Origin of the sequence: Vibrio sp. 10N.247.310.17, assembly GCF_041466605.1 — a bacterium.
GTDB lineage: Bacteria > Pseudomonadota > Gammaproteobacteria > Enterobacterales > Vibrionaceae > Vibrio > Vibrio tasmaniensis_A.
The window spans coordinates 1-84,023 of sequence record NZ_JBFSTC010000011.1; the positions used below are offsets into that span (position 1 = coordinate 1).

Annotated in this window: 64 protein-coding genes, 1 tRNA gene and 1 pseudogene; 34 read left to right on the forward strand and 32 right to left on the reverse strand. The window is 44.7% G+C overall.

Going from position 1 to position 84,023, the window contains the following annotated elements; translation table 11 throughout:
* Positions 1 to 156: 156 nt before the first annotated feature.
* The 10 genes from AB6D80_RS05470 (at position 157) to luxS (ending at position 11,157) form a co-directional block, all read left to right on the forward strand.
* Positions 157 to 233: transfer RNA gene (locus AB6D80_RS05470), tRNA-Arg, on the forward strand.
* A 375-nt stretch (positions 234 to 608) separates the two neighbouring features.
* Positions 609 to 866: an oxaloacetate decarboxylase subunit gamma gene (locus AB6D80_RS05475; protein ID WP_004741884.1), complete on the forward strand. Its 258-nt coding sequence runs from the start codon at positions 609 to 611 to the stop codon at positions 864 to 866.
* 31 nt (positions 867 to 897) lie between these two features.
* The gene (gene oadA, locus AB6D80_RS05480; protein ID WP_372187931.1) at positions 898 to 2,682 is read left to right on the forward strand and encodes a sodium-extruding oxaloacetate decarboxylase subunit alpha; all 1,785 of its coding nucleotides are present in this window, start codon (positions 898 to 900) and stop codon (positions 2,680 to 2,682) included.
* Positions 2,683 to 2,691: 9 nt separating this feature from the next.
* Positions 2,692 to 3,822, forward strand: coding sequence for a sodium ion-translocating decarboxylase subunit beta (locus AB6D80_RS05485; protein ID WP_009847617.1), 1,131 nt, complete (start codon positions 2,692 to 2,694; stop codon positions 3,820 to 3,822).
* A 173-nt stretch (positions 3,823 to 3,995) separates the two neighbouring features.
* On the forward strand, positions 3,996 to 4,949 hold the full coding sequence (locus AB6D80_RS05490; protein WP_009847616.1) for an NADP-dependent oxidoreductase: 954 nt from the start codon (positions 3,996 to 3,998) through the stop codon (positions 4,947 to 4,949).
* Positions 4,950 to 4,955: 6 nt separating this feature from the next.
* Positions 4,956 to 5,417: a YqaA family protein gene (locus AB6D80_RS05495; protein ID WP_017097357.1), complete on the forward strand. Its 462-nt coding sequence runs from the start codon at positions 4,956 to 4,958 to the stop codon at positions 5,415 to 5,417.
* Between the two features lie 9 nt (positions 5,418 to 5,426).
* A complete protein-coding gene (locus AB6D80_RS05500; RefSeq protein ID WP_009847615.1) occupies positions 5,427 to 8,285 on the forward strand; it encodes a pitrilysin family protein in 2,859 nt (952 codons plus the stop codon).
* Between the two features lie 99 nt (positions 8,286 to 8,384).
* Positions 8,385 to 9,953, forward strand: coding sequence for a glutamate--cysteine ligase (gene gshA / locus AB6D80_RS05505; protein ID WP_009847614.1), 1,569 nt, complete (start codon positions 8,385 to 8,387; stop codon positions 9,951 to 9,953).
* Between the two features lie 10 nt (positions 9,954 to 9,963).
* The gene (locus tag AB6D80_RS05510; protein ID WP_009847613.1) at positions 9,964 to 10,614 is read left to right on the forward strand and encodes a hypothetical protein; all 651 of its coding nucleotides are present in this window, start codon (positions 9,964 to 9,966) and stop codon (positions 10,612 to 10,614) included.
* Positions 10,615 to 10,638: 24 nt separating this feature from the next.
* Positions 10,639 to 11,157: an S-ribosylhomocysteine lyase gene (gene luxS, locus AB6D80_RS05515; RefSeq protein WP_009847612.1), complete on the forward strand. Its 519-nt coding sequence runs from the start codon at positions 10,639 to 10,641 to the stop codon at positions 11,155 to 11,157.
* A gap of 177 nt (positions 11,158 to 11,334) precedes the next feature.
* Here luxS and AB6D80_RS05520 read toward each other — a convergent pair whose 3' ends face one another.
* Together AB6D80_RS05520 and AB6D80_RS05525 are read right to left on the reverse strand one after the other, a co-directional pair.
* The gene (locus tag AB6D80_RS05520; protein ID WP_102249164.1) at positions 11,335 to 12,606 is read right to left on the reverse strand and encodes an HlyC/CorC family transporter; all 1,272 of its coding nucleotides are present in this window, start codon (positions 12,604 to 12,606) and stop codon (positions 11,335 to 11,337) included.
* 128 nt (positions 12,607 to 12,734) lie between these two features.
* Positions 12,735 to 13,529 (reverse strand): inner membrane protein YpjD, encoded by a 795-nt coding sequence (locus AB6D80_RS05525; RefSeq protein ID WP_102249163.1) that lies wholly within the window; start codon positions 13,527 to 13,529, stop codon positions 12,735 to 12,737.
* A gap of 200 nt (positions 13,530 to 13,729) precedes the next feature.
* Here AB6D80_RS05525 and ffh point away from each other — a divergent pair, with 200 nt between their 5' ends.
* From ffh to rplS, 5 genes are all read left to right on the forward strand, one after another.
* A complete protein-coding gene (ffh, locus tag AB6D80_RS05530) occupies positions 13,730 to 15,124 on the forward strand; it encodes a signal recognition particle protein (RefSeq protein WP_004735506.1) in 1,395 nt (464 codons plus the stop codon).
* A 212-nt stretch (positions 15,125 to 15,336) separates the two neighbouring features.
* Complete coding sequence (gene rpsP, locus AB6D80_RS05535; protein ID WP_004735508.1) at positions 15,337 to 15,585, forward strand: 30S ribosomal protein S16; 249 nt, start codon at positions 15,337 to 15,339, stop codon at positions 15,583 to 15,585.
* A 26-nt stretch (positions 15,586 to 15,611) separates the two neighbouring features.
* On the forward strand, positions 15,612 to 16,166 hold the full coding sequence (rimM, locus tag AB6D80_RS05540) for a ribosome maturation factor RimM (protein WP_009847609.1): 555 nt from the start codon (positions 15,612 to 15,614) through the stop codon (positions 16,164 to 16,166).
* A gap of 26 nt (positions 16,167 to 16,192) precedes the next feature.
* The gene (trmD, locus tag AB6D80_RS05545; RefSeq protein ID WP_004735512.1) at positions 16,193 to 16,933 is read left to right on the forward strand and encodes a tRNA (guanosine(37)-N1)-methyltransferase TrmD; all 741 of its coding nucleotides are present in this window, start codon (positions 16,193 to 16,195) and stop codon (positions 16,931 to 16,933) included.
* 59 nt (positions 16,934 to 16,992) lie between these two features.
* A complete protein-coding gene (gene rplS, locus AB6D80_RS05550) occupies positions 16,993 to 17,346 on the forward strand; it encodes a 50S ribosomal protein L19 (protein ID WP_009847607.1) in 354 nt (117 codons plus the stop codon).
* A gap of 347 nt (positions 17,347 to 17,693) precedes the next feature.
* On the opposite strand, the gene yacG is transcribed toward rplS, so the two are convergent.
* From yacG to nadC, 8 genes are all read right to left on the reverse strand, one after another.
* Positions 17,694 to 17,891, reverse strand: coding sequence for a DNA gyrase inhibitor YacG (gene yacG, locus AB6D80_RS05555; protein ID WP_017056605.1), 198 nt, complete (start codon positions 17,889 to 17,891; stop codon positions 17,694 to 17,696).
* An 80-nt stretch (positions 17,892 to 17,971) separates the two neighbouring features.
* Positions 17,972 to 18,712 carry a cell division protein ZapD gene (gene zapD / locus AB6D80_RS05560; protein WP_012604748.1) on the reverse strand — a complete coding sequence of 247 codons (741 nt, stop codon included), beginning with the start codon at positions 18,710 to 18,712 and terminating at the stop codon, positions 17,972 to 17,974.
* Positions 18,713 to 18,738: 26 nt separating this feature from the next.
* Complete coding sequence (gene coaE, locus AB6D80_RS05565) at positions 18,739 to 19,353, reverse strand: dephospho-CoA kinase (RefSeq protein ID WP_017097339.1); 615 nt, start codon at positions 19,351 to 19,353, stop codon at positions 18,739 to 18,741.
* A gap of 2 nt (positions 19,354 to 19,355) precedes the next feature.
* On the reverse strand, positions 19,356 to 20,225 hold the full coding sequence (locus AB6D80_RS05570; RefSeq protein ID WP_086048774.1) for an A24 family peptidase: 870 nt from the start codon (positions 20,223 to 20,225) through the stop codon (positions 19,356 to 19,358).
* 68 nt (positions 20,226 to 20,293) lie between these two features.
* Positions 20,294 to 21,520, reverse strand: coding sequence for a type II secretion system F family protein (locus AB6D80_RS05575; protein WP_371701732.1), 1,227 nt, complete (start codon positions 21,518 to 21,520; stop codon positions 20,294 to 20,296).
* 15 nt (positions 21,521 to 21,535) lie between these two features.
* On the reverse strand, positions 21,536 to 23,221 hold the full coding sequence (pilB, locus tag AB6D80_RS05580) for a type IV-A pilus assembly ATPase PilB (RefSeq protein ID WP_371709503.1): 1,686 nt from the start codon (positions 23,219 to 23,221) through the stop codon (positions 21,536 to 21,538).
* Between the two features lie 5 nt (positions 23,222 to 23,226).
* Entirely contained in the window at positions 23,227 to 23,631 is a 405-nt protein-coding gene (locus AB6D80_RS05585; RefSeq protein ID WP_371709504.1) for a pilin, read from the reverse strand.
* Positions 23,632 to 23,886: 255 nt separating this feature from the next.
* Positions 23,887 to 24,777: a carboxylating nicotinate-nucleotide diphosphorylase gene (nadC, locus tag AB6D80_RS05590; protein ID WP_371709505.1), complete on the reverse strand. Its 891-nt coding sequence runs from the start codon at positions 24,775 to 24,777 to the stop codon at positions 23,887 to 23,889.
* Between the two features lie 83 nt (positions 24,778 to 24,860).
* On the opposite strand from nadC, the pseudogene ampD reads away from it, so the two are divergent.
* The 5 genes and pseudogenes from ampD to lpdA all read left to right on the forward strand — a co-directional run bounded on the left by ampD (position 24,861) and on the right by lpdA (position 33,007).
* Positions 24,861 to 25,461: pseudogene (ampD, locus tag AB6D80_RS05595) on the forward strand (1,6-anhydro-N-acetylmuramyl-L-alanine amidase AmpD).
* A 481-nt stretch (positions 25,462 to 25,942) separates the two neighbouring features.
* Positions 25,943 to 26,704 carry a pyruvate dehydrogenase complex transcriptional repressor PdhR gene (gene pdhR / locus AB6D80_RS05600; RefSeq protein ID WP_029225519.1) on the forward strand — a complete coding sequence of 254 codons (762 nt, stop codon included), beginning with the start codon at positions 25,943 to 25,945 and terminating at the stop codon, positions 26,702 to 26,704.
* 62 nt (positions 26,705 to 26,766) lie between these two features.
* The gene (gene aceE, locus AB6D80_RS05605; protein WP_017101226.1) at positions 26,767 to 29,430 is read left to right on the forward strand and encodes a pyruvate dehydrogenase (acetyl-transferring), homodimeric type; all 2,664 of its coding nucleotides are present in this window, start codon (positions 26,767 to 26,769) and stop codon (positions 29,428 to 29,430) included.
* Between the two features lie 26 nt (positions 29,431 to 29,456).
* Positions 29,457 to 31,334: a pyruvate dehydrogenase complex dihydrolipoyllysine-residue acetyltransferase gene (gene aceF, locus AB6D80_RS05610; RefSeq protein ID WP_372187934.1), complete on the forward strand. Its 1,878-nt coding sequence runs from the start codon at positions 29,457 to 29,459 to the stop codon at positions 31,332 to 31,334.
* Between the two features lie 242 nt (positions 31,335 to 31,576).
* The gene (lpdA, locus tag AB6D80_RS05615; RefSeq protein WP_012604738.1) at positions 31,577 to 33,007 is read left to right on the forward strand and encodes a dihydrolipoyl dehydrogenase; all 1,431 of its coding nucleotides are present in this window, start codon (positions 31,577 to 31,579) and stop codon (positions 33,005 to 33,007) included.
* Positions 33,008 to 33,231: 224 nt separating this feature from the next.
* On the opposite strand, the gene AB6D80_RS05620 is transcribed toward lpdA, so the two are convergent.
* Positions 33,232 to 33,837: a LuxR/HapR/OpaR family quorum-sensing transcriptional regulator gene (locus AB6D80_RS05620; protein WP_017101672.1), complete on the reverse strand. Its 606-nt coding sequence runs from the start codon at positions 33,835 to 33,837 to the stop codon at positions 33,232 to 33,234.
* Positions 33,838 to 34,174: 337 nt separating this feature from the next.
* Between AB6D80_RS05620 and hpt the strand changes: the two genes are divergently transcribed.
* Positions 34,175 to 34,705: a hypoxanthine phosphoribosyltransferase gene (gene hpt, locus AB6D80_RS05625; protein ID WP_135382731.1), complete on the forward strand. Its 531-nt coding sequence runs from the start codon at positions 34,175 to 34,177 to the stop codon at positions 34,703 to 34,705.
* 95 nt (positions 34,706 to 34,800) lie between these two features.
* Here the strand turns inward: hpt and can are convergent, their stop codons facing one another.
* Positions 34,801 to 35,460, reverse strand: coding sequence for a carbonate dehydratase (can, locus tag AB6D80_RS05630; RefSeq protein ID WP_009847590.1), 660 nt, complete (start codon positions 35,458 to 35,460; stop codon positions 34,801 to 34,803).
* A 286-nt stretch (positions 35,461 to 35,746) separates the two neighbouring features.
* Between can and AB6D80_RS05635 the strand changes: the two genes are divergently transcribed.
* The 3 genes from AB6D80_RS05635 to AB6D80_RS05645 all read left to right on the forward strand — a co-directional run bounded on the left by AB6D80_RS05635 (position 35,747) and on the right by AB6D80_RS05645 (position 39,389).
* Positions 35,747 to 37,378: a SulP family inorganic anion transporter gene (locus AB6D80_RS05635; protein ID WP_372187936.1), complete on the forward strand. Its 1,632-nt coding sequence runs from the start codon at positions 35,747 to 35,749 to the stop codon at positions 37,376 to 37,378.
* Between the two features lie 321 nt (positions 37,379 to 37,699).
* Entirely contained in the window at positions 37,700 to 38,617 is a 918-nt protein-coding gene (locus AB6D80_RS05640) for an ABC transporter ATP-binding protein (RefSeq protein WP_371701740.1), read from the forward strand.
* A 1-nt stretch (position 38,618) separates the two neighbouring features.
* A complete protein-coding gene (locus AB6D80_RS05645) occupies positions 38,619 to 39,389 on the forward strand; it encodes an ABC transporter permease (protein ID WP_009847587.1) in 771 nt (256 codons plus the stop codon).
* A gap of 170 nt (positions 39,390 to 39,559) precedes the next feature.
* Here the strand turns inward: AB6D80_RS05645 and panC are convergent, their stop codons facing one another.
* From panC to sfsA, 7 genes are all read right to left on the reverse strand, one after another.
* The gene (gene panC / locus AB6D80_RS05650) at positions 39,560 to 40,450 is read right to left on the reverse strand and encodes a pantoate--beta-alanine ligase (protein ID WP_012604734.1); all 891 of its coding nucleotides are present in this window, start codon (positions 40,448 to 40,450) and stop codon (positions 39,560 to 39,562) included.
* Between the two features lie 8 nt (positions 40,451 to 40,458).
* The gene (panB, locus tag AB6D80_RS05655) at positions 40,459 to 41,253 is read right to left on the reverse strand and encodes a 3-methyl-2-oxobutanoate hydroxymethyltransferase (RefSeq protein ID WP_009847585.1); all 795 of its coding nucleotides are present in this window, start codon (positions 41,251 to 41,253) and stop codon (positions 40,459 to 40,461) included.
* A 22-nt stretch (positions 41,254 to 41,275) separates the two neighbouring features.
* Positions 41,276 to 41,761 carry a 2-amino-4-hydroxy-6-hydroxymethyldihydropteridine diphosphokinase gene (gene folK, locus AB6D80_RS05660; RefSeq protein ID WP_009847584.1) on the reverse strand — a complete coding sequence of 162 codons (486 nt, stop codon included), beginning with the start codon at positions 41,759 to 41,761 and terminating at the stop codon, positions 41,276 to 41,278.
* A complete protein-coding gene (gene pcnB, locus AB6D80_RS05665) occupies positions 41,758 to 43,113 on the reverse strand; it encodes a polynucleotide adenylyltransferase PcnB (protein WP_009847583.1) in 1,356 nt (451 codons plus the stop codon). The genes folK and pcnB overlap by 4 nt, the downstream gene beginning before the upstream one ends.
* A 156-nt stretch (positions 43,114 to 43,269) precedes the next feature.
* Positions 43,270 to 44,172, reverse strand: coding sequence for a tRNA glutamyl-Q(34) synthetase GluQRS (gene gluQRS, locus AB6D80_RS05670; protein WP_371701742.1), 903 nt, complete (start codon positions 44,170 to 44,172; stop codon positions 43,270 to 43,272).
* A 147-nt stretch (positions 44,173 to 44,319) separates the two neighbouring features.
* A complete protein-coding gene (gene dksA, locus AB6D80_RS05675; protein WP_009847581.1) occupies positions 44,320 to 44,766 on the reverse strand; it encodes an RNA polymerase-binding protein DksA in 447 nt (148 codons plus the stop codon).
* A 135-nt stretch (positions 44,767 to 44,901) separates the two neighbouring features.
* Positions 44,902 to 45,660, reverse strand: a complete 759-nt coding sequence (gene sfsA, locus AB6D80_RS05680; protein ID WP_372187938.1) for a DNA/RNA nuclease SfsA — start codon at positions 45,658 to 45,660, stop codon at positions 44,902 to 44,904.
* A 94-nt stretch (positions 45,661 to 45,754) separates the two neighbouring features.
* Between sfsA and hrpB the strand changes: the two genes are divergently transcribed.
* From hrpB to AB6D80_RS05730, 10 genes are all read left to right on the forward strand, one after another.
* Entirely contained in the window at positions 45,755 to 48,193 is a 2,439-nt protein-coding gene (gene hrpB / locus AB6D80_RS05685; protein WP_372187958.1) for an ATP-dependent helicase HrpB, read from the forward strand.
* The gene (mrcB, locus tag AB6D80_RS05690) at positions 48,190 to 50,589 is read left to right on the forward strand and encodes a penicillin-binding protein 1B (RefSeq protein WP_372187940.1); all 2,400 of its coding nucleotides are present in this window, start codon (positions 48,190 to 48,192) and stop codon (positions 50,587 to 50,589) included. Before hrpB ends, mrcB begins: the two co-directional genes overlap by 4 nt.
* A gap of 38 nt (positions 50,590 to 50,627) precedes the next feature.
* A complete protein-coding gene (locus tag AB6D80_RS05695; RefSeq protein ID WP_372187942.1) occupies positions 50,628 to 52,967 on the forward strand; it encodes a patatin-like phospholipase family protein in 2,340 nt (779 codons plus the stop codon).
* Between the two features lie 272 nt (positions 52,968 to 53,239).
* On the forward strand, positions 53,240 to 55,828 hold the full coding sequence (acnB, locus tag AB6D80_RS05700) for a bifunctional aconitate hydratase 2/2-methylisocitrate dehydratase (protein WP_372187944.1): 2,589 nt from the start codon (positions 53,240 to 53,242) through the stop codon (positions 55,826 to 55,828).
* 265 nt (positions 55,829 to 56,093) lie between these two features.
* Entirely contained in the window at positions 56,094 to 56,462 is a 369-nt protein-coding gene (locus AB6D80_RS05705) for a YacL family protein (protein ID WP_372187945.1), read from the forward strand.
* A gap of 225 nt (positions 56,463 to 56,687) precedes the next feature.
* The gene (gene glnK, locus AB6D80_RS05710) at positions 56,688 to 57,026 is read left to right on the forward strand and encodes a P-II family nitrogen regulator (RefSeq protein ID WP_004738200.1); all 339 of its coding nucleotides are present in this window, start codon (positions 56,688 to 56,690) and stop codon (positions 57,024 to 57,026) included.
* 27 nt (positions 57,027 to 57,053) lie between these two features.
* Complete coding sequence (locus tag AB6D80_RS05715; protein ID WP_372187947.1) at positions 57,054 to 58,283, forward strand: ammonium transporter; 1,230 nt, start codon at positions 57,054 to 57,056, stop codon at positions 58,281 to 58,283.
* 164 nt (positions 58,284 to 58,447) lie between these two features.
* Positions 58,448 to 59,464, forward strand: a complete 1,017-nt coding sequence (locus AB6D80_RS05720; RefSeq protein WP_372187949.1) for a Fe(3+) ABC transporter substrate-binding protein — start codon at positions 58,448 to 58,450, stop codon at positions 59,462 to 59,464.
* A gap of 243 nt (positions 59,465 to 59,707) precedes the next feature.
* Positions 59,708 to 61,333, forward strand: a complete 1,626-nt coding sequence (locus AB6D80_RS05725) for an ABC transporter permease (RefSeq protein WP_372187951.1) — start codon at positions 59,708 to 59,710, stop codon at positions 61,331 to 61,333.
* Positions 61,333 to 62,361 carry an ABC transporter ATP-binding protein gene (locus AB6D80_RS05730; RefSeq protein ID WP_009847571.1) on the forward strand — a complete coding sequence of 343 codons (1,029 nt, stop codon included), beginning with the start codon at positions 61,333 to 61,335 and terminating at the stop codon, positions 62,359 to 62,361. The genes AB6D80_RS05725 and AB6D80_RS05730 overlap by 1 nt, the downstream gene beginning before the upstream one ends.
* A gap of 157 nt (positions 62,362 to 62,518) precedes the next feature.
* On the opposite strand, the gene AB6D80_RS05735 is transcribed toward AB6D80_RS05730, so the two are convergent.
* The 13 genes from AB6D80_RS05735 to AB6D80_RS05795 all read right to left on the reverse strand — a co-directional run bounded on the left by AB6D80_RS05735 (position 62,519) and on the right by AB6D80_RS05795 (position 83,690).
* Positions 62,519 to 63,931, reverse strand: a complete 1,413-nt coding sequence (locus AB6D80_RS05735) for a phosphoglucomutase/phosphomannomutase family protein (RefSeq protein ID WP_372187953.1) — start codon at positions 63,929 to 63,931, stop codon at positions 62,519 to 62,521.
* 74 nt (positions 63,932 to 64,005) lie between these two features.
* Entirely contained in the window at positions 64,006 to 66,411 is a 2,406-nt protein-coding gene (locus AB6D80_RS05740; RefSeq protein WP_372187955.1) for a GH36-type glycosyl hydrolase domain-containing protein, read from the reverse strand.
* Positions 66,412 to 66,538: 127 nt separating this feature from the next.
* A complete protein-coding gene (locus AB6D80_RS05745; RefSeq protein ID WP_371707422.1) occupies positions 66,539 to 68,485 on the reverse strand; it encodes a beta-N-acetylhexosaminidase in 1,947 nt (648 codons plus the stop codon).
* 12 nt (positions 68,486 to 68,497) lie between these two features.
* On the reverse strand, positions 68,498 to 69,382 hold the full coding sequence (locus AB6D80_RS05750) for an N-acetylglucosamine kinase (RefSeq protein ID WP_017103857.1): 885 nt from the start codon (positions 69,380 to 69,382) through the stop codon (positions 68,498 to 68,500).
* Positions 69,383 to 69,384: 2 nt separating this feature from the next.
* Positions 69,385 to 71,106 (reverse strand): glycoside hydrolase family 9 protein, encoded by a 1,722-nt coding sequence (locus AB6D80_RS05755; RefSeq protein ID WP_372187956.1) that lies wholly within the window; start codon positions 71,104 to 71,106, stop codon positions 69,385 to 69,387.
* Positions 71,107 to 71,219: 113 nt separating this feature from the next.
* Positions 71,220 to 72,215, reverse strand: coding sequence for an ABC transporter ATP-binding protein (locus AB6D80_RS05760; RefSeq protein WP_009847565.1), 996 nt, complete (start codon positions 72,213 to 72,215; stop codon positions 71,220 to 71,222).
* A gap of 87 nt (positions 72,216 to 72,302) precedes the next feature.
* A complete protein-coding gene (locus tag AB6D80_RS05765; RefSeq protein ID WP_009847564.1) occupies positions 72,303 to 73,286 on the reverse strand; it encodes an ABC transporter ATP-binding protein in 984 nt (327 codons plus the stop codon).
* Between the two features lie 2 nt (positions 73,287 to 73,288).
* Complete coding sequence (locus AB6D80_RS05770; protein ID WP_009847563.1) at positions 73,289 to 74,314, reverse strand: ABC transporter permease; 1,026 nt, start codon at positions 74,312 to 74,314, stop codon at positions 73,289 to 73,291.
* 2 nt (positions 74,315 to 74,316) lie between these two features.
* On the reverse strand, positions 74,317 to 75,303 hold the full coding sequence (locus tag AB6D80_RS05775; protein WP_009847562.1) for an ABC transporter permease: 987 nt from the start codon (positions 75,301 to 75,303) through the stop codon (positions 74,317 to 74,319).
* Positions 75,304 to 75,472: 169 nt separating this feature from the next.
* On the reverse strand, positions 75,473 to 77,155 hold the full coding sequence (locus AB6D80_RS05780; protein ID WP_009847561.1) for an ABC transporter substrate-binding protein: 1,683 nt from the start codon (positions 77,153 to 77,155) through the stop codon (positions 75,473 to 75,475).
* Between the two features lie 709 nt (positions 77,156 to 77,864).
* Positions 77,865 to 81,254, reverse strand: coding sequence for a response regulator (locus AB6D80_RS05785; RefSeq protein WP_009847560.1), 3,390 nt, complete (start codon positions 81,252 to 81,254; stop codon positions 77,865 to 77,867).
* Between the two features lie 217 nt (positions 81,255 to 81,471).
* Entirely contained in the window at positions 81,472 to 82,494 is a 1,023-nt protein-coding gene (gene rsmC, locus AB6D80_RS05790; protein ID WP_012604714.1) for a 16S rRNA (guanine(1207)-N(2))-methyltransferase RsmC, read from the reverse strand.
* 110 nt (positions 82,495 to 82,604) lie between these two features.
* The gene (locus AB6D80_RS05795) at positions 82,605 to 83,690 is read right to left on the reverse strand and encodes an AI-2E family transporter (protein ID WP_004734536.1); all 1,086 of its coding nucleotides are present in this window, start codon (positions 83,688 to 83,690) and stop codon (positions 82,605 to 82,607) included.
* Positions 83,691 to 84,023 lie beyond the last annotated feature (333 nt).

The following is an 84,023-nucleotide window of genomic DNA, read 5'->3' on the forward strand; positions in this document are numbered from 1 at the left end:
GAGTACCTGGCTACGAACCAGGCGGTCGGAGGTTCGAATCCTCCAGGGCGCACCACTATTTAGGGTTTTTACTAATCCTGATGTTGAATGTTTAGTTTTGCTTTATAGTCTTAACTGCTTTATTGCCTTAATTAACTGTTTAATATCGAAACCGTTGCGCCCTTAGCTCAGCTGGATAGAGTACCTGGCTACGAACCAGGCGGTCGGAGGTTCGAATCCTCCAGGGCGCACCACATTATTAGAGAAAGCCTCGTTTTTACGAGGCTTTTTTTATGTCCGCTATAAATTTGTTGCAACAATGTTAAATTTGTGGTGTTTTTAACTTGTTGTATTTAAAGTAATTCTTGATTGCTTCTTTGTTATTCCACCTTTCTCATATCAATTCTCAGAAAAGCCCCGTTTAAGTCACAGTTTAAATATCTAAAAATGACTCATTTGACAGATTTATGTGATCTGATAGGCGAATAATTAACCTTATGTGTGCGTTATCCGTAACAGAACCTTAAACAAAATTGACAAACTTTTACCAATCGAGATAATCCATGGGTCGGGATCACTATTCGCTGAAATCCTGTACGTATGTCAGGATGACGAAGAAAGGAAGCAACATGACTAATATTGGAAGCCTGCTAGGAGATGCGGCGACTCTAATGATAACGGGGATGTCCGTTGTCTTTATTTTCTTAACTATTCTAGTTTACCTCGTTCGGTTGATGTCAAAACTGGTACCAGAAGAAGTACCGGAGCCGATCGCAGCACCTAAAAAAATTCAAAAATCACAATCAAACCCTTCAGCTGTTAGTCCACAGGTAGTGGCAGCAATTTCGGCCGCGGTTCATCAATACCGTGCGTCTACTGCTAAGTAGCATTTAAAGGATTAAAAAGGAGTTTATGAGCATGTCTAAACCACTAGCTATCACAGATGTGGTACTTCGTGACGCGCACCAGTCACTATTTGCTACTCGTATGCATATCGAAGATATGCTGCCAATTGCGGCAGAACTGGATAAAGTCGGTTACTGGTCACTTGAGACTTGGGGCGGCGCAACGTTTGATTCGTGCATCCGTTTTCTTGGAGAAGATCCGTGGGAACGTTTACGAGAGCTGAAAAAAGCGATGCCCAACACACCAATGCAGATGCTACTGCGTGGTCAAAATTTATTGGGTTACCGTCACTACGCGGATGATGTAGTAGAAAAGTTTGTTGAACGTGCCCATAGTAACGGCATGGACGTATTCCGTATTTTTGATGCGATGAATGACGTACGTAACTTTGAAACCGCAGTGAAAGCAACGATTGATGTTGGCGGCCACGCTCAAGGTACGTTGTCTTACACAACCAGTCCGGTTCACAACTCAGATACGTGGGTTGATTTGGCTAAGCGCCTAGAGGATCTAGGTTGTCATTCACTATGCATCAAAGATATGTCAGGTTTATTAAAGCCTTATGAAGCGGAAGAGCTAATCACTCGCATCAAAGCGTCTTGTGATGTGCCTCTAGCGCTGCATAGCCACGCGACAACGGGTCTATCAACCGCTACAGCCGTTAAAGCTGTTGAAGCGGGTATTGATATTCTAGACACCGCAATCTCTTCTATGAGCTGTACTTACGGCCATACACCAACCGAAACGGTTGTTGCTATGCTAGAAGGCACAGAGCGCGACACGAATCTCAAACTAGACCAAATCGAACCAATCGCGGCTTACTTCCGTGATGTACGTAAAAAGTATGCGAAATGGGAAGGCCAGCTAAAAGGTGTCGATTCTCGAATCTTGATCGCTCAAGTTCCTGGCGGCATGTTAACCAACATGGAAGGCCAGCTTAAAGAGCAAGGCGCTGCCGATCGCATGGATGAAGTTCTAGAAGAGATCCCACGCGTACGTAAAGAGTTGGGTTACATTCCTTTGGTAACACCTACTTCTCAGATTGTCGGTACTCAAGCGGTTATCAACGTTCTAACGGGTGAGCGCTACAAGAGCATCACTAAAGAGACTGCGGGTCTACTGAAAGGCGAATACGGTCAAGCTCCTGCTGAGGTTGATGCTGAACTGCAAGCGAAAGTGTTAGATGGTGCTGAGCCAATCACGTGTCGTCCTGCTGATTTACTTAAGTCTGAAATGGATACGTTAACGACTGACCTTTTAGAAAAAGCGAAATCAGATGGTATTTCACTCGCTGAAGATACCGTTGATGATGTACTGACGTACGCACTATTCCCACAAGTGGGTCTTAAGTTCCTTAAAAACCGTCACAACCCTGAAGCGTTTGAACCTGCACCAACGGCTGAAGCTGCAACTTCTGTTGCGGTTGCACCACAACCTGCTGCTGGCGGCATTGAGAGCTACAGCGTGAAGGTTGATGGTCAAGTTTATGATGTTGAGGTTGGCCCTCAAGGTGAACTGACATCGGTATCTCCATCAGCGAAACCAGCACAAGCGGCTCAAGCAGCACCTGCTGCGGCTTCTGATGCAGAAGCGGTTCCAGCTCCGTTAGCGGGCAACATCTTTAAAGTCATCGTTCAGGCGGGTACTGAAGTGGCCGAAGGTGATGTTCTGCTGATCCTAGAAGCGATGAAAATGGAAACGGAAGTTCGAGCTGCTCGAAGTGGTATCGTTCAAGAATTGAATGTTAAAGAAGGCGATGCAGTTACTGTAGGCGCTCCACTACTAAGCTTAGCGTAAGGGAGTACCATGGAAGGATTGATGACCTTATGGTCTGAAACAGGGATTGCTAACTTTGAGTTCGGCCAGATCTGTATGATGTTGGTTGGTTGCTCACTGTTGTTTTTGGCAATTCGCAAAGGGTTTGAACCTTTACTGCTGTTACCTATTGGTTTTGGTGCTGTATTAGCCAATATTCCAAATGCTGGATTCACGGATCCCGGTGGTTTGCTTTACTACGTTTACTACATTGGTATTGAAACTGGCATTTTTCCACTGCTGATCTTTATGGGTGTTGGAGCTATGACGGACTTTGGTGCGTTGATTGCTAACCCTAAAACACTGTGGCTCGGGGCTGCTGCTCAGTTTGGTATATTCGCAACACTATTTGGCGCGATCTTGCTGAACTATGTACCAGGAATGGAGTTCTCAATGGCAGATGCTTCGTCAATTGCGATCATTGGTGGTGCCGATGGCCCAACCGCGATCTTTTTGGCTAGCAAGCTATCTCCTGATCTATTAGGTGCGATTGCGGTAGCGGCGTATAGCTACATGGCTTTAGTTCCTATTATTCAGCCACCAATCATGAAAGCGTTAACGTCTCCTGAAGAGCGCCAAATTAAGATGGCTCAACTTCGTCATGTAAGCAAAGCTGAGAAGATCCTTTTCCCGCTAGCTGTACTGCTGATGACGATTTTGTTCCTACCTTCAGCAACCCCTCTAGTAGGTATGTTCTGTTTGGGTAATTTAATGCGTGAAGCGGGTGTGGTTGATCGTCTTTCAAAAACAGCCCAAAACGAACTGATTAACGTTGTGACTATTTTCCTTGGCCTAGGTGTTGGCTCTAAGCTTCAAGCGGATACGTTCTTGAACTTAGAGACACTGGGTATTCTAGGTTTAGGCGCGGTGGCGTTTAGTATTGGTACGGCTGGTGGTGTATTGATGGCGAAGCTGCTGAACCGCTTCTCGAAAGAAGACATTAACCCACTGATTGGCGCCGCTGGTGTATCAGCGGTTCCGATGGCGGCTCGTGTTGTGAATAAGGTTGGACTTGAGGCAAACCCTCAGAACTTCCTGTTGATGCATGCGATGGGTCCGAACGTAGCGGGTGTACTTGGTAGTGCCGTTGCTGCGGGTATCCTATTAGCTCTCGTAGGTTAATGAGTTACTTGGCTATGCTGCTCGTTACGTTAATTGGTCGTCAATTTACGCATGAGCGGTTAACTTCGCCTTATTAAATGGTTTATAGTCAAAGGGATGCTTTCGCATCCCTTTCTTTTTATTAATTAGGGTGCTTACTCATCAGGGCTTCTATCAATCAAGGAAATGTGGAAATGGAAAATAAACAGATTGCGATTACTCAATTCGGCGGCGTCGAAAACCTCAGTATTCAAACCAGTACTATTCCTGAGCCTAAGGCCGGAGAAGTGGTGGTTAAAGTTTCCTTTTCAGGCGTTAATCCTATTGATGTGAAAACCCGTGCTGGCCTTGGTTGGGCGGCAGCACAAAACAAAGACAACCTTCCTTGGGTTCCTGGTTACGATATTTCAGGGCAAATTGTCACGCTAGGCGAACAGGCAGAGCGTTTTACTGTTGGTGATAACGTAGCCGGCTTTATTGGTTTTCCACTGCAAGGTGGCGGTTATAGCCAGTATGTGTGTGTTCCAGAGGTCGCATTAAGTATGGTCCCAGATTCGGTTGCGTTAGAAGCGGCTGCAGCTTTACCACTCGCTAGCCAGACCGCAGCACAAGCGCTTAACAAAGCGGAAGTGAAAGAGGGCGATCGCGTACTCATCTTAGCGGGTGCTGGCGGCGTTGGTCATCTTGCGGTTCAAATCGCAGTGGCTGCAAAAGCTGAGGTTTACACGACCTGCAGCGAGGCCAACCTTGATTACCTTGCTACGTTAGGCGCTCATGCGATTAACTATAAATTTGCGCCAGCATCGGAAAGAGTCTCTGATGTTGATGTACTGATTGATTTAGTGGGGGGTGATACCGCGCTTGATGCGTTGAAGTGTTTGAAAGATGGTGCGAGAGTGGTAACGGTGCCTACGCTGTCTGCTGAATTAATTTGCGAGAAAGCGACATTATTGGGTTTCACTGCTTCAGGTATGCTCGTTGAGCCAAATCCAGAGCAAATGGACACTATGCTTTACATGGTTAGCGTAGGATTGCTCAAAACAGAAATTCAAACTATCTACCCGTTAGATGAAGCACAGTCGGCGCATCTACAAGTAGAAACCGGACACACCAGAGGCAAGGTACTACTTAAAATGCAAGAAGGTTAATATGCAGTGCTAGAGTTCTTTAATTCTCTTTTTGAAAACATAGCGTTGTGGTTTTCTGACTCGGCGCTGTGGGTGCTCTTCATTAGTGGCTTCTTGAGTGCCACATTGTTACCAGGGGGCTCAGAAGCAAGCCTTGTGGCAGCATTGAGCTTAGAACAGTTCTCAACATCATCAATCATTCTTCTGGCGACACTCGGTAATACTTTAGGCGGGCTGACCAACTATTGGATTGGTTTGTGGCTGCCTAATCGAACTCAATCTGAAAAGCATGGTCATAAGGCTATGGCTTGGCTGAGCCGCTATGGCTATTGGACACTGTTATTCAGTTGGTTGCCGATCATTGGTGACCCTTTGTGCTTAGCCGCGGGTTGGTTAAGGATGAAATTTATTCCTAGCGTTATTTTGATAGCGATTGGCAAAGCCGCTCGCTACAGCTTACTTGCTGCTATCTACTTCGGTTTTTTCTAAGGAGAACCTATGAAAAAGGTTTTACTTGGTACATTTTCCCTTATCGCCATTGCAGGCTGTTCTTACAATGTACCTAGCTCTACACCCTTCTTTTCCTCGTTACCTGAAGGTGTCACTCTGTTAGAAGAGGTTAAGCCTTCTAAAGATAAAGTGGTGATCCCTTACACCAAATATCAGCTTGAAAACGGCCTGACAGTTATTCTTTCCCCTGATGATTCTGATCCTCTTGTACATGTGGATGTTACCTATCATGTCGGCTCAGCTCGTGAAGAAATAGGCAAATCGGGCTTTGCTCATTTCTTCGAACACATGATGTTCCAAGGCTCTGAGAACGTCGGTGACCAGCAGCACTTTAAGATCATTACCGAGGCGGGTGGCTCGTTAAACGGCACGACTAACCGTGATCGTACTAACTATTTTGAAACCGTTCCATCTAACCAACTTGAGAAAATGTTGTGGTTAGAATCAGACCGAATGGGTTTTTTATTGGATGCGGTTTCTCAGAAGAAATTCGAAGTTCAAAGAGGCACGGTTAAAAACGAACGTGCTCAAAGTTATGAAAACCGTCCTTATGGCTTGATGTGGGAACGCATGGGTGAAGCGCTTTACCCTGAAGGTCATCCTTACTCATGGCAACCAATCGGTTATGTGGAAGATCTAGACCGTGTTGATGTGAATGACCTTAAGGCGTTCTTCCTACGTTGGTACGGCCCAAATAATGCGGTACTGACTATCGGTGGTGATATCGACGTTGATGACACGCTAGAGTGGGTTAATCAGTACTTTGGACCAATCCCTCAAGGTCCGGAAGTTAAGGCTGCTGAGAAGCAACCAGCTGTTCTAACAGAAGATAAGTACATCACGTTAGAAGACAACGTTCGTCAGCCGATGGTGCTTGTTGGTTGGCCAACAACCTACCGCGGTGAAGATACGCAAGCTTCACTGAATGCGCTGTCTAACGTGTTAGGTTCAGGGACCAACAGTTATCTGTACCAAAACCTCGTAAAAACGCAAAAAGCGGTGAGTGCAGGCTCTTTCCACGATTGTGCTGAGCTCGCTTGTACTATGTATGTCTATGCGATGGGTGACTCAGGTGAAAAGGGGGATTTGACGGTTCTTAATAAAGAACTGATGGAAACCCTAGAACAATTTTCGAAAGGCGGTGTGGAACAAGATCGTCTAGATCAAATTACCGGCATGGCTGAAGCGAATGCGGTGTTTGCACTGCAAAGTGTTAGAGGCAAGGTTTCACAGCTCGCGTCAAATCAAACCTTCTATGGCCAGCCTGATCGTATTGAATCAAAACTCGATCAAATCCGATCTGTTACCCCTGAAAGCGTAAGCAAGGCGTACCGAGATTTTATCGAAGGTAAGCACAAGGTTACCTTGAGTGTGGTTCCTAAGAAAAAACTCGACTTAGCGGTTCGCGAGGCTACATTTAGCACTCCTGCTCGTACCCTTCCTGAATACAGCAAAGTGACAGAAGAACAATTGGATTTCAGAAAGGCACCGAACACATTTGATCGCAGCGTGATGCCTGAAGTGAACTTTGGTGTTGAAGCGACCATGCCTGAGCTGTATCGCATGCATTTTGCTAATGGTACTGACTTGATTGGTACTGTGACTAGCGAAACGCCGACAGTGCAGCTACAAATTCAACTCCCTGCGGGTGAGCGCTATGTTGGTAAAGGTCAAGAGGGTTTGGCGAACCTAACTGCATCGATGATGGAAGAAGGTTCGACTAAACGAACGGTTGAAGAGTTACAGGCCACCTTAGATAAGCTTGGTAGTAGCGTTAGCATTAGTGCTGGCAGCTATACCACAGATATTTCGGTCTCGACGTTAGAGAAAAACCTGCCTCAAACCTTAGCGATCGTGCAAGAAGTTCTATTTGAGCCTAAGTTTGATGTTCAAGATTTCGAACGCGTTAAGAGTCAGATGTTAGAAGGCGTAGTGTATCAGCATCAACAACCGAGCTGGATGGCTTCTCAAGCAACCCGAGAGGTGTTGTTCGGTAGCAGTATTTTTGGTCGAGCGAGTGATGGCACCAAGGATTCTCTAGAATCGTTAACTCTAGACGATGTAAAACTGTTTTACAGTCAGCACTATACTCCTGAGGGAGCTAATATTGTTATTGTAGGGGACATCACGAAGGAGGAGGTTGGAAAGCAGCTTCAGTTCTTTGAAGAATGGCAAGGTGACGCTGCACCACTCACTCGTCCACAGATCATCAAGGAGCTTTCGGGCCAGAACTTGTACTTAGTGGATAAGCCGGGAGCACCACAAAGTATTGTACGCTTAGTTCGTAAAGGGTTACCGTTTGATGCGACCGGTGAATTGTATTTAAGTCAATTGGCTAACTTTAATTTAGCCGGTAACTTCAATAGCCGCATCAACCAGAACCTGCGTGAAGACAAAGCCTACACTTACGGTGCAAGCGGTTACTTTGCGAGTACGCGTGAAACTGGTGCGGTAGTGTTTAGTGCTCAAGTTAGAGCCAATGCGACGGTTCCATCAATTCAAGAGTTTATTGCTGAGCTAAATGAATTTAGTCAGAGTGGATTAACTGACGAAGAGGTGAAATTTATGCGCCTTGCCGTCGGTCAACAAGATGCGCTTAAATACGAAACACCAAGTCAAAAGGCTGGATTGTTGAGTAATATTGTTACGCTGAGCCTTGATGAAGACTACCTACAGCAGCGCAACCAGATAGTAGAAACGGTTTCAAAAGAGACTTTAAATGAGCTCTCGAAGAAATGGTTTGACCCGAATGATTATCAAATAATTGTTGTTGGTGACGCGACTTCGCTGCGCCCTCAATTAGAAAAGTTAGATATTCCAATAGAAGAGCTTGAAATCATTCGTTAGAGTACACATTAAAGGGGGAGGGAAGAGATTCTACTTTTCTCCTCCAACCTAATTTATGATAGTTCTAATAAGAACAATATAAGATAAGTGAACAGAATTTTGACTGATTTTGCTGCGCGACTAAAGCAAGTTGCAACCAACCCTAAGACCTTCTCTCAATTTGGTCGTGGTGTTGAAAGGGAAACATTGCGCTACACGGAAGATGGGCATCTTGCTACTGGGCCGCACCCTAAGGCTTTAGGATCTGCGTTGATGAACGAATGGGTAACGACCGATTTCTCTGAGTCGCTACTGGAGTTTATCACGCCTGTTTCTAACGACGTTCCGACGCTTTTGAATCAGTTGTCTGATATCCATCACTTCACTCAAACCAAGTTAGACGGCGAAAAGCTGTGGCCACTCTCTATGCCTTGTTATGTGGGGAGTGAAGATTACATTCAGCTTGCGCAATACGGTACTTCTAACAACGGTAAGATGAAGACGCTATATCGTGAAGGCCTAAAGCGTCGCTACGGTAGTCTGATGCAGATTATTTCGGGTGTTCACTTCAACTTCTCTTTCCCAGAAAGCTTTTGGGACAGTCTGTTTGGAGAGCAAACCGAAGAAGCGCGTTGCGAAGCTAAATCAGATGCGTACTTCGGTTTGATTCGTAATTACTACCGCTTTGGTTGGTTAATCCCATACTTCTTCGGTGCTTCACCTGCGCTATGTTCTTCTTTTATCAAAGGAAGAGAAACCAACCTACCTTTTGAAAAGGTTGGAGAAACACTGTATCTACCCAAAGCAACGGCATTGCGCTTAAGTGACCTTGGTTACACCAACAGTGCGCAAAGTGTACTGAAGATTGGCTTCAACAGCCTAGACCAATACCTTGAAGGTTTGAATCAAGCGATTCGCACACCATCAGAAGAATTCGCTGAGATTGGCACTAAGGTTGATGGGGAATACCGTCAACTAAATAGCAACGTACTGCAAATTGAGAATGAGCTTTATGCTCCAATCCGTCCTAAGCGTGTGGCGAAAAGTGGCGAGAAACCATCTGAAGCACTGGCTCGTGCTGGCGTTGAGTACATCGAGGTTCGCTCTTTAGACGTAAACCCATTCAGTTCAATTGGCATCAATGAACAGCAAGTTCGCTTCTTAGATTTATTCCTAACGTGGAGCGTGTTATCAGACTCTGCTGAGATGGATAACTGCGAACTTGAATGCTGGCGCGATAACTGGAACAAGGTGATCTTAGAAGGTCGTCAGGTTGGTTTAGAGCTCAAGATTGGTTGTGATGGAGAAAGACTGTCTCTGCAAGACTGGGCTAAAAATGTATTCAAAGATCTTCGAGTTATCGCTGAGTTGATGGATGCTGAGCAAGGTGGTCGTGCATACCAAGAAACGTGCGATACGCTTGAAGCCTGGATTGATAACCCTGAGTTGACCATTTCTGGCCAGTTATTAGAAGAGACCAAGAAATTGGGTGGTTTGGGTAAAGTGGGTTGTGCGTTAGGAAAAACGTATGCTCAACAACACAAGGCACACCAATATAAAGTTTATTCTGCTGAGTTAATGGAAGCGGAAGTTCAACGCTCTGTCATTGCTCAACAGCAAAGTGAAGAAGCGAGCACTCAAGATTTTGATAGTTTCTTAACGGACTATTTTTCATATTTAAAAGCATAGCGAGACTTTGGTGGAAAGGAAGCAAGCCTTATTAGGTCAGTCTACTCATGTGGGTGGAAAATGGTTACCAGTCGTGACTGTTGGTATTGTCTCTAGCCTATTGGTTGGATGTGCGACGCCTCCTCCTAAGCAGCAAAATAATATATGCAGCATCTTCAGAGAGCACCCTTCTTGGTATGAAGATGCGGTCGATATGCAAGATGAGTGGGGCACACCGATTAACGTCGCGATGGCTTTTGTTAAACAAGAGAGCAGCTTTCGACATGATGCGCGTCCACCAAAAGATTATATTCTTGGCTTTATACCGTGGGGAAGAGTCAGTAGTGCCTATGGCTATGCACAAGCTCAAGACCCTGCTTGGGAAGACTTTCAAAAAGCGACCAATAATGGTGGTTCGAGAACCAATTTTGATGATGCATTAATGTTCATTGGTTGGTACACCAGCGAGACGCGCCGTCAGTTAGGAATCTCATTATGGGACCCGTATAACCAATATCTGGCTTATCATGAAGGCCGTGGTGGCTATAAGCGCAAATCATACAACAGCAAACCATCGTTGATTAAGGTGGCTCGCAAAGTCGAACAGCAAGCAAAAGATTATGGATGGCAACTTAAACAGTGCCGAAAAGAACTAGAAGACAATCGAAGTTGGTTTTTTTAAAGCCAATCGTCATGGAGAATAGCAATGCCTTTATTAGATAGTTTTACTGTTGATCACACGCGCATGAACGCACCTGCAGTTCGTGTTGCTAAAACAATGCAAACCCCAAAAGGGGATACCATTACGGTATTTGACCTGCGTTTTACTGCGCCAAACAAAGATATCCTATCTGAGAGAGGTATTCATACTCTCGAGCACCTATACGCTGGGTTCATGCGTGCTCACCTCAATGGCTCTGCGGTTGAAATCATTGATATATCGCCTATGGGGTGTCGTACCGGTTTCTATATGAGTTTGATTGGTACGCCTTCAGAGCAGCAAGTGGCTGAAGCTTGGTTAGCGGCTATGCAAGACGTACTGAAAGTTGAGAACCAGAATAAGATCCCTGAGTTGAACGAATACCAGTGTGGTACTGCGGCAATGCATTCCTTAGATGAAGCTAAAGAGATTGCGAATGCAATCATCGCTACCGGTATTTCAGTAAACAAAAATGATGAACTGGCATTGCCAGAGTCGATGCTTCAAGAGCTTAAAATCGACTAATCATTTTTGGTTCACATTGAATGCGTTTCACTCTAGATACATTTTGCACTAGAGAGTGAGCGAGCTAGATACAAAAAGAGCTAGATACTAAAAGGCCCGGTTCAATGAACCGGGCCTTTTGTTGTAGAGGGACTTAGTTGGTAACTCAGTGGGTTACTCTCATATAATGAGTCGCCTCTATCCGTTTACGATCTGCGGAAACACACGCACCAGCTTGATGCGATTCTCTTCGAGCTCAACAATTTCCATTGGATGGCTGGCAACCTGAACACTCAGGTGACTCTCTGGAATATCTTCAAGATGCTCCAGTATCAAACCATTAAGTGTTCTTGGTCCATCGGTAGGCAGTGCCCACTGCAAACCTTTGTTGATATCTCGGATATTAGCGCTGCCTTCAATCAAGAAGCTACCATCGCTTTGTGGTGTGATCTCTTCAGATAAACTTGGTGCGATTGAAGTCGTAAATTCGCCCACGATCTCTTCGAGAATATCTTCGAGGGTAACCAAACCGTTAATATCGCCATACTCATCAACAATCAAACCGATACGCTGTTTGTTGCGTTGGAATTTAAGCAGTTGGGTGTTAAGCGGTGTCGCTTCCGGAATAAAGTAGATCTCATCTGCAGCACGCAGCAGGGTCTCTTTATTGAATTCGTTCTTTTCGAGCATCAAGCGATAAGCTTCACGTAGCCTCAGCATGCCAACCACTTCATCTATCTGATCACGGTACAACACGATGCGACCATGAGGTGAATGAGTGAGCTGACGCACGATCGATTTCCAATCATCAGTGATGTCGATGCCGGTGATCTCGTTACGTGGCACCATTATGTCATTCACGGTGACGTGTTCTAAATCGAGAATAGACACCAACATATCTTGGTGACGCTGTGGTATTAGGCTACCCGCTTCATTTACTACGGTTCTGAGTTCTTCTGAGCTTAGATGATCGGTTGCATCATGGTTAGCTTTAACGCCTAAGATACGAATGAAGCCATTGGTAATAAAGTTGACCAAGATAACCAATGGAGATAGCACCTTCATCAGTATTATTAATAGAATGCTGCTGGCGTAAGAAACTCGTTCAGGGAAAAGAGAAGCAATGGTTTTTGGTGTAACCTCAGCAAACACGAGGATCACCAGGGTCAGGGCTCCGGTTGCGATTGCAACACCGATATCTCCGTAGATACGCATACCAAGAATAGTCGCGATCGCGGATGCAAGAATATTGACGAGATTGTTGCCGATGAGAATAAGGCCAATCAATCTGTCTGGGCGACTTAGAAGTTTTTCTACGCGTTTGGCACCTTTATGACCCGTATTGGCCAAGTGCTTTAAACGGTAGCGGTTCAAGGACATCATGCCCGTTTCGGAACCAGAGAAATAACCAGAAATTACAATGAGACACGCGAGTAGCGCAAATAAGATACCCGTTGATATGTCGTCCAAAACTATTCTTTTCCTTTTTTTTGTATCTTGATTAATTTATGACCGAACATGGTCGAGATGTCAATTGAATGTATCGTACTCAATATTTTAAAGGCAAGGTGTGTGAGACCTTGCCTTCATTATACTGACTAATTCAGGATTATTTCCTGAACGAAGCGGCTACCGAAGTAAGCTAATGTGAGCATGGTGGCACCCGCAAGGGCAAACCATGTGACTTTTTGCCCACGCCAACCTTTCTGATAGTGACCCCAAAGAAGGATGGAATAGATAACCCAAGCTATAAAAGACAATACCGCTTTATGTGCTTTACCTTGAGCAAACATATCTTGTACGAAGATAAGTCCAGTTAATAAAGTACCTGTTAACAAACCATTACCGATTAAAATGATCTTGAAAAGCTGTCTTTCCACCATCATTAAAGGAGGTAGGTTAGGGTTTATCACTAAGGCTTTTTTCTTTTTAAGTTTGTGATCTAGCCACGCGAGTTGCATAGCGTATAGCGCACCGATGGTAAGTGTCGCGTATGAGAACAGAGCTAAAGATATGTGTAGCAACAGCTTCGGGTCATTCTCTAAGTGTTTGATGAAGGTACTAGGAAGAAAAGTGGCAGCCATTAGATTTAGAGCAGCGAAGCTATAAACAACCGGCAAGATGAACCACAAACGGGTTTTGAGCATAGCACCGCTCATGACCACAGATATGATTAAACTGATTAAAGAAGCAACGTTTAAGATACTGAGGTTTTGACCACTGGCATTAAAGATTAAATCGCCAAGCAACCAAGCATGGAAAACTAAAGCAAGTAATGCGCTGATAAACACCGTTTTTACACGGATTCCTGTTTGGTGCACGAGACCTGGAATGATCGTGAAAATCGCCATTGTATAAAGAAAGGCTGCTGCGATCGCAATAAGACTGTCCATGGTATCCATTTAAATGATTACTAATTGGCGAATTATACCTCGCATCGCTCTTTGGGGCTATGGTGAACCTCATTCAATTCCAAGTGAATAATGTCTCACATCACATGCGTGGATGATTAACGCTCCACAACGGGTATGACTCTAATCCGCGCTAATGTATACTCACAGTAATAGTCGCAGTTTTGAGCGAAGAGAAAACTATGTTTGATAATTTAACGGATCGTCTATCCAAAACGCTGAAAAACATCAGCGGTAAAGGTCGCCTGACCGAAGACAATATTAAAGAGACGCTGCGTGAAGTACGTATGGCGCTACTTGAAGCCGACGTTGCACTGCCAGTTGTCCGCGATTTTGTTAAGCGCGTAAAAGAAGGCGCTGTAGGTGTTGAGGTTTCTAAATCTCTCACCCCGGGTCAAGAATTCATTAAGATCGTTCAAGCTGAACTTGAAGCTGTGATGGGGGAGTCTAACGAGGCTCTTGACCTGGCAGCACAACCGCCAGCCGTTATCTTAATGGCGGGTCTACAAGGTGCGGGTAAAACCACATCGGTAGGTAAGCTATCTAAGCTCCTGACTGAGCGTGATAAGAAGAAAGTTTTGGTTGTGTCTGCCGACGTTTACCGTCCAGCCGCGATCAAACAGCTCGAAACCTTAGCAAGCGATGTTGGTGTCGACTTCTTCCCATCTTCAGCTGACCAAAAGCCTCTTGATATTGCAAACGCTGCAATCGACCACGCGAAGAAGAAATTCTACGACGTGCTAATTGTCGATACTGCCGGTCGTTTGGCTATCGATGAAGAGATGATGGGTGAAATCAAAGAGCTTCATACTGCCATTAAACCAGTAGAGACGCTGTTCGTTGTTGATGCTATGACAGGTCAAGATGCTGCGAATACTGCAAAAGCCTTTGGCGATACGCTACCACTAACTGGTGTTATCTTAACGAAAGTGGATGGTGACGCGCGTGGTGGTGCTGCACTGTCTGTTCGTCACATCACAGGTAAGCCGATTAAATTCTTAGGTGTTGGTGAAAAGACTGACGCATTAGAACCATTCCACCCAGATCGTGTTGCTTCTCGTATCCTTGGTATGGGCGACGTACTGTCTCTTATTGAAGACCTACAGAAAAACGTTGATACCGAGAAAGCAGAGAAACTGGCTAAGAAGTTCAAAGAGAAGAAAGGCTTTGACCTTGAAGACTTCCGTGAGCAACTTGGTCAGATGAAAAACATGGGCGGCATGATGGGCATGATGGATAAGCTTCCAGGCATGTCTCAGCTACCAGACAACGTTAAAGATAAAGTTGATGACAAGATGTTCAAGCAAATGGAAGCGATCATCAACTCTATGACAATGAAAGAGCGTCAGCGCCCAGACCTAATCAAAGGCTCACGCAAAAAGCGTATTGCTGCAGGTTCTGGTACGCAAGTACAAGATGTAAACCGTATGCTTAAACAGTTCACTCAAATGCAGAAGATGATGAAGAAAATGCAGAAAGGTGGAATGAAAGGCATGATGCGCAACATGCAAGGCATGATGGGCGGCGGTGGAGGTATGGGCGGAATGGGTGGTGGTTTTAACCCGTTTGGCCGATAATCTACAAATGTAAGCTTTAGCTACGTTACTTTTCATAGTGTTAGCCGTGTCACAGAAAGTGAACGGTGGCTATGTTGGTGAAAAAATAGCTAAAGCCCTTGCATTGCCCCGGAATAAGAGTAAAATTCCGGGGCTTTAATTTGGCACGAGACCCCAAGCTATTTACTTATACTTGGGGTTAATTATTTTATTAAGAAAGCAAAGAGGACGACATGGTAACCATTCGTTTGGCACGTCACGGTGCAAAGAAGCGCCCATTTTATCAAATCGTAGTTGCGGATAGCCGTAACTCTGTAACTGGCCGTTTCATCGAGAAAGTAGGTTTCTTTAACCCTACTGCTCAAGGTCAAGAAGAAGGTCTACGTCTAGACCTAGATCGTGTTAACCACTGGGTTGGTCAAGGCGCATCTCTATCTGACCGCGTAGCTAAGCTAGTTAAAGACGCTCAAAAAGCGGCTTAATTCTTTTTTAAAAAGAGAAATAGCTTATGTCGATGAAGGGTAAAGAAACGATGAGCGAGCAAAACGAAAGAATTGTTATGGGTAAACTTGGGTCTACCTATGGTATTCGTGGCTGGCTTAAAGTGTTCTCCTACACAGACAATGCTGAAAGCATATTTGATTACAGTCCTTGGTATTTAAAGCTAAAGGGCGAGTGGGTTGAGTATAAAGTTGAAAGCTGGAAACGTCATGGTCAAGGCTATGTATGTAAGCTAGCGGGATTAGATGTACGTGAAGACGCGCAACTGATGACCAATTTTGAAATTGCTATTGACCCTGCTTCATTACCTGAATTGTCAGAAGATGAATTCTACTGGCGCGAATTGTTCGGTATGCAAGTTTTTACCACTAAAGGTTACAACCTTGGTGAGGTCACTGACCTATTAGAAACTGGCTCGAACGATGTTCTAGTAATCAAAGCAAATCTTAAAGATGCTTTTGGCCAAAAGGAACGGTTAATCCCGTACCTTGAAGAGCAAGTGATCAAGAAAGTTGATCGCGAAGCTCGCCGGATCGAAGTTGACTGGGATCCTGGATTCTAACTCCAAATTACAGAGCGAGAGAACACATGTGGGTTGGCATTATTAGCCTTTTTCCTGAAATGTTCCGTTCTGTTACTGATTTTGGAGTAACAGGTCAAGCGGTTAAAAAAGGTCTTTTATCTATTGAGACATGGAATCCTCGCGATTTCACTCATGATAAACATCGCACTGTTGATGACAGACCTTACGGTGGTGGTCCTGGCATGTTAATGATGGTTCAGCCTTTGCGCGATGCTATCCAAACAGCCAAGCAAGCAGCACCGGGAAAGACGAAAGTAATCTATCTTTCACCTCAAGGTCGTAAACTCGACCAGAAAGGTGTTGAAGAGTTGGCAACAAACGAGAACTTGCTTCTTATTTGTGGCCGCTATGAAGGGGTAGATGAGCGCATTATTCAATCTGAAGTCGACGAAGAATGGTCGATTGGCGATTTTGTGATGACGGGTGGCGAACTGCCAGCCATGACGTTGATTGATTCAGTCTCTCGGTTTGTTCCGGGTGTACTTGGAGATTTCGCATCAGCAGAAGAAGATTCTTTTGCAAATGGTTTGCTAGATTGTCCCCATTATACGCGCCCTGAGGTGCTAGACGATAAAGATGTGCCATCGGTACTCAAGTCTGGAAACCATAAGGACATTCGTCGCTGGCGATTGAAACAATCGTTGGGCCGAACTTGGCTAAGAAGACCAGAACTCCTGGAAAACCTAGCTCTGACTGACGAACAGGAACAATTACTGGCTGAATTCATTAAAGAGCAACGCTCTTAACGAAAAGCAAGCAGTAACCTATTAAATTTAGTATCAGTTTATTCTAGGAATTTATACAAATGAGCAACATCATCAAGGCTCTTGAAGAAGAGCAACTAAAATCAGACCTTCCTAAATTCGCACCAGGTGACACTGTTGTAGTTAAGGTTAAGGTAAAAGAAGGTGACCGTGAGCGTCTACAGGCTTTCGAAGGCGTTGTAATCGCTATTCGTAACCGTGGTCTACACTCTGCATTCACAGTTCGTAAGATCTCGAACGGTGAAGGCGTAGAGCGTGCGTTCCAAACTCACTCTCCAATGGTTGATAGCATCGAAGTTAAACGCCGTGGTGCAGTACGTCGTGCCAAGTTGTACTACCTACGTGAGCGTTCTGGTAAGTCAGCTCGTATTAAAGAGAAGCTTACTAAGAAGTAATTCTTTTTGCATTCTATCGATAAAAGCGGAGCCATTTGGCTCCGCTTTTTTGTGTCTGCTATTTAGAGTCTCACAGGTAAGAGATCCCCAACTTGCTCGTTCCTCACTCTGAGGATGACGAATGACAAGCCTTGATACCGTGATAGGCTGTCGAACCGCTGAGGGAGTTTTTGAATCAACCAGAGCTGTCATTCCCTAGACTGACGAAGGAAGGAGTAGGGAATCCCCATTAGTGCCGTGTTATAGGCAATAAAAAAGGATTGCCGTAAAACGCCAACCCTTCAAAATTTACTCGCTACTCGCTACTCGCTACTCGCTACTCGCTACTCGCTACTCGCTACTCGCGCCTAGTGTGGGTCTTCCGACCAACCATCGCTATCCGACATGTCTGGAGCACCAGCGATGCTGTTCTCTTCGTCAGCCCATTCCCCGAAATCAATCATCTGACATTGCTTGCTGCAAAACGGGCGGTGCGGGCTTTGTTCGCCCCATTCAACGTCAGTGTTACATTGAGGGCATTTAACGATGGTGATTTTCTTCGACATAGTGATTCTTAATTTGAAGGTGTAATAATAGTGAGTTTAGGCTCGAGTGAGGACTCAAGCCAAACAATAAAGGAAATGAATTAGCTGCAGATAGCCAACTCAAATTCAATATCTTGAGTACAGGCTTGCCCAGTTTCAAAGCTCATAAATTTAATAGCGAAACGGTTTTTATGTCCCGAGATCATCGGGTAGGCACCGTACTGCATTGGAATTGAAAGGCGAAGGATATTCGCTTCATCAGCATCGCTTTGGAAGAAACCTGTACGAGCGATCTGATCCTTAAAGTGACCAGTCTCTCTGGTGAGCTTCAACCATAGTGTTAGTGCTTCATACAGAGGCTGTAGGCTATCCATCCATGTCTCAGCATCTCTAACTCTCTTATCAAGAGGAAGATGAAGCCAATAATGTAGAGCCGGTAAATCAAAGCAACATGAGCCACCTGGCAAGTTAAAGCGTTGACGAATGGCGCTAAGGAAGCGGTCCTCTTTTAATGATTGCCCAAAACGTTCCGCCTGCATCAGTTCACGATAGATATGACTAATATCATTGAGCAATGATGTCAGCATCTCTTGATCGACACCTTCAACATCTAACCAACTTTTATAGGTTACACGCTGTTTCTCAATATCTTTTGCGAGTTCGCTCTTAAGTTGTATCTGTTCGAATATTTCAATCAGATCAAAGATAGAACGGAAAAAGAGTTGATACTGTTGAGCATCGGAAAATGCAGAAGATAAGTGTAACTGCCTCAAGAGTGATTCAACTCTTAAGTAGATGCGTGTTTTCTCATTTAGAGGATGTTCAAATTTATGGGTGATCATCGAGCAAACCTTCATTCAACATTGTTCTATTCTGACCCATCTACTGCACTGATTGCCAGATACTTTTGATGTAAATCTGTGATTTGAGGCAAAAGTTCTTGGTTTTTAGTATGGTTTTTAATCACGTCATCTGCAACTGCTAAGCGCTGTTCTCTTGATGCCTGTGATTTTAAAATTGATTTAACTTGTTCCCTAGAAACATTATCGCGACTCATCGTACGTTCTATTTGCACTTCTACCGGCACATCAACGATTAATACGCGATCGGTCATGCCTTGCATTTGGTTTTCAACCAATAGCGGTGCGACTAATAAACCATATGGGGATGTGATTTTAGACAGGTCACTGTCAATTTTGTCGCGGATCATAGGGTGAAGCAGTTCATTGAGCCATTGTTTCTCTGTGGGATCAGAAAAGATCACTTCGCGCAGTTTAGCTCGGTTTAGCGCCCCATCTTCGAGCAATACCTCTTCACCAAAATGAGTCGCAATCTGTTTTAGACCTTCACTGCCCAACGCCACCACTTCACGTGCCACGATATCAGCATCGACAATATCAATGTGAAAATGTTCGCTGAAGAGATTAGCTACCGTCGTTTTACCACTGGCGATCCCACCGCTTAATCCGATAATGATTGCCATGATTAAATCCCTAGTACAGAAGTGAAATACCAACCCATGATGTCATTGCCCCACATCAAACTTACCCAACCCGCAATCGCCAGGTAAGGTCCAAATGGGAACGCTTTATCTATGCCTTGCTGTTTCAAGCGAAGTTGAATCAAGCCGAAAACCAAACCAACCAGCGACGACAAAAGAATGATCATTGGTAGGTGTTGCCAGCCAAGCCATGCACCTAATGCGGCTAGGAGTTTGAAGTCTCCATATCCCATGCCTTCTTTGCCTGTTAGTAGCTTGAACAACCAATAAACAGACCACAAAGCTAGGTAGCCGGCCATTGCGCCAACTACGGAATCTTGAAGCGATACTGGGCTGATGTTAAACAGTGCTAACGCGATACCAGACCAAACCAAAGGTAAGGTGATTTGATCAGGTAACAGCATGGTATCTAGGTCGATAAAGGTTGCGGCAATCAATGCAAAGGTGAAAAAAATCAAAGCAATGGCGTAGTAACTGAAACCAAAGTGGCTAGCCACTACGGTGCATAGTATTGCAGTCAGCAGTTCGACCAATGGATAGCGAGCACTGATTGGGTTAGCACAGCTATGACACTTCCCTTTTAAGAACAACCAGCTTAATACTGGAACATTGTCGACGATTCTTAATTGGGTTTTACATTTAGGGCAAGCCGAACGAGGGATACTGAGATTGAACTTCCCCTCTGGCGCAGGAATTTTATACTGAGAGAAATACTCCGAGCACTCTTGTTGCCACTCTCGTTCCATCATAATCGGTAAACGGTGTATGACTACGTTGAGGAAACTGCCAATAAGAAGGCTAAAAATGAAAGCTAATACGGGGAATAGCCAAGGATAGTAGTGAAATACTTCCATAGTGTCCTTTACCACTTAATCAATACAAGCAGTGGTTCTCTGCTTGAGGGGTGTTTGGTTGCTTTGAGCTATCCTAACACACTCATAAGATTAAAGATCGGTAAGTACATCGCGACAACAAGCCCACCAATAGCGGTGCCTAAAAATACGATGATCAGTGGCTCTAGAATCTTACCTAAATTATCGACGGTGTTGTCGACTTCAAATTCATAAATAGATGCGATTTTATTGAGCATGTCATCAAGGTTACCGGACTCTTCTCCTATCATGACCATCTGTAAAACCATCTCAGGAAAAGCATCGGTATTGCGCATCGCGATATACATCGGCATGCCAGCGGCAGTTTCACGGTGAACCTCGATGATGGCCGATTCATAATGCAGGTTACCTGCGGTTTTGGCTGTGGTCTTCAGGCTGGTTAAAATAGGAATCCCTGAACTAAAACTGGTTGATAAGGTTCGGCTGAATTTGGCGATTGAGGCTTTGGCCAATACTCCGCCAAGAATAGGGAATCGCAAACCTAGACGGCTGAATGATAAACGAATGGAATAAGACCGTTGACGCAGTTGGTAGGTAAATAATGTGACTAACCCTATGCCAACGGCAGCATAAAGACTGTAAGCCTGTACCCAATGCGAAAGGGAGAGTACTTGTTGAGTAAACCAAGGGAGATCTGCCCCGAAGCCTGAAAACATCGATTCAAATTCAGGAATGACCATGGTGAGCATTAAGTAAGAGACAGTCAAAGCGACAGCGACCACCATTGTGGGGTAAATCAGTGCTTTTATGACCTTAGACTTTAGCTGCTCACTCTTTTCTCTATAGGTTGCTAAGCGCTCAAAGACTTGCGCTAGGTTTCCGGAAAGCTCGCCAGTAGCGACCAAGTCGGTGTACAGGTCGTCAAAGTGAGAGCTTGCCGTCCGCATCGCTTTTGATATAGGGGTTCCCGCTTCGACACCTCGACAGATGTGCAATAGAATTGATTTCATTTCAGCTTTACGGTGATTGTCTGACACTAGCTTAATGGCCTGAACGATAGGCACGCCAGTGGCAAGCATGGTCGCAAGTTGTCGAGTCAAAATGGTGATGTCTTTGGCTTTGACTCGATGTGTTAAACGAGTGACTGCTGAGATACTTTTCTTTTTGATTTTCTTAATCTGAATATGCTGCTCTTTGAGCTTTTCTCGTACTTCTAATTCGGCTAGAGCCAAGGTTTGCCCTGACACCTTTTTGCCTGAGCTATTTATGCCTTTCCAGTGGTAGTTTTTTAATTGTGACTGCAGTTTAGTGCTCATGAGTGCTCCGATGGATTATAGATACAGAACACGTTGCAGTTCTTGATAGCTAGTGGTGCCTTCAAGCAACTTATCGATACCGGATTCTTGCAGTGTTCTCATTCCTTCTCTACGCGCGAGATCTTCAATCTCTAACGCGTTAGGTTTATTAATCAGACTATTTTTTAGTTTGTCGGTAAACGGCATCACTTCGTAGATACCCACTCGACCGGAGTAACCCTGATTACACTCATTGCATCCTTGTGGGGTGGCTTTGTAGATATTTTGGCTGTTAGGAATAGAGTGACGTAGAAATATGTCCGGCGAGTTGTCAGCTGTTTTACAGTGGTTGCACAGTCGCCTTGCCAGTCGCTGCGCGATAATCAGGCTTAATGACGAGGCGAGGTTAAATGGTTCAATCCCCATATGGGCGAGTCGAGTCACGGTTTCCGAAGCTGAGTTAGTATGGAGTGTCGAGAGGACTAAGTGACCCGTTTGCGACGCTTTGATCGCGATCTCTGCGGTTTCTAAATCACGGATCTCACCGACCATCACTACATCAGGGTCTTGTCGCAAGAACGATCGTAGTGCTTCGGCAAACCCAAAACCGATCTTTGGCGTCACCTGTACCTGATTGATACCACACAGGTTGATCTCCACCGGATCTTCAGCTGTTGAGATATTACGCTCTGAGGTGTTAAGCATGCGAAGTCCAGTGTAAAGAGATACCGTTTTGCCACTGCCTGTGGGCCCAGTCATTAAGATCATCCCTTGGGGGCGTTTTAGGGCATTGAGATAGAGCGCTTTTTGATCCTCGCTGTAACCTAATTTATCGATATCTAAATTGGCTGCGCTGCTGTCTAGAAGACGCAGTACGATCTTTTCTCCCCACAATGTCGGTAGAGTCGACACACGCATATCGATCGCCAGCTCGTCGTTCAAACGCAGCTTAATACGGCCGTCTTGAGGTAAGCGACGTTCAGCGATATCAAGTTTGGCGAGAATCTTTAAACGAGCGGATAACCGACGGCTTAAATGAGACGCGGGCTGTTGGACCTCAACAAGAATGCCATCGCAACGCAGACGCACTCGGTAGTTTTCTTCATAAGGTTCGAAGTGGATGTCTGATGCGCCTTTACGCACCGCATCAACCAGTATCTGATTGATAAATCGACTGACAGGGGAATCGTCTTGACTGAGATCTTCAATTGAACTCATTTCATCGTCAGAGACTTCAACAAGATTGGCGAGCTCATCTTGGGTGATCTCTTTGCGTTTGGAGTCTTGCCCGGAAATAGAGCGACCATACAGCTTTCGTATGGCGCCTTCTAATTCTGAATAGTTAGCGATAACGAGTTCTATCTGCAATCCAGTCGCGAATCTAAAATCGTCTTCAGCTTGCAAGTCGGTTGGATCGGCAGAGGCGAGCGTGAGAGTAGAGTGAGAGAGGCCAACTGGGATAGCACGATACTTAGTGATCAATTCACGAAGTCCCAATTGGTCACACAAGATTTCATAGTCAGTATTGGCCAGTTGCACTAACGGCAAACCGAAAATGGTTTTGATGTTATTGGCGAGGCTCTCGTCAGAGAGGATGTCTAGAACAAGCAAAGCTTCAGGTGCAGAAATACCTGAAGCTTGTACATGTTCCGCAACGGCCTGTTCTTGAGTCAGGCTAAGTAAGTTAGCCTGACGGAGAACTGTTGGGAGGTTGGTTAGCATTAAATTTAGCTACAACCTTCAATTGACGGTACGCCAGAGTCTGGGGTGCATGACCAACCAGTGTTATCATCTCTTTTCATAGTCAATTTCTTGTTTTTGAGGCTTCCATCATTGAATTTGAACTCAATCGACTTCTTATCTGTACCAATAGATAAAGTACCTAAAGTGTTAGAACCTGCAGAGACTCCGAGTAGCGTTATCGCACCACTGATAGTGCCTTCTTCTTGAATGATTAGTTCAGCTGGAGTGACAAGTGATTTAACTGTCGCTAGCGCAGATGAAACCTGACTTTTTGTTACATAATCTTTGTATGCAGGCACAGCAATTGCCGATAGCACACCAATAATCGCAACCACAATCATCAATTCAATCAGCGTAAAGCCTTTCTGGTTTTTTCTTTTGTTTTTCATTGTTCTATTCCATTCGTTTAGTTTGTTTCAGTGCAAGCACCGGTTGATGGAGAGAATAGAAGTTGAGATCGAGAAGTGGAATGGTGTTCAGGTGTGGGCGCGAGTGGTTTTGTATTTATTAGTGTGTTGTTTCATATAGGGCGCAAAATTATGCGATCAGCTTAGTTAACTGGTTGATATACTGATAATAAAAGCAATAAAAAGGCATGGCTGATTGCCATGCCTAGAAGTTAAGTAATTGATAGAACCATGAGATTAAGCTTTGAATCGCATTGAAAGGTCCATTGCTTTTAGATGCTTAGTCAGTGCACCCACAGAGATGTAATCGACACCTGTTTCAGCGAACTCTGCAATCGTATCTAAAGTCACGTTACCTGAGTTTTCTAGTGCTGCACGACCTGCGTTGATTTTAACCGCTTCACGCATCATGTCTGTGGTGAAGTTGTCTAGCATGATGATGTCTGCACCGGCGCTGATTGCTTGCTCTAGCTCTGCTAGGCTTTCGGTTTCAACTTCTACAGGCTTACCCGGGTTAAGCTCTTTTGCTGTCGAGATCGCTTTCTCAATGCCACCACATGCGATGATGTGGTTTTCTTTGATTAGGTAGGCATCGAAAACACCAATACGGTGGTTGAAGCCACCACCACAAGCCACAGCGTATTTTAGTGCGCTACGTAGGCCAGGAATCGTTTTGCGAGTGTCTAACAGGCGGCATTCTGTGTGTTTGATTTTGTCAGCGTAGATTGCTGTCGCCGTCGCACAACCAGATAGTGTTTGAATGAAGTTCATTGCGTTACGCTCACCGGTTAAAAGTGCGCGAGCAGGGCCTGTTAGCGTGCAAAGTGTTTGGTTTGGTTCAACTTTGTCACCGTCTTCTACATTCCACTCGATAGTGACTTCACCGCCCAATTGCTTAAACACTTCATCAGCCCAAGCTTTACCACAGAACACACCGTACTCACGGGTAATGATGGTTGCGCTGTTGATTGCGTCTGCAGGGATTAGACTTGCCGTAATATCAGCCGCTGGATCTAACGTTCCACCTAGATCTTCTTTGATGGTCTCAGCGACTGCGCGAGTGATCTCTAGCGGCAGTTGCTCTTTTAAGTAATCAAGGCGTTGGTGGCTGTTATGTGTGTTTTTCATCGCAAATCTAATCTTGAAAGGGAGTGGGAATGGAATGATACTCTTGCTTAACTTCAAATTAAAGAGGCTAGCGCGACTGCTCTATGGGCAAAGTCACAATCTTATTGCGCTAGTAGAAAAGAAAGCGAGACTAAGATGACGATGAGCTTCAACGGATGGTACGACAATGCTCGGCATGTTCCTTCTCCGTATTTTGATGCTAGACCCAGCACCGACGATATCTCTCTGCTGGTGGTCCATAACATTAGTTTACCACCTGGCCAATTTGGCGGCCCTTACATTGAACAGTTTTTCACGGGCAAACTTGATCCGACAGATCATCCATTTTTTAAAGTGATTCATCAAATGGGCGTTTCGGCACATTGCTTGATTCGCCGTGATGGTGAGGTGGTACAGTTTGTGTCATTTCTTGACCGAGCTTGGCACGCAGGCCAGTCGAGCTTTGCGGGGCGTAAAAGGTGTAATGATTACTCGATTGGTATTGAGCTGGAAGGAAGCGACTTTATCGCTTATACAGAGCAGCAGTACCAAGCGCTTACTCGATTAACAGAAACGATCGTATCGACTTTCCCTCAAATAACCACCGAACGTATCACCGGTCATCAATATATAGCCCCGCTACGCAAAACTGACCCTGGCTTGGTTTTCGACTGGCAGAAGTTTAAAGGCGAGCTCAAGGTTTAAGCCTCATTATTGAAGGTGCTCTATTGTTGCTGGTGGTTGAATAGTCAACGCCTGGCATAATCACTTGTGAATTTTTGTTGTTGCGATGTAAATAAAGTGGTTAGGGGGAGGGCGTCAATAAATCGAGAGTGTGACGAGCTTATCAAACGATCTAATATTAAAACTTATGAACAGGATTTCTACCTCTAATGTGCGCTTGGTTTGATTTTTAATCAAGTGGCACTCATCTTTCTGAAACAATCCATTTTTATCCTGAAACTTTCTAGCACGGATACTCCCCAAAAGTATTACCCCTGTAAATGGTAAGACCAAATTGGTTGCTGTTTTAAATTTCATTTGTTAAATCATGGTTAATTCGTGCTGTGTTCTATGATTCAGGTCAATTTTAGTCTGGACAGTGGCGTTTTAATTATGTTAATTTCTGCCCAACTTAAAATTGGTAATACCAATTGTCAGCGAAGAAAAAGAAGAACAACAAACTATGGCTTATCAAAGGATTCGTCAGCCAAAACTCTCGGACGTTATCGAACAAGAGTTAGAAAGGTTGATAGTGGAAGGAACACTGGCTCCAGGGCAGCAACTGCCGCCTGAGCGTGAACTGGCGAAACAGTTCGATGTGTCTCGTCCTTCAATCCGAGAAGCGATACAACGTTTAGAAGCAAAACGCTTGCTTACTCGCCGTCAAGGTGGAGGTACGTTTGTTAGCGAAAATATCTGGAAAAGCTTTTCAGATCCTTTGCTTAATTTGTTGTCCTCCCATTCTGAAACCCAACTAGACTTGTTGGAATCGCGTCATGCGATGGAAGGGATTTCGGCTTACTTCGCGGCATTACGTGGTACTGATGAAGACTTTGCTCGAATTCAAGCATGCCAAGAAAAAATTCGCGGTGCGCAAGATAAGGGTGATATTGAAGCCGAGTCTGCAGCTGTGATGGCTTTTCTTATTGCTTTAACAGAGGCAGCACACAATGTGGTGTTATTGCACATTGTTCGTAGCTTGGCTCCGTTACTCGAACAAAATGTCTTAGAAAATTTAAAGCTGTTGCATCGTCGTAAAGACGTTGTGGAGAAAGTGAGTATACATCGAGCTAACATTGTAGATGCGATCGTTTCAGGGCAGCCAGAACAGGCGCGTGAAATGTCACATTCTCATTTAGCTTACATCGAAGAAACATTGCTGGATTTGACCAAAGAAGAGTCGCGCCGCGAACGTTCTTTACGTCGAATTCAACAGGGTAAATAGCCGTAATACTTCGGCTTTTTACGTGTTTAGTAGAATCCAACTAACAAAAAGGATAGATCGCCATGTCTAACATGAAGCATGACGTTGATGCTCTGGAAACTCAAGATTGGTTAGAAGCTCTTGAGTCAGTAGTACGTGAAGAAGGTGTAGAACGTGCACAGTTTTTACTAGAACAAGTTCTAGATAAAGCGCGTTTAGATGGTGTTGATATGGCTACAGGCATCAACACAAACTACATCAACACAATTCCAGCAGCACAAGAGCCAGCTTACCCTGGTGACGTAACTCTTGAGCGTCGTATTCGTTCGATTATTCGCTGGAACGCAATCATGATCGTATTGCGTGCTTCTAAGAAAGACCTAGACCTTGGTGGTCACATGGCTTCTTACCAGTCAGCTGCAGCGTTCTACGAAGTATGTTTCAACCACTTCTTCCGTGCTCCAAATGAGACGGACGGTGGCGATCTAGTTTATTACCAAGGTCACATCTCTCCAGGTATCTACTCTCGAGCATTCGTTGAAGGTCGTCTAACTGAAGATCAGCTAGATAACTTCCGTCAAGAAGTTGATGGTAAAGGTATCCCTTCTTACCCGCATCCTAAACTGATGCCTGAGTTCTGGCAGTTCCCGACAGTATCTATGGGTCTAGGCCCTATCTCTGCTATCTACCAAGCGCGCTTCCTTAAGTACCTTGAAGGTCGTGGCATGAAAGATACTTCAGGTCAGCGTGTATACGCGTTCCTAGGTGACGGTGAGATGGATGAGCCAGAATCACGTGGTGCTATCTCTTTCGCTGCGCGTGAGAAGCTAGACAACCTATGTTTCCTAATCAACTGTAACCTACAGCGTCTAGACGGCCCTGTAATGGGTAACGGTAGCATCATCCAAGAACTTGAAGGCCTATTTAAAGGCGCCGGTTGGAACGTTGTTAAAGTTATCTGGGGTAGCAACTGGGATTCTCTGCTAGCTAAAGACACGACTGGTAAGCTTCTTCAACTAATGAACGAAACTATCGATGGTGACTACCAGACATTCAAATCTAAAGATGGCGCATACGTACGTGAGCACTTCTTTGGTAAGTACCCAGAAACAGCTGCACTAGTTGCAGACATGACTGATGACGAAATCTTCGCTCTTAAGCGTGGTGGTCACGAGTCTTCTAAGCTGTACGCAGCTTACACAAATGCAGCAGAAACTAAAGGTCGTCCGACAGTAATCCTAGCGAAGACTGTTAAAGGTTACGGCATGGGTGAAGCGGCTGAAGGTAAGAACATAGCGCACCAAGTTAAGAAGATGGACATGACTCACGTACTACACCTACGTGATCGCCTAGGTCTTCAAGATATCTTAACTGACGAAGCAGTAAAAGAACTTCCATACCTGAAGCTTGAAGAAGGTTCAGCTGAGTATGAATACCTACATGCACGTCGTAAAGACCTAAAAGGTTACACGCCACAGCGTTTACCTAAGTTCACTCAAGAATTCAAAACCCCTGAGCTAGAAGAGTTCGCACCTCTACTAGGTGAGCAGAAGCGTGATATCTCTACAACTATGGCTTACGTACGTACGCTAAACATCTTGCTTAAGAACAAGAACATTGGTAAGAATATCGTTCCTATCATCTGTGACGAAGCTCGTACGTTCGGTATGGAAGGTCTATTCCGTCAGATTGGTATCTACAACCCACACGGTCAAGAATACACGCCAGAAGATAAAGGCATTGTTTCTTACTACAAAGAAGCGACTTCAGGTCAGGTTCTACAAGAAGGCATCAACGAGCTAGGTTCAATGGCTTCTTGGGTTGCAGCTGCAACATCATACAGCACGAACGATCTCCCAATGATCCCGTTCTACATCTACTACTCAATGTTTGGTTTCCAACGTGTAGGCGATATGGCGTGGATGGCTGGTGACCAACAAGCTCGTGGCTTCCTACTAGGTGCTACTGCAGGTCGTACAACACTGAATGGTGAAGGTCTACAGCACGAAGATGGTCACTCGCACATTCAAGCGAACACGATCCCTAACTGTATCTCTTACGATCCAACGTTTGCTTACGAGCTAGCGGTTATCATGCAAGACGGTATCCGTCGCATGTACGGTGAGAACCAAGAGAACGTTTACTACTACCTAACAGTAATGAACGAGAACTACGCAATGCCAGCTATGCCAGAAGGCGCTGAAGAAGGCATTCGTAAGGGTATCTACAAGCTTGAGTCTCACGCTGGTGCTAAGGGCAAAGTTCAACTAATGAGCTCTGGTACTATCATGAACGAAGCGCGTAAAGCCGCTGAAATTCTAAGCGAAGAGTACGGCGTAGCATCTGACGTATTCTCTGTAACGTCGTTCAACGAACTAACTCGTGACGGCCAAGCGGTAGAGCGTGACAACATGCTTCACCCAGAAGCTGAAGAGAAAGTACCGTACATCACGACTGTTCTTGGTAAAGAACCTGCAATCGCAGTGACTGACTACATGAAGAACTACGCTGAGCAAGTACGTGCGTACATGCCAACTGAGTCTTACAAAGTACTTGGTACAGATGGTTTCGGCCGTTCTGACAGCCGTGCAAACCTACGTCGTCACTTCGAAGTTAACGCTGGCTACATCGTAGTTGCAGCTCTAACTGAACTGGCTAAACGTGGTGATATCGAGAAGTCTGTTGTTGCTGAAGCAATTGCTAAGTTCGATATCGACACTGAAAAAACTAACCCGCAATACGCATAAGACTGGCATTAAGGTAGGTAAATACAATGACAATCGAAATTAATGTACCAGACATCGGTGCTGACGAGGTTGAAGTAACTGAGATTCTTGTAAACGTTGGCGACAAGGTTGAAGAAGAGCAGTCACTGATCACTGTTGAAGGCGACAAAGCTTCAATGGAAGTTCCTGCGTCTCAAGCGGGTATCGTTAAAGAAATCAAGATTTCAGAAGGTGATTCTGTTTCTACTGGTTCTCTTATCATGATCTTCGAAGCGGAAGGTGCTGCAGCAGCACCGGCTGCTCCAGCAGTTGAAGCGGCGGCACCAGTTGCAGCTGCTCCTGCAGCAGCTGAGCTTAAAGAAGTTCACGTTCCTGATATCGGCGGTGATGAAGTTGAAGTAACTGAAATCATGGTAGCTATCGGCGACGCAGTAGAAGAAGAGCAATCTCTTCTTACTGTTGAAGGTGACAAGGCTTCAATGGAAGTACCTGCACCATTCGCTGGTATCGTTAAAGAAATCAAGATCGCTTCTGGTGATTCAGTATCTACTGGTTCTCTAGTGATGGTATTTGAAGTGGCAGGTTCTGACGCTCCAGTTGCAGCAGCTCCTGCTCCAGCGGCGGCACCAGTTGCAGCGGCTCCAGCAGCATCTGCTGAGAAAGAAGTGAACGTTCCTGATATCGGTGGCGACGAAGTAGAAGTTACTGAAATCATGGTAGCGGTTGGCGATACAGTAGAAGAAGAGCAATCTCTAATTACTGTTGAAGGCGACAAAGCTTCAATGGAAGTGCCTGCACCATTCGCTGGTACAGTAAAAGAGATCAAGATTGCAGCTGGCGACAAAGTGTCAACAGGCTCTTCAATCATGACTTTCGTTGTTGAAGGCGCAGCTCCAGTAGCAGTAGCGGCTCCAGCTCCAGCACAAGCAGCAGCACCTGCACCTAAAGCTGAAGCAGTAGCTCCAGCAGCTGGCGACTTCCAAGAGAACGGCGAGTACGCTCACGCATCTCCAGTTGTTCGTCGTCTAGCTCGTGAATTCGGTGTGAACCTAGCGAAAGTTAAAGGTACTGGTCGTAAGAGTCGCGTACTTAAAGAAGACGTTCAGTCTTACGTTAAAGATGCACTTAAGCGTCTTGAGTCTGGTGCTACAGCATCTGGCAAAGGCGGCGATGGTTCTGCTCTTGGTCTACTACCATGGCCAAAAGTTGACTTCAGCAAGTTCGGCGAAACGGAAGTTCAGAAGCTTTCTAAGATTAAGAAGATCTCTGGCGCTAACCTGCACCGTAACTGGGTAATGATCCCTCACGTTACACAGTGGGACAACGCAGACATCACTGAGCTAGAAGCATTCCGTAAAGAACAGAACGCAATCGAAGCGAAGAAAGACACTGGCATGAAGATCACTCCACTTGTGTTCATCATGAAAGCTGTTGCTAAAGCGCTAGAAGCATTCCCAGCGTTTAACTCTTCTCTTTCTGAAGATGGCGAAAGCATCATTCTTAAGAAGTACGTAAACGTGGGTATCGCTGTTGATACACCAAACGGTCTAGTTGTTCCTGTCTTCAAAGACGTGAACAAGAAAGGCATTTACGAGCTATCTGAAGAGCTAATGGCTGTTTCTAAGAAAGCACGTTCTGGTAAGCTAACAGCGGCAGACATGCAAGGCGGTTGTTTCACAATCTCTAGCCTTGGTGGTATTGGCGGTACTGCATTTACTCCAATCGTAAATGCTCCAGAAGTAGGTATCCTAGGTGTATCTAAGTCTGAAATTAAGCCAGTTTGGAATGGTAAAGAGTTCCAACCACGTCTACAGCTTCCACTGTCTCTATCATACGATCACCGTGTGATCGATGGTGCTGAAGGTGCACGCTTCATTACTTTCCTAAACAGCGCACTATCTGACATTCGTCGTCTAGTACTGTAATTGAGAAAGTAATTATTAAGGTGACTTTCGGGTCACCTTAATTCTTTATATAAAGACTATTTTTAGAGAACAGTTTCCGGCATTTCTCATAAACTGCGGGGGAATTGTTGTCTAGCTCACAGGCTAACTTAAAGCTACTTTCACACTGTTAACATCTCTGTAAAATGTTTCCTGTTTGAAAGCCCAATAATTTTAAGAACATCTACTCAGCCTGTTAGGGATAATGACTACAAGAGGTCACAATGAGCAAAGAAATTAAAGCCCAAGTTGTTGTACTTGGTTCAGGTCCTGCTGGTTACTCAGCGGCATTCCGTTGTGCGGATTTAGGTCTAGAAACAGTACTAGTTGAACGTTACAGCACTCTTGGTGGTGTATGTCTAAACGTTGGTTGTATTCCATCAAAAGCACTTCTTCACGTATCTAAAGTAATTGAAGAAGCAAAAGCGATGGCAGAGCACGGCGTTGTATTCGGCGAGCCACAGACGGACATCAACAAGATCCGTATCTGGAAAGAAAAAGTAGTTGATCAACTGACTGGCGGTCTTGGCGGTATGGCTAAGATGCGTAACGTTACAGTTGTTAACGGTTTTGGTAAGTTCACTGGTCCTAACAGCATTCTTGTTGAAGGCGAAGGCGAAGCAACGACAGTTAACTTCGACAACGCAATCATTGCTGCGGGTTCTCGCCCAATCAAACTTCCTTTCATCCCACATGAAGACCCACGTATTTGGGATTCTACGGATGCACTAGAACTAAACGAAGTACCAGAAAAACTGCTTATCATGGGCGGTGGTATCATCGGTCTTGAGATGGGTACGGTTTACCACTCTCTAGGTTCTAAAGTTGAAGTTGTTGAGATGTTCGATCAAGTTATCCCTGCTGCGGATAAAGACATCGTTAAAGTCTTCACTAAGCGCATTAAAGATAAGTTCAAGCTAATGCTTGAAACTAAAGTGACAGCGGTTGAAGCGAAAGAAGACGGTATCTACGTTTCAATGGAAGGCAAGAAAGCACCAGCAGAAGCTGAGCGCTACGATGCAGTTCTTGTTGCTATCGGTCGTGTTCCAAACGGTGCACTTATCGATGCTGAAAAAGCAGGTATCGAAGTTGATGAGCGCGGTTTCATCAATGTTGATAAGCAAATGCGTACTAACGTTCCTCACATCCACGCGATCGGTGATGTTGTTGGTCAACCAATGCTTGCTCACAAAGGTGTGCATGAAGGTCACGTAGCTGCTGAAGTTATCTCTGGTAAGAAGCACTACTTCGATCCTAAAGTAATCCCATCAATTGCGTACACTGAGCCAGAAGTAGCTTGGGTAGGTAAGACTGAGAAAGAAGCGAAAGCGGAAGGCCTGAACTACGAAGTTGCTACTTTCCCTTGGGCTGCTTCTGGTCGTGCAATCGCTTCAGACTGTGCTGACGGTATGACTAAGATGATCTTCGATAAAGAGACTCATCGCGTAATCGGTGGTGCTGTTGTTGGTACTAACGGTGGTGAACTTCTTGGCGAAATCGGCCTAGCAATCGAAATGGGTTGTGATGCAGAAGATATCGCACTGACTATCCACGCTCACCCAACTCTACACGAGTCTGTTGGTCTTGCTGCGGAAGTATTCGAAGGTTCAATCACTGACCTTCCAAATAAGAAAGCAGTGAAAAAGAAGAAGTAATTCTTTTTTAGCCACTCGCTAATGTTTTTAAAAGCCGCTGATTCGTCAGCGGCTTTTTTATGTCTGAAGAAAAGATGGTCGTCATGCTTGTAAGAGATCCCCAACTCGCTCGTCCCTCGCTCTTTAGGATGACGAAGGAAGGAATAGGGAATCTGATTAGGTGAGAGGAAATAAAAAAGGGTTAGCGTAAAAGCCAACCCTTTAGTTTTGTTCGAAGATCGAATCTACTTATAAATGCACAGCATGTTCAAGTAGCTATCCGTCAAGGTCGAAAGTTCTTCTTGCGTATCAGCACGTTTCGCTTGGATGAATAGCGAGTAGCAAATGCCGTGGAATAGATTTGCTAGATGTTTAGGATCGTGATCGTCACAGACTTCGCCGCGTTCAATCGCCTTGCTAAACATGTTTTGTACTAACATCTGGTTAGTGCGGTTAGTGGTTACGAATAGTGGCCATACTTCATCGCGAGTTGATGCACTCCATTCGAACCATACATTTAACCAATTGCTATCTTGAGCCACTAACGTCACCATTTCAGTCGCAATATTATGTAGATTTTCTTTTGCGTGAATATCTAGGTCAATGTTGTCTGAAAGGAAGTTCGAGAATTGACGAACAACGTGGTTAAGTACTTCATCAACCAGATCTTCACGGGTAGGGAAGTAGTTAAATACTGTTGCTACTGACACCTGAGCGATGTCGGCAATATCAGCGTGTCCACCGCGGCCAATGCCACGGCGAGAGAATACTTCAAGTGCGATTTCCATCAATTGAAGTTTTCTTTTTAAGGGTGAAAGCCTAGTTCTAGGTCTCTTCGTTATTGAGTCCATTTTGTTTTTCCTTGCCAACGAATTTTTATATTAATGATTTTATTATTATTTAAGCCAAGATGAGTGTAATGGTGCATATGTGAATGGTCAATCCCTTGTGCTTGTTTTATAGACAGTTACATCAAACTTGATACATAAAGCGTGATCAGTGTTGATGTGAAAGGATGCGAGTATTGGATAACGCACCAATGCACATTTCATTGAGAATCTAACAGTAAATTCGAACCATAAGGTGGTGTGGGTATTTGAGCAGTGCTAGACTTACGCACAAAATTGAGCGACACAACTGACGAAAGTGTCAACATTCGTCGTAATCACCAAATAAAATGAGAGCAGTATGAAGCATACAGTTGAAGTCATGATCTCTGAGCAAGAAGTTCAGGATCGAGTGAACGAACTAGGCAAGCAGATCACGGAGCACTACCAAGGTAGCGAAGATCTAGTTTTAGTTGGCTTATTGCGCGGATCTTTTGTCTTTATGGCGGATCTTGCTCGTGCTATCAATTTAACTCACCAAGTGGATTTCATGACTGCGTCTAGCTACGGCAACGGCATGGAAAGCACACGTGATGTTCGTATTTTGAAAGACCTTGATGATGACATCCAAGGTAAAGATGTTCTACTTGTAGAAGATATTATCGATACTGGTAACACGCTGACTAAAGTAAAAGAAATTCTGAGCCTGCGTGGTCCTAAATCTATCGAAATTTGTACGTTATTAGACAAGCCTTCTCGTCGTGAAGTCATTGTAGACACAAAGTGGATTGGTTTTGAAATCCCAGATGAATTCGTTGTTGGTGTGGGTATCGACTACGCACAAAAATATCGTCACCTACCGTACATCGGTAAAGTTGTACCTCAAGAGTAATAACGACTCTGTTGAACACAAACAAAAAAGGCTCGCAAAACGCGAGCCTTTCTTATATCTATTCTTTCTTATATCTATTGGTTAGACGTTAAGAATTAACCTAGGATTGGAGACGATAGGATTTTATCAAGCGCCGCTAAGTGGCTGTTTTCTAAGGTGTCATTACTTGAGCAACGAACACCAAGATCTTGCAGCTTGCCATTACCAATACCATAAACCACACCGTGGATTTCAATATCTTGTCCACGTTCCCATGCGCTTTGCATGATGGTCGAGTTACCAAGATTGTAGACTTGTTCTGCAACGTTAATTTCGCATAACTTGTCACCCCATTGTTCACGAGGCAGAGATTCAATTTGCTTACGGTACTTAAGATAGTTATCGCGTATGTGGAGTAGCCAGTTGTTGATAAGACCCAGTTTAGGGTTATCAATCGCTGCGTTAACACCGCCACAGCCGTAGTGACCACAAACAATAACGTGTTTCACTTTGAGTACATCGACAGCGTATTGCACTACTGATAAGCAGTTTAGGTCGGTATGAACTACTTGATTAGCGACATTTCGGTGAACAAACAGTTCGCCAGAATACAAACCAGTGAGACGCTCGGCTGGAACGCGGCTATCTGAGCAGCCTATCCATAGAAAACCAGGGCTTTGACCCTCTTCAAGCGTTGTAAAATACTCTGGTCGTTGAGAGCGAATTTCTTCTGACCATTTAGAGTTGTTTTCAAAAAGCTGTTTAATCTCTGGCATTTTGCGTCTTACATCCCTTAATTAAGAACTCTAACTATACACAATGTTACAAATTCAATCTTGTAAAAACTGTGTCAAATAGTACTCATCTGACGTGTACTCGTCGTTAAAATCATTAACTTAGCGTAAAAGGCATAATCCGAATATAAGAGACGAATAGTGTGATTAAATTAACACTTTCTGAACCGTTGATACATTTGTTAAAGTGATAAGGTTTGTCATTTCATCATCAGGAAGGTGTGTTTTGTTTGGAAGTCGTTTTACGGATATCAATCTCAAAGGAGATATGTTTGGCGGTGTAACTACAGCCATCATCTCATTGCCTTTAGCGTTGGCATTTGGTGTCGCTTCTGGTGCGGGCGCGGAAGCTGGCCTTTGGGGCGCCATCATGGTGGGCCTATTTGCGGCATTGTTTGGTGGCTCAAGCAGCTTGATATCAGAGCCTACCGGGCCGATGACAGTGATCATGACGGCAGTAATGACCAGCATGGTGGCCAAGTACCCTGAAACCGGGATGGCAATGACCTTTACCGTGGTAATGATGGCGGGTGCTTTTCAGATATTACTCGGTACATTAAAGCTAGGAAAGTACGTCACTTTGATGCCATATAGCGTGATATCTGGCTTTATGTCCGGTATCGGCGTGATTCTTGTCATTCTGCAACTTTCTCCTTTGCTAGGGCACGCAGCCCCTTCTGGCGGAGTGATGGGCACACTTTCGGCACTTCCTGATATGCTAGCTAATCTGAAAGTCAGCGAGCTGTTTTTAGGGGTATTAACGCTTGGTATCCTTTTCGGTTTTCCAGCTAAATATCGTAAGTATGTGCCCGCTCAATTGGTCGCTTTAGTGGCTGTAACGCTCTTATCCGTTATTATCTTTGATACCGATTCTATTCGCCGTATTGGTGAAATTCCCGCAGGCTTACCTTCTCTTGTTATTCCGACTATCAGCTCTGAGCAATTCACCACAATGGTTATCGATGCTTTGGTGCTAGGTACTCTTGGTTGTATTGATACGCTTTTGACTGCGGTTATCGGAGATTCATTGACTCGTAAAGAGCATGATTCAGACAAAGAACTTCGTGGCCAAGGCATTGCGAATATGATTTCTGGTCTGTTTGGTGCGCTACCCGGTGCGGGCGCAACCATGGGCACCGTGACCAACATTCAGGTAGGGGCTCGTTCTCCGCTTTCTGGTGTTATTCGTGCTTTGGTGCTTGCGCTAGTGGTATTGGTTGCGGGAGGCTTAACAGAACCGATCCCTATGGCGGTGTTGGCTGGTATCGCGATGTATGTCGGTTTCAACATCCTTGATTGGAGTTTTATTCAGCGCGCACACAAGGTGAGTTATGCCGGCATGGGTGTCATGTACGGTGTGATGTTATTAACCGTATTCGTTGATTTAATTATTGCGGTCGGGCTGGGCGTTTTTATCTCAAACATTCTGATCATTGAAAGGCTGAGTCGAGAGCAAGCTAGACAAGTTAAGGCGATCAGTGATGGCGATGATGAAGACGATATCCCATTAACTGACAGTGAACGTCAGTTACTGGATAGTGCCAATGGTAAAGTGCTGTTCTTCTACCTTTCTGGGCCGATGATATTTAGTGTTTCAAAAGCGATTTCACGTCAACACTCGAGTATTTCTGATTATGAAGCGATGATCTTAGATCTAACTGATGTGCCTATGATTGATGTTACCGTTGGTTTAGCGCTAGAAAATGCGATTAAAGATGCCCTAGATGCGCAGTGTGAGGTGTACTTATTGTGTCCTAATGAGAATACTCGTCAGCAATTAGAAAAATTCCATGTGATTGACCTTGTGCCGGAATCCAATACTTATCGATTCAGATATGAAGCCCTGACAGCTGCAACAAGCTATGTTGATAGAGATGAACATCAATTTGACTCGGTTTAATCTTCAGCAATAATTTCACATGAGTCAGTTATAGACGCCAAATATAGTATTGGTGATTAATGCCGTTAAGTTAATAACTTAACGGCATTTTTATGTTTACTGAACACTGAATTGCTCTTTACGTACTTAATATTCTTGTTCGCTTTCGAAAGAAAGCCTCACTCGGTATTTGTATTAATCGTTAATCAACGATAAACTTGTTTGCAAAATGGCCGAGTAAACAAGTTTGAGTTAGTTTTCTGCTAGCTCGTTTTAAGCATTACTCTCTTCCTCAAGCTCGGTCATCAACATCTTATCTATAGCAAATGGCAGTCTATCTCTATGTATGCATTAGAAATTGAGCAACTAAGAAAAACTTATGCAGGGGGCTTTGAGGCTCTTAAGGGCGTGAGTTTACAAGTAGAAAAAGGCGACTTTTACGCACTACTTGGCCCAAATGGTGCGGGTAAATCCACCACCATTGGTGTTATCTCTTCACTGGTTAATAAAACGTCAGGCAAGGTGAAAGTGTTTGGCTACGACATTGATACCGATCTGGAGCTAGCGAAGTTGAACTTAGGTTTAGTCCCGCAAGAGTTTAACTTTAACCCGTTCGAAACGGTTGAGCAGATCGTGCTACAACAAGCAGGTTACTACGGTGTACCGAAAGCTTTTGCTAAAGAACGCGCTAAAAAGTACTTATCTCAACTCGATTTGTGGGAAAAGCGTGGCGAACGTGCGCGTAACTTATCTGGTGGTATGAAGCGTCGTTTGATGATCGCGCGTGCACTGATGCATGAGCCTCATTTGTTAATTCTTGATGAACCAACGGCGGGTGTTGATATTGAATTGCGTCGTTCAATGTGGGAATTCCTCAAGGAGATCAACGAGAAGCAGGGCATCACCATTATTTTAACTACGCACTATCTAGAAGAAGCGGAAATGCTGTGTCGTAACATTGGTATCATCAATCGTGGTGAGTTGATTGAGAACACCACAATGAAGTCGCTTTTGGGTAAGTTGAGTGCCGAGACCTTTATTCTTGATCTTGAAGAGGGTGCGACTGAACCTAAACTTGAAGGTGTGAATAGCCAAGTGATGGTTAATGGCTCGCTAGAAATCGAAATCGACAAGAATCGAGGTTTGAATACCATCTTTGATCAATTGAGTGAGCAGCAGGTAAAAGTTCTCTCTATGCGTAACAAAGCAAACCGCCTAGAAGAGCTATTTGTGAGTATCGTCCGTGAGGGGAATAAATAATATGTACAGCCTATATTGGACCGCTTTCTGCAGCTTGTTGACCAAAGAGATCAATCGCTTCACGCGTATCTGGGTGCAAACTCTGGTGCCGCCAGCGATTACCATGACGCTTTACTTCATCATCTTCGGTAACCTGATTGGTGCGCGTATTGGTGAAATGAATGGCTTTAGCTACATGGAATACATTGTGCCCGGTCTGATCATGATGTCGGTGATCACCAACTCATATTCCAACGTTGCTTCATCGTTCTTTAGTGCCAAATTCCAGAAGAACATTGAAGAGCTGCTTGTAGCACCTGTTCCTAACTACGTGATTATCGCCGGCTTCGTAATGGGCGGCGTGGTGCGTGGCTTGTTAGTGGGCACTATCGTCACCTTTGTATCGCTGTTCTTTGTTGACCTTCAAGTCGACCACTGGGGCGTGATCATTGCGACGGTATTTCTCACGTCGGTTGTGTTTGCTCTGGGTGGCTTGATCAACGCGGTATTCGCACGCACGTTTGATGATATTTCTATTATCCCAACCTTCATTTTAACGCCGCTGACGTATCTCGGTGGTGTGTTCTACTCGATCAGTCTATTGCCTGAATTCTGGCAAGGTGTATCGAAGTTGAACCCTATCGTGTATATGGTAAACGCGTTTAGATATGGTTTTTTGGGTGTGTCTGATGTGGGTATTGTGACGTCGTTTGGCGTACTAGGTGTGTTTATTGTCGTGCTGTATGGCATTGCACATTACTTAGTTACAAAGGGGATCGGCTTACGTAGCTAACTTTTAGTTATCCAAGAGCTATTAGTTATCCAGGATCTATTAGTTATCTAGGAGCTATTAATTATCCTGAATCGCAGGCAAAGAAAAAGGTCGATATTACATCGACCTTTTTTATGTTTTTCATTTGTGCTTTGCGGTAGAACCTGGTTTACGTAAAGAGAAGAAAGCGATTACTCAGCAGTTTCTTCTTTCACTTCTTCTTTCGTTTCCGAGACCAAATCTAAAACTTGGTTGTCGATAAGGCGAGTCTTACCTAGGAAAGCCGACATTAGAATCACTGCTTGAGTCGATTCTGAAGTGATTGCTTGTAACGTTTTCACATCACAAATGAATATTTCATCCGGTTGTAGGTCTGCTGCGCGCAGTTGGTCTGTTGCATCTTCAATGACAGACGCGTAATCATCACGACCACCACGAATAGCACTGCTGATCCAACGCATAGTGCGCGCTAGAACTGGAGCTCGCTGACGTTCATCAATCGTTAGGTTGCTATTGCGAGAGCTCATGGCTAAACCATCCATTTCACGAACAGTCGCTACGCCCACAACTTCAATGTCTAGCGCTAAGTCAGTTGTCATCTGGCGAATCACAGCAAGTTGTTGGAAATCTTTCTCACCGAAGCATGCAAAGTCTGGCTGAACGATATTAAACAGTTTCGTGACAATTGTTGATACACCGCGGAAATGACCTGGGCGAGAGGCACCTTCAAGCATATGAGATATACCAGGGACTTCAACAAACGTCTGTTTGTCCAATCCATCTGGGTACATAACCTCTGGTGTTGGCGTAAAGACTAACTCAACACCTTCGCCTGTTAGTTTGTTTAAATCGGCTTCTAACGTACGAGGGTAGTTATTTAGGTCGTCGGCGCGATCAAACTGCATTGGGTTAACAAAAATGCTTACAACAACAATGTCAGCCAGTTCACGAGCTTTCTTGACCAGAGTTAGGTGACCTTCATGTAGGTTTCCCATTGTTGGGACAAAAGCAACCGTACGTCCATCACGCTTAAACTGTTTAATCTGCTCACGAAGAGCCGCTATTTCAGCAAAAGTTTGCATAGTTACTCCTAAGCGATTGTATGAGCATCATCAGGGAAACGTGCGCTCTCTACTTCTTCTTTGTATAGAGCGACGGCTTTACGCATATCACCTGTTTCAGCTAGGAAATTCTTAGAGAATTTCGGCATGTAGTTCGCAGAAATACCGAACATGTCATGCATAACCAAGATCTGACCATCGGTAACATTACCTGCGCCGATGCCGATAACCGGTACGTCACAAGCTTCTGTAATTCTTTTTGCTAATGAAGCTGGTACACATTCAAGAAGAACGATTTGAGCACCTGCATTTTGTAGTGCTAGCGCATCAGCAACCATTTTATCGGCTTGCTCGTTGTCACGACCTTGAACTTTGTAACCACCAAAAATGTTTACCGATTGAGGCGTTAAGCCTAAGTGTGCACATACTGGTACAGCACGTTCTGTTAGCATCTTCACAGTTTCAATCAACCAGCTTCCGCCTTCGATTTTCACCATATTCGCACCAGCGCGCATTAAGGTTGCTGCGTTCTCACAGGCTTGCTCTGGTGTGGCGTAACTCATGAATGGCATGTCAGCCATAAGAAGACAGTTTGGGCTACCGGCACGCACTGAGCGAGTATGGTAAGCAATATCTTCAACGGTTACTGGTAATGTATCGTTACGACCTTGTAGAACCATGCCAAGTGAGTCACCGACAAGTAGAACTGGCATATCTTGGCTTTCGAATAATTGAGCAAAACTCGCATCATAAGCTGTCGACGTCGCGAATTTACGGCCTTCTTGTTTGCACTTGATTAGGTCGTTAATGGTTACTTTTTTCATTGATTTTCCTTAATGCGCTTGGCTATTGCTGCCAAACATTGAGCCCGTTCTTATCTACTATTTTTAGTAGTTCTGTCAGCTCAGTCCCATCAGGGAGTTGTAAACTTGGTGCGATTTCAGCAAGCGGGTAGAGCACAAACTCTCTTTCTTTCATTCCGTAATGAGGAACGGTTAAGCGCTCTGAATCGATCACCTCATTGCCGTATAACACGATATCGAGATCCAAGGTTCTTGGACCCCAACGCTCGTCTTTACGGACGCGCCCTTGCTCTTGCTCGATCTTTTGAGTGCAATCAAGCAGTTCAATTGGCGTTAATTCTGTTTTAATTGCTACTACCGCGTTGATGTAGTCGGGTTGGTTTTGCGGCCCCATTGGAGTGCTACTATATAGCTGTGAGGTCGCAACAAACGTTGTTCGCGGAAGATTCTTTAGCGTTTCGATAGCCAAGTTTGCTTGGCTAACAGGGTCGGCAAGATTACTGCCGACCGCAATGTAAGCCGTTATCATTCTGATTGCTTACTCTTTTTGTTCCTGTAAGTCTTACGGCGGCGATGACCCGACTTTGATGGTGCTGCTACGTCATTAGCCATCGCTTGACGCATATTGCGTCCTGCTGTCTGATAACGCTCCCACCATTTTGCTAGTTCTTTGGTTTCGCCACCTTCAATTTCGCCACGCATTTCTAGGAAATCGTAGCCAGCACGGAACTTATTGAGTTCCATCAGGCGAACGGCACGTTTACCGTTGCGGCGAGGCAGTCGTAGTTGCAGCTGCCAAACTTCGCGAATGGTTGCGGTATGGCGACGAGGAATCGCAATTGATTTTACTTGTCGATCAAGAATGATGTTACTTGCTTCCATGATCGCATCGTAGTGCGCCATACCCTGTTCAGCGACAAGCTTGTCTGCCAACTTGTTCATTGGGTACCAAAGCATTGCAGCAAACATAAACGCGGGGTTTACTCGCTTGCCATCTTCGATGCGAAGGTCAGTCGAGTCGAGTACCAAATCAAGCATCTGCTCGGTATGTGAGTCGTAGCCTTCTGTGAAGTGTTCCGCTACTGAAGGGAACATCTGCTGGAACAGGTTGTACTCACGCATCAAGTGGTAGGTTTCTAAACCGTGACCTGATTGCAGTAATTTTAGAGACTCTTCGTAAAGGCGCGCTGCTGGGATATCTTTTAGAAGGTGTGCTAACTCTTCAATTGGGTCGGCTGTATCTTCCTCAATATCAAAATCCAGTTTAGCGGCGAAGCGCATTGCACGTAGCATGCGTACTGGGTCTTCGCGGTAACGCGTTTCTGGATCGCCAATCAGGCGGATCAGCTTATCTTCTAAATCTTCTACACCACCCGCGTAATCGTGGATGCTATAGTCTGCAATGTTGTAGTACATCGCATTGATTGTGAAGTCACGACGTTCTGCATCTTCATCAACATTGCCGTACACGTTATCGCGTAGCAACATACCTTCTTCAGATTGCGCAGAAACGTTTTTCGATGGCTCTTGGTGGTGGCCACGGAAAGTTGCTACTTCAATGATGTCACGACCAAACATGATATGTGCCAAGCGAAAACGTCGACCGATAAGGCGACAGTTTCTGAATAGGTGCTTGATTTGCTCTGGCGTTGCGTTGGTCGCGATATCAAAATCTTTTGGCTGAGAGCCCAATAAGATGTCGCGTACACCACCACCGACTAGAAATGCGTCAAAACCCGCACCATTCAGGCGATATAACACTTTAAGTGCATTGTCGCTGATCTGCTTGCGTGAAATATTGTGCTCTTGACGAGTATAAATATTCAGAGCTAATTCGTGGAATCCGCGTTGTTCGCTTGGGGTATTGTCGTTTGTATTCATTAGTTTATAACAAAGTAGGTATCGCCAGCTTTGTTTTTCTCTTAGTCCAAAGTGGTAGTGCAGAGTTTAATTGCGGCTAATAATAGCTTAGCGCGAGCCATTTGAGAACATCGTCTGCTTAGTCACAGGTATTTGTTACGGTATTTTTATGTATCGTTATTGCGATTTGCCGTTAGTTTCGGACTCATTGCAGTGCTCTTTTTGTAAACTATCAGGTAACTGATTGACGTTCCATTGCTGGCAGCCCCACAATAAAACTTCATCCATTGACGCCTCGCAAAGAGCATTCGGGATATCAAAACCTAAGAATCGCATCGCATTGATTAACGTCGGTTTTGGGTTGTCGAGATCTATCGCGGTGGCATGATTTTGTTTTGACAGTTTATTCCCCAAGCCATCGGTTGCCAATGGTAAGTGCAAGTAGCTCACGTTTTTTTGCTTGAGCGTCTTATACAAACTGATTTGTCGACCTGTTGGTTCTATCAGATCTGCACCTCTAACGACTTCTGTTACCCCTTGTTCGATGTCATCAAGGACAACTGCCAAGTTATAGGCAAACAACCCATCTCTGCGTTTGATAATAAAATCTTCTTCAGCCAATGCTTTGGGAATTTGAATCGTGCCGTGACGAACATCGTCAAAGGACTCGATGGGAAAGTCCATACACAAGCGCACCGCCTGTTCGCCTGAATCAACCAAACCTTTGTCTCGGCAGTGGCCACTATAAAACCCACCCAAGGACTTTATCTGCTTACGGGTACATTGACAGTAGTAGGCCTGATTGTCAGTGACCCATTGATCAATTTGAGCTTGATATAGGTCATGACGCTGGCTTTGATAAACGACTTCACCGTCCCAATACAGGTGGTAAGCCTCAAGCGTCTTAAGAATGAGGTCTGCAGCGCCAGCCATTTCTCTTGGTGGATCGAGGTCTTCCATACGAACTAACCATTGTCCTTGGTTAGATTTCGCTTGAAAGTAGCTACCAAGAGCAGCAACCAGTGAGCCAAAATGAAGAGGACCTGACGGTGATGGTGCAAAGCGTCCGATATAATTCATAAGTGAAAACCTAATCTTGATGGTACCGCAGTAGCCGATTCTTAAGACGTTTGGCGATTAGTTTATCGCTATCAACAACGATATAAACCGCTTTTTAGAACAAACAAAAAAGGGAGCCAAAGCTCCCTTTCTTTACATCCGCAAGAATTAACCTTGCATCTGTTTCTCTTTGATCTCTGCAAGTGTTTTACAGTCAATACAAAGGTCAGCAGTTGGACGAGCTTCAAGACGACGAATACCAATCTCGACACCGCAAGAGTCGCAGAAGCCGAAATCGTCTTCTTCGATCTTATCTAGTGTCTTCTCAATTTTCTTGATAAGACGGCGCTCACGGTCACGGTTACGTAACTCTAGGCTGAATTCTTCTTCTTGAGAAGCTCGGTCAACAGGATCTGGAAAATTCGCTGCTTCGTCCTGCATGTGGTGCACAGTACGATCAACTTCTTCCCTGAGCTGGTTGCGCCAAGCTGATAAAATTTTTGTAAAATGTTCCGTTTGCTCAGGTGACATGTACTCTTCACCTGTCTTTGCTTGGTACGGTTCAACACCTGCGATGGCTAGGATGCCTAGCGCTTTTTTCTTAGATTCTGGCATACAGCATCTCCTATTTACACCTAGTCAACTGCAAAGCAGCTAATTTTAAGGCGGGTATCTATAGCAGAAAGAACGAATGGTGGCAAATACTCTTGTTAAAACTTGCAATCAATGTGAATAGTTCAGCATTTTTGCTTAGCTATTGATAAATTCAACGGCTTGTTTTAGTTGTATTTGAGTACTGCTGAGCTCTGCTTTATAGCAAAGCACTTCAACTCCAGCGTCTTGTGCTTGTTTTAGTAATAACGAATATTTGGCGTCTATATGGTGTGCCGCAGACACTTTTTCAATGCCTGAATGTAAAACAGTGAATAAAAGTACGGCTCTACTTCCAGATTCGACCATTTCTGTGAGTTCTCGCAGGTGTTTTTGGCCTCTAGTTGTCACTGCATCAGGGAAAAAACCTTGCCCTTCGGTCGACGCTTGTTGTTTAGTTGATATTTGTTGCTTAGTTGACACTTGTTCGTCGAGCAAAGTGACACTTTTTACTTCGATATAGCAAGGCGGCTTTTCGTTATCTTCAAGCAGAATATCAATGCGACTATTCTCACTGCCATATTTCACTTCGGTTCGTAACGCGTTATAACCTAAGAGTTCAACTATAGTCCCATTTTCAATTGCTTCCACCGCTAGCTGGTTTGCCCGCGCAGTATTTACACAAATACGGTGACCTTTGTCTGTTTCTGAGATCTCCCAGCTGTTTGGGTACTTTCTTTTTGCATTGTCTGACGTTGAGTACCACACCGTATTGCCAGGATTCGCACATCCTGTCATCGCTCCGGTGTTAGCGCAGTGGATAGTACGCTCGCTGCCGTCTGGAAGTTGGATGTCAGTGAGAAAGCGTTTATAGCGTTTAATAAGAGTCGCTGGCTCTAATGGAGGATTGAAGTGCATATTACTTATTTAGAGAGGTAGGTTTTTATGTACAATGTTGCCAACATTACACCACAAGGTTCACCCATTGCCACAACTGCCCATAGAAGCTGTGATGCCAGATCTGCTCGCTGGCGTACAAACACACACTCAACTTATTCTAAAGGCCGCTCCCGGTGCCGGTAAGTCAACATTCTTCCCTTTACAGTTGGTTAAAACTAATGCTGTTCAAGGCAAAATCATTATGCTTGAACCAAGGCGTTTGGCTGCAAGGAATATTGCTACTTACTTAGCGAGCCAACTAGGAGAGAAAGTGGGAGAGAGCATAGGTTATAGGGTTCGTGGTGAATCTAAAACCAGTAGTGCGACTCGCTTGGAAATCGTGACTGAAGGGATCATGACGAGAATGATCCAAACCGACCCTGAATTGACTGGGGTTGATATGGTGATCTTTGATGAATTTCATGAACGCAGCATTCACGCAGATACTGCATTGGCGTTTAGCTTGGAGATCCAAGATGCGCTGCGTGACGATCTAAAAGTGGTGGTGATGTCGGCAACCTTAGATCAACACGCTCTGCAATCTTTGTTACCTGATGCCAAGTATGTTGAATCGCAAGGCCGAACTTTCCCTGTCGACTTCCGCTATCAGCCATTAGGCTCGAATGAATATTTAGCACCTAAGATGGCCAACGTGATTCGTTCTCTGATGGAGAAAGAATCGGGTTCACTTTTGGCTTTCTTACCGGGTGTCTCGGCGATAAAACAAGTGGAATCACAACTTGGGCAATTTGTCAGTGATATTGACGTGTGTCCGTTGTATGGCCAATTGAGTTTTGAACAGCAGCAGAGAGCTATCGCGCCATCGGTGAAAGGGCGTCGAAAAGTGGTATTGGCCACTAACATTGCGGAAACCTCTTTGACGATTGAGGGGATTCGTTTAGTGGTTGATTCGGGGTTAGAACGAGTTGCAAAGTTTGATTTGAAAACCGGTATTACCAAGCTTGAACAAGTGAAAATTTCGCAGTCTTCTGCTGAGCAAAGAGCGGGTCGAGCAGGCCGAATAGAAGAGGGCTTGTGTGTTCGCTTGTACAGCGAAACACAGCTTATGCAGCAACCTGCTGTACCAGAACCTGAAATTCTTCATTCTGATTTGTCTTCGTTGGTGTCTGAATTGACGCAATGGGGCGCTGCGAGTGCTGAGGAACTGCAATGGTTAGACGTTCCACCAAAAGCTTCAACAGAACAAGGTAAGCAACTCTTACAAAACCTGGAACTGTTAGACGCTAATGGGCAGTTCACTTCGCTCGGTAAGCAAGCCCAGCGCCTAGGCATTGAGCCGCGTATCGCTAGTATGCTGATCAAAGCTCAGCAAAACAGTCCAGCCTTGTTGAATGTCGCGATTGTCGCTGCCGCTTTACTCGAAGAGCCGGAACGCAATGTGACGGATATTCAACACTCGCTACATCGACTTAAGCAAAGAAAGCACTCGAAAAATAGCGTGGTGATGCAGCGAGCGAAAAGTCTCGCCAGCAAACTCAATCATCACTTAGATTTGTCACAAGTTGACGAATCATTGCTACCATTAGTGCTTTGTTTTGCATTCCCAGACCGAATTGCACAAGCGAGAAGTGCGAGCAGCAGTGCTTTTCTTCTGGCGAATGGTCACGGTGCTGAAGTTCGTGATGATGATCCATTGGCGAATAATGACTATATCGTCGTGATTGATTTGATGCGCAGCACAGGGCGAGCCAGTCAAGTTTTCTTAGCTACCGCGGTTGATATTGCGCAGCTAGAAGTTGAATTTCCAAAACTGTTTGTGTGTTCCGATTACGCCGATTGGGATGAGAAACGTGGTCGCTTAGTGGCAGAGCAGCGAGTGTCTTTGGGGAAGTTGATTATCAGCACCAAAGCTTTACCAGAACCCGATGCGAATCAGGCGAGCCAAGCGCTACTCAATTACATCGCTCGCTGCGGACTGGAGCGCTTACATTGGACGTCTTCAGCTAAACAGCTCGTTGAGCGTGTACGCTGCGCACAGCTTTGGATGCCAGAGCATGATTGGCCAGCGATGGATGATGCGAGTTTGATTGAAAATCTTGATGAGTGGCTATCACCCTATCTGAATGGTATTAAGTCAGCCAAAGGGCTGTCGAATGTATCGATTGAACAAGCACTGTCGGCTTATCTTGGCTGGCCTCTGAATAAAGAAATAGATCAATGGCTACCGACTAATTACCTGATGCCAACGGGCAGTAAGAAGTCGATTCGATACCAATATCAATCTGAGCCAATGATCTCTGTTCGAATGCAGGAAGTCTTTGGTGAGCAAGATTCACCCTTGATTGCCCAAGGGCGTAAAAAGGTGTTGCTTGAGTTGCTTTCTCCTGCGCAACGACCACTGCAAATTACTCAGGATTTAGCCGGCTTTTGGGCTGGCGCGTACAAAGAAGTACAAAAAGAGATGAAAGGCCGTTACCCAAAACATCCTTGGCCGGATGACCCTGCTAATCATGTAGCAACCACTAAAACTAAACGACAGTTGAACCGATGATGACCAAAATGTTAACGCCAAAAAAGGCACCACCTAAAAAAGCGCCAGCAAAGAAGTCACCAGCGACCAAAGGCAAGCCTAGAAAACCAAGAGCAGCAGCGAAAAAGACTAAACCTAAGGCTAAGACGTCTGGCAAGAGAGGTTGGTTGAAGATTCTGTGGGGCATTTCTTGGAAAGCTGGCTTAGCACTTGCCGCATTGCTGTTGTTCGTCGGTATTTATCTGGATTCAGTGGTTAAGCAGCGTTTTGAAGGTCAGCTTTTTGATCTGCCAACCGTTGTTTATGCTCGTGTGTTGGATCTGTCTCCGGGGACTGCGGTGAGTTTGGTACAGGTTAAGAATGAACTGGATGTACTTAATTACCGTAAAGTGAATTCTCCTCGTCACCCAGGTGAGTACTCTTCTTCTTCAACCAAGATTGAAATGATTCGTCGTCCGTTCGAGTTTGTCGATGGACCGGAAGCGGATCGTCATGTGATGCTGCATTTCAACGGTAACGAGTTAACTCGTATACAGTCGCTAGAGAAGAAAGGCGACATGGGTTATCTACGTGTTGAACCGAAAATGCTCGGTATGCTTGAAAAAAGTAACGATGAGCAACGCCTGTTCTTAAAACGTAATCAGTTCCCAGAAGTGATGGTTGATGCCTTATTAGCAACTGAAGACCGAAGCTTCTATCAACACGATGGGGTATCGCCATTAGCAATCGCTCGTGCAATGGTCGTTAACGTCAAAGCTGGGCGAACGGTACAGGGCGGTAGCACGCTGACACAACAGTTGGCAAAAAACCTATTCCTGTCCAGTGAGCGTACATTGTGGCGTAAGGTTCGTGAAGCCTACATTGCGCTTATCTTGGACCATCGTTACAGCAAAGACCGTATTCTAGAGGCTTACTTAAACGAGGTTTACCTTGGGCAAAATGGTGGGCAAGCGATTCATGGCTTCGGTTTAGCGTCTCGTTTGTATTTCGGTCAACCTATTCAAGAGCTCCGCATCGATCAACTAGCATTGCTGGTGGGTATGGTGAAAGGACCGTCGTATTACAATCCGGTTCGTTACCCTGAGCGTGCTAAGACTCGACGCGATCTGGTTCTTCGCTTATTGATGCAGCAAGACATATTAACTCCGCGACAATACGAAGAAGCGGTGAGTCGTGATTTGGATATTCAAGACAACCCACGTATTGCTAGTCGTCAGCCAGCTTACTTCCAGCAAGTAAACATTGAGCTTAAGAAGTATGTAGGCGATCGATTTGAAGCGAAAAAAGGGATTCGAGTCTTTACCTCTCTGGATCCCGTTTCCCAAGACAAGTTAGAAAAGTCGATTGCTCGTAAAGTGCCTGATTTATCGAAAACGGCAGGTAACAAACTGGAAGCCGCAGCTATTGCCGTGGATCGCAATACTGGTGAAATTCGAGCGATGGTCGGCGGTAAACGTACCGGTTACGATGGTTTTAACCGTGCTTTGAACGCGAGTCGCCCTATTGGTTCTTTGGTTAAGCCTGCCATCTACTTAACCGCATTAGAGCAACCTCAGAAGTATACGTTGGCGACAACATTGAAGGACACGCCACTGAGCTTGAAAGGCAGTAAGGGTAGCGTATGGAGCCCAAGAAACTTCGATCGTAAGTTCCGTGGCGATGTACCCTTGTATGTGGCGCTTTCTAAGTCTTACAACGTACCAACGGTTCGCTTGGGGATGCAGTTAGGCATTGATAGCGTCTCAGATACCATTGGAAAACTGGGTGTCGATAAAAACGAAATTCGCCCAGTACCGTCGATGTTTTTGGGTTCGTTCTCACTGACTCCGTTCCAAGTTGCTCAGATGTACCAAACCATTACCAACTCTGGTCGCATTGCGCCTTTGTCTGCGCTTCGTTCGGTTATTGATAATGATGGTGAGGTTCTGTATCAGTCTATCCCTCGTGTATCACAAAGCGTTGACCAGCAAGCTGCTTGGTTAACAACCTATGCCATGAAGCGTGGTGTATCAGAAGGTACAGGTCGTTTCTTACAAGGTCAGTTTGCATGGGCGGGATTAGCCGGTAAAACGGGTACCAGTAATGACAGCCGTGACAGTTGGTTCGTGGGTGTTGATGGTCGTGAAGTCACGACGATTTGGTTAGGCCGAGATGATAATAAACCGACTAAGCTAACCGGTTCTAGCGGTGCGTTGCGTGTCTATGCTGATTATCTGAAGCAAAGAACGCCTGAACAACTATTACTGCCTTGGCCAACAGGAATTGCGACCGCTAGCTTTACTCGAACTTCTGAAGGGGCGTTAGAGTTTGACTGTGGTGGTACAGTGAAATTGCCGGTCTGGGATGAAAGCGGCAGCATTAAAAAGGGCTGTGAAAGTCAACCAAAACAGTGGCTAGAGAAGCTTTTTCAGTGGTAAAGTCATAACAGAAAAGAATGACAAGGATAGTTTAGATAATGATTTCTCGTTGGTTAGTGAGTAGCTTGGCTATTGTCGGTACTGTGATCAGTTTTCAACTGTTTGCCGCTACTGCAGCACAGGTTGATTCATCAGAACATGTTGAACTTAAACAAGCTCATAAAAGGCCAACCGTTGCTGTCGTTCTTGCTGGTGGTGGGGCAAAAGGTGCGGCTCACATCGGTGTGCTTAAAGCCCTAGAAGAGATGCAAATTCCGGTTGATTACATTACCGGTACCAGCATGGGCGCATACGTTGGTGGTCTTTATGCGACAGGGATGAGCGCCGATGAGATCGAGAGCTTTATTTATACGGTTGATTGGAATCGTGGTTATCGCGATCGCGTTAACCGTAGTGATCGCCGTGTGCGAGACAAAGAATATGAAGACCGTTATCAACTGAATACCGATCTCGGTTTAGGTTGGGGCGAAATCAAAGCCAGAAAAGGTGTGGTTCAAGGTCAGAATATGTTGCGTATTCTGCGCGAGACCACTGGTAATTTATCTCCCCTCGATTCTTTCGACAGCCTCGCTATTCCATATCGCTCTGTCGCAACCGATATTATCGACCTTGAAGAAGTCGTGATCGATCATGGTCACCTTGTTGATGCGATGATGGCGAGTATGTCAGTACCTGGAGCACTTCCTCCTTATGAAGTTGATGGGCGAATGTTGGTCGATGGTGGTGTCACCAATAACATGCCTGTTGATGTTACTAGAGCGATGGGTGCTGACATAGTTATTGCGATTGATATCAGTACTAACTACAAAAGCAAAGAAGACTTCACTAACTTTTTAGCCGCAGCAGACCAACTCTCTAATTACCTTGTTCAACGCAGCACTCAAGAGCAAGCCGCGACGTTAACAGACGATGATTTTTTCCTACGTCCTGATGTTGGGCAAATGGAGACCACCGAGTTCGATAAAATGCCGACGGCTTATCATGCTGGATACGAAGCAACAAGGCAGTATACGGATCAGCTTTCTAAGTTGGCGCTCTCTAACGCAGACTATCAAAAGTATATTGATCAGAAACAGCAAGCTCGAAAGCAGCTAAAACATGGCGACCAGACTGTCGTTGATAGAGTTATTATTAACAACAACACCCACTATTCAGATAAGTTAATCGAAAATCGTTTAAACCTCGATTCTGGTCAGGTTATTAAAACCAGTGAAATCGAATCTAAAGTGAAAGATCTTTATGCCTTAGATCGGTTCGAGTTGGTTACTTATGAATTTGAAAATGTTGATGGTGAGGATCAACTGCTGGTCGATGTGAACGAAAAATCTTGGGGTCCAAACTACCTCAATTTTCGATTCTTTCTTGAAGATGATTTCTCTACAACCAGCCAGTACTCGCTCGGTGTCTCTGCCAACTTTACCGATATTAATAAGCATGGTGCAGAGCTAAGAACTAATATCGAGATGGGAACGGACAAACGCATTGAGGCGGAACTCTTCTCACCATTCTTTTCGAGTCAAAAGTTGTTCACATCTGTGTCTATTGCTTACAGCAACCAGAATCGAAACCTGCCAGCAGGAATCGGCGAGATTGGAGAACCTACACTGGATGCAACCAAAGACTACTTACCAATGTCTTATCAAGAGTATCTGAGTGAATTTGCATTGGGCTATCAACCGACATTGTGGCAAGAGCTGAAATTTGGTGCACGTTATACAGATGGCAGTATTGAGGTGGCATCATTACCTTCACTAGGAAGTGGTGGCTATAAACGTATTGGTGCCTTTGCCAGTTATAGATTGGATACTTTGGATAACTTCAGTCTTCCTACCGAAGGTTATTTTGTCGATTTAGAGTACCTTATCTCTCATGACGATTTTGAGAATGAGAGCTCTAATGGTGGTTCAGATTTCTCTTCTGAGAGTGATACAGTCTTTGAACTTTCGGCCAATTTTATGGCAGCACAAAGCATTGAAAAGCATACTTTAGTCGCAAAGGTTGATTACGGCATCGTAGAAAGTAAAAACTCAGTCTTTCCGATTGATCCGAAAGAGCTAGGAGGGTTCCTTAATCTATCCGGTATTCCAAGAAATAGTTTGATCGGTCAGAACTTAGCTTACACCAGTTTGATCTACCGTTATAAGTGGTTTGAAAATGACTTCGGCCTCTTTGAATCACCGTTCTACGTGGGCGCCTCTATTGAACATGGTGGTGTTTGGTCGAACAATGACTTAAAACTGGATGAAGCTCCAATGTATACTGCAGGCTCTGTTTTTGCGGGTGTCGACTCACCCATCGGGCCGATCATATTAGCTTATGGTCGAACCGAAGATAACTTTGATTCGGTGTATCTGATTGTCGGTACTTCCTACAAATAATCATGCGTAGAGTCACCGTTTAACTGCGTAAATAGGCAAAAATAGTGGGACTTTCGTCTTAACTTGCTATGTTGGTCAAAATGATAAGATTTTAATTTAACGTTAAATTTGCTATTCTACCGCCCACAGTTTGGCCTCTATGATGCCGCTCATCAATACAAATTGAATGACAAAAATGGCAATGGAGAGCCAAGTTTCCAAGGATGTTCGCTTCTTTATTTTACTAATAATTATGAAGGTAAGAAGTGAACCGCAATGAGAGGAAAAAAGTCGTGCTTGAAGCCTACCGTAAACACGTCGAAGAACGTGCTGCCGAGGGAGTTGTCCCAAGACCACTAGATGCTGAGCAAGTCGCTGGCCTAGTTGAACTTCTAAAGAATCCACCTCAAGGTGAAGAAGAAATCATTCTTGACCTACTAGAAAATCGCATTCCACCGGGTGTAGATGAAGCTGCTTACGTAAAAGCTGGCTTCCTTACGGCTATCACTAAAGGTGAAGTAGCTTCTCCACTAGTAAGCAAAGCAAAAGCTGCACAACTGCTTGGTACTATGCAAGGTGGTTACAACATCGAGTCTCTAGTGTCTCTGTTAGACGATGCTGAGCTTGCTCCAATCGCAGTTAAAGCCCTGTCTCATACTCTACTGATGTTCGATGCGTTTTACGATGTAGAAGATAAAGCGAAAGCAGGTAATGCTTCAGCACAACAAGTACTTCAATCTTGGGCTGATGCTGAATGGTTTACAGCGAAAAACAAAGTAGCGGAAAAGATCACCGTTAAAGTATTTAAAGTTACCGGTGAAACTAACACTGATGACTTATCACCAGCGCCTGATGCATGGTCACGTCCTGATATCCCAGTGCACGCGAAAGCGATGCTGAAGATGGAACGTGATGGCATTACTCCTGATGAACAGGGTAGCGTTGGTCCAATCAATCAAATTGAAGAAATGCAAAAAGACGGCATTCCACTGGCTTACGTTGGTGATGTTGTTGGTACAGGTTCTTCACGTAAATCGGCAACAAACTCAGTACTTTGGTTCATGGGTGAAGATATCCCATTCGTACCAAACAAGCGTACTGGCGGTGTTTGTCTGGGTGGTAAAATTGCCCCAATCTTCTACAACACAATGGAAGATTCAGGCGCACTACCCATTGAACTGAACGTACAAGACATGAACATGGGCGATGTCATTGATATCTACCCGTACGAAGGTGTTGTTCAGAAGAACGGTTCTGTGATTTCAAACTTTGAGCTAAGCAAAGTACTTCTTGATGAAGTGCGTGCTGGTGGCCGTATTCCACTGATCATTGGTCGTGGCCTAACGGGTCGTGCTCGTGATGCTCTAGGCCTAGCTGAAACCGATCTGTTTGCTAAACCAATCGATCCTTCTGCTTCTGATAAAGGCTACACATTAGCTCAGAAGATGGTAGGTAAAGCGTGTGGCGTTGAAGGTGTGCGTGCGGGTCAGTACTGCGAACCTAAAATGACAACGGTAGGTTCTCAAGATACTACCGGTCCTATGACGCGTGATGAGCTGAAAGATCTGGCTTGTCTAGGCTTCTCTGCGGATCTTGTGATGCAGTCTTTCTGTCACACATCTGCATACCCGAAACCAGTTGATGTAAACACTCACCATACACTGCCTGATTTCATCATGAACCGTGCAGGTGTTTCACTTCGTCCGGGTGATGGTGTTATCCACTCATGGTTAAACCGTATGCTTCTTCCTGATACTGTAGGTACAGGTGGTGACTCGCATACTCGTTTCCCTCTAGGTATTTCATTCCCTGCTGGTTCTGGTTTGGTAGCATTTGCTGCGGCAACAGGCGTTATGCCTCTTGATATGCCTGAATCTATCTTGGTTCGCTTTAAAGGCGAAATGCAACCGGGTATCACACTACGTGACCTAGTACATGCAATTCCGCTTTACGGTATCAAGCAAGGTCTACTAACGGTAGAGAAAGCAGGAAAGATCAATGAGTTCTCTGGTCGTGTACTAGAAATTGAAGGTGTTGAGCACCTATCTGTTGAGCAAGCATTTGAACTTTCAGATGCATCAGCTGAGCGTTCTGCGGCTGGTTGTACGGTTAAGCTATCTCAAGAGTCTATCGATGAGTACCTGAACTCGAATATCGTTATGCTTAAGTGGATGATCGCTGAAGGTTACGGTGATGTTCGTACGATTGAGCGTCGTATCACCGCAATGGAAGAGTGGTTAGCGAACCCTGAGTTGCTATCTGCTGATTCAGATGCGGAATACGCACACGTTATCGAGATTGATCTTGCTGACATCGATCAACCAATCCTATGTGCACCAAACGATCCAGATGATGCTCGTCTTCTTTCTGACGTTCAAGGCACTGAGATTCAAGAAGTGTTCATCGGTTCTTGTATGACCAACATCGGTCACTTCCGTGCAGCAGGTAAGATGCTAGAAGAGTTTAATGGCTCTTTAAATACTCGCCTATGGGTTGCTCCGCCAACTAAGATGGATAAAGACCAACTGACAGAAGAAGGTTACTACGGCATCTTCGGTCGTGCTGGGGTTCGTATTGAAACTCCGGGTTGTTCATTATGTATGGGTAACCAAGCTCGTGTTGCTGATGCTTCGACGGTTATGTCTACGTCTACTCGTAACTTCCCGAACCGTTTAGGTAATGGAGCGAACGTTTATCTAGCTTCTGCAGAACTTTCTGCTGTTGGTGCGATTCTTGGTCGTATCCCAACTAAAGAAGAGTACTTAGCGTACGCAGAGAAGATTAATGCAACCGCTGCCGATACTTACCGTTACTTGAACTTCCATAAAATGGGTCAGTACACGGAAAAAGCGGACACGGTTATTTTCCAAGAACCAGCCTAGTTCCTCGTCATATTTGTAGCGGCAGCGTTGTTGACTGCGTACGTTCACCCTAATCACATAGAGTTTCTATGCTCATAGGGATGAACGTACTTGTCGCCTAGCTGTCACTCCAACTATTTAGAGGAACCCAAATGATAGAGCGTCTACTTCGGTAGGCGTTTTTTTATGTCTGAATGTTAGAAGACGAGCGACTCGATCTCTTGATGACTTCGCTATATACTCGCCTCATTTTTTACCCTATCTGTCATTAGTGCGCGGAGCCTTTATGGAATTTGAATTTACACGAAACACTTTAATGGGCGAGTACTATGTAAAGTGCAGCATGGGTCATGAAATTGTTGGCCGCTGGCTTCAAGAAGAGATCGGGAAAGATAAGCAGAAACTGGATCATGTGATGGCGTTGATTGAGCAATCTCGACAAGATCTGAGCAATGAAGTGACGCTACTAGGCAAAGAGATCAGCCTAGCGATCAGTGAAGACGACGTAACAATTCAAGAAAATGTGCTAGGGCACGAACAAGAGATGGAACAGGGCAGTGAGTTCGATTTCTATAATTGTGAAAGCGAAGCAAGCTGCGGAATCGATGATTTCGAGTTGCTAATCGAACGTTGGATTGATTTTTTAGGTTACTAATTGCAATGGTTTTGCATCATGAAATCTTCATTGCCCAAAACTAGAGCAACGACAATGCAGCGCATTAAGATAGTGAAAAGGCCGCACCATATTGGTGCGGCCTTTTTCTTTTCTAAAACGGTATTATTTTTATTTCATTTAAAATCAATAGTTTAACTTTTTGGCACGCTACTTGGATTGTAATAAGAGTATTAACGGATTAAGTGAAGAATTTAAGGAAAGAATATGAAATTAATAAATGCCATTGTTAAGCCATTCAAATTAGACGATGTACGCGAAGCGCTCTCTGATGTTGGTATTGAAGGTATGACCGTTTCCGAAGTGAAAGGCTTTGGTCGTCAGAAGGGGCACACTGAATTGTATCGTGGTGCAGAGTACCAAGTGGACTTCCTACCAAAGGTAAAGTTAGAGATTGCAACCCAAGCTGAAAATGTTGACCGAGTTGTTGAAGCTATTAGCCAAGCGGCGCACACCGGGAAAATCGGCGATGGCAAAATTTTTGTGTATGACCTAAGCCAAGCTGTACGAATTCGTACTGGTGAAATGGATGCTGAAGCACTTTAAAGAATTACAAGGACTGGAGACTTTAATATGGAACTTACAACAACAGTAGCGGAACTACGTTACGCACTAGACACTTTTTTCTTCCTCATTTCAGGTGCGTTGGTCATGTGGATGGCTGCAGGCTTTGCGATGTTAGAAGCTGGCCTCGTTCGTTCAAAGAACACTACAGAAATTTTAACTAAGAACATTTGTTTGTACGCCATTGCTTGTACGACTTTCTTAGTCGTTGGTTACAACATTATGTATGTAGATAACGGCGAAGGTGGCTGGTTGCCGTCATTTGGTACTCTGATTGGTACTCAAGGTGAAGGTGCAGACCACTCATTAGAATCAGACTTCTTCTTCCAAGTCGTTTTCGTTGCAACAGCAATGTCTGTGGTATCAGGTGCGGTTGCTGAGCGAATGAAACTTTGGTCATTCCTTATCTTCTCTGTCGTGCTAACAGCATTCATCTACCCAATGGAAGGTTACTGGACTTGGGGCGGTGGTTTCCTATCAGAAGCCGGCTTCAGTGACTTTGCTGGTTCAGGTATCGTACATATGGCTGGTGCTTCAGCAGCCTTAGCGGGTGTTCTTCTGCTGGGTGCTCGTAAAGGTAAATATGGTAAGAACGGTGAAATCTACCCGATTCCAGGTTCAAACATGCCGTTAGCAACGCTAGGTACATTTATCCTTTGGTTTGGTTGGTTCGGTTTCAACGGCGGTTCTCAACTTATGGTTTCTGACTTTGAGAACGCGACAGCAGTAGGTCAAATCTTCCTTAACACCAACGCAGCAGCTGCAGCAGGTGCGATTGCAGCACTACTAGTATGTAAAACAACTTGGGGTAAAGCAGACCTAACAATGATTCTTAACGGTGCGTTAGCGGGCCTAGTAGCAATCACTGCAGACCCTCTATCACCATCACCTCTATTTGCTGTAGCGATTGGTTCTGTATCTGGTGCATTGGTTGTATTCAGCATCATCGCTCTAGACAAAGCTAAGATTGATGATCCAGTAGGTGCTATATCGGTACACGGTGTGTGTGGTTTCTTCGGTCTAATGGCTGTACCACTAAGCAATGCTGATGCAACGTTTGGTGCTCAACTATTGGGTGCAGCAGTAATCTTTGCATGGGTATTCGGTGCTAGCCTAGCGGTATGGGCAGTGCTTAAAGTAACAATCGGTATCCGAGTAACTGAAGATGAAGAACTTGAAGGTATGGACATGCACGATTGTGGTGTCGGTGCTTATCCAGAGTTTGTGTCTGTAAAATAGAACACTATGTATTAATTCATAATTTACAAATATTTACATATTACCCACTTGAAACCTGCTCTCATGAGCAGGTTTTTTTGTGCTCTATCATTGAAATTAATATTTTAATAAATATAATAACGCAACTGATATAGATTATCATTTCGATATAAAGGATTTTACCAATGAAAAAATTGCTAACTCTTTCAGCTCTAGCATGTAGCGCAATCGCACCAACGGCTGCAATCGCTGCTGAAGAAGTAAACGTATACTCTTACCGTCAACCTTTCCTTGTTGAACCTATGTTTGATGAGTTCACAAAAGAGACTGGTATCGAGGTGAATGTTAAGTTTGCTAAGAAAGGTTTAGCAGAGAAGCTAGCTCAAGAGGGCGAATACAGCCCAGCAGATGTGGTATTAACTGTTGATATCAGCCGCCTATCTGAGCTAACTGAAAAAGGTTTAGTTCAAGCTGTAGAAAGTGATGTTCTAGAAAAGAATATCCCAGCTCAGTACCAAGACACAGCTAACGAGTGGTTCGCTCTAACAACTCGTACACGTAGTGTTTACTCTTCTCGTGACCGTGTTGGTCGTCTAGGTGAAGATTTCACTTACGCTGATCTAGCTAAACCAGAATTCAAAGGTAAAATCTGTACACGTAGCGGTAAGCACCCATACAACGTTTCTCTAGTATCTTCGATGATTGCTCACAAAGGTGAAGCTGAAACGAAAGAATGGCTAGAAGGCTTAAAAGCAAACCTAGCACGTAAGCCTCAAGGTAATGATCGTGCACAAGTTAAAGCGATCAAAGAAGGTCTATGTGACGTTTCTCTTGGTAATAGCTACTACCTAGGTAAGATGGTTAACGATAAAGAGCAAAAAGCTTGGGCTGACGCTGTTTACCTTAACTTCCCTAACCAAGAGACAACAGGTACTCACGTAAATATCTCTGGTATGGCAATGGCTAAATTCTCTCCAAATAAAGAGAACGCGGTTAAGCTAATGGAATTCCTATCTGGTGACGTGGCGCAAGGCATGTACGCAGAAGTGAACTACGAATACCCAGTTAAAGCTGATGTTAAACCTTCAGAGCTTGTTGCTTCTTGGGGGGAATTCAAAGCTGATACAATTTCTCTAGACCAGATTGCTGACCACCACGCAGCTGCAATCAAGCTACTAGACGAAGTTAAGTTCGATCTATAATTTTTTACTGTAGGCTTCGGCCCAAGTAAAATGACAGCCTCAAGTCGCCATTTCGGTAACTTGGGGTTGTTTTGTTTTGGAAAATCACTTTTTGATACAAAGCTCCCCGTTAATCCCCAGAGTTATGAGCATCTCACCTTGAAGTCATTACAGTATATGGGTATAAATAACCCCCCATTAAAAGGATATGAGATGTATTTGCAAATGCATTTGTGTTTCATTAAGCCTCGTTGTAGTTAGGCGATGAAAGAAAAGAATGATTTATGGAACACCAGTAGCTGCATCATTGCTGTATTGCTGGTTTTACCGATTTTAGCGATTTTTACGACTGCTGTTGGAGAAACTGATGAGCTATTTTCTCATCTTATGTCCACAGTAATGCCCACCTATACTTATAATACGGTGGTTTTAGTCATAGGAACCTTATTCCTGTCTTTGGCTTTTGGTATTCCGTCAGCTTGGATTATGGCAATGTGCCGTGTTCCAGGAGAACGCGTTTTACAGTGGGCGTTAGTGCTGCCATTAGCAATGCCAGGCTATATTGTCGGGTATATCTTTACCGATTGGTTCGACTTTGCTGGTCCGGTTCAAATTCTGCTACGAGATTTAACAGGCTGGGGGCCCGGAGAGTACTGGTTCCCAGACATTAGAACCTTGTTCGGAGCTATTATTGTTCTGTCACTTGTTCTCTACCCCTATGTTTATTTGCTATGCCGCGCGGCTTTTATGGAGCAAAACGTCTCCTTATTGCAATCCGCTCGGTTGTTAAAGTGTTCACCTTGGGAAAGCTTTCGTCGTATTTCCTTGCCGCTTGTTCGTCCATCAATGGCGGTCGGTCTATCACTGGTTGCAATGGAAACCATTGGTGACTTTGGTACCGTAAGTTACTTTGCAGTCAATACCTTAACGACTGCGGTTTACGATACTTGGTTAGGTTACTCAAGCTTAACGGCTGCTGCGAAAATATCGGCGATCATGCTGGTTATTGTGATCCTACTATTGAGTTCAGAGCGATACAGCCGTCGCAAACAGAAATTATTCCAGAATCAACTCAGTAGTCGTGAAGATTTTCGTTACGACCTTTCCGGTTGGAAGAAGTGGTTAGCATTGTTTTGGTGCTGGGGATTGGTGTGTGTCGCATTCTTGTTCCCTCTTGCCCAGTTAATGATTTATGCCTACAAATATTTTGCTCAAAGCTGGACCCCGGAATTTAGAGAGTATGCCATTAATAGCCTTTATGTTTCGGTAGTTGCTGCAATTATTGGTGTCGTTATTGCTTTGATTGTGAACTTCAATCAACGTGTTAGCCCAAGTAAGAAAAATCAGGCTTATATGCGTATCGCTTCTATGGGCTATGCCGTTCCAGGCACCGTGTTAGCCATTGGTGTGATGGTCCCAGTTTTGTTTATGGATCATTTAGTCAACGACATTGCAAAAGTGATGGAATGGACAGGACCAGGTTTGATCTTCTCTGGTTCTATGTTTGCACTTATCTTTGCCATGGTCGTGCGTTTTTCAGCGGTTGCAATTGGCAGCATTGAAAGTAGCTTGAGTAAAGTTTCTCCTTCATTGGATATGGCATCTAAAACAATGGGCTGCAATACCAACCAGATGTTACGTCGTGTTCATTTACCTTTGATTAAACGCGGCGCGTTGATCGCAGGTTTACTGGTGTTTATCGAATCAATGAAAGAGCTAAATGCGGCATTGCTGTTACGTCCTTTCAACTTCGAAACATTGGCGACCTATGTTTATAACTATGCCTCAGATGAGCACCTAGAGTTGGCGGCGATGCCTGCTGTATTATTGGTGTTAGTGGGCTTAATTCCTCTGATTATCGTAAACCGTTCCTTGGAGCAGAAACACTAATGAGTTGTGCATTATCAATTAAAGATCTGACTTGTAAGTACGAGTCCCAAACTATTTTGGAATCTCTTTCTTTAGAAGTTGAGCATGGTGAAATTGTTTGTCTGCTTGGTGCCAGTGGTTGTGGTAAGACTACGCTGCTGAAAGCGATTGCCGGCTTGCTTCCATTGAGTAGTGGCGTCATGAGCTTGAACTGTCAAACCATCGACGATGGAGACAACTGGTTACCACCTGAGCAGAGAAACATCGGAATGATCTTTCAAGATTACGCCCTGTTTCCGCACTTGACGGTAAACCAGAATATCTGCTTTGGCCTCAAAGGTCTTTCTGAACAGCAAAAGAAAGAGAAAGTTCAAGAGATGTTGGAGCTAGTTCACTTAGATGAATTCGGTGACCGATACCCACATCAACTTTCTGGTGGTCAACAGCAGCGCGTAGCGATTGCTCGTTCTTTAGCGTACAAGCCGGACTTATTGTTATTGGATGAACCCTTCTCAAATATTGATACTCAAGTTCGCCATGAGTTGATCTCTCAGATTCGTAAAATATTTAAAAAGCAGGGTGTTACTGCTATTTTTGTAACGCACAGCCGTGAAGAAGCATTCGCTTTTTCAGATAAAATGGCGGTAATGAACCATGGTGTGATTGAGCAATATGGTTCTGCATCTGAGTTGTACTTCCACCCATCGAGTAAGTTTGTTGCTGATTTCTTAGGTGGTGGTAGCTACTTGAATGCAAAGCGTATTTCAGATAATGAATTTGAAACGAGCTTGGGTCTGATAGAAGCGAAAGCACAAACTCAGATCGAAGTGGGAGCGGAATGTGCGTTGTTACTAAGACCACAGCATATAGTGGCGAGTCATGATGTCGACAGTAACCTGTCAGTGTTGGAACAACAATTTATGGGCGACCACTGTCGCTATGTGATTGAAGCTAACGGTCAGAAACTGTTAGCAACGTCTTCTGAGGCTCTAGGTGTTGGTATGCCAGTCACCGTCAAAGTAGATACCAAAGGTGTGTTGGCGTTTTAATGATACGCAGTAAGTATCGTTCTGCCGAAAAGTAAAATGCATTCGTAAAAAAGCCCAGCACTTTGATACAGAGTACTGGGCAAGAGTTCTTCACCTATAGGCTTTAACAAGGCAGTGGTTTGTTAAGTCCCATTCAAAACTGCTGCACTCTATAAGTCTATAGAGAGAGGAAGTCTTTCACTTTTTGAAGAACACGTTCTGCAGTGTCTTTATCTTCCATTTCTGCGAAGATTCGCAGTAACGGCTCTGTTCCGGAGAAGCGAGCGATCACCCAGCCACCATTCTTGAAGTACACTTTAGCGCCATCTTCATAGCTAACTTTTTCAATGTCGTATTCAAATTCAGGCAGTTGTTTCTCTACGCAAATCTTGGTGTAGAGGGCTTCTTTCTCTGAAGGCTTAAACTGGCAATCTCCTTCTGCCGTATAGGCATAGCCATACTTAGAGTAGATTTCATCAAGTAACTCAGATAGTTTTTTGCCTGTTACACTGATCATCTCAACCAGTAAGCTTGAAGCAAATACGCCATCCTTACCTTTGATGTGACCTCGAATGGTTAAACCGCCCGAGCTTTCACCACCAATCAGTGAATCATCCGCTTCCATTTGAGAGCTGATATGCTTAAAGCCTACAGGAACCTCAAAGCTCTTCTCACCATGATCTGCCGCTACTCTGTCGAGTAGATGCGTGGTGGCGATATTACGAACGACAGAGCCCTTCCAGCCTTTGTATTCCAGTAAGTAGTAGTAAAGTAGGAGTAGCACTTCGTTAGGGTGAATGAAGTGACCTTTCTCATCAATGATGCCTAAACGGTCGGCATCGCCATCAGTACCAATACCAATGTCATATCCTTCTGCTGCCACCAAGTGCTTCAAGCGATAGAGCGTAGCGGCATTCGGAGAAGGCATTAGGCCACCGAAATCTGGGTTCTTACCATCGTTGATTACATCGACATCACAGCGACCGTTGATCAGTACTGTTTGCAGAGCATTTTTTGCAACACCAAACATTGGATCAATCAGTACGCGCAGGTTGGCTTTCTTTATCGAGTCGATATCAATGAAGTTGATGATTGAATCAACAAAGTCGTTCATCGGGTTGATGACCTCGATTTCTTTGTCGTTTAACGCTTGTTCGAAATCGACTCGTATAACATCTTCGTTGGTCAGTGTTGCGATTTGCTGTTCGATCTTCTCTGTGATGATCTCGTCAGCATCGCGTCCACCTTCAATGAACACCTTTATGCCGTTATAGTCCGCTGGGTTGTGAGAAGCGGTAATACAAGCAGAGTAAATACATCCCATCTCTTTTGCTTGGAACATCACGATAGGTGTTGGAACGAACTTATCAATGAAGCTTACTTTGATGTTGTTCGCCGCGAGTACTTCTGCAAACCAGCATGCCGCTTTATCTGAAAGGAAGCGACGGTCATAGCCGATAACGAAGCCATTCTTGGCTGCATCTTCATTATTGATGATGTTAGCGAGCGCTTGCGCTACAAGGCGAACATTGTCTCTGGTGAACTCTTCACCAATGAAAGCGCGCCAGCCACCTGTACCAAATTTAATCATTAGAAAATCCTTTTAGTCTCATTGCCTCAAGTCGATAAAGACTTGAGGCAAGAGCTGTTCGTTAAATTAAGTGACTAGCCTAGAACAACGACAACGTCGTTCACGCTGCCTTTTGCTTGTACTGGGATTGCACCTTCAACTGCCTTACCGTTGATAGTGATAGAGGTAACCCCTTTGCTTACTGCATTTGGGTTTTGCACTGTGATGTTGTAAGTCGCGCCACGCCATTGACGAGTAACCTCGAATTCCGGCCAATCAGTCGGGATACAAGGATCGACTGTTAATCCTTCAAAGCCTGTGCGAACACCAAGAATAAAGTTGGTTACCGCGAAGTAAGCCCAACCAGAGGTACCCGTTAACCAAGGGTGGTTTGCACGACCATGGTCTTGATGATCTTTACCCATGATGAACTGCACGTACGAGTATGGTTCTGCATAACGCGTTTCAATCATGTCGTTTTGGTTGTACGGGTTCAGTGCGTCGTAGAATTTCATCGCACGGTCACCACGACCTAGCTTCGCTTCTGCTACCCAAGCCCATGGGTTCGGGTGAGAGAAGATTGCGCCATTCTCTTTAACGCCTTGGTAAACGCGAGTCACAAAGCCGATATCGTCATTTGGTGTAGCAAATGATGGAGAGTTTAGGTGTAAGCCGTATTCAGAGAATAAGTTCTCATCAACTGCGTCCATCGCTTTCTCGCCACGCTCTTGAGATACCGCACCAGATAGAACCGCTAGCGTGTTTGACTCAAGGTGTACACGACCTTCAGCTTGTTGAGCGGTACCGATCTTATCGCCATTTTTAGTCAGACCACGGATGTACCAACCACCCTCGTCATCCCATAGGTGTGTTTCACACGCTTCACGTACGTTCGCGGCCATTTCTGTGTATTTAGTAACGTCAGCATCGTTATTACGGAACTTAGCCAGGTCTAGGAATTCTTGTAGAGCCCAGAAGTGCAGGAATGAAACCATTGAAGATTCACCGCCACCAAGGTTCAAACAGTCATTCCAGTCTGCACGAAGGCCCTTACAGATACCTGTTTGCCCCACGTATTCTGCAGAAAAGTTCAGTGCCGCTTTCATGTGTTCGTAAACGGTCGCTTCGCCACCGTCTGCGTATGGAATTACTTCATCAAAGAAGTCATGTTCACCTGTTTCCATTACATATTTGATGATGGTTGGAACGATCCATAAGTGATCATCAGAACAGGTGTCTTCAATGCCGTGGATCTTATCGTCGTCTGAAGGCGTTGGAACAACCGTTGGCGATTTTGAAGGTTCAACGTCAGCTTTCTCTGGATCGAACCAATCAGGATCGAACAAGTGTAGACCGTAGCCCGCTTTCACTTGGCCACGAAGCAGATCGATAATACGTTTCTTGGTCATTTGTGGGTTGGCATGAGGTACTGAGATCGCGTCTTGCGCAGTATCACGGTAGCCAAGGCCAGTACGGCCACCGACTTCAATGAATGAAGCAAAGCGAGACCAAACCACACAGGTTTCCGCTTGATATAGCGTCCACGTGTTGATCATTGTGTCTAAGCCTTCGTTTGGCGACTTAACTTGGAATTTGTTGCAACGCTCGTCCCAGTGATCTTTGATACCTTGGAAAGCGGCATCGACGTTTGCTGTATCTTGGTATTTCTCACGTAGGCGTTCACCGTTGCCTTTACCGATACCGAGTACATAAGCAAAGCGAACTTCTTCACCCGGTTGAATCGTAAATTGCTTGTGCAGAGAACCACAGTGGTTGTAACAGGTTTGAGCGCTGTTAGAACACTTACCGTTTTCAACCGCAATTGGATTTGCTTCATCACGGTACATGCCTAGGAAGTTGTCACGTTGGCCATCGTAGCTGTCTGGTGAGAAAGTTGAAGCTAGGTAGTAGAAGCCTTCAAAGTCGTTAGTGTTGTAGTACAGGTCGTACTCCAGAACACCTTCTTGGTAAGACGTGCCTGCAGAGTACAGAGACATCTGATGGTTCTGGTTATCCGATTGGATGTGGCTGAAAGAGAACTCAACAAATGAGAAAGTGCTGATGGTTCTTGGCTTGTCAGTGTTGTTCTTCAGCACGACGTCCCAAACTTCTGCATCTTCACCCTTAGGAACGAATAACGTTTTAGTTGCGGTAATACCGCTGTATTCACACTTGAACTTAGAGTATGACAGGCCATGGCGTACTTCGTAGTTCGCTTCATCTAGGCTCTTTGCCACAGGCTGCCAAGAGATAGACCAGTAATCGCCCGTCTCATCATCACGCAGGTAAACATAGTGTCCTGGACGGTCGAAGGTGCCGTTTGGACGGAATTTAGTAACACGGTTGTATTCCGGAGAATTGTAGAACGAGTAACCGCCCGCATTGTGCGAAATTACGGTACAAAACTTTTCAGTACCTAGGTAATTGGTCCAAGGTGCTGGTACATCAGGGCGAGTGATGACGTATTCGCGATTGTCGTTATCGAAATAGCCGTATTTCATTGTCATTTCCTTTTTAACAAACTGCATCTATGCAGCTAATTTTTAAATAGTGATGCTGAGTCGAATCTGACTGAGCACCTTAATCAGGGGAAGCAAGTACTCGACTTGAGTGTGCTTTGGTTTCGTTTTATTGAGCTTTCCAAGGGTTGCGATAATCAACATTGAGTCTGTCGAGTAATGGCAGGTGGCCCTTTAGGCGAGATAGGTAATCTAGCCAGTTTCGGTTGTTTTTATGTGTCCAACATCCTTCAGCTAAAGCGCTAATTCTTGGAAATACCATGTAATCCATGCGCTTTTGATTGGTAACGATCTCACACCATAGAGCACACTGAATTCCGCGGATCCGCTTACGAATTGGATCGGTGTCAGATATCTCAGCGAGGGCTTCGTAGGTATAAGCTTGTTCTAAGGGGATAACGGCAGCCCAATCTACGCCCGGTTCTTCCGGTGCATAATCTTGGGTCATGTCGAGATAGGTAAACTGTGCTGGTTGCAGCACCACATCAAAGCCTTGGCGAGCACAATTGATAGCGGCTTCTTCACTGAGCCATGAATAGATGATGGTCTCTTTGCTCACCTTGTCGCCGTGCTGTGCTTCTTCCCAGCCCACCATGCGCTTACCAAGTTGTTTGAGTTTGTTCTCGGCATAGCGGAATAGGTGGCCTTGTAGGTCTTTGCTGTCTTGATACTGGTGCTCTTTCATCAGTGCTTGAGCGGCAGGGCTGTTGGTCCACACGCCCGGTGGTACTTCATCTGCGCCCATGTGAATCAATTCGCTAGGGAAAAGTTCTGCGACTTCTTCAATCACAGCATCTAGGAACTGATAAGTACCTGGCAAGCCTGGATTTAGTACATTGTCGTTGTAGTGCTGAATACTCTTGTATTGAGTAGTGTCGGCTTGCTCTACCAGCATGTCAGGCAGCGACTTTATTGCGGCGCGACAGTGTCCTGGGATATCGATCTCTGGGATCACCGTGATGCTGCGTTGCTCTGCGTATTCAATGACTTCACGAATCTGTTGCTGCGTGTAGAAGCCGCCATAGTTATCCGCAAGGTGGGTGTATTGCGGTTCTAATGCATGATCAGGACCGCGCCAAGCGCCGATTTCAGTCAGCTGAGGCAGGCTCTTAATCTCAATTCTCCAACCTTCATCGTCAGTTAGGTGCCAATGAAATACGTTGAACTTGTAGTGCGCCAGTTGATTGATTAAACGCTTCACTTGCTCTACTGAGTGGAAGTGACGCGCGCAATCCAACATCATGCCTCGGTACTTAAAGCGAGGGTGATCGGCGATTTTGCAGCATGGAATAGAAAAATTTTCGGCATCCAGTTGTTGAATCAATTGAATCAGACTTGCCACGGCGTGTGTAAACCCAGACTGGCTACCTGATTCAACAATTATTTGTTGTTCAGTAATGCGGAGTTTGTATTCTGCTTCGTCTAATGTTGGATTGCTGCGAAATAGAATGTCGCCGCTTTCGTCTTTTGAAAGTTCAGTTGAAAGGTCATTCGAAATCGACAGTTCAAAGGTAGAAAGTAACTCTTGCTGCAACCAAGAGACGGCTTTATCTGCAAGGTGAGATTGAACCTCAATCTTGCATTCACAGCTTAGCGCGAAACTACCTTGCTTGAGTTCGATCTGATTTGGTTGAGGAATCAATGCTATCTCAGAAGCGTTAACTTCAGGTATTTGATTGCGTTCACGGTATGGCGAAGCCAGTACTATGGGTGATATCGCGACAGGCAGTACCGATGTTTCTCCATCATGATGTGACTGGATAAAGGCATCGTTAAGGCCATCAGAATAGAAGCGGAATGGGGCGCTTTGAATACTGAATTCAAGGTAGTAATGGTTGTTGGCCTTTAATACTGAAGAACTTGGTTTGAACGAGCAAAAGCTGCCAACTTGAGTCAGCTCTCCTTGCGATAAACTCTCTGGAAGGATGAAACGATCAAATGCAAAGTGCAGAGACCAATCTTTTACGTCGAGGTCACTTAAGTTATGTACCGTAAGGCCAAATCGGCAGTTATTTTTTTGTTCAGAAAGAACAGCTAAGTCGATGCGATAATTCATATAACTTCCCTGCTAAGCCTGTTGATACAAGTTGTGTTGTGACTTGCCGGCAAACATCAATGCGCCTTCGATAGCGTCAAATTGAGGTTTAACGATCCATTGTTGTACTGGTGGTGATAGCCAGTTGAGAATACGCTCAGCGATACTTCCCATTAAGCACACCTTGTCAGCGCCTTTTCGATGCAGCGCTAATACAAACATTTCGATATCGGCTGCAGTCTGCTTAAGCATCTCTATAGCCAGTTCATCGCCTTCATTTGCCAGTTGAAAAATGACGGGTGAGAATTGACCGTAATCCTTTGGAATCGCGCCTTTTGACCATGCCACGATCGCATCAACATCATTATTGAAATGATTCATAACATGTTGAGTCAGTGGGGTTTTGTTACGAATGCCATCTTCAGCGAGTAGAACTTGCTGAATTAAACGAAGGCCCATCACTGCGCCGCCGCCTTGGTCAGAAATTGGAAATTCACGACCACCAACCACGTGTTGTTCGCCGTTGTTTAGGTAGATACCACATGAACCTGTACCACCAATCATGATCGCGCCGTCTTGGCCATTATGTGCACCAATACATGCACCATAGGCGTCTGTATTGAGTGTCATACTTGCGAAAGGGTGTGCTTGTGCCATGAAGTCGAGCCATGCTGACTTCTGTTCAGCACCAGCTAGCGCCAAACCAACATGCATATTAGAAAAATCGTTAGAGTTGAGTTGCCCTTGTTGTGCGGCTTTAGTAATCGCATCAACAATTGAACTCATTGCAACATCGACACCCAAAAGGATGTTGGCACTGCCACTTTTCGCTTCACCAATGAGTTTGCCTTGGTCATCACGAATGCGAGCACGGCAAGATGTACCGCCACCATCAATACCTACGTAGTAAAGCGTCATGATTATTGCTCCTTACTTTGTGCTAGGAAGTTGAATTGCGCAGCCGTTGCTAGCAAATACCACGCTCCATGAGGGATCCATTGTTCACCCCAGCGCCAGTTTTGAAGCATGTCGTCTTTCTGTGCTGGTGGGTTGAATGCGATGTCTTGTTCGTCTTCGAACCCTGCCGTAATGCCATTGCAGATCCCGCCCTTGGCATTGAAAAAACCAAGCTGTGGTAGGTAGTCTGGGTTGTTATGACCGTGGCCATCAAGCATGCACATGTGGTAAGGATTCAATCCTAAAATCCAATCAAGGCTGTTTTGTGAAAGTTGGATTAAGCGCTTTTGAAGATCGGCATTTTGAATGTGTGGTTGAACTAAGTACGCCATGGTCGCAATTGAGCCAAGACGCGCGTTTTCGCCTTGCCACCAGTAGCCAGTTTCGTTTTGTTGAGCGACGAAGAAGGCATCACGTTTATCACCATCGACAGATTTTACGTATTGTCTTGGGTAGCCAAATGGGTTGATGACTTTGTCGGTAAGGTTGATTTCGAACTGACAAGCTTGCTCAACAACCACACGTGCTTGTTCTTTCAACTCAGTGTCATTTTCATTATCGATGTACTCGCACAGAGCAATTACAGGAAGGCCAGCTTCAGCTGCATGGAAATAGGGGCGAGAGCCATCAGCATTAGCTGACCAAAAGTGCTCAACTGAATCATCAGATTGCTGACGTGCGATCAAGCGACTAGCCCAAGTTCTTGCTTCTAATAGGTATTGCTCGTCCTCTGTTACTCGGTACAGTTCATTGGCAGCGAGTAGGGCACAATATTCATCGATGATGTTTTCTTCGCCATCGTTTAGGTACTGCAGGTTATGTTCTTTTAGGTGCCAATAACCGCTAACGGCAGTTTCAAGATAAGTTTGGCTCGAGTAACTGCCAGAGGTTTCAAGTTCAGATGCAGCAGCTAATGCGGCGATAGCAACACCTGCACCTTGTCGGTAGCCCGCTTGCAAGTCCGTTGATTTGTTACCTTCTTGAGTGGCGTATGCGCAGATGTCACGTTGATTGATGTCTTTACTCCACTTGTCGAATACCGTCATGTAAAAGTATCCGTCAGCGTCTTGCATACGCACTAAGAAATCGGCACCGAATAGGGCTTCTTCCACTAAACGAGTCATAGAGAATTTAGGAAAGTCTGAGTTATTGCTAGTCAAGCGCACGCTTTTTAGCATGTTCCAAACGACCATTGGAATTTGTTGTGGGTTAAGGTAGTTACCATAAGATAGGTGGCTAAAATACTTACTTACATCACCTGATGCGTCATACCATCCACCGTGGACATCGACGTATCTGTCAGTGCCCATAATTTGTGCTTGTCGATCTTTTTTGTCGAAACTACCGCCACAGCGTTGTGACTTAAAGTAATGAAGCACATCAGAAAATGTGTGGTTCATTAATAGGTTGCTACCAATCTCAAATACTTCAGAGCGCAGATTGTCAAAGCGTAGGTAGTAGCGACCAGATCCAGTGACTGAACTGAAATCGATAGTGAAGAATTGCCCTTGATGCCAATTTGCTACGCGGCCTTGTTTAACCACATCAAAACTTCCGACAGTGATATGGTTGTCGGCACACACCAAAAGTGCAGTCGTACTTGATAAGCGAGCTTTCTTCGTTTGCAGAATAGCTTGCTTTTGAGCCGTGGATTCGTAGCCAATATGGTTGGTCAATAACAGCATCAATATTCTCCGACAGTCCTAGTTTCTATTGGCTAGGTACTTGAATGTTTTGGATATAAAATGTTTTGGATATAAATAGTTAGGGCCCGCAGACCCTAACTTGGTTTTATTGCTTAGCTTTCGTGTAGGTAACAACGCACAAAGTGGTTATCAGCTAACTGCGTAACCCCTGGTAACTGCTCTTTACACTTGTCCATTGCATGAGTGCAACGGCCTGCAAATGGGCAACCTGCAGAGACTGGTGTCCAAAGAGGGATCTCACCTTTGTTGCCTGCGAGTTGTTCGTGGATCGATTTTTTAGGATCTGGAACCGCAGAAACAAGCAGTTGGGTGTAAGGATGCTGAGGGTTAGCAATCACATCATCGGTATCGCCCCATTCCACCATGTGTCCTACGTACATCACTGAAAGATCTTCAGCAATGTAACGAGCGGTTGCGATATCGTGGGTGATGTAAAGTAGAGACATTTGTTTCTCAAACTTCATTTCTTCCATCAGGTTCAAAACACCAGCACGAATCGATACATCAAGCATCGATGTTGGTTCATCGGCTAATACAACTTCTGCACCAACTGCAATGTTACGGGCTAGGTTGACACGTTGACGCTGACCACCAGAGAGTTGATGAGGGTACTTTTCTGCCGTTGCTTGTGGTGGCACTAAGCCAACTTGCTCTAGAAGATCGTACACACGTTCCTGTAACTCTTTCTTGTTGCCCGGAGATACTTTTTTGTGGATCAACAATGGTCGAGCTATGTGGTGAAAGATGTTATGTGTTGGGTTCAGGGAACCAAACGGGTCTTGCCATACCATCTGCACGCCTTCACGGTAGTGCATAAGATCTTTTCTGCTTGAGATCTCTTGGATATCACGACCTTTGTATTCGATCGTACCGCCCGAAGGCGCGTACATTTTTGCGATCATTTTTGCTGTTGTTGATTTGCCTGAACCAGACTCACCAACCACAGCTAGGCCGCGACTTTTATACATCTTGAATGATACGTCGTTAATCGCACGCATCATTGGGGTTTGAATTGTGGTACTGCTTATTGGGAAGTCTTTTACGACATTCTTGCCTTCTACCAATAATTGACCGAAATCTTTGCTCATAATTGTCTCCAGAATCCTTATTCGCTTTGCTTGCATTTCGGCGGTCGAGCCGCCTTATTCGTTATTCACGCTGAATCAGCGTGCAAGCTATAGCTTCCTTTGTACTATTGGGTCACCGTACAGGTGGCAGTTAGACAAATGTCCCGGGTCGATAGAACGCAGCTTGGTTGGCACCTTGGTACACGTTTCATGTACACGATCACAACGAGCTTGGAAACGACACCCTTCAGGGATCTCCAACAGGTTCAGAGGGTTACCCGGAATGCCTGCTAGTTTTGTCTTTGGCCCTGTTAGTGGAGGGAAAGAACTTCCCAGCCCTTTGGTATAAGGGTGGTAAGGGTTTTCTAGAATATCTTGAGCATTAGCAACCTCGATGAGCTCACCTGAGTACATGATGCCGATACGGTCAGAGAACTCGACCATCAATGACAAGTCATGGGTGATGAACAGAATCGAGAAGCCAAACTCTTCTTTTAGTGCATAGATCTTTTGTAGGATTTCGCGTTGAACAACCACATCAAGTGCGGTCGTTGGCTCATCCATAATGATCAGCTTTGGATTCAATGCTAAAGCGATAGCAATAACCAAGCGCTGACGCATGCCGCCAGAGAATTGGTGAGGGTAGTCACTCAATCGGCTCGGGTGAATATCTACGATTTCAAGTAGACCTTCAGCGCGTTGCTTAGCTTGCTCACGAGTCATGTTGGTGTGACGCATAATTACGTCACAGAACTGCTCTTCCATTGGTAATACGGGATTGAGTGCGTTCATCGCACTCTGGAATACCATCGACATCTCGCTCCAACGGAACGCTTGCATACGGTCATCACTGTATTCAAGGATGTTCTCTCCATTGAAGATAACCTCACCACCACTGATGTAAGCGGGCGGCTTATGCAGACGCATAAGAGAGAAAGCAACAGTTGATTTACCACAGCCAGATTCACCAGCTAGGCCGAATACTTCACCTGGAGCAATGTCGAAACTTACGTTGTTACACGCACGTACATCGCCAGACTCTGTGATGTAATCCACGCATAAATTGCGGATAGAAATTAGTGGTTCAGACATGATTATTTATCTCCGCTCCAAAGTGCATTTTGTGGTGGTAGTTCAGGTTCACGTTCTTCTTTGTCTTGTGCTGCTAATTTCTTCCAACGCTTCATGCCTTTGTGAGAACGCAGTTGCGGGTTGGCAATTTCATCGACAGCGAAGTTAAGTAGAGCAAGACCAGTTACAAGTAGTGTCAATGCGATACAAGGAGCCAACAGTTCCCACCAAGCGCCAATCAGCATTGATGAAGAGGTTTGAACGTTGTAAAGCATGATGCCCCAGCTGATTGTGTTCGGGTCACCAAGACCTAGGAACGAAATCGTTGCTTCCATCATGATTGCGTACATCACCGAACCGATGAAGCTCGCGCCAACGATAGAGATAAGGTTTGGAAGAATCTCTACGAAGATAATACGGAATGAAGATTCACCCAGAACTTCAGCGGCTTTTACAAACTCTTTTTCACGCAGTGCTAAGGTCTGGGAACGAACAACACGCGCGCCCCAAGCCCAGGACATAAAGCCGATAACCAAGGTTATGGTGAGTGGCCCTGCCTCACCGATAAAGGCTGCAACTACGAACAGTAATGGGTATTGAGGAATAACCAGCATGATGTTCATTGCGGCTGTCAGAACATCATCGACACGGCCGCCAAAGTAGCCTGCGGAAACACCGATAACCGTTGCTAGTAAACATACGGTAAGACCCGCACCAAAACCTACAGCAAGAGATACGCGTGCGCCGTATACCACTTGTGACCAAACGTCACGACCCATACGAGTTGTTCCCAGTACGTGGTCTGCCTTCTTAGACATTATCAACGTACGACGATCGTCTGCTAGGTTTTGAGCAACCCAGCCATCAGGGTTAGTTTGTGCAGACTTAACCACGAAGCCAGGGTATTCGTGTGGATTACCTGTACGTTTGTCTGGCACATGTTTTGTGATCAATGGAGCCGCAATCGCACCAAGAATAAAAATACTTAGGATGATGACGCCTGTTAAGGCCATCGGGTTACGCCAAATGAGTTTTAGAATATCTTTCATGATTATTTACCACCCTTACGAAGACGAGGGTCAAGAACAACGTAAAGCATGTCTGCAACTAGGTTAAAGAACAGCATGAATAGCGTCATGATAAGCAGTTGGCCTTGCAGTACTTGGTAATCACGAGCGTTAATTGCGTTGAAAAGTACGCTGCCAAGACCTGGGTAGTTAAAGATGATTTCGATAATTAACTGACCACCGATTGCCATACCTAACGACATAGAAAGTGCTGTCACACTTGGTAGCATCGCGTTACGAGCTGCGTAATTGAATACCACTCGGTTTTCGCTCAGGCCTTTGCCTTTCGCCATGGTGATGTAATCTTCAGCTAGCAGGTTGATCATGTTGTTACGCATGTTTACTAGGAAGCCACCAATTTGAACAATAGATGCACATAGCAAAGGTAAGAAGGCGTGGTAAGCGACATCTTTAATGAATGCCCAGCTTGTCCAATCTGGAATCGTACCTGCGGTATAGGCGTAACCTGTTGGGAACCATTTCAAGCCGATTGCGAAGGTAAACAGCGCAATCATGGCAATAACAACCTGAGGAACGGCTTGTAAAATCAGCATCCCTGGAGTCACAAATGCATCGTATTTGCTGCCACGTTTCCACGCTGCAAAAATACCTAGGATTGAACCAATAGAGAAAGAAAGAATAACGGCGGTGCCTGCTAAGAATAGCGACCAACCAAATGCTCCACCCAACAGAGTATTTACAGAAAGTGGGTAGAATTGAATTGATGTACCAAGCTCCCAGCTTAGAATGTTCTTCATGTATGCGCCGTATTGAACCAGTAAGCCCCCATCAACGAAGCCTAATAGTTCTTTCATTGCAGCAATACGCTCAGGAGTAACTTGTACAGAAGCGTTCGCAAACATCATGGTAACTGGGTCACCAGGCATTGCTCTTGGAATAATAAAGTTTAACGTCGCTGCAACTAATAGCGCGACAAAATAAAATGACAAACGTCTTAAAAAATAACCCATAACTCACACCTTACTCACCCAGATTGTTTCCCTGTTTCTGGATTCAGGTCGCTCCTAGCGAAATTTGGAACGAAAAATCCCCTGACGACTAGCGCCATACTTTCAATTGATAGTGTGGGGATTTTTATAAGCGGCGTAAGAAGTTACGCCGCAAAGATTGAACGATTACTTATTTAACTGGTTTTAGGTCCAGTACATGAAGTAGACGCTCTGGAATACCAGCCCAAATGTTTGGACGGCCTTTTGGATTTTCTTCGTTCCACCAACCAGTGAATCGAGTTGTGTTGTATTGGTACATGTAAGCACCAGACATCACAGGAATTGTCACTTGGTCTGCAGCGATAATTTGCTGGATACCATGTGCAATATCTAGCTGTTCGTTCTTGTCAGCTGTTTTGTAGAAGCTGTTTAGAAGACCATCTAGCTTGTCATTTTTGTAGAAGTGCATAGCGAAACGAGGCATACCATCACCAGATTGTAGTGATGAGTTGTAAGCACTGTTCCAGTACGTGTATGGATCCGCACCGTGGAAGTAGTTTGTGTATGCTACGTCGTATGTACCTTCAAGCATTGCTTGGTTGTAAACAGAGAAGTCAGGTGTACGAGCTTTCGCTTTAATACCGATTTCGTTTAGTTGCTCTACCGCAAGTTGAACTGTGTTGTTGAAGTCAGTCCAGCCGTTTGGCGATTGAATCATTAGTTCGAAAGATTTGCCTGATGGAGTGTCAACAAAACCATCTTTGTTTACATCTTTGAAGCCTGCGTCAGCAAGAAGCTTCTTCGCGCCTTCAGCGTTGTAAGTGTTGAAGCCTTTGTATTTGTCGTGAGTTTTTTCATCAGACCAAGCTTCAAACGCGTAGCCAAGACCCGATGCGAAATCGTTCACAGTACCGCCACCGTAGAATGCGATGTCGATGATAGTTTGGCGGTCAAGAGCCATAGAGAAAGCACGACGGAATTCAACGTTGCTCAATGCTTCATGCTTCGCAGCATCAGGGTGTTTGAAGTTAACGATGAATGCTTGTGTACCTGCTGGCGGGTACCAGTAGTGGTGTTTAGGGCTTGCTGCAGCGTATGTACGATCGATATCTGGAACGAAAGAAGACGTCCAGTCCATTTCACTGTTTACAACTTTACCTAAGAACTGGTCGTTGTTCGCAATTTGTGGAACACGTAGACAGTCAACATCTAGGTTGTCTGCATCCCAGTAGTTCGGGTTTGCACACTGGATGTACAGTTGCGCTGTAAACGTATCGATTTCTGTAAATGGACCAGAACCTACCGGGTTCTCATTGGTAAACGTTGATGGATCTTTGACGTCTTTCCAGATGTGCTTAGGTACTACAGGTACTTTAGCAATCTCGTAAGGTACGTTTGAGTTTGCTTCTGTTAGTGTGAACTTAACTTGGTTGTCGTTCAGTTTTTCTACAGAAGTTACCCAAGAGTTGATACCAGATTGGTCAAGCTCTGGCTTCTCTTTTACAAGGTTGAAAGAAAAAACAACATCATCAGCAGAGAAAGTTTCTCCATCAGACCATTTAACACCCTTACGAATGTCGAAAACAACGCTCATCAGATCATCTGACATTTTGAAGTTTTCAGCTAGACGGAACACCGGAGTGTTACCGTGCATTTCGTTAAATACTACTAAAGGCTCGTACATGAAGTCAGTTGTAGTATGTAGGTTAGTAGCACCAAGGTACGGGTTAAAGTTACGTACGAATGTAGTGTACTCTTTCGGGTGAACGGTCAGTTCGCTGCGCTCTGCAGCTGTTGCTACTGATGCAAAACCTGTTGTAGCAGTTGCAATAATTGCTGTTGCTATTGCTGTTTTTTTTATATTGGCAAGCATAGCTGTTCCTTACTATTTGCTTTCATTTCACTAATGGATTGAATGTTATCTGTCGCTAATTAGTTAGTAGATACACACTCTAGTTAAAGGCCTACCTCTTCTTCGTTGCTCCAGATTCATCTTTGATTCTGAGAAGTGGTAAGAGTGGCCTGTAGGCCTTTGGCAGGAGTAAGAAAACACCTTATCGATGAATTAATCAAACTCGTTTCCCGTCAAAAACGTTAAAAACACACAGCACCACGTCATTAACGTCAAAATAGCTTGCTTTGGTGGTTTTTTGTGCGCAATTGTTAAGGTGATGTGACTCGCATTTGGTTTTGTGGTGGTAGCTTTTTGTAAGTGGTCACTAACCTTTTCGGCTTTTAATTATCGATGCTTATCTTGCTGTGGTGTAATTGTAGATCTCGGTCACTTACCTATTTTACGTTAAATTTTTCTAGAAAATTAAATCTGCCGTTCTGTTGTGACTCGCTTCTCAAACTGCAACAAAGAGCCGGAGGAATGTGAAATTCAGCCAAGAATAAGGCTCAAAATAGTAACTGAACTGGTGATTGTTTAAGATTGAGCAACGTGTCATTTTGCTTGTTTAATGCCGTAAAAGAAGTGTGTTTGAATCGACGTCATTGTCCTTTGGTCGCGTATGATATTCACAAAAAAGCCCACGCTAGGTGGGCTTCATTATTTACAATAGCTTGAGCTTACTTCAGAGCTAACTGGTCAGTAGTTTTTGTAGCTTATCCCTTAGTGTCTCAATATGAGTTCTTTCAGGTGTCTGTTCTTTACAGTGCTCAAGTATAAACTCGATAGAGCTCAGTACCGTTCGCCAGCGAGGCGTTTTCGGTAGAGTTTCTACACGTAGATATTTGTCTAGCGTTCTAGTTTGCAGGGTACTGCGGTCTAGGTAGACGCGCCACAAGCCACTCTTCTCTGCGAAGGCAAACTTGGTTTCCCCTGTAACAGACTCCCAGTAGATGATGGCATTAGTCATGACATCGACCAGCACTTCACGCATCAGCTCTTGTTTGTTTTTACCTTCACCGGTTGCTTTATCTGCAAGGCGAGTAAATTCACCGCCAAGTTCTTTCAGTTGTTGAAGTTTATCTTTGTCACCCTCAAAGGCGTAGCTTGAAAGTGCCTCAACCGCCGTTTCAAGGTTATTGACTCGGTTTGAGTTAACCCCACCACCAACATTAAAGATATACATGGTGTCGAGCCCTGAGCCTTCAGGTAGCTTAAGGATATCACTTGGTATGCGCTGACGAGTGTCGTCTATATAGATATCAATATCACCACAGTAGTGAGCTTGTTCCACCTTAAGGTATTTAGGCGCAATGATCTCATCGGCCATAGAGCGTTTAAGCTGCTCTTGCCCACGCCTAAATAGTTTTGCTGCAGCTTCGTTGGCAAATCGAATTCGTTGGTCATCACGAATACAGATGATGGCCTCAGGGGCTGATTCTAGCTGCTCTAGCAAGCGCCCTTGAGTTTCTAGCAGGTTCGCTTCAACCATGGCTCTGTGTTTAAGCTCCAGTTGCAATTGATCATTCTCAAGACGCCTTTGCTCAGCTTTACTTGCTGATAAGTGAGCCGTAATTCGCGCCGCCAGCTCTTGTTTGTTGAACGGTTTAGACAAGTAATCGTTGGCACCAGCTTCAAAGCCACGAACACGGTCTTCTGCTTGATTAAGAGCTGTGAGCATGATGATTGGCAACTGTGCATGATCGTATTGCTTACGCAGAGCTTCACACACCTGATAGCCACTCATACCTGGCATCATAATATCGAGCAGAAGTAACTCTGGCTTCTCTTTCTCAATCAGTTCAATGGTTTCTGGGCCGTCACATGCGGTGCGCACTCGATAACCTTCCAATTTCAAGAAACTGTCTAGCACGCGTAAATTTACTGGTTCATCGTCGGCGATAACCAGTAACGGACCGTCTGGATCTTCACTGATAACACTATTTTCTTGTTGGCTGTTATCAATTAAATCTGGCGCTTGGAAGTGCGAATAGCTTCCTGAATCACTGTAGTTATCCAATTCTTCTTGGGTGGCTAAAGGCAGGGTAAAGCTGAACGTCGTGCCAAGCATTGGTTGGCTACTTACGTACAGTGAACCGCCCATCAGTTCAATCAGTTGACGACTTATCGACAACCCAAGCCCTGCACCTTGGCGATAGTTACTTGAGTCTTGTCCTGCTTGAATCAGTGGTTCAAAGATGTGTTCTAAGTATTCAGCAGGTATACCTTGGCCTGTATCAACAACTTGTACACGAATGTTGTCGTCGATAACGCTTGCTGAGATAACAATTTTACCTTCTGATGTGTACTTGATGGCATTGCCCACCAAGTTATACATCACTTGTTCTAATCGTTGAGGATCGGACGAAACCAACCCTAAGTCACTGGGTACTTGGTTAATAATTCGGATTGGCTTATTGCCCAACAGATGATGAGACAATTCTAGTACCAAGCTGGTAGCAGCAGATAAATCAACAGCAGATTTATTTATGTCTAAACTGCCGTAGCGCATTTTGTGGTAATCAAGTAGATCATCGACCAGTGTTGCCAATCTCTGGCCACTATTGATGATGATATCCAACTGGTACTTCTGGTTGGCAGGAATAGGACCGTTTGCGCCAGAGATTAGCGCTTCAGCGATACCTACCATGCCATGTAATGGCGTTCTCAATTCGTGTGATGTTGTTGCTAAGAATTCATCTTTAAGTTTGTTGGCCAGTTGCAACTCTTCATTTTGTTTTTGAATGGTCTTAAGGTTGTCCTCAAGCTCATCATTTTGGCTCTTAATGAGCAGCATCTTTTCACGAATCGAACGTTGCATTCTTTCGAAGCTTACCGCGAGGCGGCCTATCTCATCTTTTCGTTCAGTATTAATCATGGTTTCATCAAGGTCACCCGCAGAGACTTTCTCTGCTGCCCATGTGAGCTTGAGTAACGGTGATGTGATGAAGTTAGACAGATAATGAGATGCGACAAATACAAGAATAATCGCCGTCAACATCACGATCACAAAGATCTTTTCTAACTGATGAATACGGGCAAACGCTTCTTTCTCTGGAAGCTCGACGACGAGTGCCCAAGTCGCATATTTGAGCTCAATTGGAGTATATGCAGCGATGATCGCTTGATCCTGAGCGTTGTCGAAGGTGCCAACGGCCGTTTCTCCTGCCAGAGCTTTATCAACAACATCTAAACTCAGATTAATCGACTCTTGTGAATGGGCAAGGCTACGTGGTAGATGATCATCGCCGACAAGCAAGGTTTGAATATTCGAACTCTTGTTGAGATCGGCAATAAGCTTAGTAATACCATTGATGGGCAGTCTAAACATGGCGTAACTGTGTAGGTAGCCCTGTTGAACGATAGGGGCGCCTAACCATGCGGTCTGTTTACCATTTTCGTCTTTAAAGTCAGAAACGATAACCGGTGTGTAGTCTTCGTTGGATTTGCGTTTGTCTTTTACGTCCTTTTCCAGGCGTTGAAAGGTTTTGCCGAGGTTTGCATCTTTGTACTTACCAGTCAGCAAGTTGGTGCCGTAGTCATCGCGCTTAAAAACTGAATAAGCGATGTTACCGTTAATGTCGACCAATAAAATGTCGTCAAAATCTGAACGCTTAAGCAGCTCTAAATAAGAGTTGTGGTAGCGCTTGTGAAGTAGACGATAGCGCTCGCTGCCAATAAAGCTGCTGGATTCAGGAAGAATCGATGTTTTGATTTGATCGCCCGATCCTTGAATGTAGCGCTGCTGCGCATTAGCGCGTGCTTCGTCAATGTCTAACCCTAGGCGCTGGAATGCATTGATCAAACCATAGAATCGTCCGCCACTGGCATTGGCAAGCTCTGAGCGAACAAAACCCATCACTTGGGATTCTTGAGCTTGTAGGTAATCGACAATTTGCTGCTGTTTAGTATCACGGACGGAAACAAGGTGCGAAGTACTTTGTTCCTGAAGATCCTGACTGTGCGATTGGAGGAAAAATATCGCGATAAGTGTTACTGGGGTAATACTAAGGACAAGAAATGCCAGCATTAGGGTATTTTGAAGGCGCTTAAACTTCTGCTTACGATAGAATCTAAACATAAATTGGGTACTACTTTCCTTTGATGTACTGCTTGAAAGGGATGAAAACAAGTACAGAGAATAGAATTAACGGGTTCCAATTTAACGAAATTAACGAGTTTTTTTACTTTGACAAGTAAGTGGTATTTAAAGCGTGTGCAAAAGCTCATTTTTATGGGCTTTTGATAGAAATATGAACAGACAGCGCAGATATTGACCCTGCGCTGTGTTAGATAGGCTATTTGCTTGCGTGATAGATCGCGAATTTGGTGGTCTTATTTAGAGTCGCGCATTTTCCAAAAGCTTGCTCAATAATTGGAATGTATTTTAAAAAACTGTTCGCAACAATAATCATCTCACCAGAACGCTTCATGTGGTTAGGAGCCTGAGCAAGTAAGGTTTCAGTCGCACTGTAGCTTGTATCCAAACCAGAATGGAATGGTGGGTTACTGATGATGAATTGGTAATCTTTTGATGTGTCAGAGTAGACATCTGAGGCGAAGACATTACCTGTTAAACCATTCGCTTCTAGCGTTGCTTGGCTAGACGCCACGGCAAATGCACTGATGTCGCACATTTCCAGTTCGATATCAGGGTGACGAGATGCCATTACCGCGCCCAATACGCCTGCACCACAACCGAAATCCAGTACTTTACCTTTCAGTTTTGGCAGGGTATCAAGTAATAGTTGGCTACCAACATCAAATTGACCATGACTGAAGACGCCTGGAAGACTTTTCACGGTTAGTGATTGTTCACCAATGTTAACCGTGTAGGTTTTAAACCACTCTTGCAGGTTGAAGGCTGGTGGTTGCTCGAAGCATTGACCCCAGTAGAAAGAACAACGACGCGCTGAGTCGTATTTCACGACTTTGCCGTAAGGAGCGAACATTTTCTCGATACTTTTAACACCTGAACGATTTTCGCCAACTACGACAATCTCGGTATCTTTACCTAGCTTGGCAAATAACATCGCCAGCAGAAATTCCGCTTCCGCTTTGGCCTTTGGCCAGTACAGCATCACTAAATCGGCTTTGGTCTCTTCGGTAAACTCCGCACCATAAAAACGTTGGATGGTGTTGTAGCCTTCTAATTGACGGTAGTAGCTGTAATTAGAAGTAAACACGGTGACTGATTCACAATGTTTCGCTAATTCAACAGGGAATAAGTCTTCAGCCTCACCGGCAACTAAAACATGTTTGCCTTCAAAGTAGGCAAGTTGGCGCTCAGCAATTTGGCTTGGGGCAATATAAGCTGACATAGGACACTCTATTGAATCGTTAGCAAAAAATGAGGGCGGATTTTCGCATAATCCGCCCAAAGCTTGAAGTGTTTAATACGGGTTCGGCAACCAAGTTGCTGAACAGTTGATCAACTCTTGTCTTGCTGGTTTAAAAAGTCTTTAAACTCTTCATCGTAAATATTGAAAAGAACGATAGTAATAGCAAAGATCAGTGGGCCGTAGATAAGACCAATTAGGCCAAAAAGTTGAATACCACCCAACAGTGAGAAGAAGATCATTAGGGTATTCATGCCTGCACTGCCTTGCATCAACAGTGGTCGCAACAGGTTGTCAATTGAGCCAACAATCGCGACACAGTAAACCGTTAGGAAAATTGCCCACGTGGTATCGCCGGTTAGGAATAAGTAGGTTGCGGCTGGGATCCAGATTAGAGCAGTACCGACCACTGGGATGAAAGAGGCAAAGCCCATCATAGTGCCCCAGAACAACCCAGGGAAACCAGCAATCCACATACCTAAACCACCCGCAAAACCTTGCGCTATTGCGGTTAAGAATGAGCCCATAACGGCAGACTTAGAAACTTGCTCAATCTCAGTGAGGAGCTTGTCTTCTTGGCTACGAGATAGCGGAAGAATATGACGAACCACACTGATGATTTTGTCGTGATCTCTTAATAAAAAGAACAGAACAAACAGCATCAAGAAGAAATCCATTAAGAAGTTGGTCGCATCACCAAGGATTTTCGCACTGATACCAACCAGTTTAGAACCAAAACTTGTCGCGAATTCTCCGACTTTCTGTGCGATGGCTTGGGGCTCAATGTTGTCGAAAGGCAGGTAGTTATTCACAAACGACAGCGCTTTGACCACAAGTGGGTGTGCAAACAGAGTCTGAATACCGCCGTGGGTCACCCATTGGTAGGTGTTCTGAGAGAACAGAGAGCCTTGCTGAACAATTGCTGCGAATACTGCCAATAAAGGGATAACAATAATGAAAGTCAGAATCACACAAGATAGCAGAGAGACGATGTTTTCTTTATTCGGGAGCTTTTTTTCAAGCCACTCATGGATCGGGAACATCAATAGTGAAATGATAAAGGCCATCACGATTGAGTTGACGTACGGCTCTATAAGCAAGTAACAAGCATAAGCCGCCGCAAGTAGGGCAATGATGATCACCCAGTGGCTGGTATTGATTTTGAGTTTTTCTGACACGTTAATGGTCTCTATATTTGCGTTCTGAGTTTATAATGGCTGCAAAACAGAGAGTTAGCAATGAGGAGTTTTGATAATGGGATGCTGTAATAAAGATAAGAAATGCCAAGACGAAGAACAGCAAATAAAAAAAGAGATCCCTTGGTTCAGAATGTTCCTAGGTACGCTGATGTTGTTGGTTTTTCTTTTCTGGGAACGTTAGACGTTTTTCGTTAGGTTTTCGAATAAATTGACGGGTAATTAAGCGGAGATATCCGCGGTTGATTACTTGAACGTACTAGGGCGTGTTGACCTTTCGTGGTTAAATTTTGTTCGAGATAAAAGCGTTTTAAT

What these genes read in the sequence shown, in the direction of transcription:
- rimM (WP_009847609.1), top strand. Translation starts at nt 15,612, where the DNA reads ATGTCGATGAAGGGTAAAGAAACGATGAGCGAGCAAAACGAAAGAATT.
- mrcB (WP_372187940.1), top strand. Translation starts at nt 48,190, where the DNA reads ATGATGACCAAAATGTTAACGCCAAAAAAGGCACCACCTAAAAAAGCG.
- AB6D80_RS05740 (WP_372187955.1), bottom strand. Translation starts at nt 66,411, where the DNA reads ATGAAATACGGCTATTTCGATAACGACAATCGCGAATACGTCATCACT.
- glnK (WP_004738200.1), top strand. Translation starts at nt 56,688, where the DNA reads ATGAAATTAATAAATGCCATTGTTAAGCCATTCAAATTAGACGATGTA.
- AB6D80_RS05705 (WP_372187945.1), top strand. Translation starts at nt 56,094, where the DNA reads ATGGAATTTGAATTTACACGAAACACTTTAATGGGCGAGTACTATGTA.
- AB6D80_RS05575 (WP_371701732.1), bottom strand. Translation starts at nt 21,520, where the DNA reads ATGAGCACTAAACTGCAGTCACAATTAAAAAACTACCACTGGAAAGGC.
- AB6D80_RS05585 (WP_371709504.1), bottom strand. Translation starts at nt 23,631, where the DNA reads ATGAAAAACAAAAGAAAAAACCAGAAAGGCTTTACGCTGATTGAATTG.
- AB6D80_RS05640 (WP_371701740.1), top strand. Translation starts at nt 37,700, where the DNA reads ATGTATGCATTAGAAATTGAGCAACTAAGAAAAACTTATGCAGGGGGC.
- trmD (WP_004735512.1), top strand. Translation starts at nt 16,193, where the DNA reads ATGTGGGTTGGCATTATTAGCCTTTTTCCTGAAATGTTCCGTTCTGTT.
- pilB (WP_371709503.1), bottom strand. Translation starts at nt 23,221, where the DNA reads ATGCTAACCAACCTCCCAACAGTTCTCCGTCAGGCTAACTTACTTAGC.
- AB6D80_RS05500 (WP_009847615.1), top strand. Translation starts at nt 5,427, where the DNA reads ATGAAAAAGGTTTTACTTGGTACATTTTCCCTTATCGCCATTGCAGGC.
- AB6D80_RS05635 (WP_372187936.1), top strand. Translation starts at nt 35,747, where the DNA reads ATGTTTGGCGGTGTAACTACAGCCATCATCTCATTGCCTTTAGCGTTG.
- hrpB (WP_372187958.1), top strand. Translation starts at nt 45,755, where the DNA reads ATGCCAGATCTGCTCGCTGGCGTACAAACACACACTCAACTTATTCTA.
- rplS (WP_009847607.1), top strand. Translation starts at nt 16,993, where the DNA reads ATGAGCAACATCATCAAGGCTCTTGAAGAAGAGCAACTAAAATCAGAC.
- AB6D80_RS05735 (WP_372187953.1), bottom strand. Translation starts at nt 63,931, where the DNA reads ATGATTAAATTTGGTACAGGTGGCTGGCGCGCTTTCATTGGTGAAGAG.
- pdhR (WP_029225519.1), top strand. Translation starts at nt 25,943, where the DNA reads ATGGCTTATCAAAGGATTCGTCAGCCAAAACTCTCGGACGTTATCGAA.
- AB6D80_RS05785 (WP_009847560.1), bottom strand. Translation starts at nt 81,254, where the DNA reads ATGTTTAGATTCTATCGTAAGCAGAAGTTTAAGCGCCTTCAAAATACC.
- lpdA (WP_012604738.1), top strand. Translation starts at nt 31,577, where the DNA reads ATGAGCAAAGAAATTAAAGCCCAAGTTGTTGTACTTGGTTCAGGTCCT.
- pcnB (WP_009847583.1), bottom strand. Translation starts at nt 43,113, where the DNA reads ATGAATACAAACGACAATACCCCAAGCGAACAACGCGGATTCCACGAA.
- AB6D80_RS05745 (WP_371707422.1), bottom strand. Translation starts at nt 68,485, where the DNA reads ATGAATTATCGCATCGACTTAGCTGTTCTTTCTGAACAAAAAAATAAC.
- AB6D80_RS05755 (WP_372187956.1), bottom strand. Translation starts at nt 71,106, where the DNA reads ATGCTGTTATTGACCAACCATATTGGCTACGAATCCACGGCTCAAAAG.
- folK (WP_009847584.1), bottom strand. Translation starts at nt 41,761, where the DNA reads ATGATAACGGCTTACATTGCGGTCGGCAGTAATCTTGCCGACCCTGTT.
- ffh (WP_004735506.1), top strand. Translation starts at nt 13,730, where the DNA reads ATGTTTGATAATTTAACGGATCGTCTATCCAAAACGCTGAAAAACATC.
- oadA (WP_372187931.1), top strand. Translation starts at nt 898, where the DNA reads ATGTCTAAACCACTAGCTATCACAGATGTGGTACTTCGTGACGCGCAC.
- AB6D80_RS05715 (WP_372187947.1), top strand. Translation starts at nt 57,054, where the DNA reads ATGGAACTTACAACAACAGTAGCGGAACTACGTTACGCACTAGACACT.
- sfsA (WP_372187938.1), bottom strand. Translation starts at nt 45,660, where the DNA reads ATGCACTTCAATCCTCCATTAGAGCCAGCGACTCTTATTAAACGCTAT.
- panC (WP_012604734.1), bottom strand. Translation starts at nt 40,450, where the DNA reads ATGCAAACTTTTGCTGAAATAGCGGCTCTTCGTGAGCAGATTAAACAG.
- AB6D80_RS05525 (WP_102249163.1), bottom strand. Translation starts at nt 13,529, where the DNA reads ATGGACAGTCTTATTGCGATCGCAGCAGCCTTTCTTTATACAATGGCG.
- coaE (WP_017097339.1), bottom strand. Translation starts at nt 19,353, where the DNA reads ATGGCAATCATTATCGGATTAAGCGGTGGGATCGCCAGTGGTAAAACG.
- AB6D80_RS05780 (WP_009847561.1), bottom strand. Translation starts at nt 77,155, where the DNA reads ATGCTTGCCAATATAAAAAAAACAGCAATAGCAACAGCAATTATTGCA.
- nadC (WP_371709505.1), bottom strand. Translation starts at nt 24,777, where the DNA reads ATGAAAAACACACATAACAGCCACCAACGCCTTGATTACTTAAAAGAG.
- AB6D80_RS05695 (WP_372187942.1), top strand. Translation starts at nt 50,628, where the DNA reads ATGATTTCTCGTTGGTTAGTGAGTAGCTTGGCTATTGTCGGTACTGTG.
- AB6D80_RS05765 (WP_009847564.1), bottom strand. Translation starts at nt 73,286, where the DNA reads ATGTCTGAACCACTAATTTCTATCCGCAATTTATGCGTGGATTACATC.
- panB (WP_009847585.1), bottom strand. Translation starts at nt 41,253, where the DNA reads ATGAAAAAAGTAACCATTAACGACCTAATCAAGTGCAAACAAGAAGGC.
- rpsP (WP_004735508.1), top strand. Translation starts at nt 15,337, where the DNA reads ATGGTAACCATTCGTTTGGCACGTCACGGTGCAAAGAAGCGCCCATTT.
- AB6D80_RS05490 (WP_009847616.1), top strand. Translation starts at nt 3,996, where the DNA reads ATGGAAAATAAACAGATTGCGATTACTCAATTCGGCGGCGTCGAAAAC.
- yacG (WP_017056605.1), bottom strand. Translation starts at nt 17,891, where the DNA reads ATGTCGAAGAAAATCACCATCGTTAAATGCCCTCAATGTAACACTGAC.
- luxS (WP_009847612.1), top strand. Translation starts at nt 10,639, where the DNA reads ATGCCTTTATTAGATAGTTTTACTGTTGATCACACGCGCATGAACGCA.
- AB6D80_RS05475 (WP_004741884.1), top strand. Translation starts at nt 609, where the DNA reads ATGACTAATATTGGAAGCCTGCTAGGAGATGCGGCGACTCTAATGATA.
- zapD (WP_012604748.1), bottom strand. Translation starts at nt 18,712, where the DNA reads ATGATCACCCATAAATTTGAACATCCTCTAAATGAGAAAACACGCATC.
- can (WP_009847590.1), bottom strand. Translation starts at nt 35,460, where the DNA reads ATGCCAGAGATTAAACAGCTTTTTGAAAACAACTCTAAATGGTCAGAA.
- AB6D80_RS05720 (WP_372187949.1), top strand. Translation starts at nt 58,448, where the DNA reads ATGAAAAAATTGCTAACTCTTTCAGCTCTAGCATGTAGCGCAATCGCA.
- AB6D80_RS05725 (WP_372187951.1), top strand. Translation starts at nt 59,708, where the DNA reads ATGAAAGAAAAGAATGATTTATGGAACACCAGTAGCTGCATCATTGCT.
- hpt (WP_135382731.1), top strand. Translation starts at nt 34,175, where the DNA reads ATGAAGCATACAGTTGAAGTCATGATCTCTGAGCAAGAAGTTCAGGAT.
- AB6D80_RS05730 (WP_009847571.1), top strand. Translation starts at nt 61,333, where the DNA reads ATGAGTTGTGCATTATCAATTAAAGATCTGACTTGTAAGTACGAGTCC.
- dksA (WP_009847581.1), bottom strand. Translation starts at nt 44,766, where the DNA reads ATGCCAGAATCTAAGAAAAAAGCGCTAGGCATCCTAGCCATCGCAGGT.
- AB6D80_RS05485 (WP_009847617.1), top strand. Translation starts at nt 2,692, where the DNA reads ATGGAAGGATTGATGACCTTATGGTCTGAAACAGGGATTGCTAACTTT.
- aceE (WP_017101226.1), top strand. Translation starts at nt 26,767, where the DNA reads ATGTCTAACATGAAGCATGACGTTGATGCTCTGGAAACTCAAGATTGG.
- AB6D80_RS05620 (WP_017101672.1), bottom strand. Translation starts at nt 33,837, where the DNA reads ATGGACTCAATAACGAAGAGACCTAGAACTAGGCTTTCACCCTTAAAA.
- gluQRS (WP_371701742.1), bottom strand. Translation starts at nt 44,172, where the DNA reads ATGAATTATATCGGACGCTTTGCACCATCACCGTCAGGTCCTCTTCAT.
- AB6D80_RS05750 (WP_017103857.1), bottom strand. Translation starts at nt 69,382, where the DNA reads ATGACGCTTTACTACGTAGGTATTGATGGTGGCGGTACATCTTGCCGT.
- AB6D80_RS05775 (WP_009847562.1), bottom strand. Translation starts at nt 75,303, where the DNA reads ATGGGTTATTTTTTAAGACGTTTGTCATTTTATTTTGTCGCGCTATTA.
- AB6D80_RS05645 (WP_009847587.1), top strand. Translation starts at nt 38,619, where the DNA reads ATGTACAGCCTATATTGGACCGCTTTCTGCAGCTTGTTGACCAAAGAG.
- rsmC (WP_012604714.1), bottom strand. Translation starts at nt 82,494, where the DNA reads ATGTCAGCTTATATTGCCCCAAGCCAAATTGCTGAGCGCCAACTTGCC.
- aceF (WP_372187934.1), top strand. Translation starts at nt 29,457, where the DNA reads ATGACAATCGAAATTAATGTACCAGACATCGGTGCTGACGAGGTTGAA.
- AB6D80_RS05570 (WP_086048774.1), bottom strand. Translation starts at nt 20,225, where the DNA reads ATGGAAGTATTTCACTACTATCCTTGGCTATTCCCCGTATTAGCTTTC.
- AB6D80_RS05760 (WP_009847565.1), bottom strand. Translation starts at nt 72,215, where the DNA reads ATGAGCAAAGATTTCGGTCAATTATTGGTAGAAGGCAAGAATGTCGTA.
- AB6D80_RS05770 (WP_009847563.1), bottom strand. Translation starts at nt 74,314, where the DNA reads ATGAAAGATATTCTAAAACTCATTTGGCGTAACCCGATGGCCTTAACA.